This is a genomic window from Saccharopolyspora ipomoeae (assembly GCF_029952525.1).
GTDB classification, from domain to species: domain Bacteria; phylum Actinomycetota; class Actinomycetes; order Mycobacteriales; family Pseudonocardiaceae; genus Saccharopolyspora; species Saccharopolyspora ipomoeae.
Genome location: NZ_JASAOF010000002.1, coordinates 509,905 through 622,533, shown reverse-complemented (window position 1 = coordinate 622,533; position 112,629 = coordinate 509,905). Strand labels below are relative to the sequence as shown.

Annotated in this window: 106 protein-coding genes and 1 pseudogene (2 of these 107 cut by a window edge); 51 read left to right on the top strand and 56 right to left on the bottom strand. The window is 70.0% G+C overall.

Annotated features, from left to right (window positions below; all coding sequences use genetic code 11):
* Positions 1 to 238, bottom strand: the start of a protein-coding gene (locus QFW96_RS06420) for a 3,4-dihydroxy-2-butanone-4-phosphate synthase (RefSeq protein WP_281454599.1). 752 nt of this gene lie to the left of the window's left edge; 238 of the gene's 990 nt are visible here — the first part of the coding sequence; the start codon lies at positions 236 to 238; its stop codon lies beyond the left edge, outside the window.
* Positions 235 to 1,215, bottom strand: a complete 981-nt coding sequence (locus tag QFW96_RS06415; RefSeq protein WP_281454598.1) for a phosphotriesterase family protein — start codon at positions 1,213 to 1,215, stop codon at positions 235 to 237. Before QFW96_RS06415 ends, QFW96_RS06420 begins: the two co-directional genes overlap by 4 nt.
* Positions 1,216 to 1,449: 234 nt before the next feature.
* Between QFW96_RS06415 and QFW96_RS06410 the strand changes: the two genes are divergently transcribed.
* The 9 genes from QFW96_RS06410 (at position 1,450) to QFW96_RS06370 (ending at position 9,538) form a co-directional block, all read left to right on the top strand.
* Positions 1,450 to 2,502: an LLM class flavin-dependent oxidoreductase gene (locus tag QFW96_RS06410; protein WP_281454597.1), complete on the top strand. Its 1,053-nt coding sequence runs from the start codon at positions 1,450 to 1,452 to the stop codon at positions 2,500 to 2,502.
* Positions 2,503 to 2,561: 59 nt separating this feature from the next.
* Positions 2,562 to 3,278 carry a TetR/AcrR family transcriptional regulator gene (locus QFW96_RS06405; RefSeq protein WP_281454596.1) on the top strand — a complete coding sequence of 239 codons (717 nt, stop codon included), beginning with the start codon at positions 2,562 to 2,564 and terminating at the stop codon, positions 3,276 to 3,278.
* A gap of 5 nt (positions 3,279 to 3,283) precedes the next feature.
* Positions 3,284 to 4,516, top strand: a complete 1,233-nt coding sequence (locus tag QFW96_RS06400; protein WP_281454595.1) for an acyl-CoA dehydrogenase family protein — start codon at positions 3,284 to 3,286, stop codon at positions 4,514 to 4,516.
* Between the two features lie 22 nt (positions 4,517 to 4,538).
* Entirely contained in the window at positions 4,539 to 5,489 is a 951-nt protein-coding gene (locus QFW96_RS06395; RefSeq protein ID WP_281454594.1) for a cyclase family protein, read from the top strand.
* Positions 5,490 to 5,520: 31 nt separating this feature from the next.
* Entirely contained in the window at positions 5,521 to 6,042 is a 522-nt protein-coding gene (locus tag QFW96_RS06390) for a flavin reductase family protein (protein ID WP_281454593.1), read from the top strand.
* A 151-nt stretch (positions 6,043 to 6,193) separates the two neighbouring features.
* Complete coding sequence (locus QFW96_RS06385; protein WP_281454592.1) at positions 6,194 to 7,504, top strand: MFS transporter; 1,311 nt, start codon at positions 6,194 to 6,196, stop codon at positions 7,502 to 7,504.
* A complete protein-coding gene (locus QFW96_RS06380; protein ID WP_281454591.1) occupies positions 7,501 to 8,253 on the top strand; it encodes an SDR family NAD(P)-dependent oxidoreductase in 753 nt (250 codons plus the stop codon). The genes QFW96_RS06385 and QFW96_RS06380 overlap by 4 nt, the downstream gene beginning before the upstream one ends.
* Positions 8,250 to 8,993, top strand: coding sequence for an SDR family NAD(P)-dependent oxidoreductase (locus QFW96_RS06375; protein WP_281454590.1), 744 nt, complete (start codon positions 8,250 to 8,252; stop codon positions 8,991 to 8,993). The genes QFW96_RS06380 and QFW96_RS06375 overlap by 4 nt, the downstream gene beginning before the upstream one ends.
* A gap of 23 nt (positions 8,994 to 9,016) precedes the next feature.
* Positions 9,017 to 9,538: a nuclear transport factor 2 family protein gene (locus QFW96_RS06370; RefSeq protein ID WP_281454589.1), complete on the top strand. Its 522-nt coding sequence runs from the start codon at positions 9,017 to 9,019 to the stop codon at positions 9,536 to 9,538.
* Here QFW96_RS06370 and QFW96_RS06365 read toward each other — a convergent pair whose 3' ends face one another.
* Genes QFW96_RS06365 through QFW96_RS06350 form a run of 4 tightly spaced genes read right to left on the bottom strand, consistent with a single transcriptional unit; the run spans position 9,539 to position 14,247 of the window.
* A complete protein-coding gene (locus tag QFW96_RS06365; RefSeq protein ID WP_281454588.1) occupies positions 9,539 to 10,519 on the bottom strand; it encodes a LysR family transcriptional regulator in 981 nt (326 codons plus the stop codon).
* 31 nt (positions 10,520 to 10,550) lie between these two features.
* Entirely contained in the window at positions 10,551 to 11,723 is a 1,173-nt protein-coding gene (locus QFW96_RS06360; RefSeq protein WP_281454587.1) for an acyl-CoA dehydrogenase family protein, read from the bottom strand.
* On the bottom strand, positions 11,723 to 12,925 hold the full coding sequence (locus tag QFW96_RS06355) for a CaiB/BaiF CoA transferase family protein (protein ID WP_281454586.1): 1,203 nt from the start codon (positions 12,923 to 12,925) through the stop codon (positions 11,723 to 11,725). Before QFW96_RS06355 ends, QFW96_RS06360 begins: the two co-directional genes overlap by 1 nt.
* Positions 12,922 to 14,247, bottom strand: a complete 1,326-nt coding sequence (locus QFW96_RS06350; protein WP_281454585.1) for an MFS transporter — start codon at positions 14,245 to 14,247, stop codon at positions 12,922 to 12,924. The genes QFW96_RS06355 and QFW96_RS06350 overlap by 4 nt, the downstream gene beginning before the upstream one ends.
* Positions 14,248 to 14,469: 222 nt before the next feature.
* Here QFW96_RS06350 and QFW96_RS06345 point away from each other — a divergent pair, with 222 nt between their 5' ends.
* The 3 genes from QFW96_RS06345 (at position 14,470) to QFW96_RS06335 (ending at position 15,745) form a co-directional block, all read left to right on the top strand.
* Positions 14,470 to 15,159: an SDR family NAD(P)-dependent oxidoreductase gene (locus tag QFW96_RS06345; protein WP_281454584.1), complete on the top strand. Its 690-nt coding sequence runs from the start codon at positions 14,470 to 14,472 to the stop codon at positions 15,157 to 15,159.
* A 135-nt stretch (positions 15,160 to 15,294) separates the two neighbouring features.
* Positions 15,295 to 15,420, top strand: a complete 126-nt coding sequence (locus QFW96_RS06340) for a hypothetical protein (RefSeq protein WP_281454583.1) — start codon at positions 15,295 to 15,297, stop codon at positions 15,418 to 15,420.
* A gap of 82 nt (positions 15,421 to 15,502) precedes the next feature.
* Positions 15,503 to 15,745, top strand: a complete 243-nt coding sequence (locus QFW96_RS06335; protein ID WP_281454582.1) for a hypothetical protein — start codon at positions 15,503 to 15,505, stop codon at positions 15,743 to 15,745.
* Positions 15,746 to 15,784: 39 nt separating this feature from the next.
* Here QFW96_RS06335 and fdhA read toward each other — a convergent pair whose 3' ends face one another.
* The 8 genes from fdhA to QFW96_RS06295 all read right to left on the bottom strand — a co-directional run bounded on the left by fdhA (position 15,785) and on the right by QFW96_RS06295 (position 24,836).
* Complete coding sequence (fdhA, locus tag QFW96_RS06330) at positions 15,785 to 17,023, bottom strand: formaldehyde dehydrogenase, glutathione-independent (RefSeq protein WP_281454581.1); 1,239 nt, start codon at positions 17,021 to 17,023, stop codon at positions 15,785 to 15,787.
* Between the two features lie 268 nt (positions 17,024 to 17,291).
* Complete coding sequence (locus QFW96_RS06325; RefSeq protein WP_281454580.1) at positions 17,292 to 18,896, bottom strand: succinic semialdehyde dehydrogenase; 1,605 nt, start codon at positions 18,894 to 18,896, stop codon at positions 17,292 to 17,294.
* Positions 18,897 to 19,030: 134 nt separating this feature from the next.
* Entirely contained in the window at positions 19,031 to 19,999 is a 969-nt protein-coding gene (locus QFW96_RS06320; RefSeq protein WP_281454579.1) for an alpha/beta hydrolase, read from the bottom strand.
* Between the two features lie 76 nt (positions 20,000 to 20,075).
* Positions 20,076 to 20,783, bottom strand: coding sequence for a type 1 glutamine amidotransferase domain-containing protein (locus QFW96_RS06315; RefSeq protein WP_281454578.1), 708 nt, complete (start codon positions 20,781 to 20,783; stop codon positions 20,076 to 20,078).
* A 43-nt stretch (positions 20,784 to 20,826) separates the two neighbouring features.
* Complete coding sequence (locus QFW96_RS06310) at positions 20,827 to 21,744, bottom strand: acetoacetate decarboxylase family protein (protein ID WP_281454577.1); 918 nt, start codon at positions 21,742 to 21,744, stop codon at positions 20,827 to 20,829.
* Between the two features lie 377 nt (positions 21,745 to 22,121).
* On the bottom strand, positions 22,122 to 22,721 hold the full coding sequence (locus QFW96_RS06305) for a TetR/AcrR family transcriptional regulator (protein ID WP_281454576.1): 600 nt from the start codon (positions 22,719 to 22,721) through the stop codon (positions 22,122 to 22,124).
* Between the two features lie 76 nt (positions 22,722 to 22,797).
* On the bottom strand, positions 22,798 to 23,757 hold the full coding sequence (locus QFW96_RS06300) for an NAD-dependent epimerase/dehydratase family protein (RefSeq protein ID WP_281454575.1): 960 nt from the start codon (positions 23,755 to 23,757) through the stop codon (positions 22,798 to 22,800).
* Between the two features lie 176 nt (positions 23,758 to 23,933).
* Positions 23,934 to 24,836, bottom strand: a complete 903-nt coding sequence (locus QFW96_RS06295) for a LysR family transcriptional regulator (RefSeq protein WP_281454574.1) — start codon at positions 24,834 to 24,836, stop codon at positions 23,934 to 23,936.
* Positions 24,837 to 24,960: 124 nt separating this feature from the next.
* On the opposite strand from QFW96_RS06295, the gene QFW96_RS06290 reads away from it, so the two are divergent.
* Genes QFW96_RS06290 through QFW96_RS06280 form a run of 3 tightly spaced genes read left to right on the top strand, consistent with a single transcriptional unit; the run spans position 24,961 to position 27,875 of the window.
* Positions 24,961 to 25,794, top strand: a complete 834-nt coding sequence (locus QFW96_RS06290; RefSeq protein ID WP_281454573.1) for a sugar phosphate isomerase/epimerase family protein — start codon at positions 24,961 to 24,963, stop codon at positions 25,792 to 25,794.
* Entirely contained in the window at positions 25,791 to 26,540 is a 750-nt protein-coding gene (locus QFW96_RS06285) for an SDR family NAD(P)-dependent oxidoreductase (RefSeq protein ID WP_281454572.1), read from the top strand. The genes QFW96_RS06290 and QFW96_RS06285 overlap by 4 nt, the downstream gene beginning before the upstream one ends.
* Before the next feature lie 57 nt (positions 26,541 to 26,597).
* Complete coding sequence (locus tag QFW96_RS06280; protein ID WP_281454571.1) at positions 26,598 to 27,875, top strand: MFS transporter; 1,278 nt, start codon at positions 26,598 to 26,600, stop codon at positions 27,873 to 27,875.
* A 131-nt stretch (positions 27,876 to 28,006) separates the two neighbouring features.
* Here the strand turns inward: QFW96_RS06280 and QFW96_RS06275 are convergent, their stop codons facing one another.
* Entirely contained in the window at positions 28,007 to 28,711 is a 705-nt protein-coding gene (locus QFW96_RS06275; protein WP_281454570.1) for a GAF and ANTAR domain-containing protein, read from the bottom strand.
* A 241-nt stretch (positions 28,712 to 28,952) separates the two neighbouring features.
* Here QFW96_RS06275 and QFW96_RS06270 point away from each other — a divergent pair, with 241 nt between their 5' ends.
* Both QFW96_RS06270 and QFW96_RS06265 read left to right on the top strand, forming a co-directional pair.
* On the top strand, positions 28,953 to 29,357 hold the full coding sequence (locus QFW96_RS06270; RefSeq protein WP_281454569.1) for an STAS domain-containing protein: 405 nt from the start codon (positions 28,953 to 28,955) through the stop codon (positions 29,355 to 29,357).
* 103 nt (positions 29,358 to 29,460) lie between these two features.
* Positions 29,461 to 29,868, top strand: coding sequence for a DUF6292 family protein (locus tag QFW96_RS06265; protein ID WP_281454568.1), 408 nt, complete (start codon positions 29,461 to 29,463; stop codon positions 29,866 to 29,868).
* A 59-nt stretch (positions 29,869 to 29,927) separates the two neighbouring features.
* Here the strand turns inward: QFW96_RS06265 and QFW96_RS06260 are convergent, their stop codons facing one another.
* Positions 29,928 to 30,371 (bottom strand): hypothetical protein, encoded by a 444-nt coding sequence (locus tag QFW96_RS06260; protein ID WP_281454567.1) that lies wholly within the window; start codon positions 30,369 to 30,371, stop codon positions 29,928 to 29,930.
* Here QFW96_RS06260 and QFW96_RS30175 point away from each other — a divergent pair.
* The 6 genes and pseudogenes from QFW96_RS30175 to QFW96_RS06235 all read left to right on the top strand — a co-directional run bounded on the left by QFW96_RS30175 (position 30,310) and on the right by QFW96_RS06235 (position 35,666).
* A complete protein-coding gene (locus QFW96_RS30175) occupies positions 30,310 to 30,678 on the top strand; it encodes a DUF397 domain-containing protein (RefSeq protein ID WP_343231357.1) in 369 nt (122 codons plus the stop codon). The genes QFW96_RS06260 and QFW96_RS30175 overlap by 62 nt on opposite strands.
* A 29-nt stretch (positions 30,679 to 30,707) precedes the next feature.
* Positions 30,708 to 31,443, top strand: a pseudogene (locus tag QFW96_RS06255) (creatininase family protein).
* Between the two features lie 160 nt (positions 31,444 to 31,603).
* Entirely contained in the window at positions 31,604 to 31,990 is a 387-nt protein-coding gene (locus QFW96_RS06250; RefSeq protein ID WP_281454566.1) for a DUF397 domain-containing protein, read from the top strand.
* Between the two features lie 118 nt (positions 31,991 to 32,108).
* Positions 32,109 to 32,834 carry a GntR family transcriptional regulator gene (locus QFW96_RS06245; protein ID WP_281454565.1) on the top strand — a complete coding sequence of 242 codons (726 nt, stop codon included), beginning with the start codon at positions 32,109 to 32,111 and terminating at the stop codon, positions 32,832 to 32,834.
* Between the two features lie 100 nt (positions 32,835 to 32,934).
* On the top strand, positions 32,935 to 34,326 hold the full coding sequence (locus QFW96_RS06240; protein WP_281454564.1) for a cation:dicarboxylate symporter family transporter: 1,392 nt from the start codon (positions 32,935 to 32,937) through the stop codon (positions 34,324 to 34,326).
* Positions 34,323 to 35,666, top strand: coding sequence for a class-II fumarase/aspartase family protein (locus tag QFW96_RS06235; RefSeq protein ID WP_281454563.1), 1,344 nt, complete (start codon positions 34,323 to 34,325; stop codon positions 35,664 to 35,666). The genes QFW96_RS06240 and QFW96_RS06235 overlap by 4 nt, the downstream gene beginning before the upstream one ends.
* A gap of 14 nt (positions 35,667 to 35,680) precedes the next feature.
* Here the strand turns inward: QFW96_RS06235 and QFW96_RS06230 are convergent, their stop codons facing one another.
* The 4 genes from QFW96_RS06230 to QFW96_RS06215 form a co-directional block, all read right to left on the bottom strand.
* On the bottom strand, positions 35,681 to 37,387 hold the full coding sequence (locus QFW96_RS06230) for a sulfatase family protein (protein WP_281454562.1): 1,707 nt from the start codon (positions 37,385 to 37,387) through the stop codon (positions 35,681 to 35,683).
* Positions 37,384 to 39,138 (bottom strand): sulfatase, encoded by a 1,755-nt coding sequence (locus QFW96_RS06225; protein WP_281454561.1) that lies wholly within the window; start codon positions 39,136 to 39,138, stop codon positions 37,384 to 37,386. The genes QFW96_RS06230 and QFW96_RS06225 overlap by 4 nt, the downstream gene beginning before the upstream one ends.
* 96 nt (positions 39,139 to 39,234) lie before the next feature.
* The gene (locus tag QFW96_RS06220; protein WP_281454560.1) at positions 39,235 to 40,590 is read right to left on the bottom strand and encodes an MFS transporter; all 1,356 of its coding nucleotides are present in this window, start codon (positions 40,588 to 40,590) and stop codon (positions 39,235 to 39,237) included.
* 102 nt (positions 40,591 to 40,692) lie between these two features.
* Positions 40,693 to 41,283 carry a PadR family transcriptional regulator gene (locus QFW96_RS06215; RefSeq protein WP_281454559.1) on the bottom strand — a complete coding sequence of 197 codons (591 nt, stop codon included), beginning with the start codon at positions 41,281 to 41,283 and terminating at the stop codon, positions 40,693 to 40,695.
* Positions 41,284 to 41,499: 216 nt separating this feature from the next.
* Between QFW96_RS06215 and QFW96_RS06210 the strand changes: the two genes are divergently transcribed.
* Genes QFW96_RS06210 through QFW96_RS06195 form a run of 4 tightly spaced genes read left to right on the top strand, consistent with a single transcriptional unit; the run spans position 41,500 to position 47,941 of the window.
* The gene (locus QFW96_RS06210) at positions 41,500 to 42,915 is read left to right on the top strand and encodes an MFS transporter (protein ID WP_281454558.1); all 1,416 of its coding nucleotides are present in this window, start codon (positions 41,500 to 41,502) and stop codon (positions 42,913 to 42,915) included.
* The gene (locus QFW96_RS06205; protein ID WP_281454557.1) at positions 42,915 to 43,946 is read left to right on the top strand and encodes a LacI family DNA-binding transcriptional regulator; all 1,032 of its coding nucleotides are present in this window, start codon (positions 42,915 to 42,917) and stop codon (positions 43,944 to 43,946) included. The genes QFW96_RS06210 and QFW96_RS06205 overlap by 1 nt, the downstream gene beginning before the upstream one ends.
* 35 nt (positions 43,947 to 43,981) lie before the next feature.
* Positions 43,982 to 45,490: a sulfatase family protein gene (locus QFW96_RS06200; RefSeq protein WP_281454556.1), complete on the top strand. Its 1,509-nt coding sequence runs from the start codon at positions 43,982 to 43,984 to the stop codon at positions 45,488 to 45,490.
* A 27-nt stretch (positions 45,491 to 45,517) separates the two neighbouring features.
* Positions 45,518 to 47,941 carry a beta-glucosidase gene (locus QFW96_RS06195; protein WP_281454555.1) on the top strand — a complete coding sequence of 808 codons (2,424 nt, stop codon included), beginning with the start codon at positions 45,518 to 45,520 and terminating at the stop codon, positions 47,939 to 47,941.
* A 39-nt stretch (positions 47,942 to 47,980) separates the two neighbouring features.
* On the opposite strand, the gene QFW96_RS06190 is transcribed toward QFW96_RS06195, so the two are convergent.
* Positions 47,981 to 48,952 carry a LacI family DNA-binding transcriptional regulator gene (locus QFW96_RS06190; RefSeq protein ID WP_281454554.1) on the bottom strand — a complete coding sequence of 324 codons (972 nt, stop codon included), beginning with the start codon at positions 48,950 to 48,952 and terminating at the stop codon, positions 47,981 to 47,983.
* A gap of 286 nt (positions 48,953 to 49,238) precedes the next feature.
* Here QFW96_RS06190 and QFW96_RS06185 point away from each other — a divergent pair, with 286 nt between their 5' ends.
* From QFW96_RS06185 to manD, 3 genes are all read left to right on the top strand, one after another.
* On the top strand, positions 49,239 to 50,243 hold the full coding sequence (locus QFW96_RS06185) for an L-idonate 5-dehydrogenase (protein WP_281454553.1): 1,005 nt from the start codon (positions 49,239 to 49,241) through the stop codon (positions 50,241 to 50,243).
* A gap of 45 nt (positions 50,244 to 50,288) precedes the next feature.
* Complete coding sequence (locus QFW96_RS06180; protein ID WP_281454552.1) at positions 50,289 to 51,689, top strand: MFS transporter; 1,401 nt, start codon at positions 50,289 to 50,291, stop codon at positions 51,687 to 51,689.
* Between the two features lie 91 nt (positions 51,690 to 51,780).
* Complete coding sequence (gene manD / locus QFW96_RS06175; protein ID WP_281454551.1) at positions 51,781 to 53,025, top strand: D-mannonate dehydratase ManD; 1,245 nt, start codon at positions 51,781 to 51,783, stop codon at positions 53,023 to 53,025.
* Between the two features lie 214 nt (positions 53,026 to 53,239).
* On the opposite strand, the gene QFW96_RS06170 is transcribed toward manD, so the two are convergent.
* On the bottom strand, positions 53,240 to 53,455 hold the full coding sequence (locus tag QFW96_RS06170) for a hypothetical protein (protein WP_281454550.1): 216 nt from the start codon (positions 53,453 to 53,455) through the stop codon (positions 53,240 to 53,242).
* Positions 53,456 to 54,216: 761 nt separating this feature from the next.
* Here QFW96_RS06170 and QFW96_RS06165 point away from each other — a divergent pair.
* From QFW96_RS06165 to QFW96_RS06145, 5 genes are all read left to right on the top strand, one after another.
* Positions 54,217 to 56,034: a RiPP maturation radical SAM C-methyltransferase gene (locus QFW96_RS06165; RefSeq protein WP_281454549.1), complete on the top strand. Its 1,818-nt coding sequence runs from the start codon at positions 54,217 to 54,219 to the stop codon at positions 56,032 to 56,034.
* A gap of 9 nt (positions 56,035 to 56,043) precedes the next feature.
* Positions 56,044 to 56,625, top strand: coding sequence for a DUF5825 family protein (locus QFW96_RS06160; protein WP_281454548.1), 582 nt, complete (start codon positions 56,044 to 56,046; stop codon positions 56,623 to 56,625).
* Between the two features lie 41 nt (positions 56,626 to 56,666).
* Positions 56,667 to 57,887, top strand: coding sequence for an MFS transporter (locus QFW96_RS06155; RefSeq protein WP_281454547.1), 1,221 nt, complete (start codon positions 56,667 to 56,669; stop codon positions 57,885 to 57,887).
* A 168-nt stretch (positions 57,888 to 58,055) separates the two neighbouring features.
* A complete protein-coding gene (locus QFW96_RS06150) occupies positions 58,056 to 60,230 on the top strand; it encodes a HAMP domain-containing protein (protein ID WP_281454546.1) in 2,175 nt (724 codons plus the stop codon).
* A complete protein-coding gene (locus QFW96_RS06145; RefSeq protein WP_281454545.1) occupies positions 60,227 to 61,636 on the top strand; it encodes a mechanosensitive ion channel family protein in 1,410 nt (469 codons plus the stop codon). The genes QFW96_RS06150 and QFW96_RS06145 overlap by 4 nt, the downstream gene beginning before the upstream one ends.
* Positions 61,637 to 61,714: 78 nt before the next feature.
* Here QFW96_RS06145 and QFW96_RS06140 read toward each other — a convergent pair whose 3' ends face one another.
* The 7 genes from QFW96_RS06140 to QFW96_RS06110 form a co-directional block, all read right to left on the bottom strand.
* A complete protein-coding gene (locus QFW96_RS06140) occupies positions 61,715 to 62,632 on the bottom strand; it encodes an esterase/lipase family protein (RefSeq protein ID WP_281454544.1) in 918 nt (305 codons plus the stop codon).
* Positions 62,633 to 62,767: 135 nt separating this feature from the next.
* Positions 62,768 to 63,193 (bottom strand): OsmC family protein, encoded by a 426-nt coding sequence (locus QFW96_RS06135; protein ID WP_281454543.1) that lies wholly within the window; start codon positions 63,191 to 63,193, stop codon positions 62,768 to 62,770.
* A 256-nt stretch (positions 63,194 to 63,449) separates the two neighbouring features.
* Positions 63,450 to 64,685 (bottom strand): sensor domain-containing diguanylate cyclase, encoded by a 1,236-nt coding sequence (locus QFW96_RS06130; RefSeq protein WP_281454542.1) that lies wholly within the window; start codon positions 64,683 to 64,685, stop codon positions 63,450 to 63,452.
* Positions 64,686 to 64,782: 97 nt separating this feature from the next.
* On the bottom strand, positions 64,783 to 65,139 hold the full coding sequence (locus tag QFW96_RS06125) for a hypothetical protein (protein ID WP_281454541.1): 357 nt from the start codon (positions 65,137 to 65,139) through the stop codon (positions 64,783 to 64,785).
* 280 nt (positions 65,140 to 65,419) lie between these two features.
* On the bottom strand, positions 65,420 to 66,757 hold the full coding sequence (locus QFW96_RS06120; RefSeq protein ID WP_281454540.1) for an MFS transporter: 1,338 nt from the start codon (positions 66,755 to 66,757) through the stop codon (positions 65,420 to 65,422).
* 25 nt (positions 66,758 to 66,782) lie between these two features.
* Positions 66,783 to 67,781, bottom strand: a complete 999-nt coding sequence (locus tag QFW96_RS06115; protein WP_281454539.1) for a PDR/VanB family oxidoreductase — start codon at positions 67,779 to 67,781, stop codon at positions 66,783 to 66,785.
* Entirely contained in the window at positions 67,781 to 68,914 is a 1,134-nt protein-coding gene (locus QFW96_RS06110) for an aromatic ring-hydroxylating dioxygenase subunit alpha (protein ID WP_281454538.1), read from the bottom strand. The genes QFW96_RS06115 and QFW96_RS06110 overlap by 1 nt, the downstream gene beginning before the upstream one ends.
* A 111-nt stretch (positions 68,915 to 69,025) precedes the next feature.
* Here QFW96_RS06110 and QFW96_RS06105 point away from each other — a divergent pair, with 111 nt between their 5' ends.
* Positions 69,026 to 69,610 carry a PadR family transcriptional regulator gene (locus tag QFW96_RS06105; protein WP_281454537.1) on the top strand — a complete coding sequence of 195 codons (585 nt, stop codon included), beginning with the start codon at positions 69,026 to 69,028 and terminating at the stop codon, positions 69,608 to 69,610.
* A gap of 47 nt (positions 69,611 to 69,657) precedes the next feature.
* On the opposite strand, the gene QFW96_RS06100 is transcribed toward QFW96_RS06105, so the two are convergent.
* Complete coding sequence (locus tag QFW96_RS06100; RefSeq protein WP_281454536.1) at positions 69,658 to 70,740, bottom strand: tartrate dehydrogenase; 1,083 nt, start codon at positions 70,738 to 70,740, stop codon at positions 69,658 to 69,660.
* Between the two features lie 134 nt (positions 70,741 to 70,874).
* Here QFW96_RS06100 and QFW96_RS06095 point away from each other — a divergent pair, with 134 nt between their 5' ends.
* Entirely contained in the window at positions 70,875 to 71,783 is a 909-nt protein-coding gene (locus QFW96_RS06095; RefSeq protein WP_281454535.1) for a LysR family transcriptional regulator, read from the top strand.
* Here the strand turns inward: QFW96_RS06095 and QFW96_RS06090 are convergent.
* Positions 71,780 to 72,667 carry a LysR family transcriptional regulator gene (locus QFW96_RS06090; RefSeq protein WP_281454534.1) on the bottom strand — a complete coding sequence of 296 codons (888 nt, stop codon included), beginning with the start codon at positions 72,665 to 72,667 and terminating at the stop codon, positions 71,780 to 71,782. The two genes, QFW96_RS06095 and QFW96_RS06090, sit on opposite strands and share 4 nt — an antisense overlap.
* 131 nt (positions 72,668 to 72,798) lie before the next feature.
* Between QFW96_RS06090 and QFW96_RS06085 the strand changes: the two genes are divergently transcribed.
* On the top strand, positions 72,799 to 74,184 hold the full coding sequence (locus tag QFW96_RS06085) for a GntP family permease (protein WP_281454533.1): 1,386 nt from the start codon (positions 72,799 to 72,801) through the stop codon (positions 74,182 to 74,184).
* 61 nt (positions 74,185 to 74,245) lie between these two features.
* Here the strand turns inward: QFW96_RS06085 and QFW96_RS06080 are convergent, their stop codons facing one another.
* Entirely contained in the window at positions 74,246 to 74,890 is a 645-nt protein-coding gene (locus QFW96_RS06080; RefSeq protein ID WP_425524718.1) for an alpha-ketoglutarate-dependent dioxygenase AlkB family protein, read from the bottom strand.
* Positions 74,891 to 74,922: 32 nt separating this feature from the next.
* The gene (locus tag QFW96_RS06075) at positions 74,923 to 75,459 is read right to left on the bottom strand and encodes a manganese efflux pump MntP (RefSeq protein WP_281454532.1); all 537 of its coding nucleotides are present in this window, start codon (positions 75,457 to 75,459) and stop codon (positions 74,923 to 74,925) included.
* Positions 75,460 to 75,860: 401 nt separating this feature from the next.
* Here QFW96_RS06075 and QFW96_RS06070 point away from each other — a divergent pair, with 401 nt between their 5' ends.
* The gene (locus QFW96_RS06070; RefSeq protein WP_281454531.1) at positions 75,861 to 76,214 is read left to right on the top strand and encodes a hypothetical protein; all 354 of its coding nucleotides are present in this window, start codon (positions 75,861 to 75,863) and stop codon (positions 76,212 to 76,214) included.
* Between the two features lie 51 nt (positions 76,215 to 76,265).
* Here QFW96_RS06070 and QFW96_RS06065 read toward each other — a convergent pair whose 3' ends face one another.
* Positions 76,266 to 77,054, bottom strand: a complete 789-nt coding sequence (locus tag QFW96_RS06065; protein WP_281454530.1) for an SAM-dependent methyltransferase — start codon at positions 77,052 to 77,054, stop codon at positions 76,266 to 76,268.
* A 98-nt stretch (positions 77,055 to 77,152) separates the two neighbouring features.
* The gene (locus QFW96_RS06060; protein WP_281454529.1) at positions 77,153 to 77,947 is read right to left on the bottom strand and encodes an IclR family transcriptional regulator; all 795 of its coding nucleotides are present in this window, start codon (positions 77,945 to 77,947) and stop codon (positions 77,153 to 77,155) included.
* 162 nt (positions 77,948 to 78,109) lie between these two features.
* Between QFW96_RS06060 and QFW96_RS06055 the strand changes: the two genes are divergently transcribed.
* Positions 78,110 to 79,285, top strand: coding sequence for a saccharopine dehydrogenase family protein (locus QFW96_RS06055; RefSeq protein WP_281454528.1), 1,176 nt, complete (start codon positions 78,110 to 78,112; stop codon positions 79,283 to 79,285).
* A 136-nt stretch (positions 79,286 to 79,421) separates the two neighbouring features.
* Here QFW96_RS06055 and QFW96_RS06050 read toward each other — a convergent pair whose 3' ends face one another.
* Positions 79,422 to 80,330, bottom strand: a complete 909-nt coding sequence (locus QFW96_RS06050) for a glycoside hydrolase family protein (RefSeq protein ID WP_281454527.1) — start codon at positions 80,328 to 80,330, stop codon at positions 79,422 to 79,424.
* Positions 80,331 to 80,732: 402 nt separating this feature from the next.
* Positions 80,733 to 81,080 (bottom strand): SAM-dependent methyltransferase, encoded by a 348-nt coding sequence (locus tag QFW96_RS06045; RefSeq protein WP_281454526.1) that lies wholly within the window; start codon positions 81,078 to 81,080, stop codon positions 80,733 to 80,735.
* A 91-nt stretch (positions 81,081 to 81,171) separates the two neighbouring features.
* On the opposite strand from QFW96_RS06045, the gene QFW96_RS06040 reads away from it, so the two are divergent.
* Complete coding sequence (locus QFW96_RS06040; RefSeq protein ID WP_281454525.1) at positions 81,172 to 81,840, top strand: DNA alkylation repair protein; 669 nt, start codon at positions 81,172 to 81,174, stop codon at positions 81,838 to 81,840.
* A 142-nt stretch (positions 81,841 to 81,982) separates the two neighbouring features.
* On the opposite strand, the gene QFW96_RS06035 is transcribed toward QFW96_RS06040, so the two are convergent.
* The 3 genes from QFW96_RS06035 to QFW96_RS06025 all read right to left on the bottom strand — a co-directional run bounded on the left by QFW96_RS06035 (position 81,983) and on the right by QFW96_RS06025 (position 84,330).
* Positions 81,983 to 82,780, bottom strand: a complete 798-nt coding sequence (locus QFW96_RS06035; protein ID WP_281454524.1) for an SAM-dependent methyltransferase — start codon at positions 82,778 to 82,780, stop codon at positions 81,983 to 81,985.
* A gap of 72 nt (positions 82,781 to 82,852) precedes the next feature.
* Entirely contained in the window at positions 82,853 to 83,494 is a 642-nt protein-coding gene (locus tag QFW96_RS06030; RefSeq protein ID WP_281454523.1) for a 4'-phosphopantetheinyl transferase family protein, read from the bottom strand.
* Entirely contained in the window at positions 83,494 to 84,330 is an 837-nt protein-coding gene (locus tag QFW96_RS06025; protein WP_281454522.1) for a metallophosphoesterase family protein, read from the bottom strand. The genes QFW96_RS06030 and QFW96_RS06025 overlap by 1 nt, the downstream gene beginning before the upstream one ends.
* A gap of 317 nt (positions 84,331 to 84,647) precedes the next feature.
* On the opposite strand from QFW96_RS06025, the gene QFW96_RS06020 reads away from it, so the two are divergent.
* Both QFW96_RS06020 and QFW96_RS06015 read left to right on the top strand, forming a co-directional pair.
* Entirely contained in the window at positions 84,648 to 85,772 is a 1,125-nt protein-coding gene (locus QFW96_RS06020) for an MFS transporter (protein ID WP_281454521.1), read from the top strand.
* Between the two features lie 134 nt (positions 85,773 to 85,906).
* A complete protein-coding gene (locus QFW96_RS06015; RefSeq protein ID WP_281454520.1) occupies positions 85,907 to 86,695 on the top strand; it encodes an endonuclease I family protein in 789 nt (262 codons plus the stop codon).
* A 219-nt stretch (positions 86,696 to 86,914) separates the two neighbouring features.
* Here QFW96_RS06015 and QFW96_RS06010 read toward each other — a convergent pair whose 3' ends face one another.
* The 5 genes from QFW96_RS06010 to QFW96_RS05990 all read right to left on the bottom strand — a co-directional run bounded on the left by QFW96_RS06010 (position 86,915) and on the right by QFW96_RS05990 (position 91,367).
* On the bottom strand, positions 86,915 to 87,331 hold the full coding sequence (locus QFW96_RS06010) for a nuclear transport factor 2 family protein (protein ID WP_281454519.1): 417 nt from the start codon (positions 87,329 to 87,331) through the stop codon (positions 86,915 to 86,917).
* Positions 87,332 to 87,335: 4 nt separating this feature from the next.
* Complete coding sequence (locus QFW96_RS06005; RefSeq protein WP_281454518.1) at positions 87,336 to 87,872, bottom strand: PadR family transcriptional regulator; 537 nt, start codon at positions 87,870 to 87,872, stop codon at positions 87,336 to 87,338.
* A gap of 32 nt (positions 87,873 to 87,904) precedes the next feature.
* Positions 87,905 to 88,879 (bottom strand): NAD(P)H-dependent flavin oxidoreductase, encoded by a 975-nt coding sequence (locus QFW96_RS06000; protein WP_281454517.1) that lies wholly within the window; start codon positions 88,877 to 88,879, stop codon positions 87,905 to 87,907.
* A gap of 130 nt (positions 88,880 to 89,009) precedes the next feature.
* A complete protein-coding gene (locus QFW96_RS05995; RefSeq protein ID WP_281454516.1) occupies positions 89,010 to 89,786 on the bottom strand; it encodes an SDR family NAD(P)-dependent oxidoreductase in 777 nt (258 codons plus the stop codon).
* Between the two features lie 24 nt (positions 89,787 to 89,810).
* Positions 89,811 to 91,367 (bottom strand): long-chain-fatty-acid--CoA ligase, encoded by a 1,557-nt coding sequence (locus QFW96_RS05990; RefSeq protein ID WP_281454515.1) that lies wholly within the window; start codon positions 91,365 to 91,367, stop codon positions 89,811 to 89,813.
* Positions 91,368 to 91,667: 300 nt separating this feature from the next.
* Here QFW96_RS05990 and QFW96_RS05985 point away from each other — a divergent pair, with 300 nt between their 5' ends.
* Complete coding sequence (locus tag QFW96_RS05985) at positions 91,668 to 92,870, top strand: MFS transporter (protein ID WP_281454514.1); 1,203 nt, start codon at positions 91,668 to 91,670, stop codon at positions 92,868 to 92,870.
* A gap of 131 nt (positions 92,871 to 93,001) precedes the next feature.
* A complete protein-coding gene (locus QFW96_RS05980) occupies positions 93,002 to 93,625 on the top strand; it encodes an HNH endonuclease family protein (protein WP_281454513.1) in 624 nt (207 codons plus the stop codon).
* Between the two features lie 65 nt (positions 93,626 to 93,690).
* Here QFW96_RS05980 and QFW96_RS05975 read toward each other — a convergent pair whose 3' ends face one another.
* Positions 93,691 to 94,671, bottom strand: a complete 981-nt coding sequence (locus tag QFW96_RS05975; RefSeq protein WP_281454512.1) for a TAXI family TRAP transporter solute-binding subunit — start codon at positions 94,669 to 94,671, stop codon at positions 93,691 to 93,693.
* Entirely contained in the window at positions 94,661 to 96,733 is a 2,073-nt protein-coding gene (locus QFW96_RS05970; RefSeq protein WP_281454511.1) for a TRAP transporter permease, read from the bottom strand. The genes QFW96_RS05975 and QFW96_RS05970 overlap by 11 nt, the downstream gene beginning before the upstream one ends.
* A 155-nt stretch (positions 96,734 to 96,888) precedes the next feature.
* On the opposite strand from QFW96_RS05970, the gene QFW96_RS05965 reads away from it, so the two are divergent.
* Positions 96,889 to 97,509 (top strand): L-threonylcarbamoyladenylate synthase, encoded by a 621-nt coding sequence (locus tag QFW96_RS05965; RefSeq protein ID WP_281454510.1) that lies wholly within the window; start codon positions 96,889 to 96,891, stop codon positions 97,507 to 97,509.
* On the opposite strand, the gene QFW96_RS05960 is transcribed toward QFW96_RS05965, so the two are convergent.
* Positions 97,510 to 98,628: an LLM class flavin-dependent oxidoreductase gene (locus QFW96_RS05960; protein WP_281454509.1), complete on the bottom strand. Its 1,119-nt coding sequence runs from the start codon at positions 98,626 to 98,628 to the stop codon at positions 97,510 to 97,512. It lies immediately after the preceding gene.
* 351 nt (positions 98,629 to 98,979) lie between these two features.
* Here QFW96_RS05960 and QFW96_RS05955 point away from each other — a divergent pair, with 351 nt between their 5' ends.
* On the top strand, positions 98,980 to 99,183 hold the full coding sequence (locus QFW96_RS05955; RefSeq protein ID WP_093418446.1) for a cold-shock protein: 204 nt from the start codon (positions 98,980 to 98,982) through the stop codon (positions 99,181 to 99,183).
* A gap of 150 nt (positions 99,184 to 99,333) precedes the next feature.
* On the opposite strand, the gene QFW96_RS05950 is transcribed toward QFW96_RS05955, so the two are convergent.
* Positions 99,334 to 99,888 (bottom strand): heme-binding beta-barrel domain-containing protein, encoded by a 555-nt coding sequence (locus QFW96_RS05950; protein WP_281454508.1) that lies wholly within the window; start codon positions 99,886 to 99,888, stop codon positions 99,334 to 99,336.
* Positions 99,889 to 100,020: 132 nt separating this feature from the next.
* On the opposite strand from QFW96_RS05950, the gene QFW96_RS05945 reads away from it, so the two are divergent.
* From QFW96_RS05945 to QFW96_RS05930, 4 genes are all read left to right on the top strand, one after another.
* A complete protein-coding gene (locus QFW96_RS05945) occupies positions 100,021 to 100,542 on the top strand; it encodes a hypothetical protein (RefSeq protein WP_281454507.1) in 522 nt (173 codons plus the stop codon).
* 443 nt (positions 100,543 to 100,985) lie between these two features.
* Complete coding sequence (locus QFW96_RS05940; protein WP_281248777.1) at positions 100,986 to 101,111, top strand: hypothetical protein; 126 nt, start codon at positions 100,986 to 100,988, stop codon at positions 101,109 to 101,111.
* 159 nt (positions 101,112 to 101,270) lie between these two features.
* On the top strand, positions 101,271 to 104,426 hold the full coding sequence (locus QFW96_RS05935) for an arabinosyltransferase domain-containing protein (RefSeq protein WP_281454506.1): 3,156 nt from the start codon (positions 101,271 to 101,273) through the stop codon (positions 104,424 to 104,426).
* A gap of 202 nt (positions 104,427 to 104,628) precedes the next feature.
* A complete protein-coding gene (locus QFW96_RS05930) occupies positions 104,629 to 105,549 on the top strand; it encodes an AEC family transporter (RefSeq protein ID WP_281454505.1) in 921 nt (306 codons plus the stop codon).
* Positions 105,550 to 105,567: 18 nt separating this feature from the next.
* Here the strand turns inward: QFW96_RS05930 and QFW96_RS05925 are convergent, their stop codons facing one another.
* The 7 genes from QFW96_RS05925 to QFW96_RS05895 all read right to left on the bottom strand — a co-directional run.
* Complete coding sequence (locus tag QFW96_RS05925; RefSeq protein ID WP_281454504.1) at positions 105,568 to 106,569, bottom strand: helix-turn-helix domain-containing protein; 1,002 nt, start codon at positions 106,567 to 106,569, stop codon at positions 105,568 to 105,570.
* Positions 106,570 to 106,606: 37 nt separating this feature from the next.
* Positions 106,607 to 108,511 carry a hypothetical protein gene (locus QFW96_RS05920; protein ID WP_281454503.1) on the bottom strand — a complete coding sequence of 635 codons (1,905 nt, stop codon included), beginning with the start codon at positions 108,509 to 108,511 and terminating at the stop codon, positions 106,607 to 106,609.
* A complete protein-coding gene (locus tag QFW96_RS05915; protein WP_281454502.1) occupies positions 108,508 to 109,065 on the bottom strand; it encodes a hypothetical protein in 558 nt (185 codons plus the stop codon). Before QFW96_RS05915 ends, QFW96_RS05920 begins: the two co-directional genes overlap by 4 nt.
* 12 nt (positions 109,066 to 109,077) lie before the next feature.
* Entirely contained in the window at positions 109,078 to 109,701 is a 624-nt protein-coding gene (locus tag QFW96_RS05910) for a hypothetical protein (protein WP_281454501.1), read from the bottom strand.
* 332 nt (positions 109,702 to 110,033) lie between these two features.
* Positions 110,034 to 111,467: an LCP family protein gene (locus tag QFW96_RS05905; protein WP_281454500.1), complete on the bottom strand. Its 1,434-nt coding sequence runs from the start codon at positions 111,465 to 111,467 to the stop codon at positions 110,034 to 110,036.
* Between the two features lie 257 nt (positions 111,468 to 111,724).
* On the bottom strand, positions 111,725 to 112,291 hold the full coding sequence (locus tag QFW96_RS05900; protein ID WP_281454499.1) for a GNAT family N-acetyltransferase: 567 nt from the start codon (positions 112,289 to 112,291) through the stop codon (positions 111,725 to 111,727).
* 194 nt (positions 112,292 to 112,485) lie between these two features.
* A protein-coding gene (locus QFW96_RS05895; protein ID WP_281454498.1) for a nickel pincer cofactor-dependent isomerase, group 22 crosses the window boundary here: on the bottom strand, positions 112,486 to 112,629 show its final stretch. 1,152 nt of this gene lie beyond the right edge of the window; 144 of the gene's 1,296 nt are visible here — the last part of the coding sequence; its start codon lies off the right edge, out of view; the stop codon is at positions 112,486 to 112,488.

The following is a 112,629-nucleotide window of genomic DNA, read 5'->3' as shown; positions in this document are numbered from 1 at the left end:
GGCCCGAGGTGTGCCGGACCGCGAAGGAGACCGCGGCGGTCGTCGCCAGGCTCGCGGCGAACACCAGCTCACCGCACGGGTGCCGGCCGGTGTCGTCCACCAGCACGACCGGTTCACCCGCGCGCAGGGCGGAAATCGCGTCGTCGACCGCATCGGTCCGATGTGGACCGGATGAGCCCGCGACGTCGTCGGGTCGGGGGTGTTCCGCGGTGGCGACCACTTCGGCGATCCCGCTCATGACGACTCGCCGGGCTGCGCGGAGAAGATCTCCCGCGGGTTGTCCACGAGCATGGTGTCGATGTCGCGCCGGCTCACACCGGCTTCCAGCAGCGCGGGGAGGACGTCGCGGGTGATGTGCGCGAAGTTCCAGCGGGGCAGGTGTTCGGCCCGGTAGTCGTCGGGGAAGTTGTGGCTGTGGCACGACGCGTCGTGCGAGAGCACCAGGCGCGGGGCGTACCCGCGGCGGACGAGTTCGACGACCGTTCGGATGCGCTTGTCGAAGGGCAGGCGGTTGTCCAACCCGAACCGGTCCATGCCCAGGTAGGACCCGTTGTCGAGCAGCCGCTGGAGGTAGTCGAGGTCCTCGGAGTCGCCGCTGTGCCCGATGATCACGTTGCCGAGGTCGACGCCTTCCTCGGCGAAGATCTTCTGCTGCTCCAGACCGCGCTCGGTGGCGACGTCGGTGTGCGTGGAGATCGGCACGCCGGTGCGCAGGTGGGCGCGGGCCACCGAGCGCAGCACCCGCTCGACGTCGGGGGTGACGCCCGGGACGTCGGTCGCGCACTTGAGGATCCCGGCGCGGATGCCGGTTCCGGCGATGCCCTCGCAGATGTCGCGCACGAACATGTCCACCATCGGCTCCTCGCCGCCGATGAGCCGTCCGGGCCCGCGGAGGCGCAGGTAGGTGGGCAGTTCGTTGAAGGTGTAGTAGCCGGTCGCGGCGATGATGGTGACCGGTGAGCGCTCCGCGACGGCGCGCACCCTGCGGATGTCCCTGCCGAGCCCGAGCACGGTGAGGTCGACGATCGTGTCGATGCCGTTGGCCTTGAGCTCGACGAGCTTGGCGACCGCGTCGTCGGTGCGCTCGGCGTCGTCCCAGGTCTCGGGGTAGTTGGCGGCGTACTCGTGGTTGAACACGAACACGTGCTCGTGCATCAGCACGCGGCCGAGCTGGGCGCTGTCGATGTCGCCGGTGATGGTCTGGACCGAAGTCATGGGGTGCGCATCTCCCTCGGAAACAGGGGTGGGGACAAGCGTTTTCGCCTGCGGTGGAAGTGCGGGCGGGGAGTGGAGGTGACTGCGGAAGGCGTCTCTGGCTGTTGACAATGACGCGCGTGTCATGTTTAGTCAAGCCCGTCTTCACCCCGGGTTGAGCAGCGATTTCGCCCGGCGGCGCCGCGGTCGAGGCGGGCTGCCGGACCACCCCGTCATGGGTCTTTGAGGAGAGCAATGAGCAACGTCGCCACCCCGCATTACGGGATCTTCAGCCTCTCGAACGTGCCCCCGTGGAACACCCACAACGAGGTCGTGCACAAGGCGGTCGAGCAGATCAAGCACGCCGACCGCCTCGGCTTCGAGGAAGCCTGGGTGGCCGAGCACAACGGCCGCCGGTACGGGATCGTGGCCTCGGCGCAGATCCTGCTGGCCGCGGCCGCGGCGGCCACCGAGCGGATCCGCCTCGGATCCGGGGTCTCGCGGCTGCCGATGCACCACCCGCTGCGGCTGGCCGAGGACTACGCCTACGTCGACCAGCTCAGCAACGGGCGGTTGAACTTCGGGATCGGAAAGGCCTACGACCGCTTGGAGTTCCAGGCCTACGGGATTCCCGAGGCCGAGCGCGACGCCCGCTACGAAGAGGTCTTCGACATCGTCATGCAGGCCTGGCGCGACGGGAAGGTGAACTACCGGGGCGAGCACTACCAGGTGCCCGCCGAGGGCGAGGTGGTCGACGAGGTCGAGCTCTTCCCCGAGGTGGTCCAGAAGCCGACGCCACCGGTGTTCGTGATGGTCTCCTCCAGCGAGGAGTCGCTGCGGTCGGCGGCCCGGCGGGGCTTCTCGTTCGTCCTCGGTCAACGACCCACTCGCGACGACGTCAAGCACCTGGTCGGCGTGTACCGGGAGGAAGCGCGCGCGGCCGGGCACTCCTTCGACGCGATCGACGAGAACATCGCCCGCGCCTCCCAGCTCAAGGCCGTGCACGTCGCGGAGAGCCGGGAGCAGGCCAAGGAGGAGTACCGCGAGGGCTACATGTGGTACGTCGGGGTCCTGACCAATCGCGCGAAGGTCGGGCTCGGCATCGAGGAGCTCAGCTACGACGAGTACATCGAGCGCAAGACGCTCGTGCTCGGTTCGCCCGACGACGTCGCCGAGGAGCTGGCCTCCTTCCACAGCCACACCGGCCTGGGCGGCTTGGTCGCCTGGTTCGACGCGGGCAGTCAACCGCAGGACCGGGTGTTGCGATCGATGACAATGTTCGCGGAGAAGGTGCGTCCGCAACTGTGAGCGCGGCGGCGAGCTGAGCAGACGCCGGTGCGCCGCACGTCCGAGGAACGGGAGACATGATGGCGAAGGGCAGCTCCGGCGAGGAACAGCGGAAGGGTCCGCCGAAGGTTTCGCAGCAGAGCCCGGAACCGCGCACCGCGCGAGGCCGCCGCACGCGCGACCGACTGCTCGCGGCTGCGCGGGTGGTGTTCGAGACCCGGGGTTTCCTGGACACCCGCGTCGGCGACATCTGCGACGAGGCCGGGCTGGCGCAGGGCACCTTCTACATCTACTTCCAGTCCAAGGAAGACGTCTTCTACAACCTGGTCGACTCGGTCATCGCCGATCGCTATCTCCTGACGGCGGTCCCGGACGACTTCACCGGCACGGTCGCCGACAGGTTCGCCTACACGTTGCGGCAGTACTTCGCCGAGATGGAGCACTCCCGGCGGTTCAGCCGCATCGTCGAGCAGGTCGCCACGTTCGACGAGCACATGCGGGAGAACCGCATGCAGATCCGGCGCGACTTCCGGCGGCGCGTGCAGCACGGCATCGAACGGCTGCAACGGCAAGGTGCGGCAGACCCCGACATCTCCGCCGAGCTCACGGCGGAGGCCGTCGTGTCGATGATCAACAACTTCGCCTACATCAACCTGGTCATCGGTGAGCGAGAAGACCTCGACATCGAAGAAGTGGTTCAGACCCTCACCAACATTTGGGCGCGCGCCTTGGCGCTGGACGTCGAGAAGGCGGAGGCCAACGACCTCAGGGAAGCGCCCCGGAGCAGAAAGACCTGACGCGCATGGAATTCACCGTTCCGGACGAGGCCGCGGCGACGGCCGAGGCGGTGCTCAGCTTCATCGAGCGCCACGTCGAACCGATCGAACGCGAGCACGCCGCGCTGCTCGACGACGAGCGCAAGCGCTACGACGACGACGGACTGCTGGTGCCGGCCGTTCAGGACCTGAAGAAGCAGGTCAGGATGGCCTCGGCAGAGGCCGGTTTCTACACCATGTTCGGCGATGAGGCGCTCGGCGGGGGCGGGCTCGGCGAGATCGCGCTGGTGCACATCCAGGAGGAGCTCAACCGGATCTGCGGGCCCGCCCGACCCCTGATCCACGAGAACGTGATCCCGTCGGTGTTCACCAACGGGCTGAGCCCGATCCTGTGCGAGCTCAAGCCCGACGTGCGGGTGCGGTACCTGGAGGGCATCGCTTCGGGCGAGAAGACGCTGTGCTTCGGGCTCTCCGAACCCGGCGCCGGTTCCGACGTCCAGCGCATCCGCACCCGTGCGGTCCGCGACGGTGACGAGTGGGTCATCAACGGCTCCAAGCAGTGGATCACCAACGCGCCCTACGCGGACTACTGCATCCTGTTCGCCGTCACCGATCCCGAGGCGAACAAGGACCGGCGCGGCGGCATCACCGCGTTCTTCGTCGACACCCGGTCCGAGGGCTTCGAGTGCACCAGCGTCATCCCGATCCTTGGCCACGCCGGATCGCACATCGGGATCGTGACCGTCGAGGACCTGCGGGTTCCCGACGACCACATCATCGGAACGCTGCACAAGGGGCTGGCGCTGGCGCTGCTGGGGATCAGCAAGGGCCGGCTGTCGATGTCGGCGATGTGCGTCGGCCTGGCCCGCTGGGCGCTGGAGATGTCGCTGGACTACGCCCAGCAGCGCGAGACCTTCGACTCCGCCATCGGTGATCACCAGGCGATCCAGATCAAGCTGGCGGAGATGGCGATGGACGTCTACGCCGCCAAATCGGTGGTGGCGCGCACCGCGTGGCTGGTCGAGCAGCGCGAACGGGCCGTCAAGGAGACCTCGATGACCAAGGCCCTGTGCACCGAGATGCTGGGACGGGTCAGCGATTCGGCCATGCAGGTGCACGGCGCGATGGGCCTGACCAACGAGCTGCGGCTGCAGGAGGCGTGGCGGCACGCGCGCACGCTGCGGATCCCCGACGGGACCTCGGAGATCCAGCGCCGCACCATCGCCGGGCGCCTGCTCGCCGGCGACCACGAGCTCTAGTCGCGAACCGGAGAGGTGAGCAGTGGACATCGACGCGACATCGCTGCCCGAGTACGCGGAGCTGCCGCGGCTGGAGGACATCGGCGCGAACTGCTCGTGGGGCGTGTTCGGGCCCGATGACGAGCTCGGCACCCTCAACCTGCTGGACGCCGAAGCAGTGCGCGCCGCCACCGCATCGGTGCGCACCGGCGAACGGATCGGGCTGAGCCTGCCGCTGGACCAACCGGATCCGCCGCTGTTCCGGCGAGAACCGTTCCAGCACACGATCAAGCGGATCGGCAGCATGTGGGACGACCGGCTGGACTCCTTCTTCCCGCAGGGATCGACCCAGTGGGACGGGTTCCGGCACCACCGGGTGCGCGAGCACGGCTTCTACGGCGGAGTCGTGGACGACCCGGCCACCGGGAACCCGCGGCTGAGCATCCACCAATGGGCCCGCGCCGGCATCATCGGGCGCGGAGTCCTGCTCGACGTCGCCGCGCATCTCAGCGGCAGCGGCTACGACCCGCTCGCCGAGCGCAGCATCTCCGCCGACGACCTGCGCGCCGTCGCTCGGGCGCAGGACGTCACGATCCGCCCCGGTGACGTGCTGTGCGTGCGAACCGGTTGGCTGGAGGCGTACCGGGCGCTGGAACCCTCGGCGCGGGAGGAGATCTCGGCCCGCAAGAGCGGATTGGAATCGGCCGGGCTGGGTGCCGACGAGGCGACGGCGGAACTGCTGTGGGACTGGCACATCGCAGCGATCGGCGCGGACAACCCGGCGGTCGAGGTGACGCCCGGTGACCCGGCCGTGGGCAGCCTGCACCGCCGGTTGCTCGGGCTGCTCGGCATCCCGCTCGGGGAGCTGTTCGACTTCGACGAGCTCGCGGTGCGGCTCCGGGACCTCGGCCGCTCCGAGTTCCTGTTCGTGTCGGTGCCCCTGGCGCTGGTCGGCGGGCTGGGCTCACCCGGCAACGCGGTGGCGTTGCTCTGAATTCCTCCGTCATCCCGAAAGGTGGTGAGACATGGAAACGAGCGAAAGGGCGAGGAGCGAATTCCGCGGTCCGATCTCCCCGCAGCGCTTGCGCGAGGTGGTGGGGTCCTTCTGCTCCGGCGTCGTCGTGGTCTCGGCGGTGGGCTCCGACGGGCCGATCGGGCTGACCTGCCAGTCGTTCGCCTCGCTGTCGCTGGAGCCACCGCTGGTGACCTTCGCGGTCGCCCGGACGTCGCGGACCTGGCCGCGGATCCGCGACGTCGGTTCCTTCTGCGTCAACATCCTCGCGGCCGATCAGCGCGAGCTCAGCCAGCAGTTCTCCCGCTCCGGAGCGGACAAGTTCGCCGGGGTGGAGTGGTCGCCGAGCCCGCTGGGCGCACCCGTCCTGGACGGGGTGGTCGCGTGGATCGACTGCGAGCTGCGGCACGAGTACGACGGTGGCGATCACACCATCGTCATCGGCGAGGTGCACGACCTGGCCGGCACCGGCGAGCGCCGTCCGCTGCTGTTCCACCGCGGCGACTACCTGGATATACCGGGCACGACCGCGTGATCTGATCCCTCCGGGAATTCAACGCTCCAATGCCGCACGCGTTGTCGCGCGATTGCGGCACGGGCCGAACGCGGCCGCATTTCGATGCCATTCGCGATCGCCGGAACATCGGCGAATCGAAAACCACTCGCTCTCAACGAAGAGAGACATCATGGCCACATTGCAGTCCAGACGCGCCGCTGCGGCGAGCGTGATCGGAACGACCATCGAGTACTACGACTTCTTCATCTACGCGACCGCCGCGGCGCTGGTGTTCAACAAGGTGTTCTTCCCCGCGCTGCAGGGCTTGGCGGGCACGCTGGTGTCGCTGTCGACCTTCGCGGTCGCCTTCCTCGTCCGCCCCATCGGCGGAGTGGTGATCGGTCACCTCGGCGACAAGATCGGTCGGCGCCCGATGCTCGTGCTGACCCTGACCCTCATGGGCGGCGCGACGCTGCTCATCGGACTCCTGCCGGGCTTCACCACCCTGGGCGTGGCCGCCCCGGTGCTGCTGATCCTGCTGCGGATCGTGCAGGGGTTCGCGATGGGCGGCGAGCTGGGCGGCGCGGTGCTGCTGACGATGGAGCACAGCCGACCTGAGAAGCAGGGCTACTTCGGCAGTTTCGTGCAGATCGGCGGTCCGCTCGGTCTGGTGCTGGCCACCCTGGTCTTCCTGCCGCTCAACGCGTTGCCGCAGGAGGCGTTCTTGAGCTGGGGTTGGCGCGTGCCGTTCTTGCTCAGCGCGATCCTCATCGTGCTGGGTTACGTGCTGCGGCGGACCATCGACGAGAGCCCGACCTTCGAGAAGATCAAGCAGCGCGGCGCCACCGACCGGGCTCCGGCGCTGACGATCCTGCGCACCTACCCGGTGCGGACGTTGCTGGTGGCCGGTACCACGCTCAGCGGCGGCGTGGTGTTCTACCTGATGTCGGTGTTCGGGCTGTCCTACGCCACGACCTCGCTGGGCATCAGCCGCGGCACCATCCTGCTGATCGTCCTGGTGGCGATGATCTTGGACTGCGCGTTCGTGGTCGCCTCCGGCACGCTGTCGGACCGGGTCGGCCGCGGCCGGATGATCCTGGCCGGGGTGTTCGGCAAGGCGATCCTGGCCTTCCCGTGGATCTGGCTGGTCAGCAGCGGGGACGTGTGGCTGATCTTCCTCGGCTACGTGCTGATGTGCATCCCGCACGCCGCGGGCCAAGGCGTGGCCGGGGTGTTCTACGCGGAGGCGTTCCCGGTCAACGTGCGCTACTCGGGCCTGTCGATCGGCTACACCATCGGCATGATCGGCGGCAGCGCGATCGCCCCGATGGTGGCGGCCAGCCTCGTGGCCACGTTCGGCATCAACTCGCTGGGCTGGTACCTGCTGGCGATGAGCCTGATCTCGCTGGTCTCGACGATCGCGGTCATCCGGATCCGCAACAGGGGCGCCGCCGACGACGAGGCGGAGGTCGGCACCGGAGCCGCGGCGGCGGCGTCATGACCGGACCGGCACCGAGGGTCGCGGTCGTCACCGGGGCGGCGTCGGGGATCGGTGCGGCGATCGCCGACCAGCTGCGCCGGGACGGGCTCCACGTCGCCGCCCTCGACCGCGACGAGACCGGACTGGCCGCCGCGCGCGATGACCGGGACCGCCTGGCCGTGCCCTGCGACGTGCGCGAGGACGCGCAGGTCGCAGCGGCCATCGGCGAGGTCGCCGGGTGGCGGTCCCGCATCGACGTCGTGGTCAACGCGGCCGGGGTGCTGGTGCGCGCCGACGCGCGCGACACGACTCCCGAGATCTGGCGGTCGGTGCTCGACATCAACCTCGTCGGCACCTTCCGCGTCGTGCAGGCCGCGATACCGCACCTCACGGCCGGGAACGGGGCCAAGCGCGTGATCAACATCGGTTCCGGCGCCGCCGACCGCGGCTACGCCTACCCGGCCTACACGGCCTCCAAGGGCGGGATCGTCGCGCTGACCCGCCAGCTCGCCGCGGAACTCGCACCGGAAGGGGTGACGGTGAACGCGATCAACCCGGGATTCATCCGCACCGCCATCAACGACGACGCGTGGCGCGACGACGAGGCCAGAGCCCGGTGGGAACGCACCATCCCGCTGGGGCGGACGGGCCGGCCGGAGGAGGTCGCCGCCGTGGCGTCCTTCCTGGCCTCACCCGGGGCCGGCTACGTCACCGGCCAAGCGATCCGCGTCGACGGCGGCAGGTCCGCGATCTCGGGGCGCCCGACATGACCTCGGGCGGCGGTCGCCTCGCCGGGAAGACGTGCGTGGTCACGGGTGCGGCCGGTGGGCTCGGTGCGGAGATCTGCCGAGCCATCTGCCGCGAGGGCGGTGCGGCGATCGGACTGGACCTGGTGCGCCCGCCGGGTTCCGACCTGCTGCAGGTCGACATCCGGGACGAGCGCTCGGTGGCCTCCGCGATGCAGCGCATCGCGGAGGCGCACGGCGGGATCGACGTGCTGGTCAACAACGCCGGCGTCGGCGGACCGCGAAGACCGGCTCACGAGGTCGAGGTGGCGGAGTTCGACGAGCTCTTCGCCGTCAACGTGCGCGGTACGTGGCTGTGCACCAAGCACGTGGTGCCGCGGATGATCGCCGCAGGCGGCGGCAGCATCGTCAACATGTCCTCGATGTACGGGCTGGTCGGCAATGCGATGCTGCCGCTCTACCACGCGACGAAAGGGGCCGTGCGATTGATGACGAAAGCCGACGCGGCCACCTACGCCGAGCACGCGATCCGGGTGAACTCGGTCCACCCCGGCTCGATCGACACGGGCTCGCCCGGCTCGGTGCGCCAGGACGAGTCGCCGACGGCGCGCGAGTACAACGCGCGCACGCTCGCCGCGATACCGCTGGGCGCCCGAGGAGAACCGGCCGACGTCGCCCACGGGGTGCTGTTCCTGGCCTCGGACGAGTCGAAGTACGTCACCGGAGCCGAGCTGGTCATCGACGGCGGCTACACGGCGGTGTGAAGGTCCTGCTGCAAGGAGACGACGTGCCCACTGTTGACGAGCTGCTCGCGCGCGCCGAGATCGGTGATGTCCTCGCGCGCTACGCCCACGCGATCGACCGGGGAGACCGCGAACTCGCCAGAACCTGCTACCACCCCGACGCCACGGACGACCACGGGCGATTCAGCGGAACCGTCGACGAGCTCTTCGAGTTCTTCGAGACCTACGGCGCCACGCTGGAGAGCACGTTCCACTTCATGAGCCCGCCCACCATCGCGCTGGACGGCGAGCGCGCGGAGGTGGAGACCTACTGCCTGTACCGGCGGCAGCCGGTCGAGGGCGGTGCGGTGTTCCAAGGGCTTCGCTACTTCGACATCTTCGAACGACGCGCCGGCCGGTGGCTCATCGCCGAGCGGACCGTGATCCTCGACTGGGAGCACGACGCTCCACCGCTGCCCGCGGCGGCGAGCCCGCCGACGTGGGTGCGGGGAAGCCGCGGCGACACCGACCCGGCCGCGCCCCTGACGAGGTCGCTCGCGGCCTCCCTGCGACGACCTGCCGGGTGATCACGGGCTCATCGGGAGGTGCACGTCGTCGTAGGCGGCGTCGGCCGCGTCGATCAGGCTCGTCCCTCCGGTCCGGGCGTCGGCGATGGCCGCGTACCAGGCGTCGAGGGTGGCCTTGCAGTGCCGGACCAGCTCCCGGGCAGCCGGGCTCAACGCCGCTCGCCGGTGGGTCACGCCGAAGGAAACCGATACCAGCGGCTCGGTTTCGATCACGACGGCACCGAGTCGTCGTGCCTGCACGGCCATCCGCAGCGGCAGGAAGGCGTGCACCCCGCCACCGAGGACGAGGGTCAGCTGCGCGTGGCGGTTGGGCATGCTGGCGAGCAGGCGCGGTTCCACCCCGACGTCGCGCAGGGCCGTGGCCACGCGGTCGTTCTCGCGCTGCGCGAGCGAGCAGATCGTCAGCGGCAGCTCCCGGAGGGCGTCGAGCGGGAGTCGGCCGGTCGACGGTGCCGGTGATCCCGGCGGCATCACCAGCAGCAGCCGCTGCACGCCGAGCTCGACGAATTCGAGGCTCTTGGCGGGCACCGGCCGGGTGGTGAACCCGAGCTCGTAGTGCCCGGCGGTCACCTCGCCGCACAGGTCCCGCACGCCGGCGACCTCCGAGATGTCCAGCCGCACGTCCGGGTACTGGGCCCGGAACGAGGTGATCCAGGAAGCGACCGCGTCGCTGGACATCTCGGGCATCGTGGCGATCGACACCGAACCCGCTTCGAGGTCCCGGGCCGAGCTCAGCGCGTCGCGGGCGGCCACCACGTCGTCGAGGATCGCTCGCGCTTTGGGCACCAGCAGCGTCCCCGCCGGGGTGAGGGCGAGGCTGCGGCGCGCGACGCGCTGGAACAGCTCCACGCCGAGCTCGCGTTCGAGCGCCTGGATCGCCTGGGACAACGCCGGTTGGGAGACGTAGAGGTGCTGGGCGGCGCGGTTGAGCCCCTCGTGCTCGACCACGGCCAGGAAGTACTCGATCTGGCGCAGCTCCATCGTGTCTCCTCCGGTCTCCCGCGGACCAGCACTAACGTACGCGGTAGCTGTCCGGCAGCACTCCTTCCGCCGCGACGGACCTGGTCATCGCGCGGCCGAGGTTGCGCTCGTGGATGGCGGAGGCACCCTCGTAGATCCGCAGGGTGCGGACGTCGCGCCACATCCGGGGCACCGGGTGCGGTCCGACGATGCCCTCCCCGCCCAGCAGCTGCACGCACTGGTCGGCGACCCTGCCGACCATCTCCGAGCAGTACAGCTTCGCAGCCGAAATCCGGTGCCGGGGAACGGTTCCGGCGTCGAAGGAGCGCGCTGCGTCGAGGGCCAGCGCGCGCCCGGCCTCCATCTCCGAGTAGCAGCGGCCCAGCTGGGCCTGCACGACCCCGAGCTCGGCGAGCGGCGCGCCGAACTGGTGCCTGTTCAGGACGTGGCGCGTGGTCTCCTCCAGCATCCGGGTCGCCTGGCCGACGCAGGTGGCCGCCACGTGCAGCCGGGCGTGGTTGATGCCGCGCATCGCGGCGGCGAGCCCGGTGCCCGGCACCCCGCCGAGCAGCCCGTTCTCGGCGACGGGCACCGACTTCAGGTCGATCTCGCCGACGGGCCCTTCGGCGTGGCCGTTCATGAGCTCGGGGACCCGGGTCGACACGCCGGGCGCGGTCCGGTCCACGAGGAAGGCCGACACCTCGGCGTCGTCGGTGCGCGCGAAGACCAGCAGCGTGTCGGCCCAGTGCGCGTTGGTGATGTAGCGCTTGGAACCGTCCAGGACCCACCCGTCACCGGCGCGCTCGGCCGTGGTCCGCACGTTGGTGGCGTCCGAACCGGCCTCCGGCTCGGTCAGCGCGAACGAGGTGACCCGCCGGCCGCTCGCCATCTCCGGCAGCAGCTCGCGGCGTTGCTGCTCGGTGCCGTGGTCGAGGATCGCCTGCGAGCAGAGCCCGATCACGGTCGAGAAGCGCGAGCGGTAGACGCACGAGGCCCTGGTGAACTCCAACGTCAGCAGCACCTGCTGCTCCATGCTCCAGCCGAGACCGCCGTAGGCGGGCGGGATCGAGATGCCGAACAGCCCGAGCTCGGCCATGCGCTGCACGAGCCCGTCCGGGACCTGCCCGGCGGCGACCATCTCGGGTTCGGCCGGGATCAGCTCGTCGTCGGTGAACTGGGCGATCGTGCGCAGGTACGCGTCGAAGTCCGGCGTGCCGCGGGTCATCATGTCTCCATCCCTCGTGGGTGTTGCGGCTCGCCGATGACGCCGTCGTCGGCGAGCCGGTCGATCTCGTCGTCGCCGCGCCCGAGTTCGCGCAGCACGTCGCGGGTGTGCTGGCCCAGCCGGGGCGCGGCCGAGGTCCGGCCGCGCGCCGCCGCGTCGACCCGGAAGGGCGCGGCGGGGGCGTCGATGCCGAGCTCCTCCAGCTCGACGACCAGGCCCGACGCGGAGAGGTCCGGGTCCTTCACCAGCTCGTCGAACGAGCGCACCGAGCCGCACACGATCCCCCGCGAAGCCAGCAGCGCGATGGCCTCGGCGCGGGTGAGGTGGCCGAGGGCGGAGCTCAGGACCTCCTTGAGCTCCGCGCGGTGGGCGACCCTCGATCGGTTGTCCGCGAAGCGCGGGTCGGCGGCGAGTTCGGGCCTGCCGATCGCCGAGCACAGCGCCGCCCACTTGGTTTCGGTGTAGGCCGACACCACGACGGCGCCGTCGACGGTCCGCACGAGGTCCGCGGCGGGTGCGACCGCGGGCTGGCCGTTTCCGGTCCGCCGTGGCGCTTCGCCGGTGAGCCGGTAGTTCGTCCATTGCGCCGCCTGAGCCGCCACCACCGCCTCCATCAGCGACGTCTCGACGAGCGCGCCGTCGCCGGTGCGGCCGCGGCGGACCAGGGCCGCGAGCACCCCGGTGGCGAGGGCGTTGGCGGCGAGCACGTCGGCGATGGTGAAGCCGACGCGCTGCGGTTCTCCGTCGGCGTCGCCGGTGGTGTGCATGACCCCGAACTCGGCCTGCGCGGCGATGTCCAGGCCCGCTCGTCCCGCGGAGGGGCCGCGGGTGCCGAAGCCGGTGACGAACCCGTAGACCAGGTGCGGGTGGCGTGAGCGCGCCTGCTCCGGACCGATGCCGAGGCGATCGGCCGATCCGTGCCGGAAGTTGTGCAGCAGCACGTCCGACTCCGCGCACAGCTCGTCGACGATCTGGAAGCCATCCGGGCGGCGGAGGTCGACCGCGATGCTGCGCTTGCCGCGGTTGTTGGCGTGCAGCATCGCCTCGCCGAACGAACCGACGGAGCGCGCTTGGTCGCCGGTGAGGCTCTCCACCTTGATCACCTCGGCTCCCAGGTCGGCCAGCTGCTGCCCGGCCCCGGGAGCGGCGATGTACTGGCCCAGGTCCACGACCCGGATCCCGGTCAGCGGTAGCTGCGTCACGACGCCCTCCTCATCGCGGTCTCGGCCTCCAGCGCCTGGCGGGCGGCCTCCGGGTTCAGCAGCCGCGCACCGACCGCGGCGCACGCGCAGATGGCGATGCCGACGACGAGGAACCCGTTCGCGTAGCCCGCGGAGGCCGTCGGTCCGGCTTGGACGATGAGCCCCAGCGCGTAGGGGGCGATGATCCCCGCGAGGCTGTAGAAGCCGATCACGCAGCCGAAGAACGCGGCGCGCTGGCGTTGCGGGAGGAAGTCGGACGCGCCCGCGAAGGCGACCGAGAACGCGACGCTGTTGATGGAGAAGGTGCAGATCACCAGCGCCAGCTGGAGCTTCCCCGGACCGACCAGGGTGAACGCGATCATGCTCAGGCCCGCGAAGATGATCAGCGCGCCGCTGAAGTACCCGCGAGCGGCCCGCGAGCTCCAGCCCCGCGCGAGGAGCCGGCCGGAGAGGTAACCGCTGGCGATGAGGACCACGATCGCGGTCGCGTAGGGCAGGGTCACCAGCCACCCCACGGTGGTCGGCGAGTAGCCGAGCCCCTCGCCGAGGAACGCGGGCAGCCAGGCGACCTTCAGCGACGTGATGAGGTAGCCCGCGAACGACATCAGGCTCAGCCCCCAGAAGCTCGGCAGCCGCAGCAACCGCAGGAACGGCACGTCGATGCGGCCGTTGGGGTCGGCTTCCGCATCCTCGGCCGAGGGGCGCTTGCGCAGCGGCTGCCGCTCGACGTAGCAGAGCCAGACGACCAGCCAGACGATGCCGACCGCGATCAGCACGAGGAACGCGGCGTGCCAGGAGTGCGAGACGATCACCCAGGTCAAGGCGGGTGCGGAGATCAGCGGACCGACCGAGGACCCGGCGTTGACGATCGACCCGGCGAAGGCGCGCTTCTCCTTCGGGAACCGGTCGGCGACCACGCTCTGGCACAGCGCGTGCGCAGGGCCTTCGAAGAAGCCCAGCACGATCCGCGACACCAGCAGCACCCCGAACGTGGTCGGCACCGCGAGCGGGAGCATGCTCGCCACCCAGGTGAACATCAGGATCGCCGCCGCCCACTTCGCGGAGATCCAGCGCATGGCTGCCGACAAGCCCACGGCGCCGACCGCGAACAACCAGAAGAACGCGCTGCCGACCAGCCCGAAGTCGGCTGCGCTGAGCCCGAGGTCGTGGCGGATCTGCTGCGACGCCAACCCCACCGCGGCCTTGTCCGCGAAGTTCAGGGTGAAGAAGGCGAAGAGCAGGACGACGACGCCCCAGGCCTTGCGGTCCCGACGGGGCAGGGGTGGTGACACCACCGGTGCCCCGATTTCGGCTGATGCCATGTGAGCCTCCGTCACGGCTGTGGATCTGGTTGACCTGGCGCTGCGCTGGGACAACTCCACCGTTGATCGAGGGCGTCGACAAGGCCGGAATTCGAGTCAGGGTGATAGCCAGAGCCGATAATCCGCGTGACGTGCGTGCCGCGTGAATGCCCGCAGCCCCGCCTCCTGTCGCGCGATCCTCGGTCCGTTCGGACACTGGCCAGGAGACGAGTGGGGGAGCACATGGACTTCGCGAATCGAACCGTGATCGTCACCGGCGGCACCGGGGCGCTCGGCGTCGCCGTCGTGGCCGCGTTGCTCGACGCGGGCGCGCAGTGCCGCGTCCCGTACCTCACCGATGCCGAAGCCGATTCATTTCCGCATCGCGATCGGGTCACCCTCGTTCCCCGATGCGACCTGACCGACGAGTCGGACGTCGATCGCCTCTACGACGGCGTCTCCGACCTGTGGGCATCGATCCATCTCGCGGGCGGGTTCGGCATGGGAGATCTGGCCGACACCGACAAGGGCAGCCTCATGCGCATGCTGAACACGAACCTCGTCAGCTGCTACCTGTGCTGCCGCCGGGCGCTCGCCGCGTTCGGTCCGAGCGGCGGCCGCATCGTCAACGTCGCCGCCCGTGCCGCGCTGGAGCCCCGGCAGGGCGCGGGCACGACGGCGTACACCGTCAGCAAGGCCGGTGTATCGGCTCTCACCCAGGCGCTCGCCGCCGAGGTGGTGCAACAGCACGTCCTGGTCAACGCGGTCGCGCCCGCGATCATCGACACCCCGGCCAACCGGGCGGCCATGCCGCGTGCCGACCACCGGCGCTGGCCGTCTCCAGCGGAGATCGCGGCAACGGTCGGTTTCCTGGCCGCGCCGGACAACGAGGTCACCACCGGAGGGGTGGTGCCCGTCTACGGCCGAGCCTGAGTCTCGCGGTGATCGCCGGGGAAGCGGGACTTTCGGACCTGGTGACCTGCGCGTCCGCTCGGTTCACTTCTGACGGAAGCCCGGTCGGTCCGGCCGGGGTCTCACCGACGACTCGGGGGCAAGGGGGGACGTGGCATGACCACACCGCACCACGGCGCAGGAACCAGGATCACGATCGACGGGACGACGCTGAGCATCGCGCTCGTCATGGCGTTGGTGCTGGCCACGGTCATGCTGTCGCTGTTCGTCGTCGGGGCCTAGCTCACCGCCTCGACGCGGCTGGCCGACTACGCAGGGTTGTTGGTAATTAATCCCCTGTTCGGGGCTGCTGCGGCGGAGGACGTTGGGTGGTGTCAGCTTCGCGCATCGCGCCACCCAGAACGGTCCGATCATGTACCCGTCGCAGATCTCCCAGCAGCCCTCGCACCACCAGGCACCCCACGTGTACCGCAACGCGTGCACCGGTACGTGGATATGCGACGTGGAAGGCACTCGCGCCCGGCCGGGTCCGGACAGCGCCCGGACCGTCTGCCGCAGCCACCTCGAGGCGGTCCTCGTCGCCCTGAGCCTGAGCACCCCGCGCTGAACCGCCTGGTCACGCGACGGGGTCGCGCAGGTGCGTCGATCAGGCCGCGATGGCTCTCTTGTCGGCTAGGTTGTTGTGCGGGTCGAGCACGAACTTCTTGGAGACCCCGCTGTCGAAGTCCTGGTAGCCGCGAGGCGCGTCGTCCAGGCCGATCACCGTGGCGTTGACCGCCTTGGCGATCGTGCACCGCTCCTGCAGGATGGCCTTCATCAGTCCGCGGTGGTACCGCATGACCGGGCACTGCCCGGTGGTGAAGGTGTGCGATTTCGCCCAGCCCAGACCGATCCGGATCGACAGGCTCCCTTCCTGAGCGGCTGCGTCGACCCCGCCGGGATCGCCGGTGACGTAGAGCCCCGGAATGCCGAGCTTCCCGGCCGCCCTGGTGACCTGCATGATCGAGTTGAGCACGGTGGCGGGCTTCTCCTGGCCCGCCTGGTCCCCGTGCCCGCGAGCTTCGAAGCCCACCGCGTCGACGGCGGCGTCGACTTCGGGAACGCCGAGGATCTGCTCGATCTGCTCCCCGAGGGAGGCGTCCTTGGTCAGGTCGACGGTTTCGCAGCCGAAGCTGCGCGCTTGGTCGAGGCGCTGGGCGTTCATGTCGCCCACGATGACCACCGATGCCCCGAGCAGCTGAGCGGAGTGCGCAGCGGCCAGTCCCACCGGTCCCGCGCCGGCGATGTAGACCTGCGAGCCGGTGGTGACGCCCGCCGACACGCAACCGTGGTACCCGGTCGGGAAGATGTCCGAGAGCATCGTCAGGTCCAGGATCTTCTCCATGGCCTGGTCCTTGTCCGGGAACGGCAGCAGGTTCCAGTCGGCGTAGGGGACCATCACGTACTCGGCCTGGCCGCCGACCCAGCCGCCCATGTCGACGTAGCCGTAGGCCGACCCGGGCCGGTCCGGGTTGACGTTGAGGCACACGTCGGTGCGGCCCTCCTTGCAGTTCCGGCACCGGCCGCAGGCGATGTTGAACGGAACCGAGCACAGATCACCCTGCTTGATGAATTCCACATCGCGGCCGACCTCGACGACTTCGCCGGTGATCTCGTGGCCGAGCACCAGTCCCGCCGGAGCGGTCGTGCGGCCGCGCACCATGTGCTGGTCCGAGCCGCAGATGTTGGTGGCGACGCACCGCAGGATGACCCCGTGGTGGCACTGGCGGCCCACGTTCGCCGGGTTGACCCCAGGGCCGTCCTGCAGTTCGAGCTTCGGGTAGTCGATCGTTTGAACTTCGACGCGATGCGGCTCGATGTAGGCAACGGCCTTGTTGCCGGGCATAGACGTCATCTCCTCAGGTTTTCGGCGGTCGCTGAACCTTCTTCAGCACGCAGCCAGGCACGAGCCGGCATCGAAGATCGCAAGGGAACCGCCCGGGTCGGCAGTTGGCGACCAGCCCAGGATTGGACTCGCGACGACACCCCGCAACCGCAGCGGACGGGCAGCGCGAAACCACTTCTGATGACGCTTCAGCGCCGACCCGTCGGCCACGACGTGAGCGGCGTTCCCCACGTGCAGTTCAGCGAGCAGACCCGGGAGAACCGCGGCCCTAGCGGGAGCCGATGCCCTTCAGGAGCTTCAGCGCACTGGTCAGGAGGGTGGACCAGGTCTCGTGCGAGAGGCCGGAGGGCGGGGAGAAGCCCTGGACGCGTTGGTGGGCGATGGTTTGGGCCTCGGTGTACTTGAGGATGCCGTCGATGCCGTGACGACGGCCGAGGCCGGAATCGCCCATGCCGCCCATGGGGGCGTCGATGCTTCCCCACGCGGCGGCGAAGGCGTCGTTGACGTTGACGGTTCCGGCGTGCAGGCGTGCCGCGACCGCGCGTCCTCTGGCGCCGTTGCGGGTCCAGACGCTGGCGTTGAGCCCGTAGGGGGTGGCGTTGGCCTGCGCGACGGCGTCGTCGAGGTCGCGGTAGGGGTAGATCGAGACGACTGGGCCGAAGGTCTCCTGGTGGTGGGCCAGCATGTCGGGGGTGACGCCGGTGAGGATGGTGGGTTCGTAGAACAACGGCCCGAGGTCGGGCCGCGCTCGGCCGCCGGCACGGATGGTGGCGCCCTTGGTTCTGGCGTCTTCGACGTGCGCGGTGACGGTGTCGAGCTGGGAGGGGTTGGTCAGGCATCCCACGTCGATGCTGTAGTCGTAGGCGGCGCCGAGCCGGAGTTTTTCGGTTCGGGCTGCGAACTCGGCGACGAACTCGTCGAAGATCTCCTCGGCGACGTAGATGCGCTCCATCGACACGCAGAGCTGACCGGTCGAGGGGAAGCTGGCGGTGATGGCGCCGTCGGCGGCGCGGTCGATGTCGGCGTCGTCGAGCACGAGCATGGCGTTCTTGCCGCCGAGTTCGAGCGAGGAGCCGATGAGGCGTTCACCGGCGTCGCGGGCGATCTTGCGTCCGCTGGCGGTGGATCCGGTGAACATCACGTAGTCGGCGTCTGCCATGAGCGCATCACCGATGGAGCTGCCGCGCCCGATGGCCATCTGCCAGACGTCGGCGGGCAGTCCGGCCTGGTGCATGAGGTCCAGGGCCCAGAGCGCGGTGAGCGAGGTTTGGGTGTCGGGTTTTTGGACCACGGCGTTTCCGGCCATCAGCGCGGGGATGGCGTCGCCTGCGGCCATGCTCAGGGGGTAGTTCCACGGTGAGATGACGGTGACGACGCCCTTGGGGTGGCGCAGTTCGGTGGTGTGGGTCAGCAGTGGGATGGCGCCGCGGCGGCGCTGGGGCGCCAGGTATCGCTCGGCGCTGCGCGCGTAGTAGCGCGCGGTGATGGCGATGTCGGTGACTTCCAGGAACGCGTCCCGGCGGGTCTTGCCGCTCTCGGCTTGCATGAGGTCCAGGGCCTCGTTATGCCGTTGGAGGACGAGGTCGTGGAAGCGCAGCAGGATCTTCTTGCGCTCGCCGATGGGTGTGGCGGCCCAGGCCGCCTGCGCGCGGCGGGCCCGCGCGAACGCGCGCTCGAGGTCCTCCGGTGTGGAGATCGGGAGGTCGGCGAGCGGGGCACCGGTGTAGGGGGCGCGGGTGGTGACCGTCGGGGCCTCGGCCGGAGCCGCGACCCGGGCGGACAAGCGCTGCAGCACCGCCGGTGTGATCGACGGAGGCAGCGCTCCCGCAGTGGTCGAAGCGGTGGTGGCGGTGCTGGCGGGTACGGGGTTCATGGTCTGGCTCCGTGCGCGAAAGGGGTACCGGGTAGAGGTGTGCTGGAGGTGGGTAAGTGGGCCGATCGGGCACCACGGTGGTTCGGTTCGGCGTGGCCGCTGCGCGCGGCCACGCCGAACCCGTCGGGTCCTCGCTACTGCAGCGCGGTTTTCAGGGCGTCGATGGCGAGGTGGCGGGCGACGTTGGCCGCGCGGGTGTCGCGGAGGCTGTCCAGGAGCAGGAAGTCGTGGACCATCCCGGCGACGCGGACCGAGGTCACGTCGACACCGGCCTCGCGCAGCTTGTTGGCGTACTGCTCGCCTTCGTCGCGCAGCACGTCGGCCTCGTCGGTGATGACGAGGGTGGTGGGCAGGCCCTTGAGCTCGTCCAGGGACGCCTGCAGCGGGGAGGCGTACTTCTCCGCGCGCTGGGCGGGGTCGGTGGTGTACTGGTCCCAGAACCACTTCATGCCGTCGCGGGTGAGGTAGTAGCCCTCGGCGAACTGAACGTAGGACGGCGTGTCGAAGTCGGCGTTGGTCACCGGGTACAGCAGCACCTGGGCCTTGAGGTCGATGCCGCCGCGTTCCTTGTTCATCAGCGCGAACACCGCGGACATGCAGCCGCCGACGGACTCACCGGTGACCGCGACGCGGGAGGTGTCCAGGCCGTGCTCGGCGCCGTGCTGCAGCACCCACCGGCCCACCGCGTAGTTCTGCTCGACCTGGGTCGGGTAACCCTTCTCCGGTGCGCGGTCGTAGACCGGGAAGACGCCCGCGGCGCCGGCGCCGACGGTGAGTTCGCGGAAGAGGCGGTCGTGGGTCTTGTCGTCGCCGAAGACCCACCCGGCGCCGTGGATGTAGAACACCACCGGCAGCGGGCCCGACGCGCCCTCGGGGCGGATGATGCGGGTGGGAACGGTGCCCCATTCCCCGGCGTCGACCTCGACCCAGGTCTCGTCGACCTCCGGGCGCGGCACGCCTTCGCCGCTTTGCAGGTCGAGCAGGATCTGCCGGCCCTGATCCGGGGGCAGCTCGTAGATGCGCGGATGCGGATCGGTCGCCTTGGCCAGCTCCGCGGCTTCCGGTTCGAGGACTGGGGTGATGGGAGGCGGGATTTCAGGCATTGCTCTCTCCAACTCCGTGATGGTGTTCGGTGTCCGACCAGTCAGGTCCTGCGCATGGAGACCTGTTGGTGCCGGGCTACTCCTCTCCTGAGACGTCGGCGATGATGCGGCGTGCGAGTGCGGCTGAGGAGCCGGGGTTCTGCCCGGTGTAGACGTTGCGGTCGACGACGACCTTGGACTTCAGCGGGAGCCCGGCGGTGTAGTGCGCACCGGCCTGCTTGAGGCGGTCTTCGAGCAGCCACTTGGCCTTCCACGCGAAGGGGTTGATCCGCTCTTCGGCGTTGGACAGCCCGGTCATCGCGTAGCCGGCGAACGGCCAGCTGCCATCGGGGTTCTCGGCGGCCAGGGAGGCGGCCGGGGCGTGGCACAGCAGCGCGAGCGGACGACCGGAGTGCAACCGCTTGGTCAGCAGCGCGCCCGAGACCTCGTCGACGGCGAGGTCCTCCATCGGGCCGTGGCCGCCGGAGTAGAACACGACGTCGAAGTCGTCGGGATCCATCTCGGACAGGTCGGCCGGGCTGCGCAGCACCGGAGCGAGCTGGTCGAGTTCGGCGCGCAGCTTCTTCGCCCGGGACGGCAGGACGCCGCCCCTGAATCCGAGGCTGAGTTCGTCGACGACCGGCTGCTTGCCGCCGGGGGTGGCCACGGTGACGTCCCAACCGGCTCGGGTGAACAGCTGGTGCGGCACGACGAACTCCTCCGCCCAGAACCCGGTCGGGTGCTCGGTGCCGTCCTTGAGCGTCCACACGCGGGCGGCCGAGAGAACCTGCAGAACTCCGGTCATCAGTCGACTCCTCAATGACGTTGCGCGGACGTGAGTTTCCGGATCACGCCTTGGTCGGTACCGAGTGCGGAACGGGCATGTGCAGCGCGAGCTGTCCCTCGGTGATCACGTCGAGGCGGATGGTGCGGATCGGCTTGAGCGAGCGCACGTCGTCGGACATGCGTCCCCGGCCGAGCTGCAGGTCGACGTCGCGTGGGAAGGAGGTGCTCCCCGCGGACAGGGCGTTGGTCTGGCTGAACGTGGAGTGCCACGCGCCGTTGATCGAGGTGTACGAGGTCAGGCCGGACACGCGTTCACCGCTGGGATACCGGGTCTGCGACGGGGTGGGTGCGGAGAACGCCACATCGGTCTCGCCTGCGTCGTTGGCCACGCGCGCGGTGGTGCGGCTGCCGTCGATGTCGACGTCGAGTTCGGTGACCCACTTGGGGAAGCCGTAACCGTCGTGGCCGCGGACCTGGGCGATGTCGGTGTTGACCGGCAAGGACAGCACGTAGGAGTCCAGGTGGTCGTTCTTCAAAGCCGCGAGGAGATCCACGAACCCGAGCTTGCCGTGCCGCGCGGGCCGCACGGCGACTCCGACGGCGGCTTCGGTGTAGAAGTCGATGTCGCACACGTCGTAGCGAAAGAAGATCACCGACATCAGCCCGATTCCCGGCGCGACCTCCAGCGGCGCCAGCTCGCGGGGCAGGCGGGAGCGGATCGCGCGGGAGCGAGCGAGCACCGTCAGCCGGGTCGAGGACATGCGGTAGTAGAAGTTCGGCGTGAGCGTCGGGCCGATCGGCGACTCGACCTCGGTCTTGGGCAGGTTCCGGAAGAAGTCCACGCCGCTGACACGCGGATCGCGAGCGACCTCGTCCAGATCGGTGTTCATCCGGTACCGGTCGAACAAGCCGTCCCGGGGAACCTCCACCGTGCGGCCGGCGAGGTCGACCTCGACCGTGGCTTGGTGCGTCGTGGGCATTGGAGCAACTCCCTCATGGGCAATGTTAACGGTGCTCACGCAGATTAGAGGCGAATGTAAGCACTGTCAACACGAGTGTCGCCGCATCTGCTCTCACGTGCAACGCGGCGACATCGAGGTCGATGCAGGAACTGGCGTTCGACGGCTCCGGGGCCGGGTCGCATACGCTGACGGTCACGTTCACGCTCAGCCCTGCGCCACTGAGTCCATTATGGACTTATTGATCCGGCGCTGCTATTCCCGAAGTTCTGATCCGGTCGCCGCGGTGTGGTTAGTCCTCAATGGATCGCTATCCCTGCGCATGCGGGCAAAAGCGCCCGACATCGCCATTTTGACGTTCGGGAGGACGAGGTCGCGGCGGGGGCGTGCCGCTCGGCTCAGCTGCGACGCCGGTTTCCGGGCTCGCCCTGGATCGTGGTGATGGCCAGGAAAGCCGAGCGCACTCGATCGGCGACCGCCTCGGGGGAGTCGGCCGGGAGTTTGCCGTCGAGGTGCAGGAACGCGAGGCCGTGGGCCAGGCTCCACCCGGCGCAGGCCAGCGCGGTGGTGTCCGCCTCGGGTGCGACGTGCGCCAGGGCCTGCCCGAGGAGCTCGTGCAGCGCGTCGGCCGCCTTCACCCGCTCGTCGTCGGAGTCGTCGCAGGGGTTGCCGAACATCAGCCGGAACAGCGCCGGTCGCCGCAGGGCGAAGTCGACGTAGGTGACGCCGAATTCCGCGAGGTCGGCGATCGAGGTGGGCAAGTCGTGGCCGTCGGTCAGATCGTGCTTGAGGTCGCTGAAGCCCTGGACCGCCAAAGCGGCCTCCAAGGCGTCGCGGTCCGGGAAGTGGCGGTAGGGGGCGGTGGGGGAGACGCCGGCGTTGCGGGCGACGGCGCGCAGCGAGAAGGCCTCCCCGTTCTCCAGCATCTGCATCGCCGTGGTCAGCAGGGCCGCGCGCAGGTCTCCGTGGTGGTAGCCGCTCTTCTCGGATGTCGACACCGCTAGTTCACTCCTCAAGCCCGCGTAAGCGCTGTAAACATACCGCACGATCCGGCGGGTCGATGTCAGCCCCTCATCACTGTTGGCGTTGGTCCTGTCCGGCCCGCTCGTCGTGGGTCTCCGCGCGGATGATGCCGAGTCCGGTTCGATACGTGGTCACGTTGAAGTCGGGGAAGGCCGCGTTGAACTTCGAGGAGTCGAAGCGGCTGTCCTGCGCGTAGCGCGGCAGCAGCTCCTTGATCTCCCGAACCTGTTGGGAGAAGAGGCCGGCCGAGCTCAGCACCCACCTGGGAACGACGGTGTACCCGGCGTCGCGGCCGAAGGTCTCGGCCGCCATGGCCACGAACTCCCGGTAGGTCGGCCGGTTGTCGTCGACCGGGAGGTGCCAGGTCTGCCCGTACGCCTTCGGCGCGTTGCCCAGTGCCGCCAACCCCCGGCTCGCATCAGGTGTCCAGATGAGCGTGCGCAGTCGGTCGTCGCGCACCGGCACGCGGGGCTTCCTGCCGTTCTTGATGTTGTCGATGATCAGGGTGTTGGTGAAGCTCTGCGTGCGACCGGGTCCGTAGAACTCCGGGGCACGACCGATGAGCACGTCGATGTCGCCCCGCGCCATCTCGTCGAGCACCATCGAGGCCATCTTCGCGCGGACCTCGCCCTTGCGCCCGACCGGCGCGAAGGGGGTGTCCTCGGTCTGGACGCGGTCGTCCTGCGGGTACATGTAGGTGTTGTCGAAGTACGCGAACTTCGCGCCTGCGGACCGGCTCGCGTCCAGGGCGTTCCGGAGCATCGTGGGGAACTGCGCCTCCCACAGCTCGGTTTTCGGGGGTAGTCCGGCGGTGAAGTAGACGATCTCGCTGCCCGCGACCGCGGCCTTCGTCTGCTCGGCGTCGAGCAGGTCGGCGGCGACCGGGCTGTCCGCGGCGTTGACCGCGCGCGGACGGCGACTCACGAGCCTCAGGTCCGTCGTGTACCGGCGGTTCAGCTCCCGAGCCAACTCGACCGCGATCTGGCCGTTCGCTCCCAGGATGGTCTGCATCGTCCCTCGTCTTCCGAGTGCGCCCGCCGGTCACCGGCGAGGTGGGCAGGGCATCGCCCGACCCACGATGTTTACAGTGATTACATCACGGTAGGCGCGAAAGTAAGCGCTGTCAACATCGGGGTGTTCGGCGGCTCAGCTCATCCGCCCACGGCGCCTCTGCCCCGCCGCGCTGATCACGACGGGGGAGCGGCGTCGAAGTCGGGGCGTGCGGCGGAGGTCTTGATCGCCGCGATGGTGGGCGGGACGACGTCGCGGGCGTCGGTGCGGTGCACCAGCCAGGTGTTCATGGCGAGTTCGAGGTCTTCGATCGGCTTCCACACCCAGCCGTCCAGCTGGGTGCGCGCCGTGTGCGAACCGACCAGGACGGCGTCGACCTCGGCTGCTTCGGCGCAGGCGCGGGCGTGTTCGACGAAGCGCGCGAAGATCCATTCCGGTTCGATCCCGGCGGACCCGGCGGCGGCGAGCACCCCGTCCTGCTGCGTGGGGATCTGATCGCGCGAGTGCACGAGGATCCGCAGCCGACCGAGGTCGGCCAAGCGGTACCGCGGCGCTTCGGCGAGCGGGTGGTCCGGCCGGATGGCTACCCCGAGGGGCTCGCTGGCGATCAGGACCGATCTGGTCTCGGCCGGGGGCAGCTGGTGCACCACGGCCACGTCGAGCCTGCCCTGCGTGAGCAGCCGCAGCTGTTCGGTGCTGCCGGCCTCGACGAACCGCACCGATGCGTTCGGCACCTCGTCCAGCAGCCGGCGGGAGACCTCGACGGTCCACGTCTGCGGTAGTCCCGGCGGCAGGCCGATGTGCACGAGTTCGCGCTGCGGCGATTCCGCGCGCACGACCTCGCCGGTCGAGTCGGCCAGCGCCAGGACCTGCCTGACGTGGGCGACGAACGTCCGGCCGGGGGGAGTCACCGAAGCACCGGTGGAACCGCGGTCGAAGAGCTTGACGCCCAGCTCGGCCTCGATGGCGCGGATCTGCCGGCTCAGCGCGGGCTGTGCGATGTGCAGCGCTTCGGCGGCGCGGCTGAACGACCCGTGGCGGGCCACCGCCAGGACGTAGCGCATGTGACGCAGTTCCACCCCGGGAGTATCGCACCGGCGCCATGCCTTCGAGGCATGGCCGGGGCGTCTCAGCTGGTCTTGGACAGGGGCGGGTGGTGCGGCGTTCACTCTCGGGCATGGTTGACATCGAAGAGAGGCGACCGTGAACCCCATCAGCGCCTGTTCGATCATGTTCTACGACCGGTCCCCGGACGAGGCGATCGCGCTCGCGGTCGAGACGGGGCTGGCCGGCATCGAGTGGCGGGTGTCCGACGAGGGCCCCGGACGCGGAACCGACGTGTTCACCGACAACCGGTGCACCCTCGGTTTCGCCGACGTCGCCGGGGTCGCCGACCGGTGCCGCCGGAACGGCGTGGAGCTCGTGGGACTGGACACCTACGTCGAATGCGGCGATCTGGTCGCGGCTCGGCGGGCGGCGACGGCGGCCGCCGAAGCGGGGGTCCCGTGGTTCCGGTTCCGGGCTCCGTGGCGCGACGGAGCGCCGTGGGGCGAGCACGCGGACCGCGCGCGCCGGTTCGTCGACGAGCTGCAGGAGATCGCCTCCGCGCACGGCGTTCGGGCTCTGCTGGAGCTGCACCAGCGCACGATCTGCCCCAGCGCGTCGCTGACGCAGCGGATCGTGGCCGAGGCAGACCCCGCCCTCGTCGGCGTGATCTACGACGCCGGAAACCTGCTGGTCGAAGGCTACGAGGACCACGGCACCGCCGTGGACCTGCTCGGCGCGCACCTGGCCCACGTGCACGTCAAGAACGCGCGCTGGGTCCCCACCGGGATGGGCGGGCCGTGGGAGCTGCACTGGTCTCCGATGGACGACGGCGTGCTCGACGTCGGTTCCCTCCGGACCGCGCTCCACCGCGGTGGCTACGACGGCTGGTTGTCCCTCGAGGACTTCACGCCCGATCTGGCCCCCGAGGCCGCGCTGGAGGTCGGTCTGCAAGTCCTGCACGCCAACGAGCCCGCGGTGGTGACCTCGTGACCGCCGGCCGGGTCGCCGTCGTCACGGGCGGAGCCGGAGCCCTCGGGGCCGCGATCGGCGAACACCTCACCGGACAGGCCGAAGTGGTGCTGCTCGCGGACCGGGACCTCGACGGCGCCCGCGAGCGCAGCGAGAACCTCAGGGGCGTCGAGGCGTGCTACCTCGACGTCGCCGACGACGAGTCGGTCCAGGCGCTGGTGGAGACGGTGGAACGGCGATTCGGGCGGCTCGACGTGATCGTCAACAACGCCGCCGTCACCGCACCTCGCGGCATGGAGGCTCTCCGCCGCGATGACTGGGAGCGCGTGATGGCCGTGAACGTCTGGGGCCCGACGGCGTTGTGCCGCAAGGCCGTTCCGCTGTGGAGCTCTACGCGCGCGGGCGGGCGGGTCGTGAACATCACCTCCCGGACCTGGTTGTCGGGCGGGCCGATCGCCTACACGAGCTCGAAAGCCGCCGTCGTCGGTCTCACCCGCTCCCTCGCCCTCGAACTGGCGCCGTTCGGTGTCACTGCCAATGCGGTCGCGCCCAGCATGGTGGCCACTCCCTTCACCCGAGGTGATCGCAGCGAGGAGGAGTACGCGGCCTTCGAGGCCAAGCACCTCGCGATGACGCCGATGCGGCGTTTCGCAACGCCTGAGGACATCGCGCACGCCGTCGGCTACCTCGCCTCCGAGGCGGCCGGCTTCGTCACCGGCGAGGTCCTGCACGTCTGCGGCGGGGCCCAACTGGCTCCGGCGCCCTGATCCACCCGATCCCGCGCCACCGGCTGCGGGACGATCGCTCTCAACGAGGAGACGCACATGACCACCGAACTGAGCCCGACCCCGGCCGATGACGTGCCGCGCGCGGTCCCGAAGTGGACGCCGTGGGCGGTCACCGCAGCGGCGGCCGGAGCCCACGTCCTGGTGTTCGTCGACAAAGGACTGCTCGGGATCGTCGCCAAACCGATTCGCGCGGAATTCGGCATGTCGGCGACGACCTACGGGATGATCAGCAGCGCCACGTACCTGCTCACCATGATCAGTTGCCTCGTGATCGGGCTGTCCGGACGACGCATCTCCACCCGCGTCGTCCTGCTCGGCTGCGGGCTCCTGTGCGCGCTCGGGCAGATCCCGGCGGCGCTGGCCGCCGGGGCGATGATGCTGGTGATGAGCCGGATCGTGGTCGGTACGGCCGAGGGGCCTGCGGTGCCGCTGGCCCACAACGCGGCTTACTCGTGGTTCCCCGCCAGCCGGCGCGGCCTGCCGGCCGCCATCATCACCAGTGGAGCGTCCTTCGCGAAGATCGCCCTGCTGCCGGTGATCTCGCTGCTCGTGGTGGCGTTCGGGTGGCGCGTCGGCTTCGTCGCGATCGGTGCCATCGCCGTGGTGTGGACGACGGTGTGGTTCTTCATCGGCCGCCCCGGCCCGCACGCGGGGTCCGACGACGTCGCCGCGAAGGCTTCGGACCGCGGTTGGATGCGCGGCTTGCGGACCCCGACGATGCTGGCCTGCCTGTTCGCCACCTTCGCCCAGGGCGCGCTCGCGGCGGTGGTGTTCACCTGGTTGCCGTCCTACTTCCAGGCCGGGCTCGGCTACTCGGCGACCACCGCCGGGATGCTGTTCGCGCTGCCGAGCGTGGCGGGCGTGGGCGCGTTGGTGCTGATCGGCGGGATCGGCGACCGGCTGATGCGCGGAGGCGCCTCGACCAAGGTCGGCCGTGGTCGGGTCGGCGGCATCTGCCTGCTGCTGTCCGGCCTCGTGCTCGCCGCGATCCCGTTGATCGACGCCCCGGTGGTCGCCGTCGCCGCGGTCGTCCTCGGCTACGGCTTCTCGGTCACGGTCAACACGGTGACGTTCCCCGTCGTGTCCGAGCTGTTCTCCGCATCGCGACGGCCCGGTGCCTTGGCCATGATCACGGCGGCCTCCGCCGCGGCGGGAATCGTGAGCCCGCTGGTCGCCGGGCGGCTGGTCGACACCGCCGCCGCACCCGGCAGCGGCTACACCGCGTCCTTCCTCGTGTTCGGCGGCCTGCTCGCCCTCAGCGGCCTGATCTTCGCTCTGACCGTGGACCCCTCCCGCGACCACTCGCACAGCTGAAAACCCGCGACCCGTCAGGCCTTTCGCGGTGCTGGAGGCACGAAAGCGCCGGAACAGCACCGCGAAGGGCCTCGTGCTCACCGGCGCGCTGTTGTGGCGTGGACGCGGAGTTCGCGGGCCGCAGTTCCGGATCAGTCCTCGGCTCCGGTGACGCCGGAGGTCAGCCAGGTCGCGATGTCGACGAGCTTGAGGTTGGTGTTCTGGGAGCTCTCCACGAGCATGCGGAACGCCTTGTAGTCGTCGATGCCGAAGCGCTCCATGAGGATTCCCTTGGCCTGGCCGATCAGGTCGCGGGTGCTCAGAGCTGTCGTGAGCTGTTCGGAGTTCTGGGCGTGGGCTAGGGCGATGCTCGCGTGCGAGGCGAACAGCTCGCCCAGCAGCACGGCCTCGTCGTCGAACACGCCCGGCCGGCGGGCGTAGAGGTTCAGACTCATGCGCCGCTTGTCCGACCGGGTGTCGAGCCGGTAGCAGAGCGCGGCGGCGACGTTCTCGCGCCGGGCGGCCTCGGCCAGCTTCGGCCACCGGTCGTACTCCTCGCCCAGATCGTGCACGCGGATCGTCCGTCCCGTCGCCAGCGCCAGCGGGCACGGGCCTTCGGCGAGTTCGTGCTGGAGCCGGTCCACGATCTCGGGCAGGGCGCCGGTGGCGACGCGTTCGACGAACTGCTCGCGCCCGAACAGCTCGGCGATGCCGGCGGCCTCGGTGCCGGGGATGGCTTCGACCGCGCCCCGGGCGGTGGACTCCAGCGTCTGGGGGAGGTCGCGGGCCGCACCGAGGCCGCCGACCGCGTCGGCGAGCCATGTCAAGAGGCGTTCGGCCTCGTCCTCGGTCAACATCGCTCACCTCCCGGGTCGCGGAACACCCGAACCTACGCGCGACCTGCACCGCCCGCGAGAGACCGATGTCCTGAGCCGTGCGAAGCTCGCCGTCCTTCCGTAGGCTCGGGTTCATCGTCGGTTGAGCACACAGCCGCCGCGGTTCCGCCCGGACGCCCTGGCCCATGGTCGGCCGGTGCCGGTGGGGCTGCTTCCCTTCTGCAGTTCGCGCGCCTCGTCGCGCGGGGAACAGGCTTGGAGTGTGGTCTTCGTGATGAAAGCCGACCTGACCGATGCGGTTCCGTCCCCTCGTTCGGCGGAGGTGGCGTGCGCGGCGTTGCGGGTGCGGGTCTTCCGCCCCGGCGACGGGGTGGTGGTCGTGCGGGTGTCCGGCGAGCTGGACATGTCCGCCAGCCACTTCCTGACCGAGTTCCTCCGGCAGCGGCTGGTCGGCACCTCCAGGATGGTCGTCCTCGACTTCTCGGAGATCAGCTTCATCAACTCCGAGGGCGTGAGCGCCCTGCTGGAGGCCGAGCGGTTGGCCGAAGCCCGCGACAAGGAGCTGCTGCTGGTCCCGGCGCCCGTCGTCGAACGCGTGCTGACGCTGCTGGGCCTCGCCGGCCGGTTCACCTACGCCGCGGAGCGCGAGCTCACCACGACGGGGTGACGGCGGCGCGGCGACGACGACCGGTGTCGCCTGTTTGACGAGGCGTGCTGGTCGGTAACCGGGGTTTGTGGGTTTTCGACTTCCGGAGAGGGATCCGATGGGCATGAGGACTTCCGCGGTGAGCGGCCTGGTGACCTACGTGCGGGGCGTGACCAGCGGGTTGGAGGAGTTCACCACGGTCGACCTGGAGGTCGAGGAGGCTCCGGCGACCGTGCTGATCCTGCTGGACTCGCGCGTCCCGACGCTGCCGGAGTATCCGCTGCTGCTGACCTGGGACGAGGTGAGCGGCTGGGCGTTGCGGGTCGAGACCGACGGTGAGGGCGGGACGACGCCGGTCTGCTTCCTCGGCGAGGACGTGCTGCCGGAGCCGAGCGCCGTGCAGGAGTTCCTGCGAGCGGCCGTGCGGGGCGAGAGCCCCGGGTCGATCGAGCCCCACGCCTTCCGGTGGCCGAACGCCCAGGACGACCTGGAACGCCGCCTCGAACTCTTCCACGACGCGGAACACCGGTAGTGCAGCTGATCGCGGATGGTTGTGTTGGTCCCTTTCACGCGGGTCCAGGGCGGCGTGCTTCAGTCGCAGTGCGGGCAGGGCTGGTAACCGGGTGGTGGTTGGCCGCGCGCGAGGCAGCCGATGGCTCCGCAGGCGCAGAGGACGGCATCGCGGCCGTCGAACCGTGTCGTCACGGGATTGCGCGCGAGGCGGTGCCGCACGCGTTCGCCGCGGAGGCCGATGGCGTACGGCTCGCCTCCGGCGCTCGCGGGAGGCGCTGGTGGCAGGACTGCGTTCGCCGCGTCGCCGGGGAGCAGATCGGCGGGGAGGGCTACGAGGCACAGTTCGCAGCCCGTTCCGGAGATCTCCGCGACCGGGACGAGAAGCGTTGGGGGAGCGGAGAAGCCGCAGAGCGCGCGACGGCGGTCGCAGGTGTTGTGCTGTCCGGCGGGGAACGCGTGGATGACCTGGCGGGACTGCGCGAAGAGCTCGGGCCGCGGCCGGGCGAGGATGATCGGACTCATAGCCCTCCTCGGCGGGAGCGCCGGTGGACATGGCCTGCCCGCCCGGGTGAGGGGACTACGCGGCACGCATGAAGGAGTAGACGTGAACGCCCGACCTGAGTGGCGGAAGTCGAGTCGCAGCAACCAGGGCGGAAACTGTGTCGAGGTTGCCCTCAACTTGGAAAGTCCCCGTGATCCGGGACTCCAAGCTAGGAGAGGCCTCACCAGTCCTGAAGGTGGAACGCAAGGCATACCGCGCCTTCCTTCGAGCCGTGGGCTCTGGCGAGTTCGGAGGTTGATCGCCTGGTCGGCGTTCGGTGAGGCGTGATGAGATGGCCTTTTGCAGGCATCTCCTCTATGCGTGGGAGTATCCGCGTGGATCTGGTGAGCACCGCTACCGCGGCCGATGAAGCTCGCCGCAACGCACGGGTTGCGGTTCTGCCGGTGGGGAGCTTCGAACAGCACGGACAGCCCCTCCCACTCGTCACCGACACGGTGATCGCGTGCGTGATCGCCGAGCGGATCTCCGCGGCTTACGATCTGTTCCTGCTTCCGCCCATCACGGTCTTCTGCTCCCACGAGCACGAGGGGCTCCCGGGCTTGCCGGGTACGGTCAGCATCAGCGCGACGACGCTGATCAGCATCGTTGGCGACATCCGCGCGTCCCTAGCTCGCTCCGGCGTCACCGGACTCGTCCTGGTCAACGCGCACGGCGGCAACTACGTGCTGTCCAACGTCGTCCAAGAGGCGAACGGGCGGAGCCGCAGCGTCGTGCTGTTCCCAGGGCGAGACGACTGGGCCGTCGCACGCGAGCACGCCGAGGCTGCGACCAAACAGCCATGAGGACATGCACGGCGGCGAGATCGAAACCTCGATCCTCCTGCACGCTCACCCCGAGTTGGTCGGCGAGAGCCACACCGAAGCCGACCATGATGCGAGCAGCAGGCCGCACCTCCTGGTGACCGGCATGCGCGGTTACACCACCAACGGGATCATCGGCCGCCCCTCCGAAGCCACAGCGGCCAAGGGGCGAGCGGTTCTCGACAGCCTGACCACATCCTTCGCCGAACACCTCAGAATCCTTGAAGTGTGATGCCGAGCTCGGCTCGCCAACAGGCCTCGTTCAAGGCAGGACTACTCGGCCGCCGGATTGTCACCAGCCCGTAGGTCAATACCGTCGTCCTCGAACACCACGACCGTGGAACGTACTTCGACAGTTCTAGCCGTCGGGCAGGAACGCATGAGGGGCGACGATGATCAGCAACAACTCGAACAAGGGCCACCACGGGACGCCGGTCGGTGTCTGGTTCAAGAGCTCGCTGAGTCATCCGAACGGCAACGAGTGCGTCGAGGTCTTCTTCGACACCGGCAAGGTCCACGTCCGGGACAGCAAGGACCATGGCGCCGGGCCGTCGATCACGGTGTCAGCCGAGCACTGGCAGCCGTTCCTCGACGAGGTCGTCGGCCGCGCGGCGGCGAACCCCGCGATCCGGATCCACGTCGAGACCACCGGCGCGGCCGCGCTTCACTCCCGCAAGGGTGTCGTCCTGTCGTACACGGCGGGGGAGTGGGCGGCCTTCGTCGACGGTGCCCGCCGCGGCGAGTTCGACCTCCCGAACACGGAAACGCTCGCTGCCTGACTGAAGCCTCCGACAACCTGTTCCCGTCCACGGGATCGGCCTGGTGAGCGCGTGGTGCGCTCCCGCCTGGTGGTTGGGTTCGTGAGACGATGTTGGTGTGGAGGCTCGTGTTGATGAGGTGGGGGCGAGGGAGCCTCGTTACCTGCAGATCGCTCATGACCTGGCGGCGGAGATCGCAGCGCAGCGCTGGGACGTCGGCCAGCGGATGCCTCCGGAGCCCGAGCTGGCGGCAACGTTCCGGGTATCTCGCGAGACGTTGCGCAACGCGTTGCGCGAGTTGGAGACGCAGGGTCTGGTTTCCCGGCGCAAGGGTGACGGTACCCGCGTCGAGCGGCTGACCCCGGTGTCCCGGTTCGACACGTCCCTGGGCAGCATCGACGAATTGGTCCAGTACGGGCGGGACGCGGTGCGCGAGGTGACCGCGTCGGAGGACATCACGATCGGGGCGGAGCTGGCGAAGGTCACCGGATTGCCGTCCGATGTTGTCCGCACCCGCCTGACCACCATCAGGCGCGCGCCGGACGGTTCGACCGTGTCCTGGTCGCAGGTCTACCTCCTGCGCGAGGATGCCGCCGCCATCGCCGACGACCTCGGCAAGAGCACCCGTCTGATCAGCGTGCTGCTCCGGGAACGCACCGGCCGGACGACGCACCGCGTGGTGCAGTGGGTCCGGGCGGTCGCGCTGGCCGCCGAGCCCGCGGAGGCGCTCGGCCTGCCGCCGGGCAGTCCCGCGCTGGAGTTCGTCCGGCACTACTACGACGAGGCCGGCGACCTGTTCGAGACGACGGTCGGGGTGCACCCCGGCGAGACCTTCAGCTACCGGACAACGCTCGTCCGCTCCTGACCTGCGCGGTTTCGGCGCGCTAGCTCCCCCTTGACATCCGTTCGACCTTCAGCCACTTTTGTGTCTAGACATAATGTGTCTAGACACAAAGAGGTGTTCCATGAAATCAGCGGACGAGCTCGTCGCGAGCAGCCGCCCCAAGCGCAGATCGCGCTGGTACGCCGGGATCGGCAACCAGGTCCTGATCTCCATCGTCCTGGGGATCGCGGTCGGAGCGCTGTTCCCCACGTTCTCGGCGCACCTCAAGGTCGTCGGGGACACCTTCCTCGACCTGATCAAGATCGGTGTCGCCCCGCTCGTGTTCCTCACGGTCGTGATGGGCATCGCCGCGGCCGGAGACCTGAAGAAGGCCAGTCGGACCGGTCTGATCGCGCTGATCTACTTCGAGATCGTCTCCACGGTTGCGCTGCTGCTGGGGCTCCTCGCCGGCAACGTATCCGGCGTCGGCATCGGTGCGGGCGCGCTCAACGGGGCGCACGCGGCGAGTGGAGTGCCGAAGCCGGAGGCCGAGGAAGGGGGGTTCCTCGCCACGGTGGTTCCGGACAACTTCGTCGGCGCGTTCAGCTCGGGTCACCTGCTGCAGGTCGTGGTCGTCGCGATCCTGCTGGGAATCGGCGTGCTCACCCTCGCTCCGACGGTGCAGGCCCGGTTCACCGCGGGGCTGGAGACGGCTGCGGAGGGCTTCTTCGCCCTGATCAACGTGATCATGGGGCTGGCTCCCATCGGGACCTTCGGGGCCATCGCCTACTCGGTGAGCACGAACGGGTCGGCGATGTTGTTCGCCCTCGCCGAGCTCGTGGCCCAGTACTGGATCGTGGTGGCTCTGTTCATCGTCGTCGTCCTCGGCGGGATCTGCCTGGCCGCCGGGATCAACGTGTTCCGGCTGCTGCGCGCGGTGCGCACCGAGCTGACGCTCGTGCTGGGCACCGCCTCCTCGGAGGCCGGTCTGCCGGGCCTGCTCAAGAAGCTGCCGCGGATGGGGCTGTCCCGCCAGACCGTCGGTCTGGTGATGCCCACCGGCTACGCGTTCAACCTCGACGGCACCTCGATCTACATGGCGTTGTGCACGCTGTTCCTGGCAAACGCCTACGGCATTCCGATGGGGCTGGAGCAGCAACTCGGCCTGCTGGTCATCATGCTGCTGACCTCCAAGGGCGCGGCGACGGTCTCCGGCGGAACGTTCGTGGTGTTCGCCTCGACGGTCACCGCCACCGGTTACCTCCCGATCGAAGGCGTGGCGATCCTCTTCGGCGTCTACCGGGTGATGTCGATGGCCATCGCCGCCTGCAACACCTTCGGCAACGTCGTGGCCACCGTGGTCATCTCGCGCTGGAACGGTGATCTCGACCGAGCGCGCCTGCGCGAAGTGCTCGCCGATCCCTCGGCCCTCGACGGAGACGACGCCGACGAGCCGGACCGCGCCCCGCATGACGGTGACGCCTCAGCGCCGACCCGCACCGACACCGCCACCACTTCCCGGAGTTCCTCATGAGCAGCACCGTTTTCGACTCCTCCCTCTACCGCGACATGTTCTCCACCGCAGCGATGCGGGAGGTCTTCAGCGACGCCGCGTTCATCGAGCGCATGATCGAGACCGAAGCGGCGCTGGCGCGTGCCGAAGCCAAGGTCGGCGTCGTGCCGCACGAGGCCGCGCAGGTGATCAGCGACTCGGTGAGCGCCGAAGCGCTCGATCACGAGCGGTTGCGGTTGGACACCGAGAACGTCGGCTACCCGGTTTTGCCGTTGGTCACCCAGCTCGCCGAGCAGTGCGGTGACGCGGGCGGATACCTGCACTGGGGCGCCACGACCCAGGACATCATGGACACCGCGACGATGCTGCAGTGCCGGGACGGCCTCGCCCTCGTCACCGATGCCCTCGACGGGGTGCGCGCCGCGTTGCGCCGTCTCGCCGTCGAGCACGCTGACACCGTCACCGCCGGGCGCACCCACCTCCAGCACGCGTTGCCGGTGACGTTCGGTTTCCGCACGGCGGTGTGGGTTTCGGCTCTGGACCGGCACAGCGAACGCCTCGCCCAGGCGCGCGAGCGCGATTTGATGGTTCAATTCGGCGGTGCTGCGGGAACGCTGGCCTCCCTCGGTGACGGGCCCGATGGGCTGGCGGTGCGCGCGGCTCTGGCGACCGAACTCGGCCTCCGCGATCCGGAGATCACCTGGCACGTCGCCCGCGACGGGCTCAACGAGATCGTCGCGCTGCTGGCGGCGATCGGCGGTTCGCTGGGCAAGATCGGCTGGGACGTGATGATGATGTGCTCGTCGGAGTTCGGCGAGCTCGCCGAACCGTTCGTGCCGGGGCGCGGTGCGAGCTCGACCATGCCGCAGAAGCGCAACCCGATCTCCAGCGAACTGATGGTCGCCGCCGCGAAGCTGTTGCGGGACAGGGCGTCGTCGATGCTCGACGCGATGATGCAGGACTTCGAGCGCGCCACCGGCCCGTGGCACCTGGAGTGGGCGACCGTGCCGGAAGCCTTCCAGCTGGTGGCTTCGTCCTTGCACCAGGCCGAGTTCATGCTCAACGGCCTGGAGGTGAACGTCGAACGGATGCGGGCCAACACCACGCTCACCGGAGGTCTCATCGTCGCCGAGGCGGTCATGATGGCGGTGGCTCCAGTGCTCGGCCGCCAGCGCGCGCACGAGGTTGTCTACGACGCGTGCCGCGCGGCCATCGACAGCGGAGCCGATCTCGCCGAGGAGCTGCGCAGGCATCCCGAGATCGTCGAACAGCTCGGAGATTCCAGGATCGACGAGCTGTGCGACCCCGCCAACTACCTCGGCAGCTCCCGTCGCATGACCACTGGAATCCTCAACGCCTGACCCCCGACCGGGCCTCATCGACATCGAGGCGGAGGTCGTTCCGGGTTTGGCCTGGGAGCTGCGGGAGCTTCGACGTCGTCGCTGGGGAGGTGGCCGAGGCGGACTGCGCGGAGCCACGTGCGGCGGTCCTGCGGTGGCGGGTGGGCCGGGGTGAGGAGCCGCCAGTGCCGGCCATCGGCGGGAGGCGCGCCGATGGCCTCGCCCGAGGAGCCCATGTCGGGGAGACCGGGGCCTGCACCGTCCGGCCTGCCCGAGGGCGGGTCGTCGGTCCAGACGACCACCGCGCCCTCGGTGGCGTGCGCGGTGAGCTCGCCGGTCGCGTCTCGTTCGACCACTGGCGGCGGGGTCCGCTGCCAGACGCCACCGGGGCGCCACCTCTCGAGCAGCTCGTCCTCCGGGAGGAATCCGAGGTCGCCGTAGCGGGACTGCCAGTCGTGCAGTGCTTCGCGAAAGCGGCGCAGGGTTTCCGCGGCTCCCGGGGTACCGGCGAGGTTGTGCTCCTCGTGCGGGTCCGCGGTCAGGTCGTAGAGCTCTTCGACGGGCTTGTTCGGGGCGATGAGGCTGCGTTGCAGCGGCGTGAGAGCGGAACGCGGCAGTCCGCGGGCCCGTTGCCCGGCTTCGATCGAACCGATGCGCCGCATCTCGCGCCAGGTCCACAGCTGGTCCGGGTAGTCGCAGTGCTGCATGGGCGAGCGATCGGGGTGGTAGTGGCGGATGTAGCGGTAGCGGCGGTCGCGGACGGAACGCGTCATGTCTTCGAGCTCGCCCATCCGGTCGCGTCCCGCGAAGAGGTAGTCGTTGGTGCTCTCGTCCAGCGCGCCGTCGGCATCGAGGAACGGGACCGCGTGCATGTGCTCCGGCACGTCGAGGGCGCACGCCGCGAGCATGCTCGGTGCGAGGTCCATCAGGTGAACGAGCGCGTCGGTGCTGGTCCCCGGTTCCAGGTGACCGGGCCATCGGATGATCAACGGCTCGTGCAGGCCCGAGTCGTTCGCCCACCGCTTGCCGCGCGGCATGCCGAGACCGTGGTCGCTCCAGAACACCACGATGGTGTTCTCCGCGAGCCCGTCCTCCTCCAGCTGAGCCAGCAGAGTGCCCGCCCAGTGGTCCATCTCGGTGATCAAGTCGTGGTAGCGCGCCCACGCCTTCCGGAAGACCTCGGTGTCCGGGTAGTACGGCGGCAGCGGAGCCTTCGCCGGATCGTGCCGGTCCTCGTCCCGGACGTGCCGGGTCCGTTCGGCGAACGCGTCGTCGTCGAGGTAGATCTGCGATTCGTGGGTGATCAACCCGTGGAACGCGGCGAAGAACGGTGGCTCGGGACTCGGCCGGTCGCGCCAGTGCGCGGTGTCGCTGCAGTCGTCGAAGGCGCTCACCGGGACCGGCACCTGGAAGTCGGTGAACGAGTTGTTGGTGACGTAGTAGCCGGCTTCCCTGAAGTACTCGCTGAACAGCCGCACACCGGGTGGCGGGACCGCCTTGGTCCGCATGTGCATCGTGCCGATCGCGGCGGGGTGGCACCCGGTCATGATCGCGGAGCGCGAGGGCGCGCAGATCGGTGCGGCGGCGAAGGCGTTGTCGAACCGGACCCCCTCGGAAGCGAGCCGGTCGAGATGGGGTGTCACCGCGTATTCCGCGCCCGGGTACGTCCCGGCGTAGGCGCCGATGTGCGGGTTGATGTCGTGCGTGGTGATCCAGAGGACGTTCGGGCGCGCCGCGGTCATCGGTCGGCCCCCACCAGCGCGTCGAGCCGCTGCGCGAACTCCTCGAGGTCGGTGGCCGTGATCATGGCCGCGGCTGCCAGATCGAGCAGCGTGGTGCCCGGCGGGACCGCGATGAGCTCCGTGGTCGTCAACCCGGGAGCGAGCTCCTCGAACACGTGCCGGGTTCCCCCGATCGCGAGGAGTTCGAGAACCGGAACCCGAAGCACCTCGGAGGTTTCCAGGACGCCCAGCCCGGACAGCGGTGCACCGACGGCGGCGGCGCGCTCGGCCTGCGCCGCCACGAGCAGGTGTTGCTCGTCCGGATCGCTGTCGTAGGGCAACCCGAGGCGGTCGAACTGGCTCCGCGGCGCGTGCGAGTCGTGCATCCGCCGGGCGAGGAGCCGCATCATGCGCAGCTCCAGCGCGTCGTCGCGCAGCGGGTGCTCCTGCTCGGGATCCTCGTGCAGGTCGAACAGCAGGGTGCCGTGCTGCCACGGGTTCATCCACGTCGGAGCCGCGGGCATCCGCATGACGCGGACGCCCTTGGTGAAGGGCAGCGGATCGCTCGGCTCCCACTCGGCCAGTTCCGCGACCGAGAACCGCGCCCGCATGTGCGTGGGCATCAGGGTGTGCTCCTCCAGCGGGCGGTTGGACCTGTCGGCAGCGGCGCGCATGTACACGTAGCGCCCGTCGGTGACGTTGACGTGCCCGCCGTGGATCCCGAACAGCGCTGCCTCGTGGCCGGTCTCGGTCGCGAGGTCGCGCCCCTGCATGTCGTCGGTGGGTTCGATCCCGAACCACCGGAGCACCGTCGGGGCGATGTCGATGGTCTGGGCGAGATCGCCGCGGCTCCCGCCGCGGTCTCCGCTGCGCGGGTCCCACAGGAACATCGGCAGGTGGACCAGCTCGTTGAACCAGGGCTGCACCGACTTGGCCCACCACCCGTGCTCGCCCAGCAGGAAACCGTGGTCGGTGTTCACGATCAGCAGGGTGTCGTCCCACAGGTCGTGCTCGTCCATCGCGTCGAGCACGCGTCCGAGGGACCGGTCGCACATCGACACCAGCGCGGCGTACTCGTGCCGGGCGTGGTCGACCTGCTCAGGTGATTCGGTGACCTTGCGGTAGGCGGGCCAGTCGAACTCGGGCCCGTCGTAGGCGTGCGGGTAGCGGTCCTTGTAGTGCTGGTGCGTGAAGAAGGGCTCGTGCGGGTCGAACAGCTCGATCTGCAGCAACCAGTCGTCGGCGGCGGCGTTGGTGTCGATGAACTCGATACCCGCCTCCACCGTGCGGGTTTGGGAGTGCTCCGCCTCGGTGGGCATGTGCATCCGGTTGATCCGGTCCTGCCGCTGAATCCGCGCGACCTGCCCGCCGGTGTCGGAGGGCGTGCCGACGTGTCCCTTCCACGGGTCGCCTTCCTGACCGCGGAAGAACTCCCAGGTGGTGTAGCGCGTGTGGTAGGTGGCCCCGCCGTCCTCCCAGTAGTGGGGGTGGTCCGAGGCCAGGTGGGTGTGGATGCCGGCGTCGCGCAGCATCTGGGGCATCGAGTCGTCGAAGGGCTCCAGCGGCCCCCAGCTGCGGTGCAGGAAGTTGTACCTGCCGGTGTGCAGTTCGCGGCGAGCCGGCATGCACGGCATGGAACCGGCGTAGAAGTTGTCGAACCTCGTGGTGCGCGCGGCGAGCCGGGCGAAGTTCGGGGCGTCCACGAAGGTGTCCGCGTACTGCTCCAGCATGTGCCGGTTGAGGCTGTCGAACATGAGGATGATCGCCTTCATCGCGATGCCCCCTCGACGGCCCGGGCGACTCGGCGGTCGACTGGTGCGATCGCCCGGAGTCGCCCGGGCTCGCGGTGGTGCCGCATCGGTGTGCTCCTAAGTGGTCTGGGTGCGCGCGCCGTCGGCGAGTGCGTTCTGCACCGACCTGCGGTCACGGTCGTAGGGCTTGTAGAGGAGCGTGATGAACGCGGCGTTGACGATCATCACGACGCCGAGCAACCAGAAGAACGTCGCCTTCATGCCGATGGCTTCGGCCAGGAAACCGGCGCCCGCCGAGTAGATCGCCCACGCGATCGCCTGGGCGACCGAGAGCAGCACGACGAACGCGGCGCCGCGCAGTTCGGGAGGGGTCGTCGACATGACGATCGGCCGGTTGATGCCGGGGTTCACACCTTGCAGGAAGCCCAGCGCCGCGTAGATCACCGCGAACACGACTATGTTCCCCCAGTTGACCTGCAGGGCGAGTGCGACGAGCGCGAAGGCCAGTTGTGCGATCTGCAGCAGAAGCACGCGCCCGGACCGGGGGATGCGCCGCGACACGCGGTCGGTGACCTCACCGCCGATCCAGGTGCCGAGGAAGTAGCCGATGCCCATCGGCATGAGCACGAGAGCGGCCACCGCGTTGCCGTAGTGGTGGACGTCGACGAGGAAGACGACGCCGAAGGTGAGGATCAGCAGGTGCGAGGACAGCAGTCGTTGAACGACCATCAGCTGGAACGTGCGGATCCGCATCAGGTCCTTGAGCCGTGCCCAGGTCAGCTTCGACCGGGCGGCCCGCTGCTGCCGGTCCAGCCCGGCCAGCTGCGGTTCGGAAGCGCCGATTCCCGGATCCTTCAAGAGGGCCAGCGTCAGGACGCCGACGACGATGTTGAGCGCGCCGGACGCGAAGAACCCGTAGCGCCAGCCATCTTCGAACAGCGAGAGCATGCCGATCAGCGGACCCATGACCACGTTGGACAGCTGCAGTGCTCCGTAGAGGTAGCCCGTGGCCCGCCCGCGGGTCGTGTCGTCGAAGAGGTCTCCGAGGAGGTCGTTGACGATCGGCTGCGCCCCCTGGAAACCAGCGGCGGCGACGGCGTAGAGGACGAGCAGCTGCGTGAAGTTCTGCGAGAAACCGGCGGCGATGCTCCAGGTCCCCCACAGGCCGCTGCAGATCACCAGGACGATCTTGCGGTTGTACCGGCGCGCCAACCACATCCACAGCGGGCTGGTCACCATGCCGATCAACTGCCCGACGGCGATGAGCACGCCGAGCGCGGAGGTCGGGATGGCCAGAGCGCTGCGCAGCACGGGGAAGAGCGTGGTGACGAGCTTGCTCTCGTCGTTGTCCACCACCATCGTGCCGGTCAGCAGCGCGAGACCGCGCCAGCGGTGCCGAACCGGTGGGGTGGACGCCGTCTCGGGTCTGTCGGGCGGGCGGGTGTCCTCGGTGGGGGTTTCCGGCTGGGGCATCGTTGCCTCCTGGGCCACTCAGTGGATTCGGATGTATCAGCTCGCGGATCGTCGAGTGCGGACGTGCTCAGAGTTGGGATGACGTCGGGGGATGCGACGCGTTCAGCGTTGGCGGCCCTGCGGGTGCCGAGCGGTCTCCTCGGATTCCAGCTCGGCGAGGACGTGTTCCAGCCAGTCGATCCAGTGGTCCATGGCCGCCGAGCCGTGGTCGTGGGCGAGGTCGCCCAACCGCTGGGCGAGGTCGGTGTCCACGCCGTCGATCGGCTGCAGCGGTCCGACGGACCGGTCCCGGTCGCGGTACAGCGAGACCTCCGCCTTGCGGGTCTCGAGTTCGGTGCGCACCAGGCGGAGCAACGCGGAGCGGTCGAGCGGGCCCCCGTAGCGGAACCGCACGAGGAACTCCGAATCGGTGAACTTGCTCGGTGGCACGTAAGGACTGGCCACCCACTCGCGCAGCACCTGCTCGCCGGCCTCGGTGAGCCGGTAGATCTTCGAGTCGGGACGTCCGTCGTTGGCCTGCACCTCGTAGCAGACCCAGCCGGAATCGACCATGCGCGACAGCAGCCGGTAGATCTGGCTCAAGTGGACCTTGGAGCGGATGAACCGCCCCTCCCGCTCCAGGTGCTTGCCCAGGTCGTAGCCGCTGAACGGCCGCCACGACAGCAGGCCCAGGATCACGTGCTCGAACTTCATGCCACCCTCGCAGCCCCGTTATGTGCGGACTCACATATGTGCAAAGTGTTATAGGTTGGGGGCGTTGGGCTGTCAACCTGCTGCGCCTGGAGTCGCGGGCGGTCACCACGTGAGCTCGGAGCGTGAGATCCCGGGGATCAAACGATTGAGCTTTGAGCTCAAACGTTTGAGTACCTACCTTCAGCAGGAGCTGACTCAATGGAGAGGGCTCCGCAGATGACCAATGTGCACGCCGCGCAGCAGCGCCGGGCGCTGCGCGCCTTCGGGTGGCGCGACCGCGTCGGCTACCTGTTCGGCGACCTCGGCAACGACTTCACCTTCATCTTCGCCTCGGCGTACCTGACCGTGTACTACACCAACGTCGCCGGTCTGAACCCCGCGCACGTGGGGACGGTGTTCCTCATCGCCCGGCTGATCGACGCGTTCACCGACGTCGGCTGGGGCCGGTTCCTCGACCGGCACGCGCCGTCGCGCGGCGGTCGCTTCCGGCCGTGGATCGCGCGGATGGCGATCCCCGTGGCGGTGGCGAGCACCTTCATGTACGCGCCGTTCATCGCCGACTGGGACTACCCGGTCAAGCTCGGCTACGCTGCGGTGACCTACCTGGTGTGGGGCTCGATCTTCTACACCACCACCAACATCTCCTACGGGTCGATGGTCTCGGTCATCAGCGACGACCCGAAGCACCGCTCGTCGCTGTCGGTGTTCCGCGGGCTCGGCGCCAACAGCGCCGGGCTGATCGTGTCCCTGGTGCCACCGCTGCTGATCTACGGGATGGTCGACGGCCGGTCGCAGGTCGTCCCGATGCGGTTCTTCGCCACGGCGCTGGTGTTCTCGGCCTGCGCGGCGCTGTTCTACTTCCTGTGCCACGCCGGGGTGCGCGAACGCGTCGAGGCCCCCGAACCCGCCGAGCGGCGGGGATTCGGCCGCCTGCTGCGCGTGCTGGCCGGGAGCCGGCCGCTGATCGTGGTGATCGCCTCGAACATCGTGATCATGCTGGGCAGCCTGTTCCTGTCGACGATGGCCGCCTACCTGTGGCTCTACCACTTCAACAACGGTGCGATGTCCGGTCCCTCGCAGCTGGCGACCTACGTGCCCGGGCTCCTGCTCGCACCGGTCGCGGCGCGCATCGCCTCCCGGTTCGGCAAGAAGGAGGTGCTCATCGCCGCGCTGTTCGGAGCGGCGGCGGTCTACCTCCTGCTGTTCGCGCTGCGGATCACCGACCCGTGGGTGTTCGTCGCGCTGAACCTGCTCGCGGGCTTCGGCGTCGGGTTCTACAACCTGCTGGTGTGGGCCGTGATCGCCGACGTCATCGACGCCGAGGAGGTGCGCAGCGGGGAGCGCGACGACGGCACGATCTACTCGATCAACACCTGGGCCCGCAAGGTCGGGCAGGCCGTCTCCGGCGGTGTCGGCGGGTTCGCCCTGGCCTTCGTCGGGTTCCAGAGCGGAAAGCCGGTGCAGAGCGACGCCACCGTCGACGGGATCTACGCGCTGGCCACGCTGGTGCCCGGATGCCTGTTCGCCGTCGCCGCCTGCGTGCTGCTGCTGTTCCCGCTCAACCGGGCGCGGGTGATCGCCCAGGTCGCCGAGCTGGAGAATCGGCACGCCCAGCGGACCGGGGAGGCCTGATGCGGCCGACGCTCAAGGACGTCGCCGAGCGCGCGGGCGTGTCGGTCTCGACGGTGTCCTACGTGCTCAACGACTCGTCGAAGGTGGTGCTGTCGGCCGAGACCCGGGCGCGCGTGCGGCGCATCGCCAAGGATCTCGGCTACATCCCCAACAGCGTCGCCCGCTCGCTGCGCTCCCGCTCCAGCCGCATCGTCGGGATGCTGGTGACCAAGCCACTCACCAACCCCCGGTTCGCGGCGATCGTGCAGGGCGCGAGCGTGGCGCTGGCCGAGGAGCGGATGCACCTGACGATCCTGTCCGACCCCTCCGGCGGGGCCTACCTGGAGGACTACCGCAGCGGGAGGCTCGACGGGATCGTGTTCGTCGGGCACGACGACGAGTCGGTGCCCGAGGCATTCAGGCAGGCCGCGCGGGAGGGGCTGCCGTTCGTCGCGCTCGACTGCGGAGCGCCCGACGCGGCCGGAACCCCTTACTCGACGGTGGATTTCGACTACTCCGCGGGCGCGCGGCAGATGATCGAGCACGTCGCCGAGCGCGGGTTCCGCGTCGTGCTGCACGTCCACCCCGAGGTGCCCTCGCGCGCCAACCGGCAGCGCGAGCAGGCGCTGCTGCGCGCGCTCGCCGACCACCCGTCGCTGTCGCTGCGGGTCGTCTCGACCGGCCTGACCGGTGAGCGGCTCCGCGAGTTCGAGAGGTCCCGGGCGCACGTCGACGACTACGCCCGCGAGGTCGCGGAGCGGGTCGGCGCCGCGATCGGCTCCGAGGACGAGGACCCGGGCTCGGTGGCCGTGGTGTGCTCGTGGGGTGCGGACGTGGAGGCCGTGATGTCCACCGAGCGGGTGCGCGAGAACCGCATCTTCGTGGGCGCGCTGGCCGGGGGGACACCGTCGCCCCGCATCTGGCCCGGCCTCGCCTACTCGCGCCTGCCGCTGGAGCGGGCCGGCGCGGAGAGCGCGCGGTTGCTCATGCAGGAGATCCGCGAAGGCGCCCACGAGCACCTGGTCCTGCAGCCCGAACTGGACGCCCCCTGATGGCGGGGACGTTCGACCGCAGAGAGAAGGAATCGGTGACACGCACCAACATCGTCTTCATCATGTCCGACGACCACGCGGCGCACGCGATCTCGGCCTACGGCAGTCGCGTCAACACCACCCCGAACCTGGACCGGCTCGCCGACGAGGGCGTGCGGATGGACGCGACGTACTGCACGAACGCGATCTGCAGCCCGTCGCGCGCGACGATCCTCACCGGGACCTACAGCCACATCAACGGCGTCTCGTCGATCTGGACCGAGATGGACTACCGGGTGCCGACGTTCGTCGAGGCGATGCGGGACAGCGGTTTCTCCACCGCGCTGTTCGGCAAGTGGCACCTCGGCGAGCACGGGCGGTCGCTGCCGCGCGGGTTCGACGACTGGAAGATCTTCCCCGGGCAGGGCGACTACGTCGACCCGGAGATGATCGACGCGCGCGGTTCGTCGACGGTGCCGGGGTACGCCACCGACATCGTCACCGACCAGGCGATCGACTGGCTCGACAACCGCGACCAGGACAAGCCGTTCTGCCTGATGGTGCACCACAAGGCACCGCACCGGCCGTGGGTCCCGGACGACAAGCACCGGCACCTCTACGCCGACGGCGACATCCCGGAACCGGAGACGTTCTTCGACGACCACGCCACCCGCAGCAAGGCGGTGCGCGGGGTGCACATGACCATCGCCGACGACCTCGGTGCCGACGACCTCAAGTCCGACGTGCCCGAGCACCTGCGCGGGCCGGAGAACCGCGAGGCGCGGATGCGCTGGAAGTACCAGCTCTACATGCGCGACTACCTGCAGTGCATCCAGTCCATCGACGACAACGTCGGCCGCCTGCTCGACCACCTCGACGAACTCGGGTTGTCCGAGAACACCCTCGTCGTCTACACCTCCGACCAGGGCTTCTTCCTGGGCGACCACGGCTGGTTCGACAAGCGGTTGATGTTCGACCAGTCGCTGCAGATGCCGATGCTGATCCGCTGGCCCGCGCAGATCGCGCCCGGCAGCCGCTGCGAGGAGATCATCACCAACGCCGACTTCGCCCCGACGTTCCTGGACGCATGCGGACTCGACGCCGCCGAGGTGCTGCCGGACGCGCAGGGCCGCAGCTTCCTGCCGCTGCTGCGCGGTGAGCAGGTCGCGGACTGGCCGGACGCCGTCTACTACCGGTACTGGGAGCACGACGACCCGATCCACAACGCGCCCGCCCACTACGGCATCCGCACCGCCGACCACAAGCTGATCCACTACTACGGGGCGGGGCTCGGCGTCCCCGGAGCCTCGGAGCGGATCTTCGAACCGGAGTGGGAGCTCTACGACCTGCGCGCCGACCCGGCCGAGCTCACCAACCTCGCCGACGACCCGGCCCACGCCGAGATCCGCCGCGAGCTGGAGGCGAAGCTGGCCGGGTACCAGCAGCACTACGCCGACGAGCCCTACACCGGGCCGGGCACGCCGCAGCCGCAGTGGGGACCCCACGACGCCGACATGCTCGACAGGGTCGAGAAGTACGTCGCCGAAATCCGCGCGACGAGCTGACGTTCGAACAGAGGGAGAGAGCAACGCATGACTGCCATCGACGACCACCTCGACGACCTCGTCGGCCAGCTCGGGCTGGAGGACAAGGTCCGGTTGCTGACGGGCCGGGACTTCTGGACGACGTGGCCGATCGAGGAGATCGGGTTGCGGCGGATGGTGGTCTCGGACGGTCCGAGCGGGGTGCGCGGTGAGGTGTGGGACGAGCGCTCGCCGTCGCTGAACCTGCCGTCGGCCAGCTCCTTGTCGTCGTCCTGGGACACCGGCATCGCCGCCCGCTACGGCGCGGTGGCCGCGGTGGAGGCCCGTCGCAAGGGGGTGGACGTGGTGCTGGGGCCGACGATCAACCTGCACCGGTCCCCGCTGGGCGGCAGGCACTTCGAGGCTTTCAGCGAGGATCCGCTGCTGACCGCGCACCTGGCGGCGGCCTACGTGCGGGGCGTGCAGGACAACGGCGTGGGGGCCACGCCGAAGCACTACGTGGCCAACGACTTCGAGACCGACCGGTTCACCGTCGACGTGCGGGTGAGCGACCGCGCGTTGCGGGAGGTCTACCTGCGGGCGTTCGAGGACGCGGTGGTGCGGGAGCGGGCGTGGTTGGTGATGAGCGCCTACAACTCCATCAACGGCGCCACGGCGACCGAGAACGAGCTGCTGGAGACCCCGCTCAACAGCGAGTGGGGTTTCGACGGCGTGGTGATCAGCGACTGGACGGCCGTGCGCAGCGTGGGGAGTGCGAAGCACTCCCAAGACCTGGTGATGCCCGGCCCGGACGGGCCGTGGGGTGCGGCGCTGGTCGAGGCGGTGCGCAGCGGTGCCGTCGACGAGGCCGCCGTCGACCGCAAGGTGCGCCGCCTGCTGCGCCTGGCCGCCCGCGTCGGAGCGCTGGAGGGGTTCGAGCCCGCCGAGCCCGAACACCGGGAGGACGGCGTCGCTTTCGCCCGCGAGGCCGCCGTCGAGGGGTCGGTCCTGCTTGCCAACGACGGGCTCCTGCCGCTGGCGGACCCGGCTCGCATCGCGGTGATCGGCCACAACGCGCTGCACGCGCGCACCCAGGGCGGCGGCAGCGCCACCGTGCTGCCGGAGCGCATCGTGTCGCCGCTGGAGGGCGTTCGGGCGGCGTTCCCCGACGCGGAGGTGTCGTACTCGCTGGGCGCGATCGTGCAGGAGGGGCTGGCCGAGCTCGACCGCGACGCGATGCGCAACCCCGTCACCGGCGAGCCCGGGGCGCGGGTCGAGATGCTCGACGCCGACGGCGCGGTGCTGTTCACCGAGGACCGGCTGGCCAGCGGACTGGTCTACTTCGGCGGCGATGCGCCCATCGGCGAGATGACGACGCTGGTGTTCGAAACCTACTACACGCCGGGCGAATCCGGTGCGCAGCGCCTCGGGTGCGCCTCGGTCGGCACCGGCCGGGTGCTCGTCGACGGGGAGCTGCTGGTCGAGCGCACCACCGAAGCCGTCGGCGCGGACCTGGGTGCGGCGTTCCTGTCGCCGCCTGCGATGTCGGTCCCGGTGGAGTTCGAGGCCGGGCGCACCGCGCGGCTGCGGGTGGAGTTCCGCCCGCAGCGGATGGACGGCGGCCTGAGCAGCGCCTTCAGCATCACCATCGGAACCGAGCCCGCCGAGGCCGACGCCGACGCGCTCATCGCCGAGGCGGCCCGCGCGGCCGCAGAGGCGGAGGTCGCGGTGGTCGTGGTGGGCACGAACTCCCGCGTGGAGTCCGAGGGCTACGACCGCGCCGACCTGAACCTGCCGGGACGCCAGGACGACCTGGTGCGGGCGGTGCTGGCGGCCAACCCGCGCACGGTCGTGCTGGTCAACTCGGGTTCCCCGGTGCTGCTGCCGTGGCGGGAGCAGGCCGCGGCGATCGTGGTCAACTACTTCGCCGGTCAGGAGTACGGCCGCGCGGTCGGGGATCTGCTCACCGGCGCCCGCGAGCCCGGCGGCAGGCTGCCCACGACGTGGCCGGCAGCGATCGACGACGTCCCGGTGCTCGACGTGACCCCGGTGGACGGGGCGCTGTCCTACGACGAGGACATCCACATCGGCTACCGCGCCTGGCTGCGCGCCGGGACCGCCCCGGCCTACCCGTTCGGCCACGGACTCGGCTACACCACCTGGACCCTCTCCGGCATCACGGCGACCGAGTTCACCGACGGCGTCGCCACCGTCACCGCGTCGGTGCGCAACACCGGTGACCGCGCGGGCAAGCACGTCGTGCAGGTCTACGCCTCGCGCCCCGATTCCGCCGTCGACCGGCCCGTGCGCTGGCTCGTCGGCTTCACCACCGTCCGAGCGGAACCGGGTGAGACCGCGGACGTGCGCATCCCGGTGCGCGCCCGCGACCTCGCCCACTGGAACGACGGCTGGCACCACGAGCCGGGCGAGTACGCCCTGCACGTCGGCTCGAACGCCCTCACCACCGCCGAGACCACGTCCGTGCGGCTCTGAGGCGGGTGCGGGGCGGCCGCAACGGGCGGCCGTCCCGCACTACTCGAGGCTCCGGCCGGGCATCCCGGTGGAGTCCCGGGCGATGAGCTGGGAGGTCATGCGGACGTCGTCGTGGCGCGGTGGGCCGTCGATCTGGTTGAGCAGGAGGTCCACGGCGAGGGTGCCGCCTTCGGTGATGCCGATGTGGACCGACGTGAGGCCCGGGTCGGAGACGGCGGCGACGTCGAGGTCGTCGATGCCGATGATGCTGAGGTCCGCGGGGCAGCGGCGGCCGAGCTTGCGGGCGCCCGCGCGGATTCCGAGCGCCACCAGGTCGTTGTAGGCGACGACGGCGGTGGCGCCGCTGGCCACGACCGACGCCGCGGCGGCCAGGCCGCCCGCCACCGAGGCCGACTGGTGGCAGACGACGGTGAGCCGAAGTCCTTGTGCGGAGCAGTGTTCCGAGAGGGCGTCGTGCCGGTTGCGGTCGGCCCACGAGTTCTCCGGGCCGGGCACGTAGACGACGTGCTCGTGGCCGAGCGCGCGCAGGTGCTCCGCGGCTTGGCGGAGGCCGTCGTCGGCGGTGATGAGCACGCTCGGCGCCTCGGCGGTCGTCCCGTTGATGGTCACCACGGGTTTCTTCGCCGCGACCTCGTCGAGCAGCTCGACGGGGGAGCGGGGCGAGCAGACGATGATGCCGTCGGCGGAGTTGGTGAAGCGGTCGAGGGCCTCGCGCTCGCGGTCGGCGTCCTCGTTGGTGTTGGTGACCACCAGCTGGTGCCTGCCGTGCCACGCCTGGTCGTGGATCGACCGCAGCAGCGAGGCGAACACCGCGTTGGCCATGTCGGGCAGGACCACGCCGAGCGTGCGGGTGGCCGGGAATGCCGGGGTCTCGTAGCCCAGCTCCGCCGCTGCGGCCTGCACGCGCTGCAGCGTGCCCGGTGCCAGCCGGTCCGGCTCCTTGAACGCCCGCGACGCCGTGGCCAGCGAGACCTTCGCGCGGGCGGCGACGTCGGTGAGGGTGGCGGGCACGAGCGCTCCTTCATCACGACGGCGGCGGGCGGAACCATTGTGCAAGAACGGCGCGGGCGATCCGATCACCGCAGCGCTGCTGGACTCGGCGCGGTCCTGCTGACCTGCTCGATCCGGTCCCGGTGGAACCGGAGGAGCGGTCTGCGACCAGTGTGAAATAGTTGTGCAAGATTTGGCAAACATCTTGCCGCGGCTTCGCCGCCTCGCTTAGCCTCATCGCCAACATCACTGGGGATGCGCCCACCCCGGTCGCCGTCGCCCGATACTCGCCAGGAGCTGATCACCGATGAAAGCCCTGTTCATCCACGGTGCCGAGGACATGCGCCTCGACGAGGTCGCCGTGCCGGAACCCGGCGAGGGCGAGGTGCTGCTGCGGGTCCGCTACGTGGGCATCTGCGGCTCCGACCTGCACTACTACTTCCACGGCAAGAACGGGGAGAACCTCGTGCGCGAGCCCTTCGCCCCGGGGCACGAGTTCTCCGCGACCGTCGAGCACGACCCGAGCGGGGAATGGGCCCAGGGCACGCCGGTGACCGCGCACCCCGCGCGCTTCGGCACCCCGGTCGACGGGATCGAGGACAAACCGCACCTGTGGCCCGGCGGCGACTACCTGGGCAGCGCGGCCGACTTCCCGCACCGCCAGGGCGCGGCGGCCGACTACGTCGTGGTCGAGGAGCACATGCTGCGCCGCCTGCCCGACGGGCTCTCGCTGCGGGACGCCGCGCTGGCCGAGCCCCTCGGCGTCGCGCTGCACGCGCTGACCGTCGCCGGTGACGAGCTGGGCTCCAGCGCCCTGGTCCTCGGCGCCGGGCCCATCGGCCTGCTGGTGATCGCGGCGCTGCGCGCCCGGGGCGTCGAGCACGTCGCGGTCGGCGACACCCAGGAATCGGCGCTGGCCCGGGCCCGCGCGCTCGGCGCGAACGAGACGTTCCTCGTCGGCACCGACGAGGTCCCGGCCACCGCCTACCCGGTGGTGTTCGAGTGCTCGGCGGCGCCCCCGTCGCTGAGCCAGGCGGTCGTCTCGGCCAGTCGCGCCGGAGTGGTCGTGCAGGTCGGCATGCTCGCCGACGCCGCGATCGGCGTGAACCTCGCGCCGCTGGTGTCGAAGGAGGTGCAGCTGCGCGGCACCTTCCGCTTCTCCACCGAGATCGACGAGGCCGTCGAGATGCTCGCCGCCCACCCCTCCATCGCCGGAGTCGTGACCCACGTGCTGCCCGCGAGCGACGCGGTCGCCGCGTTCACCACCGCCAAGGACTCCGCCGCCTCCGGCAAGGTCCTGATCGAGTTCTGACCCCTCCTGCGCTAGACGGCTCCACCCACTGCTGAAGGAACAACGATGTCCACTTCACCCCAGAGCCCGGAGAACTCCGGAGCGAAAACCATGCCCGCCCAACGCAAGACGAGCGATCTCGTGCGCGCGGCGATGTCGGGATGGTTGGGCACCGCGCTCGAGTTCATGGACTTCCAGCTGTACTCGCTGGCGGCCGGGCTGGTGTTCAGCCAGCTGTTCTTCGTCGGCGAGAGCCCCGCGCTGGCGGTCGTCTCGGCGATGGCCACCTACGCGGTCGGCTACCTGGCCCGGCCGGTCGGCGCCTGGTACTTCGGCCGACTCGGCGACCGCGTGGGCCGCACCAAGGTCCTGTTCATCACGATCGCCCTGATGGGCGGCGCGACGACGCTCATCGGCGCGCTGCCCACGGCGCACACGATCGGCATCCTCGCCCCGATCCTGCTCGCGCTGCTGCGCCTGGTGCAGGGCTTCGGCGCCGGTGCGGAGATCTCCGGTGCGGGCGTGATGCTCGCCGAGTACGCGCCGTCCGGCCGTCGCGGCATCATCGCCTCCCTCGTCGCCCTGGGCACCAACTGCGGCACGCTCGGCGCCTCGGCGATCTGGGGCGTTCTCGTCGCGGTGCTCTCCGAGGAGCAGCTGCTCGCGTGGGGCTGGCGCATCCCGTTCCTGGGCAGCGCGGTGATCCTGCTGTTCGCGGTGTGGGTCCGGTTCCGGCTCAAGGAGAGCCCGGTGTTCGAGGAGAGCGCCCACGTCACCGACGGCGTGGCGCTCACGACCGCCGAGATCCGGGAGAAGGCCGAGCAGGAGAACGACGAGCGGATGCTCGAAGCGCTGGAGCAGAACAAGTGGCGGGCCATGATCCCGGCGTTCCTGCTGCGCTTCGGGCAGGCGGGCAACTCCGGCCTGCTGCAGACCTACATGGTCTCGTTCATCACCGTCACGCTGGCCATGTCGGCCTCGGTCGGGACGAGCGTCGTGATCGTGTCCTCGCTGGTCGCGTTCCTGACCGTGCCGCTCGTCGGGGCGCTCGGCGACAAGTTCGGCCGCCGCCGCATGTACCAGGTCATGAGCATCATCTCGCTGGTGCTCATCGTGCCGACCGTGATGGCGATCGCCGGCGCGCAGGTGCCGCAGCTGTTCCTCGGCTACATCGTCATGCACAACGTGTCGGTGATGGCCCTGGCCTCGCTGGAGAACCTGACGCTGCCGGAGATCTTCGGCTCCCGGCACCGCTACGCCGCCACCGGCGTCATCCGCGAGATCGCCGCGATGGTGGCCACCGGCATCGGCCCGGTCGTCGTGGCCGCCTGGGTCGCCGCCGCGAGCGGTTCGTGGGTCCCGATCGCGATCATGCTCGCGGCGTTCACGATCTGCCCGCTCATCGGCACCTTCCTGATGCCCGAGGTCGCCGGCCGCGACCTCAAGGACCCGCGCAACGCGGTCTGACCGCCCGGCGGCGCCCCGACCACCAGGGGCGCCGCCGGGATTCCACCACCCACGCCGCGCCAACGCGGCCCGAGAACGGAAAGCCCGCACCGTGAGCATCTCCACCGCCGACGTCATCGTCACCAGCCCCGGACGCAACTTCGTCACCCTCAAGCTCGTCACCTCCGACGGCGTCGTCGGCTGGGGAGACGCCACGCTCAACGGGCGCGAGCTCGCCGCCGCGGCCTACCTCCGCGACCACGTCGCCAGCACCTTGATCGGCCGGGACGAGGACCGCATCGAGGACACCTGGCAGTACCTGTACCGGGGCGCCTACTGGCGTCGCGGTCCGGTGACGATGGCCGCGATCGCCGCGGTCGACATGGCGCTGTGGGACATCAAGGCCAAGAAGCTGGGCGTGCCGGTCTACCAGCTGCTCGGCGGCGCGAGCCGCGACAAGCTCCGCGTCTACGCCCACGCCTCCGGCAACGACTACGCGGCCCTGGCGCAGGCGATCCGCGGCTACGTCGACGAGGGCTACACCGCGGTCCGCATCCAGACCGGCGTGCCCGGACTCGACTCCGTCTACGGCGTCTCGGCGACGGCGAAGCCGGGGGAGAAGTACGACTACGAGCCCGCGCACCGCGCGGCCGACGGCAGCGCCGCCACCCGCCCCGACGAGGAGGAGTGGGACACCCCGGCCTACCTCCGCCACGTCCCGTCGATCTTCGAGAAGGTGCGCGAGGAGTTCGGCCCGGAGCTGCGCCTGCTGCACGACGGGCACCACCGGATGTCGCCGATCGAAGCCGCCCGGCTGGCGAAATCCCTGGAACCGTACGACCTGCTGTGGCTGGAGGACGCGACCCCGGGCGAGGACCAGGAAGCGTTCCGGCTGATCCGCCAGCACAGCACCACACCGCTGGCCACCGGCGAGGTCTTCAACTCCGTCCACGACTACCAGGCGTTGATCACCGAGCGCCTGATCGACTACGTCCGCTCGGCGCCGACGCACACCGGCGGCATCACCGGGATGAAGAAGCTCCTGGACTTCGCCGGCATCTACGGCATCCGCTCCGGCCTGCACGGCCCCACCGACGTCTCCCCGATCGGCATGGCCGCGGCACTGCACCTGGACCTGGCGATCCACAACTTCGGCATCCAGGAGTACATGCCCCACAGCGACCTCACCCTGGAGACCTTCCGCACCTCCTACACCTTCGACCGGGGCTTCCTCCACCCCGGAGACACCCCGGGCCTCGGAGTCGAACTCGACGAAACCCTCGCCGCCCAACACCCCTACACAGCCGCCTACCTCCCCGTGAACCGCCTCCTCGACGGAACCGTGCACGACTGGTGAGCCCCCGCGGAGGCGACGGTTCTTCCTCGAACCACCCATGATCAAAGCCCGTTTCGTCCGGTTAATTCGGGGAGATGCGGTCCCCTGCTGGCTCCTGCCGGTTGGTGACCGCCGTACTCCTTCGAATCGGCCACCCGTCGGAGTCGACCGCAATGATCGGGTTGAGGTCGTTGCCGAGGTTTTCGAGGAAGGTTAGGGGCCTCGGCGGACACCACTAGGTGCTACCGCTCGTTTCGGATCCCACGATCACCACCGGTCGGGGGAAGCCGTCGGCCGCGGTGGTGAGCACCTCGGCGAGTTCCAGCGACGAGGAGCCGTCCTCGACCCGCGGCGCGGCGAGCACCTGAACCAGGTTGGCATCGGTGGCCAGTCGGCGGGCGAATCGGGTGCAGGTGGCACGGGATTCGCCGCGACCGGGCGCCACGATCATCGCGCCTTAAGCGTGCACGTCCTCGGGTGCGTGAAAGTCGTCGGGAGACCATGCTTCAGGCCCTTCCGGTGCCGCGGGTCAGACGTCGATGAGGTCGCGCAGCGCGTCGGATTCGTACTCGGTGCGGAAGAGACCTAAGTCTCGAAGCAGCGGGACCACGGCGTCGACGGATCAGTTCAAGGCGAGGTTGATGCCTTCGAAGGACCCAGCGCGGGAGCACCGCTCGATCGCGTTCGGCCACCGCTGCGCGACCGGTCGTCCACCCGCGTCGAGCTGGCGTAGCGGTACCGCGTCCTCACGCCGCCAGCTGCCCTGATCGAGGGCGATTAACGCATCGACCGGCGTGCTCCTTCTGCGTGATCTACTCGAATTTCGGCGACGTTGCGCTTCCTTCTTTGGTAATAACGAACCTAATTTTGGTAAATAGGTGAAAATTGAGAGGCGTCGTGTTGCGCAAGGCTGTCATTTTGGGGTTTGGAAGCGGCCCATTGGTTGGTAGCGTCGCGAACCGCACAACTCGTGCCGCTCTCAGGTCCGATTCCTGGCCGCAGGTCCAACGATTCCTGCGGTCCAAGATCGAAGTATGTAGGAGGTGAGCGCATGAAGAAGAAGACGGTGCACAACTCGCCGCACGCGATCGGCGGCGGCACCACCGGCGTGCGGATCTCGAAGTAACGGACAGGTGGAGCGGCCCTGGGGACGCACGCATCGCCGCCGCTCCACCCCCGTTTCGTCGTCGATCGTGTCGGAGGTGGGATCGAGTGGACGTGACGTTGGTCAACATGCCGTGGGCGTCGGTTTCCTACCCGTCGCTGGCGTGCGGCATCCTCAAAGCAGCCGTAGAGCGCGGTGGGGTGCACCGGGTCACTGTTGTGGATGCCAACCTGGACTTCTTCGATTGGATGTACCGTGAAGTCGGCACCGGGTTGCGTGAATACGACTTCTTCAGCCTGGACAGCTATTTTCAAGGGATCGGCGACTGGGTCTTCACCTCGGCTCTCTACGGCGACCGATATTGGCGTGTCGACGAGTTCTGCGCGGCGCACAGCGGTGATGTCGACGAGGAAACACTCCGGCTGTGCGTGCGTCTGCACGAGCTGATCCCGGACTGGGTTTCGATGTATGCCAGGAGTCTCACGGAGTGCTGCGGCGCCGTTGTGGGGTTCACCACGACGTTCCAGCAAAATGCGGCGTCGCTGGCGTTGGCTCGTGAACTGAAGAGGATCAACCCTGGAATGACGACAGTGCTGGGGGGAGCGAACTGCGAAGGGACGCAGGGTTCGGCGTGGCATCGGAATTTTGAGTTCGTCGACTACGTGGTTCGTGGCGAAGGTGAAGCCGCGTTCCCCGCTCTCCTCGACAGCCTCGCATCGGGTGAGAGTCCGCGTGGAATTCCGGGACTGTGCTGGCGCGACAAGTCCGAGATCGGTGCGAACTCCCCGAGCGCCGCTCCGCTGCCGCCGGAAGACATCGTTTCGCCGGAGTTTGAAGATTACTTCGAGAGACATGCTTCCTCGGCCGCGGCAACCGAGGTAGAACCCAAATTGGTCGTTGAAGGAGCCCGCGGCTGTTGGTGGGGCGAAAAGCACCACTGCAAGTTCTGCGGCCTCAACGGCTCCTTCATGGAGTTCCGCAGCAAGAGTCCGCAGCGGTTCCGCGACGAGTTGCTCGGGCTCGCCGCTCAGCACCAGGTGCTCGATATCTATCTTGTGGACAACATTCTCGACATGGCCTATTTCAACACGGTCTTGCCTTACCTCGAGGAAAGCGGATTTGACCTGCGGATCCAATGTGAGGTCAAGTCGAACCTTCGAATCGACCAGATGCGTCGGCTCGTGAACGCAGGTATCGTCCAGGTCCAACCGGGGATCGAGAACCTCAGCAGCCGTGTCCTCAGGCTCATGGACAAGGGCGTGAGTGGGTGTCAGAACGTGCGTTTTCTCCGGGATGCGAGTTCGCTGGGGATCACTGTCATGTGGAACTACCTCTACGGATTTCCGGATGAGTCCGACGAGGACTACCTCGCGGTGATCGACCAGATGCCCAGCTTGCATCACCTTCCGCCGATGGACGGGGCCGACCGGATTGCTCTGGAGCGCTTCAGCCCGTACTTCGACCGTCCTGACCTCGGCTTTGACAAGCGCAACCCCGATCCCCAATACGCACGCAACTACGCCCTACCACCCGAAGAATTGGCTGAAATCGCGTACCTGTTCGCCAGCGCACCCGCAGGGATAGGGGCCGACGTCGAAAGGTGCTTGCTGGGGGCCGTGCGTGCGTGGCGGCATGATCATGCGGTGAGCGAATTGGAGTGGGTGCGGATGGAAGCCGAGATTCTGATCTTGGACGACCGCCCGCCCTTCGGCCAGCGCGAACATGTGATTGCCGGAAGCGACGTGGTCCTGTTCGAGATGCTCGACCGTCCTAGGTCGTTGTCCACACTGCACGCCGAGTTCGGAACGGGCATTGAGGACGTACTCCTGCGTTGGCAGGCTGCGGGGCTGTTATTCGCTGAGGACGGACACTACGTGCACGTCGTCCCCGAAGCCAACAATCAGCGGCAGTTGAGGATCGGGTGACCGCGGCTGATGATCAAAGGCTACCTGCACCATCGGGGTCGTCCTGGCGTTGAACCTGTGTTGATTCAGCCGATTTCGGCTGCGGCGCCCGAGCAAGCACGATCATTGGTCACCAGGGGCATCCGGCGGGTAGTGGTCGCGGAGCCGGTCTGGCTGGCCGACGACACGGCGCGTCACACCCTTGATCTGCTTCGGGAACTGGCGGCTTGGGCGGTACGGGTCGAGTGGACGGTCGTCGAGGTCCCACCGGGGTGGAGGTCGTTCGCGCACCTCCCCCCACCGACGGGGACGAGCGCGGAGGTCGAGGAATGGGGCCGCACGTTCCACCCGGGCAAATGCGTCCTCCGGCAGGGACCTGGGTTCGTTCAGATACGTGATCGGCGATCCGGCGTGCTCGACTGCTACACCATTGACGAGCCCTACTTGCGAGAAGTCGTGCACAAGCTCGCCAGTGGAGTGGATCCGGATGAGTGCGACCCGGCTGCGGTCGCGCTTCTCGTTGAGAACGGCCTGTTGGTGGAGACCGGACGCCTCACGTGGTGGGCACCGGCGCGGCTGCGACGCTGGCCGGTACCGGCGATGGCCGTGTGATCGCGGTGGACTTCGGTGAGCCGTGTGGGAGGTCGGCCGGCATGGGGGCTTCGGTGGTGGGCGTTCGGAGCCGCGACTTCCGGCGATTGCTCGCGTCGTGGGGTGCGGCGTCGGTCGGCGACGGGGTGCTCACGGCGGCGTTGCCGTTGTTCAGCGCGGTGACCACGCGTGATCCGCTGTCGGTGTCGATCGTGGCGGTCGCCTCGGTGTTGCCCTGGCTGCTCGTGGCCCTGCCCGCCGGGGCTCTGGTCGATCGATGGTCGCCGCGGACGGCGTTCATCGTCAGCCTCGTGATCCGCGGTGGGCTGACGGTGTCGCTGAGCGCGCTGATCGCGGCGGGAAGTCCCGACGTCACAGCCTTGGCGGTGTGCGCGTTCCTGCTCAGCAGTGCCGAGACGTTCGCGGACTCGGCCGGTCAGACCCTGCTGGTGACGCTGGCCGGTCCGTCCGAACTGGAGCGTGCCAACGGGCGGGTGGTCAGCACCGAGACGGTCGGAGTGGAGATCGCGGGCCCGCTCGTGGCCGCCGGGCTCTTCGCGTGGAGACCGGAATTGTGCTTCCTGGCAGTGGGAATGGCGTTCATCATCGCCGGCGCGCTGGCGGCCACGGTCACCGTGAGTGCCGAGCGCCCGGTGAGCAGCAACATCACGGCGTTGCGCACCGAGGTCCTCGAAGGGGTCCGGTTCCTGGTGCGGCAGCCGACGTTGCGCGCGGTGGTGGGCGTTGTCGGACTGACCGCGTTCGTGACCAGCGGGGTCAACGCCGTGGCGTTCCTCCACGCGATCGAGTCGCTGCGGCTTCCGGAGGCATCGGTCGCCACCCTGCTCGTGTGCACCGCGGTCGGTGCCCTCGTCGCGGCGCCACTGGCCACCCGGGCGGCGCTGCGCTGGGGCGGCGGACCGGTGATGGTCGGTGCTCTGCTCATCCTGGCGGCGGGCATCGCCGTGCTGGGTACCGGAGGTTCCCCTTGGGTGGCCTGGCCGGCCTACCTGGTGATGGGTCTGGGTGCCGGGGCGTGGAACGTGTTGTCGTCCGCCAACCGTCAACGGCTGACGCCGCGTCCGCTGATGGGACGGGTGACCAGCGCACACCGGGTGCTGGCGTGGGGATTGATGCCCCTCGGCGCGGCACTCGCGGGCCCGGCGGCCGAGGCCACGTCGCTGCGCGCGGTCATCATCGGTGCCGCCGTCCTCGTCGGGGCGATCGCGGTGCTCGCAGCCCCACGACTGCTCGGACTGGGGCGAGTGGAAGACCAGGCATGAACCCGGGCGTGCCTTGAGGGGGAAGGCCCGGATTCGGTTGGAATTCCTGCGGTGGGGCGAATTCGGACCCGGTCGGGCGAAACCCGAATTGCTGTTCTTGAAGATCGATCCTAGCGTGGCGATTCCGTGGCAGCGGACGGCTGCGTTGATCGAACAGCAGGAGATGGTGTGGATCTGGGGCCCGACTCGTCCGCTGACAAGCCCGGCGCGAACAATTCCGATTCGCCGAAGTTGCGGAAGTCCTGGGTGTGGGGACGGCTGACGATTCAATCGCGGCTCCTCGTCATGCTGCTGTCGGCCAGCATCATCGCGGTGCTCGTCGCGGGCCTCGTCGGCTACGAGTCCGGCAGCAACGCGCTCAGCAAGGAGGCCTACGACCACATCATCACCGCGCGCGACGCCCGCGCGCGGCAAGCCGAGGCCCTCTTCGGCGACGTGCGCGAATCGCTCGCGGCCACCAGCGTCGCCGAGAGCACCCGGTCCGCGATGAGCGAGTTCGGCGCCGCGTTCGGCCAACTCGCCGACGCGCCCGTATCGCCTGCGGACCGCCAGAAGATCGAGCAGTACTACCGGCAGGACTTCGTCCCCCGCGTGCACGCCACCTCCGGCACCAACGTGACCGCCGAGAACCTCCTGCCGCGCTCGAACCAGCAGATCTACCTCCAGGCGCACTACCTCTCCACCGGCGACCAGGACGAGGCGCGGCAGCCCGCGATCACCGACGCGGGCGACGGCAGCGCGTGGTCGGCGGCGCACCGCCGGTACGGCGAGTACTTCCGGGCGCTGCAGCGCGAGCGCGGCTACGAGGACGTGATGCTGGTCGATCCGGGCGGCAACGTCGTCTACAGCGCCGACGGCGGAATCCAACTGGGCGCCAACCTGTTCGGCGACGCGTTCAACAAGACCGAGCTGTCCGAGGGCGTGCGCGACGTCTTCCGCTCGAACGCCGTCAACGAGGTGAAGCTGACCGACTTCGAGCAGTACATGCCGAAGATGGATCGCCCGGCCGCCTTCGGCATCACGCCCATCGGCGTCGGCGGGAAGCTGGTCGGCGCGATGGTCATCCAGCTCTCGGTGGAGCGGATCAACGAGGCGATGACGGCCGACGAGAACTGGGAGGGAACCGGGCTCGGTGAGACCGGGGAGGTCTACCTCGTCGGCGATGACGAACGCCTCCGCTCCACCTCCCGGCTTCTGGTCCAGGACCCGGAGGCCTACCGCACCGCCGCCAACAACCACGGCATGCCGCCCGGGATCGTCGACGAGATCGTCGCGCAGCGGGACCCCATCCTGGCCCAGGAGGTCGACTCGGACTCCATCCGGGACGGCCTCAACGGCGGCACCGGTATCGCGGAGGAGGACAACTACCTCGGTGACACGGTGCTGACCAACTACGCGCCGCTCGCCGACCCCGACCTGAACTGGGCCGTCGTCGGCCAGATGCACAAGTCCGAGGCGCTCGCGCCGGTCCGGTCGTTCACCCGCAACATCGGCCTGGTCGCCCTGCTGCTCGTGGTGCTGGTGACCGTGGCGTCGATGATGATCGCCCGCGCGTTCACCCGACCCATCACGAGACTGCTCGCCGGGGCGGAACGGCTCAGCAGCGGCGACCTCGACACGCGAATACCGGTGCGCAGCCGGGACGAGTTCGGTGATCTCACGGTCGCGTTCAACACGATGGGTGATCGGCTCCGGGCCAAGCAGGACCAGCTCGACGAGATCAACGAGGAGAACGACCGGTTGCTGACGAACGTGATGCCGGAACCGGTGGCCGAGCGCTACCGCGCGGGCGAGGACGACATCACGACGGAGAGCGACGACGCGTGCGTCATCGTGGCCGCGTTCACCGGACCCGACGAAGCCGACTGGCCGGGTGAGGCCGCCGAGCGGCGAGAGCGGTTGAACGAGCTGGTGCGCAGCGTCGAGGACGCGGCCGAGACGGCGGGCGTGGAACTCGTGCACGTCTCGCAGCTCAGGTTCATCGCGAGCTGCGGCCTCGTGGTCCCGCGCGTCGACACCGCGCAGCGCACCCTCGACTTCGCGACCGAACTCCTCCGCATCATCGCGGGATTCCACGCGCGGTACGCCCAGCGGCTCGTCGTCGAGGCAGGCATCGACACCGGCTCGCTCGCCGGCGGCCTGGTCGGCCGCCGCACCGGCTACGACGTGTGGGGTGAGGCGCTGGACTCCGCTCGGCGCGTGGCCCGGGCGTCGGGGGAACCGGGGATCTACGTCAGCAGCGCGGTCCGCGCCCGCGTGCGGGACAGCTTCGACTTCGCGGAGGTCGTCGCGGACGTCGACGGGCAGCCCGTGTGGCGTCTGGACGAAGGGCCTCGCCGATGACCGGGCAGCCGTGGTTCGGGTGGTACATCGTCGTGATCATCGCGCTGCCGGTGGTGACCGTGGCGCTGACCGAGCTGCACGGAGTGCTGGTGCGGCGCGGCAACCCGCTGGCGAAACCGCTGCAGCTGCTGCGCACCTACATCGTGCCGGGCGTCGCGATCCTGATCCTGCTCGGCCTCGCGTCCGGGCGGGTCAGCGTCACGGAGGGCTCGAACTGGGTGCGCATCGTCGCCACCGCGCTCGGGGTCCTCATCCTGCAGTTCGTGCTCTCGGCGCTGAACGCGATGTTGTTCGTCAACGCCACGCAGGGCTCGTGGCGACGGCGCTTGCCGACCATCTTCATCGAGCTCGGTCGGGTGCTGCTCGTCGCCATCGGGGTGGCCGTGCTGCTGGCGTGGATCTGGGGCGCCGACATCGGGGGCCTGTTCGCGGCGCTCGGCGTCACCTCGATCGTGCTCGGCCTGGCGTTGCAGGACGCGGTCGGCGGCGTCATCTCGGGTCTGCTGCTGCTGTTCGAGCAACCGTTCGCGATCGGCGACTGGCTCGAGGTCGACGGTGAGGTCGGACAGGTCGTCCAGGTGAACTGGCGGGCGGTGCACCTGCAGACGTTCACCGGGACCCGGATCATCCCGAACTCCTCGCTGTCGAAGGCCTCCTTCGCCAACCACAGCCAGCCACCGGGCTCGTTCTACCTGATGGTCACCCTGGCGTTCAGCGAGAGCGACCCGCCGCAGAAGGTGATCCGGACCCTCACCGAGACGGCCGCGGACATCAGCCCCGAGCTGCACGCCGGAGCGCCGAAGACCATTCCGCTGTCCCCGCCGACGTCCTTCTCGCACACGCCGCTGATGAACTACTGCGTCATGGTCCCGATGAAGGACTTCGCCGACCACTGGGGCGTGCGCACCGAGCTGCGCACTCGGGCCTGGTACGCGGCTCGCCGCGCGGGCCTGGCCTTCAACGGGGTCCGCGCGCAGCTCGCCGACGACGTGGACGAAGCGGCGGCCGCGCTGCGCCGGTTCGCGCCCCGGCTGCACATCGAGCCGGAGCAGGCGCCCGAGCTCGCGAGCAGGATGCGCGTCGAGCGCTACGCGGCCGGCGAGATCGTCCTCCGCGCCGGCCGCGTCCCGTCGGTGCTGTCGCTCGTGGTCGAGGGAGAAGCCTCGGCGACGATCGCTTCGGGCGCGGAGTCGATGCGGACGCTGCGCGAAGGCGACTACCTCGGGCACGGCGCGGTCACCCGCACCGCCGCGGTCGTCACGATCACCGCGACGACCGAGCTGACGCTGCTGGCCATCCCGTGCGACATGCTCGACGAACTGGTCCGCGACAAACCGACGGTCACCCGCGAGATCGGCCAGCAGATCGAGCAGTGGAACCGCGAAGCCGCCAACCAGCTCGCGTGATCATCCACCTCGACGGCAGGCGGTGAAGTCCTCCTGGCCCCGCCGTCCCACCGATCAGTGGGACGGCGGGCCGGGCCGTCACCGGTCCTTGTCGGTGATGGCTCGCCAGGCGAGGGCTACCGGGGAGCGGCCTTCCGTCGTGTCGGTGGGGTTCCCGCCGTTGTGGACGTGGCGGAGGTTGAAGTGGTGGTCGCCGCCGGTCTCGGTGCGGATCGTGCCGTGGGTGACCTTGAGCTGGTTGCCGCCGAGGTAGAGGTACTTGTGGTTGGCGCGGTAGTCGATGTCGATGGCGGATTCGCCCTTGACGGTCTCGTCCTCGTTGGAACCGGCGAAGCTCCAGTCGACGCTCTGGGCCCACGGTTCGCTGAGCCGGTTCTCCGGCAGGTGCAGCACGCGCATGAATTCCGAGTCCGGGAGCATGGACTTCCATTGCGTGTCGTCGGGACCTGAGTGGCTCACGCCCTGGTGCGGGGTTCCGAGGGTGACCACGTCGTCGACGTTGAGGTCCGCCGGGCTGCCGTCGGCGTCCTTCGGGAAGCCGTCCCAGCCCTGCGCGGTGCCCAGCAGCGCGACCCGGGTGACGAGACCGCCCATCGAGTGCGCGACGATGTCGATCTTCTCGCCGTCGTGGCTCGCTAGCTGGTGGGCGAACGCTGCGGCGACGTGCTTGATGCGGGTGTCGCGGGTGCCGTCGTTGTTGCCGTCGTTGCTGATGTCGGGGTAGTTGACGCCGTCGCGGCAGTTCTTCGACTCGTAGTCGCCGTCGTAGTAGCGCAGCAGGTACAGCTTGCTCGGCTGCATGCCCTGCTCGTCGGCGAAGTAGTCGACGGCGTTGCCCCAGGTCTCGTCGCAGTCCTTCGGACCGCCCCAGCCGTGCACGAAGTAGACCGGATTCTGGTCCGCGGCAGCGGGTTGCGCGGCGGAGGTGCCGGTCAGCGTCGCGCCGATGATCCCGGCGACGACGGTGATGATGGCCGAACGCGTCGTGCGTTTCATGATCCCCAGTCCTTCTCTCATCGGCGACGAATCACGTCGAGGAATTGATCGGGATGCTAGGGCACATCTCCGCCGGCCGCGTGCGCTTCGCGCAGATTCCCGGCCCACCCGTGCACGGTGCTCAGCGCCGGGGCGTCAGGTGAGCGAGGCGGTGAGGGAGATCGTGGTACCGGTGAGCGCCTGGCTGACCGGGCAGTTGGCCTTGGCGTCCTCGGCCGCGGCGCGGAAGGCGTCCTCGTCGATCCCCGGGATCTGGGCCTCGACGGTGAGGTGGATGCCGGTGATGCCCGCACCCGGCTTGAAGGTCACCTCGGCCTTCGTGTTGAGCTCGGTAGGCGGCGTGCCCGCCTGGGTGAGGCCGTTCGACAACGCCATCGAGTAGCAGCTGGAGTGGGCCGCGGCGATGAGCTCCTCGGGGCTGGTCTTGCCGTTCGGGTCCTCCGCGCGCGACGGCCAGGACACCGCGTACTGGCCGACCTGCGAGGAGTCCAGGGACACCGTCCCGGAACCCTCCATGAGCGTGCCCTTCCAAACGGTGTGTGCGCTGCGCGTGGTGCTCATTCATGTCCTCCCTGGTGGAATTGGTGCGGTCGGGCCTGCTGGGGCGCGGGACCGTCCCCCAGCATCCGCTCAAGCCCACCGTTCCGCACGCCGTCTCCCGGTGCCGGGGTTGGTGGTGCTGTGGGGCTCGTGCGTGGGCTGGGGACAGTTTCTCCCAGAATCATCCGAGTGATCCACAGCGAATCGCGGGCGATTCCGGGAAGAACCGTCCCCTGGTGCTCCGAGCGCTCCACCTGAACCAGGTCGCGGAGGGTCGTCAGCGGGTGGCGGTCTTGCGGGCGTACATGTCGACGTCGGCGTCGTGGAGGAGATCGGCGGCCGGAGTCGTGGTGTCGGCCGTGCTGGCGAGGCCGACGCTGGCGCTGAGCTCGACCACCTCACCGGAGATGACGACGTCGGTGCGCAGCTGCTCGGAGAGGTCGTCGCGGAACGTCCTGGCCGTGGCGAGGTCCGGGGCGCGGGAGACCACCACGAACTCGTCGCCGCCGAGGCGGGCCACGGTGTCCCCGGGCTGGACGGCGCGCAGGAGGCGGTCGGCCGTGGTGACGATCAACTGGTCGCCCGAGGCGTGGCCGAATCGGTCGTTGACGGGCTTGAGCCGGTCGAGGTCGGCGACGAGCACCATCACGATGCCGCCGTGCAAGGGGAGCGCGGCGAGCTCGTGGTTGATCCGGTCCATCAGCAGCGCCCGGTTGGCGAGGCCGGTCAGCGGGTCGTGCAGCGCCATGTGCGCGATGTGGCTGTCGCGGAGCTGCTCGTCGCCGATCGTCTCGTACTGGGCGACGACGTAGGCGGGCTGGTCGTCGGCGCCGCGGACGACGTTGAACCGGATGAGGATCCAGATCGGGTAGCCGCCCTTGTGGCGGTAGCGCTTCTCCACGCTGACGGCGTCGCCGCTGCTTTCCGCCAGCTGCGCGATGACGTCGATCTCGGAGGTGTCGTTCGGGTAGGTGAGGTCCGAGGCGTGCATGGACCGCATCTCCTCGGCGGTGTAGCCGAGCATGTCGCACAGCGCCGCGTTGACCTCGATCCAGTGCCCGGAGAGGTCGAGCGTGGCCATGCCGATCGGGGCGTTGTTGAAGGTGCCGCGCCAGCGCCGCTCGGCCGTGCGGCGCTCGGTGATGTCGTGGTACTGGGCGAAGACGAAGCTCGGCTTGCCGTCCTCGTCGCGGATGAGCGCGTAGCTGATCAGGACCCAGATGACGGCGCCGTCGGCCCGGATGCCGCGCCGCTCCTCGTTCCGCGTGTCCGTCCCGGAGGCGATCATCCCGGCGAAGAGCTCGTGGTCCAGCGGCGGGTCGTCGGGGTGGGTGAAGTCGTGCGAGGGGCGTCCGATCACCTCCTGCAGCTCGTAGCCGAGGAGGCGGCAGGCCACCGGGTTGGCGTAGATGATGCGGGCGTGCAGGTCGAGCGCCACGACCGGTGCGGCGGCCTGGTGCAAGATCATCTGCCACGTCACGCCGAAGGGCATGGCGGAGTCCGGCGATGCCACCGAACAACGATAACCGCGACATGGTTGAACCCGCAGCGAACCTCGCGGTCGAGTGAGGCCCGGTCGAGCGTCGTCGTGACGCTCCGTGGAAGTGGGGTCAGGACGGCGCGCTGGTGAGGTTCAGCGCGACCCAGCCCGCGCAGATGATGAGGGCGATGAGGGACAGGGCGATCCCGACCTTCGCCGTCGTGAGGTTGGAGGCCTTGCCCACGTGCGCCCTCCGGACGCCGATCACGCCCAGCACGACGCCGATGATCCCGCCGAAGAACATCGTGGGCCAGGTGACCGGACCGTTGAGGGGAAGGACGTTGATCGCGTCGAAGAAGGCGGTCATCGGGAAGAGCGCCGCGACGCAGGCCGCGATCCCCACGACGAGCGCGGCGACCCCGATGCAGTTCCCGGACTTCCGGCCGGTCGGCACATCGTGCGCGGTGGACGACAACGCTTCACTCATGCCCGCGAGGCTAGAACCTCCTCCCGCAGGCCACCCCCGATTCGCCGAATCCAGCCCGAAACGTCTTCCTCGTGTCGAAAACCCCCGTTTTCACGCGACGAAAACCGCGGTTTTTGACGAGTGAAAACCGGGGTTTTCGACACGGGAATGTGGCCTCTAGGGATGTAATGGGTTCAGGGGCGAATGAAATTGATGGGGGAAGTGCTGGTTGCGGGATGTGGGAAGCGCCCGTTGACCTGCGCTGGGAGGCGGGGCAGCGGGCGCTTCGCCGTGTCGGTTGTCAGTGGGGTTGCGTTGCCGTGGTCGCGGTCGCCGGGGTGGATTCCGGGTCGTGCTTGCGGAGGGCCACCAGGGCGATGGCGCCGAGGGCGACGACGACCGCGGCGCCGGTGTAGAGCTGGGTGGCGGAGGCGCCGGCGTCCTTGAGGAGACCAGCGATCGTCGGGGAGAGGATGGCGCCGATGCGGCCCGTGCCCAGGGCCCAGCCCATGCCGACGCTGCGGACGTGCGAGGGGTACAGCGGCGGCCCGACGGTGTAGGCGCCGGCGATGCAGCCGTTGATCAGCGCGCCGACCAGGACGCCGATGCCGAACCCTAGCCACAGGATGGAGGTGCTCAGGATGAACACGACCATCATCGCCGCCGACAGCAGCGAGAACCCGATCAGCACCACGCGCGGTGGCCGGAACCGGGCGAACAGCCCGTAGAGCACCGACCCGACGGTGCCGCCGATCGAGATCGCCATCCCGGCGGTGACGGCGGCGCTCTTGGACAGTCCCTCCTCGCTGAGCAGGGTCGGCGTCCAGCTGTTGACGAAGTAGAAGCCGAACATGATGGTGATGAACACGATCCACAGCAGGACCGTGGGCGCGAGCAGCTGCTTCAGCCAGCCCGAACCGGACTTCTCCGCGTCGGAACGGCCGGAGCCCTGACCGAGTTCGCCCTCCTCGACCGAATCCAGCCCCATGCGGCCCAGAATCCGGTTGATGCGCTCCAGAGCCCCCTTCGGGCGGCGTTGTTCGAGGAACGCGACCGACTCGGGCAGCAGCACGGCGATGACGATCAGCGCGAGCAGCGTCCCGACACCACCGGCGTAGAACACGGTCCGCCAGTCGCCGCCGACCGCGCTCTTGGCGACCAGGCTCGCGAGGGTCGCGCCGATGCCGTACCCGGCGGTGTAGATGCCGATGGCCAGGCCGCGGTTGCGGGTGTTGGAGAACTCGCTGGCGATCACGTTGGTGCTGGCCAGGATTCCGCCGACGCCGATGCCGGTGATGAGCCGGAAGGCGCCCATCACGAGCACCGAGGGCGCCATCGCGGCGCCGAACATGCCGACCGTGCCCAGCAGGAGGCTGATCAGGATCAGCGGGCGGCGTCCGATGAGGTCGGCGAAGGGCGCCAGCAGCATCGACCCCACGGCCATGCCGATGAGACCGACCGAGACCAGGAGTCCGAACTCGGAGCCGCTGAGGCCGAACTCCTCGGTGACCGAGGGGCCGGTGAAGGCGACCGCCATGACGTCGAAACCGTCGAGGCAGTTCATGAAGGTGCACAGCGCGACGATCAGCCACTGGTAGGCGGACATGGGCGCCGCGCCGATGCGGGCCGTGAGGTTCATGGGGACATCCAGGGGGTGAGGGGGATCAGGTGAGGTGGAGGGTGAGGGACGCGCGGTCGCCGCCGTCGGCCACCGCGCGCGAGACGCACAGGCACAGGGAGTTCGAGCGCTGCTTCTGCGCTTCGCTGAGGAACACGTCGCGGTGGTCGACGGTGCCGTCGACGTCGACGATCTTGGCCAGGCACAGCCCGCACTCGCCCTTGCGGCAGTCCGAGAGCGTCTCGACCCCGGCGGCGGTGAGGGCTTCGAGGATGGAGGCGTCGCGCGGGACGGTGACCTCGCGGTCGTGCTGGGGGAGCCGGACCACGAAGTCCTCGGCGTCGAAACGTCCGCTGGAGCCGAAGGTTTCGAACCGCAGGCTGGTCGGCGGCAGCGCGTGCTCGGTCCAGCTGGAGCGGATCGCGTCCATCAGCCCGATGGGTCCGCACATGTAGAGCTCGGTGGTGTCGGCGTTCGGCGCCGAGGCGATCTCGCCGACCAGGTCCGGTACCGACAGCGGAGTTCCCTCGTCGTCGACGTGCACCCGGACCCGCTCGCCGTGCTCGGCGCGCAGCTCGTCGACGTAGGCCATGACCCGGCGGCTGCGCCCGACGAGCACCAGCTCGTAGTCGGCGCCGCGGCGGCGCAGGGCCGAGGCCATCGCGACCAGCGCGGTGACGCCGATGCCGCCGGCGACCAGGACGTAGCGCCCGGCGCCGACCGATAGCGGGAAGCTCTGCACCGGGCCGGTCACGGTGAGCTCCTCGCCGACGGCCAGCGCGTGCATGGCCTCCGAGCCGCCGCGCGAGGCGGGGGAGAGCTGCACGCTCAGCGTCAGCCGGCGGCCCCCGTCCTCGGAGCGGACCACCGAGTAGGAGCGGACCTGCCTGCCGCCGCGGATCGGCAGCTCGACGTCGACGTGCGTGCCGGGGGAGGCGGGCTCGGGGTGGTCGACCTCCAGCACGATCCGGCGGACGCCGTCGGCCACGTGCTCGGCCTCGACGACCCGTCCGCGCTGCCGGTGGGACCGGGTGAGGGCCGCCATCAGACACCTCGCGCGGGGGACGGGGCCGCTGCGGGGCGTCCTTCGGCGGCGAGCATGCGCTCCAGGATCTGGCGGACCCACATTCCTCCGGCGTCGATGTTGAGGCTGTAGAACTCGTGGTCCGGGTTGGCGTCGATGGCGCGCTGCTGCGCGCGCAGCATGTCCTCGTCCTCGCCGAACACCCCGTGCACGCCCTGCCGGAGCTGGGTGGTGATGGTCTGGCTGTCCAGGCGGTAGTTGCGCATGAACGCCCAGAAGTAGTGGCAGGTGCGGTGGGTCTCGGGCGTGATCGTGTTCATGACGAAGCCGTTGACGCCGTGGCTGCGGTCGCCCTCGGGCGCGCCGGTGCCCGCTTTGGCGACGCCGACGTCGATGCAGATCGTGCCGGGTGCCTGGAAGGTGATGGTCTGCCAGCGGTCGACCTTGCCCTCGAAACCGGGGAACTTGTCGCGCATGTTCTTGAGCCAGAACGGCGGCGCGTCGATGTCGCGCATCCAGCGGGTGACGGTGACGGTGTCGCCGTCGTGGCTCACGTCGAACTCGGACTCGGAGAGCTCCTCCTGGCCGATGCTGGAGGAGTGCACGAACTCCTCGTGGGTGAGGTCCATGAGGTTGTCGAGCACCAGCTGGTAGTTGCAGTCGGCGTGGATGGTCTCGCCGTCGCCCGCCCAGTCCGGGTCGTCCATCTGGTGCATGTCGGGCACGGTCGCCGGGTCGGCGAGGTCGGGGTCGCCGACCCACACCCAGACGTAGCGGTAGCGCTCGACGACGGGGTAGGACGGCACGGCCGCGCTCGGGTTGATCGTCTCCTGCGCGGGCATGGCGGTGCAGCGGCCGGTCGAGTTGTAGCGCAGGCCGTGGTACGGGCACTGCAGCTCGTTGCCGAGGACCTTGCCCTGCGACAGCGGTGCGAGCCGGTGCCAGCAGGCGTCGGCGAGCGCGACGGCCCGGCCTTCGGCGTTGCGCCACAGCGCGAGCGGCACCCCGGCGACGGTGCGCGCCAGCGGCTGCTTGCCGGTGACCTCGTGGTCCCAGGCCGCCACGTACCAGGCGTTGCGGGGGTGGTTGAAGATCTTGGCCGCGGCGGTGGTCGGAGCGGAGACGTCCACCCGCGGCGTTGCGGTGAGGCTCATGGCCCAACTCCCTATGAAGAGAGGTATCTGTAGCGTGGGCCACAAGGTAACTATGGATATAGTGAGTTGGCAAGGGTGAGATAGCGTGACCGATCAAGGAGGGAGGTCGTCTTGTCGCTGCGCTACGCGCTGATCGCGCTGCTCACCGGTCGCCCGATGACCGGCTACGACATCTCGAAGAGCTTCAGCCGCTCGGTCGCCCACGTCTGGCACGCCCCGGACTCGCAGATCTACCCGGCGCTGAACCGGATGGAGCGCGACGGGCTGCTCACCTCGGTCGAGGTCCCCTGGGGCAAGAAGGGGACGAAGAAGGAGTACCACGTCACCGACGCGGGCCTGAAGGAGTTCCGGGAGTGGATGGAGTCGCCGCTGGTCCCGCAGTGGCAGCGCGACCCCGCCTACCTCAAGGCCGCCTACTTCGACTTCGCCGACCCCGACGCGGTCCGCGAGCAGCTGAACCAGCAGAAGGCCTACTGGGAAGAGCACCTGGCGATGCTGGAGGACACCCGCGCGACCCTGGTCGACCGCACCCACCCCACCCTGGCGGCCCGGCTGGCGAAGCTCGACGAGCGCGCCGCGGAACTCACCGTCCGCTACAAGGTCTACGCCTACGACGGCCTCATCGCCCACGCCCGCACCGAACTCGCCTGGATCGAGGACGGTTTCACCCTCCTCGACGAGCTGCACGACGCGTGAGCGGGCGTTGAGCCCGAATCGGCTTCGGGCTCAACGCTCCTCGAGGGTCAGGCGCGGGAGGTGCGGATCGACTCGGCGATGGCCGCGCCGACGCCGGCGGTGTCACCGGTGCCGCCCATGTCCGGGGTCAGGGCCGCGGCGCCCCGTCCGACGACGTCCTCGATCGCGGTCATCACGACCGCCGCGGCGTCGTGCTCGCCGAGGTGGTCGAGCATCATCGAGGCGCACCAGATCTGGCCGATCGGGTTGGCGACGCCCTTGCCCGCGATGTCGGGTGCCGAGCCGTGGACCGGCTCGAACAGGCTCGGGAAGTTCTTCTCCGGGTTGATGTTCGCGCTGGGTGCGATCCCGATCGTGCCGGTGCAGGCCGGACCGAGGTCGGAGAGGATGTCGCCGAAGAGGTTGGAGGCGACCACGACGTCGAACCAGTCGGGGTGCATCACGAAGTTCGCGGCGAGGATGTCGATGTGGAACTTGTCGACCTCGACCTGCGGGTGGTCGGCGGCCATGTTCTGGACGCGTTCGTCCCAGTAGGGCATCGAGATCGAGATGCCGTTGCTCTTGGTGGCCGAGGTGAGCTTCCGGCGCGGGCGGTTCTGGGCGAGTTCGAAGGCGTACTTGAGGATCCGGTCGACACCGATGCGCGTCATCATCGTTTCCTGCACGACGGTTTCGCGGTCGGTGCCTTCGAAGATCTTGCCGCCGATGCTGGAGTACTCGCCTTCGGTGTTCTCCCGCACGACCAGGAAGTCGACCTCGCCCGGTTCTCGCCCGGCCAGCGGGCTGGACACGCCCTTGAGCAGCTTGACCGGCCGCAGCGAGACGTACTGGTCGAAGCGGCGGCGGAACTGCAGCAGGCTCTCCCACAGCGAGATGTGGTCGGGCACCACCTCGGGCCAGCCGACGGCGCCGAAGAACAGGGCGTCGAAACCGCTGAGCTGCTCGAACCAGTCCTCGGGCATCATCCGGCCGTGGGCGAGGTAGTGGTCGACGCTGGCGAAGTCGAACTCGACCAGCTCGAAGCGCGTTCCGAAGACCTCCGAGACCGCGTTGAGCACGCGAACCCCTTCCGGCACCACTTCCTTGCCGATGCCGTCGCCGGGAATCACCGCAATCCGATGCGTGGCCATGACCGTCCTTCGAGTCGGGGTTGCCGGGGAGGCGAGCCACGGGCTTCGCCGCCGGCGATTAGCGTAGGAAGCAGGAAAGGCGCGGTGAAGGCGCCGACGGGCACGACATCGTTTCCTCAGGCGCAAGGAGTGGCATGGAGCTCCCGGAACTCGACGACCTGCAGTTCTTCGACGGGATCGCCCGGGCCACGACCCTGACCGGATCGGCGCGCCAGTGGGGCGTGAACGTCTCCACGGTCAGCAAGCGGCTCGCCCGCCTGGAACGGCGGCTGGGGGTGCAGCTGGTCAACCGCAGCACGCGCCGCTTGAGCCTCACCGCCGAGGGCCGGCGCTACGCCGAGGGTGCCGGTCGGCTGCTCGGCCAGATCGCCGACCTGGAGGACGACATCGGGGAGCAGCGCGCGGGACTGCGCGGCAGGATCTCGGTGCACTCGTCGATCGGTCTGGGGCGCGCGCACATCGCACCGCTGCTGGGGGAGTTGGCCGCGGCGCACTCCGATCTCGAGGTGGACCTGGAGCTGTCGCACCTCCCGGTGCACGTCGCCGGGACCCCGTACGACTTCGCCGTGCGCGTCGGCCGGTTGCCCGACTCCCGGCTGCACGCTCGGTTGCTGCACGCCAACCGGCGCGTGGTGTGCGCGGCACCGGGATACCTGGAGCGCCGCGGTGAGCCGCGCACCCTCCCGGATCTCGCCGAGCACGACTGCATCGTGATCCGGGAGAACGACACCGACTTCATGAACTGGCGTTTCGGCGAGGAAGGTGATCAGGCGGTGCGCGTGGCGGGGGCGATGGTTAGCAACGACGGCGACGTCGCCACGGAGTGGTGCCTGGCCGGGCGCGGCATGGTGATGCGCTCGCTCTGGCAGGTGGCGCCGTTGCTGCGGGACGGGCGCCTGGTGCAGGTGCTGCCCGAGATCCCGTCGCCCCGCGCCGACATCTACGCGTTGAGCCGACCCGTCCAGGCGCTTCCCCGCCGTGCGAGGGAAGCGATCGAGCACCTGCGCCGGGGGCTCGCGACCCGGCTCCCTGAGATCGACTAGGAGCGCGCCCACTCCCGGCCGACGTCGAGCAGGGCCGCTGTGGCGGGGCCGGGCCTGGAGTCGGTGGTCAGCAACCCGACGTGCAGCGATTCGTCGGTGTCGAGGGAGCGCACGGTCAGCCCGGCGGAGTGGGCGAGCGGGCGCCACGAGTCGGCCACGACCGCGATGCCCACCCCGGCCAGGACCAGCGGCAGCAGTGCTTCGCGGTGTTCGATCTCCACGGCGATCCGGCATCGGGTCTGGGACAGGATCGCGTCGGCGACGCGGCGCATCCCGGTGCCCGGTTGCCCGATCACCAGCGGGAGCTCGCCGAGATCGGAGGGCCGCACCGGGTCGTCGCCGGGCGGCAGCTCGGTGGGGTCGCGAGCCACCAGCAGGTAGGACTGCACTTCCAGCAGTTCGAATCGGAAGCCGCTGTCCCGCAACGGTTCGTTGGGCACCGCCACCACCCCGACCTCGGCGTGACCGCGCCGCACGGCATCGGCGACGTCGCCCGCCTTGGCCGCGGTGGACACCCCGATCTCCACCTCGGGGTAGCGGTCGCGGAACCGGCGGATCAGCGAGGCGAGCGGGCTCACCGCCTGCGACGGCATCGACGAGACCAGGAGCCTCCCACCGCGAAGTCCGTCGACCGCCTCGACCGTCTCCCGGGCCACGTGGAGCGATCGCACGAGATCTCGCGCGGGCCCGATCAGCGCGCGGCCCGCGGCCGTGAGCACGAGGCGCCTGCCGGTGCGGTGGAACAGTTCCGCGGACAGTTCCCGTTCCAGGCCGCGCAGCGCCTGCGACACGGAGGGTTGTGCGACGAAGAGCTGCTCGGCCGCGCGGTGCACGCTGCCGGTGTCGACCACGGCCAGGAAGTAGCGCATCTGCCGGACGTCCAACGCGCACCTCCACCAGCTCGGATAAGCGCAACCTATCAGCAGGTCAGGAAACCGGTCTTGGACGTCGAGCAGGCGGCGTGGGTGGACTGAGCGGAATCGGCCTGGTCCTCGACCGTTGAACGGAGACAGCGTTGTCCCACGATTTCCTGTTGTTGGTGACCACGGCGGTGGCGATCGTCGGCATCGTCCTGCTCATCACCTGGGCCAAGATCCCGCCCGTCTTCGCCCTGCTGCTGGGCACGCTGTTCCTCGGTGTCACGACCGATGTCGGGTTCGCCGGTACTCCGGAGGCCGTCACGAGCGGGTTCGCCGACGTGCTGGGAGACATCGGTGTGCTGATCACCTTCGGGGTCATCACCGGTGCGCTGCTGACGGTCACCGACACCATGCAACGGCTGGTCGAGGCGATGCTGCGGATCTTCGGCGAGCGGAGCCTGCCCTACATCATCGCCGTCGCGCTGAGCTCGCTGTTCACGTCGATCTACTCGGACGTGCTCCTGGTGCTGTCGGCTCCGCTGGCGCGCAGGCTCGGCTCCGGGCTCGGGCCGCGTGGCATCGCCCTGATGGGCGGTGCGCTCACGGCGGGGATCGAGGTGGGTCTGGTCTTCGTGGCACCTGGCGTAGCGGCCGTGGCGGTCGCCGGGGTGCTCGGCGTCCCGCTCGGGCAGATGTTCCTCTGCGGACTGCTCGTCGGCGTGCCCACCGCCGTGCTGACCACCTTGGTCTTCCGCCTCGCTCTGCCCCGGCTGATCCGGTGGGACCCCGCGCAGGACGAAGTCGAAACAGCCGCCGCTGCGGATTCCGGGGACCGGAGCGAGACCGGATCGGGACAGCCGGTCGCCGCGGCGGTCGCCTCGCCCGCGGTGACCAAGCAGCTCCCGCTGACGCTGGCGATCTCGCCGGTGCTGCTCTCGCTGGTCCTGATCGCCGGGGGAGCGCTGGCCTCGGGCCTGGGCGTGGACCACGACGTCATCGGGTTCGTCACCGACCCCGTGGTGGCGATCTCCTTCGGTGCCTTCCTCGCGTTCGTGCTGGCCGGTCGGGTGCGCAGCCGGCAGGAGATCGGTGCAGCCGTGGGCGGGGCGCTGACGAGCTGCGGCCCGATCCTCATCCTCAGCGGGATCAGCGGTTCGCTCGGCGCGGTGATCGAGAAGTCCGGGCTCGCGGACGTGTTGGGTTCGGCCTTCTCCTCCGGATTCCTCCCACCGCTGCTGCTGGTGTGGCTCGTCGCCGCGGTGCTGCACATCGCGCTGGGGTCGATCTCGGTCTCGGCGATCACCGCCGCCGGAATCCTCGCCCCGATCGCCGGAAGCCTCGGCGTCCCGGTGGTGCTCGTCGCACTGGCCGCCGGTTCGGGCGCGCTGTTCCTGCCGCACGTCAGCAGCAACTTCTTCTGGATGTTCCAGTCGCTGCTCGGTCTCAGCACCCGAGGCACCTTCAAGACCCACACGGTCGCCATGTCCCTGGCCTCGCTCATCTCGCTCCCCATCGTCCTCGTCCTCGGAGTCGTGGCGTGAGGCTCGATCCCGGAGGCGGCGCTCGGCCGGGAAGACATGCGACGCGCTCGGTCCCCCGGCGTCAGGACATGCCGGATTCGCGCAGGGTGATGTTGAGCCGGCCGCCGCTCATGCCCAGATCCGGATCGGCGCTGCCGGGAAGGGTTCTCGGCACGCCGTGGTAGGCCATCCGCGACGGGCCGCCGAAGACGAACAGATCGCCCGAGCGCAGGGCGACGTCGGTGTAGGGCTGCTTGCGGTTCTCGGTGTTGCCGAAGCGGAACACGCACTCGTCACCCAGGCTCAGCGACACCACCGGGCCGCGGCTGAGCTCGTCGCGGTCCTGGTGCATGCCCATGCGCGCGTCGGCGTCGTAGAAGTTCACCAGCGCGATGTCCGGGTCGTAGGGCCGGGCCTCGGGCAGCGTCTCGGCGACGGCCCGCCTGCCCAGGTCCGCCAGCCAGTCCGGCAGCGGCTTGACCGGCGAACCGTCACCGTCGTCGACCGTCCGGGAGTAGCGGTACGGGTACCAGTGCCAGCCCAGGCACACCGTGCGCACCGACATCCGCCCACCGCTGGGCAACCGCGCCGAGCGCAGCCCCGCAGGCGGCCGGGCCCACTCCCGGCACGCCTGCACCAGGCGCCGCTGCCACTCCGGCGACAGCCACCCGGGGACGTGCACCGCCCCCGGGGCGATCTCGGCGCGCGGACGCGGGAACAGCTCCATCAGCGGTGATGGTACCGCCGCGCCTGACCGGGTCAGGACGTCACGAAGGGCAGCACGATCGCGGCGGTGACGAGCGAGATGCCGCTGAGCAGGTCGGCCCGGACGGGGATCAGGCGCGCCGCGTAGCGCCCGATGCACATCCCCGCCAGCGACATGACCGCGGTGATGGCACCGAAGGTGACCGCCGACATCACCGGGGAGAAGCCGAGGATCCCCAGCCCGGTGCCCGCGAGCAGGTTGTCCACGCTCAACGTCAGCGGCATCCCGAACAGCGTCACCCACGGCTGGTCGATCTCCTCCGGCTCGGGATTGCGGATCGCCCCGATCAGCAGGTAGAGGCCGTAGGCGCCCAGCAGCACCGGCCCCAGGTAGTCGGCGACCTCGCCCGTCGACTCCCCGACGAAGTGCCCGACGAACCCGCCGATCAGCGGAGCCACGGTGTCCCAGATGCCGAACACGACGGCGATCTGCACCGCGCGCCGGAACTTGAACGGAATAGTTCCGATCGCGATGGACGAGCGGAAGTTGTCCAGGCTGAGGAAGAAACCGAGGGCGATGATCTCGAACATGCGGGCACCATTCAGGAGGAGGATTCGGGCCATCGAGCTGCTCGCGGTCCCGGGGGATTCGTCGATGAAGCGGGTGGATGACCCGTTTGGAATTCCTGCGGTGGCAGACGAGTCTAAGCACCGGAAACCCTTCTCCGGAAGGATCTTCCGCTGAGCCGGTCATGCGCACCGCTCCCGCGCGGAAAGCTACCGCTCAGGCCGGATCCCTACCGGTGGGCATTTCCCGAGGGCGTTCTCCGCCGATCCGAACCGCAATTCGAGAAGGGGGAAGTGCCGTTCGTCCGCACCGCGATACCGCTCGTGCCGGACGGGCGATCCGTCGGTTCCCGGAGTCTTGAACGCCGCGCCGGGGACCGACATTCTGTGCGACCGCAGTCCGACGACGGAAGGAGGCAGAACCCATGCGGGAGGAAACGAGGACCCGCAGCGCCAAGGACGCGGTCACGTTCCGCAACACGCCCGCCGGTCTCCGCTACACCGCGCTGGAATCGGTGCAGCGCGGGATGATCTGCTATCACAACGGTCTCTACGACCGGCCGGTCGGCTACGACTGGGCGGCGGGCGCGGCCAACCCGATGACCGCTGCCCTGGGCGCGGCGCTGCACGACCTGTGGGTCGCCGACCTGATCGACATCGACACCCGCAGCAACCTGTTCGCCCCGCGCGGCCACCGCGTGGTGCTCACCGCGAAGGGACGCCAGGCGTTGAGCTGGTGGCCGTTCCCCGAACCCGCCAAGCAGGCGGCGCGCAGGTGAGCCCGGTCCGACCGCGACGCGTCCGCAGCGGAACGCCCGAGGGGGACCTGGTCAGGACTTGATCCCGACCGCCGCCCAGATCTTGGAGCGCTCGGGTTCGGCGAGCCTCTCGTGCGGCTCCGCCCGCCACTCCGAGCAGTACACGGCGCCCGGTTCGACGATGTCGAAGCCGGTGAACAGCTCAGCGGCCCGGGAGCGCGGCCGGTAGGTGACCGGGGCGCTGGTCTCGTCGAAGATCGCCTCGACCCGGCGCATCTGCTCCGGCAGGTCCTCGTCGGTGAGGTGGCTGATCACCAGCGCGCTGCCGGGCACGAGCACTCGCCGGTACCGGTCGAGCAGGTCCGCGACGTCGTCGCCGACCCAGTGCAGCACCGAGGCCATGACGAGCGCGACGGGTTCCGAGAAGTCCAGCAGCTCCGCCGTCGCCGGAGCGGTGAGCACGGCATCGGGGTCGCGCAGGTCCGCCTCGATGATCGCGGTGTTCGGCTGGTCCTGCAGCAGCCGGCGGGTCTGCGCGGCCGCGACCGGCTCGTTGTCCACGTAGACCACGCGAGCCCGCGGGTTCATCTCGTGCGCGGCCTCGTGCACGTTGCCCACGGTCGGCACCCCCGACCCGAGGTCGAGGAACCGGGTGATGCCCCGGTCCAGGCAGAACCGCACCGCACGACGCAGGAAAGCCCGGTTGGAGCGCACCACGGTCCGGGAGTCGGGGTCGACCTCCAGCAGCTGGTGGAAGGCTTCCCGGTCGGCGGCGAAGTTGTGGTGCCCGCCCAGGCCGTAGTCGTAGATCCGCGCCGGGTTCGGCAACGAGACGTCCACCTCGTGCGACGACGACCCCAAGACCTTCTCCCTCCGAGAGCACCGGTGCGGGCGACGATGCTACGCAAGGGACGACTCGGCGCGGTGTGCTCCGACGGGGTGAAAGTGCGGGTCGCCCGCTACTCGTCCTCGCCCTGGTCGAGGACCCGGCGGCCGAGGCCCGGGGCGACCCGGCGGGCGGTGTTGCGGATCTGCTCGGCGATGGCGTCGAGGCGATCCTCGGTGAGGCGGATCGTGGGCCCCTGGACGGCGATGGCGGCCACGGCCGTGCCGTCGCGCAGCACCGGGACGGCGATCGCGCGGACGCCGGGATTGCGCTCCTCGTCGTTGAGGGCCCAGCCGCGTTCGCGCACGAGCTCCAGCTCGTCCTTGAGCTTGGTGCGCTGGGTGATCGTGCGTTCGGTGACGCGGGTGAGGTCGCCGAGGCTGTCGACCTGCTCCTCGATCTCGCCGACGAAGGCCAGCAGGCACTTGCCCATCGCCGACACGTGCAGCGGCACCGTCGTCCCGGAGGGCTGGTCGAAGCGCAGCGGTTGCGGCGAGGGCACGTGCAGCGCGACGTGGACGTCGTTGCCGGTCCGGATGCCCAGGTTGATCGACTCGCCGGTGGCCGCGGACAGCTCGCGCAGCATCGGCAGCGCCTGGTCGTAGCCCAGTCGCGCCGCTGCCTTCTCGCCGAGGGCGACCAGCGTCGGCCCGAGCTGGTAGCGCTCGGTGATCGGGTCCTGGGCGAGCAGGCCGCTGTAGGTGAGGGTCCGGGCCAGGCGGTGGGCCGTGCTGAGGGTGAGCCCGGTCTGGCGGGCCAGCTCGGTGACGCCGAGAGGGTCTTCGCTGTCCTCGATGGCGCGCAGCACGGTCAGTGCCCGTTCGACGGCCTGCGCTCCGGTCCTGCTCGGATTCGACGACTCACTCACGCCGGGAATCCTCGCACACGCGCCCGAGCAGGGCGCCGCCACGCTGGTCGCCGGGGGTGTCAGCGCAAGATCGTCCGAGGTGGCCTCGGGGGAGCGAGGAGCGGGGATCATCCGGCAGGATCAGGCGGTGCAGTCTGATCGTCGCTCGACCCGGAGGAGCCCATGACCGAGCGCGCCTACGACATCGTCCTGTTCGGTGCCACCGGATTCACCGGTGGTCTGACCGCGGAGTACCTGGTGCGGAACCTGCCGGCGGGGGCGAGGTGGGCGCTGGTCGGGCGCAGCGAAGGCAAGCTGCGGGCCGTGCGCGACCGGCTCACCGGGGCCCACCCGGACGCCGTCGAGCCCGGACTGCTGGTGGCCGACGCGTCCGATGCGGACTCGTTGCGCGAGGTCGCCGAGTCGGCGCGGGTCGTGATCACGACCGTCGGGCCGTACCTGGAGCACGGTGAACCGCTGGTCGCCGCCTGCGCCTCCGCCGGCACCGACTACGTCGACCTCACCGGGGAACCCGAGTTCGTCGACCGGATGTACCTGGCCCACCACGCCACGGCCGAGAAGACCGGGGCGCGGCTCGTGCACGCCTGCGGGTTCGACTCCATCCCGCACGACCTGGGCGCGCTGTTCACCGTCGGGCAGCTGCCCGACGACGTGCCGGTGACCGTGCGCGGGGTGGTGCGCAGCAACGCGACGCTGTCCGGTGGCACCTTCCACTCCGCGCTCGGGCAGTTCGCGCGGGCCAAGCAGATGCGCCAGGCCATGATCGAGCGCAAGCGCGTCGAGCCGCGACCGGAGGGACGCCGCGCGCGGGCCCGGTCGGACAAGCCGCGACGCGACGCCGACCTGGGGTTCTGGCTGGTCCCGCTGCCCACGATCGACCCGTTCGTCGTGCAGCGCTCCGCGGCCGCGCGCGCCGACTACGGCCCGAAGTTCACCTACTCGCACTTCGCGGGCGTGAAGAACCCGGCCACGATCGCCGTCGCGGGTCTCGGGCTCGGAGCCCTGTTCGGCGCGGCGCAGATCGCGCCGCTGCGACGCCTGATCGCCTCGCGCCTCCCGCAGGGCGAAGGTCCTTCGCCGCAGCGCCGCGCCCGCTCCTGGTTCACCGTGGACTTCATCGGCGAGGCCGGCGGCCGCACCGTGCACACCCGCGTCAGCGGCGGCGACCCCGGCTACGGCGAGACCTCCAAGATGCTCGCCGAATCGGCCCTGTGCCTCGCCTTCGACGACAACCCGACCACCGCGGGTCAGGTCACCACCGCCACGGCGATGGGCGACAACCTCATCCCGCGCCTGGTCAACGCGGGCCTCTCCTTCGACGTCATCAGCTCGAAGTGACCCCCGACCAGGGGTGACCCGATTTCAATGGAAGTCGGGTCCCCGATTTCCATTGAAATCGGCGACGTGGTGGGGGGTGGGGGAAGTTTTCATGAAAACTTCCCCCACCCCCCAAAAAAGGCCACGGGACGGTTCGTCACCAGTGCAGCGGTGCCAGGTGCAGTCCGCCCTGGCCCCAGCCCGCGCTGGTGATGGCGGTGGTGCCGTCGGGTTCGGTGATGACCTCGGCGGCGTGGGCGTCGATCCGCCCGACCTGGGAGTCGGGTGAGAAGTGGAAGGGGTTGGCGCTGCGGTACACGCGGGTGTCCCGGTAGCCGGAGTCGCAGCAGACGAACAGGTACCAGCCGTCGGAACGCCGCACCACGAACGGGGATTCGGTGGGCCCGCCGACATCACCCGTGCGCGGGTGCTCGAAGGCGACGTGCTTGCCGCTCCAGTTCCGCAGGTCCGTGCTGACCCGGTAGGCGACCTCGTGGTTGCCGCCCTCGGGCGTGCTGGTGGCCGTGTAGTACAGGACCCACAGCGGCCCGACCCGGGTGACCATCGGGTCCCGGGCGTCGAATCCGTCGGTGAACAGCGGGTTCGCGTCGCTGCGCGTCCAGTGCCACAGGTCCGTGGAGGTCGCCAGGTGCATGCGGTAAGCCGCGTGGTCCGGGGTGCCCGCCGCGTAGAACAGGTGGTAGACGCCGTCGACGAGCACCACGTGGGGCGCCCAGATGTGACTCTCGCCGGCTTCCGGGTCTGCGGTGAGCGCGAAGGGCTGCTTCGTCCACGGGCCGCGCGGTGAGGGGGCGGTGGCGTGCCCGAAGTGCTTCTCGTCCAACGGGTTCGCCGGTTCGGCGTGGGTGATGGCGAAGACGTGCCACACACCGGTGCTCTCGTCGCGGATCAGCGTGTGGTCGTTGTAGTACCACTGCTCGTCCTCGCCGACCGACGGGTCGTAGACGTGGACGAACTCCCCGGCCGACACCGACTCCTCGCCGGAGGCCGTGCCGGGTGCGGCGAGCTGGAGCACGACGAGCAGCGCCATCACCGAGCGGATCATCGCCGACCCCCACCTCGCCGAAACCGGAACCTCCTCCCGGTATACGCCGGTGATCACCCGGGCCAACAGCGGTGGAACGGGTGAAACCGGTCAGACCCGGCGGTATTCCACGTCGGTGACGTGGGCAGGGCGGCCGCGTTGCCGGACGCGATCAACACCACGACGACCTCTCCTCGTGTCGAAACCCCCGGTTTTCACGCGACGAAAACCGCGGTTTTCGACACGACGTTCGTTGCGGGTTTTGACAGTGCGCGGGTTGTCGGGTCAGAGCTCGGGCTGGGTGTGATGCATCAGGGGATGCGGGCGACGGCGCCGTAGCCGAGGGGAGCGGCGACGTCGGAGGCCTCCGAGGGGTCGTCGCTGCGCCACTCGGGTAGGTGACCAGGCCGGGTTCGACGAGCGTCAGGCCCTCGAACCAGGGCAGGATCTCGGCGTGATCGCGCGGGTAGACCGGCTCGCCGGCGTCGGCGTAGGCCGCGCGCGCGTCGGCGCCCTCGGCGATCTGGTGCGTGTGTTGCCGGCGGTGGGGATGCCCGATCCCAGGTCGAGGAACTGCCGGACGCCCTGGTCGAGGCAGTGCTGCACGACGCGGCGCAGGAAGTTGCGGTTCAGCCTGGTCATGTTCGGCACGCTCGGAGCGATGGCCTTGACCTGCTCGGCGAACTCCCGGTCGGCGGCGAAGTTGCTGTGCCCGCCCGGGAAGTAGTCGTAGGCGCGGGCGGCACTCGGCTGAGTCGTGTCCAGAGACATCCCGGGACGCTCCCACGAGGACGGGCCAGCAGGCCAGCCCACGAATCGCCACTAGGGTGAGGAACGGACGGCATCGGAGGTGGAGGCGCGCATGGCCGGGACGACGCTCGACGAGCTGATGGCGGAGCTGGCGGGGCTCGACGACCCGAAGCGGCGCGAGGTCAACGCCCGGCACGGGGACGACCACGGCGTGAACCTCTCCGAGCTGCGCGCGATCGCCAAGCGCCTCAAGACCCAGCACGACCTGGCCCTCCGGTTGTGGGCCACCGGCGACACCGCGGCCAAGCTCCTGGCCCTGCTGATCTGCCGTCCGAAGTCCTTCGAGCGCGACGAGCTGGACGCGATGCTGCGCCAGGCCGGCAGCGTCAAGGCGCAGGATTGGCTCATCAGCTACGCGGTGAAGAAGAACCCGCACGTCGAGGACCTGCGCTTGACCTGGCTCGACGACCCCGATCCGGTGGTCGCCGCCGCGGGTTGGGCGCTCACCGCCGAGCGAGTGGTGAAGAGGCCCGACGGCCTGGACCTGTCCGGTCTGCTCGACACGATCGAAGCCGAGATGAAGGACGCCCCGGAACGCCTCCAGTGGCAGATGAACACCTGCCTCGCCCAGATCGGCATCGCTCACCCCGACCACCGCGCCCGCGCCCTCGACATCGGCGAACGCCTCCGAGTCCTGGAGGACTACCCGACGTCGAAGGGCTGCACCTCCCCGTACGCGCCGACCTGGATCACCGAGATCGTCCGCCGCGACGAACCATAACTGTCGAGTGTTGACAACCGCTTGGCCCCCGATCACCACCGGCTCTGATCTTGACCTCCAGCGCGCTGGAGGTTCGACACTCGACGAGCCCGGCGTCGTCCGGCCGTCCCGCTCCGACCGGTCGACGGCGCCGGGCGACCCCTCAGCGGCACCTCCCCACCGCGGCGTAGCAGGCGGACCGCTCCGGGTGCTCGCCCGGCGGAACCTCGGGCCGCCACTCCACGGTGAACACCACCCCCGGCTCGACCAGGTCGAAGTCGCCCAGCAGCGCCTCGACCTCGCTTCGGCCGCGCAGCGTCATGGGGTTGCGGCTGTCGTCGAAGAACGGGGCCGCAGCGCGCATCTCGGGCAGATCGCTGGTCAGGTGCGAGGCGATGAAGTACGAACCCGGCGCCATGCGGGCCCGGTAGTCGCGCAGCAGGTGCTGCGGGTCCGACGCGTCGTTGACGTAGTGGAGCATGCCGACCATCAGCACCGCGATGGGCTGGTCGAAGTCGAGCAGCCGCAAGGCATCCGGGTGTTCCAGGATCCGGTGCGGCGCCCGGATGTCCTCGTGCAGGAACGCGGTGTTCGGATCGTCGGCGAGCATGCTGCGCGCGTGGGTGACGGCGACCGGGTCGTGGTCGACGTAGACGACGCGGGATTCGGGAGCGATGTCCTGGGCGACCTCGTGCACGTTGCCGACGGTGGGGATGCCCGAGCCGAGGTCCAGGAACTGCCGCACCCCTCGGTCCAGGCAGAACCGCAGCGCCCGGTGCAGGAACGCGCGGTTGGCCCGCGCGGCGTCGTTGAGGTGCGGGAACACCTCCAGCGCGGCGTCCTGCGCCCGCCGGTCGGTTTCGAAGTTGTGCGCGCCGCCGAGGGCGTAGTCGTAGATCCGCGCCACGCTCGGCTGGTTCCAGTCGATCTGCGAAGGAACCCAGTCCGGAACTCCCGCCACCGCTTCTCTCCTCGCCACGACTGCCGTTCGAGCAGCGGAGTATGGCACGCCGGCTGGTGCCGGGACCACGGTTCAGCGGTCGACGATCGCGGTGACGATCAGCCCGTCCTCGGCCAGCCAGCGGCCGTCGAACGAGGCCAGCGGCCTGCCCCGGGCGTCGTGGCCCTGCTTGAGGAGGCGGGCGTGGAAGGTGCCGTCCGGGGAGAGGGTGAGCTCGGCTTCCTCGAAGTCGAGCCACTCGCGGGTCAGCGGGAACCACGACTTGTAGACGGATTCCTTGGCGCTGAACAGGATCCGATCCCAGTGCGTCCCGCCCGGCAGACCCGAGAGCATGGTTCGCTCGGCCGGCAGCGACACCGCGTCGAGGACTCCGTCCGGCAGCGGCTCGTGCGGTTCGGCGTCGATGCCGATCGTGCGCACGTCCTTGTCCCAGGCGACCACGGCGGCCCGGTAGCCCGCGCAGTGCGTCATGCTGCCCACCACCCCCGGCGGCCAGCCCGGAGCACCGCGCTCACCCGGCAGGAGCGGGCCGACGGGTGCGCCGATCTCGGCCAGGGCGGTGCGGGCGCAGTGGCGGACCGTGGTGAACTCGCGACGCCGCTTGTCGACCGCGCGGGCGACCACCGCGGTCTCCTCGGCGAACAGCCGCGCCTCCGGCGGGTCGGCGAACAGCTCGTGCCGCGCGAGGTCGTCGGGCAGGACGTGTTCGAGCATCACGACTCCTCCGGGAACACGCGGCGCAAGAGTTCGTCGGGCAGGCCCCGCCGCTTCCACTCGCGCGGGTAGCCGATCGAGACCTCCTGGAAGCGGACGCCGTCGTGGAAGGTCGTGCGCGGGATGTGCAGGTGGCCGTAGATGACGGCGGCGGCGCGGTGGCGCAGGTGCCAGTCGGCGGTCCCGGTGGTGCCGCACCACTGCGCGAACTGCGGGTACCACAGCACGTCGGTGGGCCGGCGGACCAGCGGGTAGTGGTTGACCAGCACCGTCGGCAGGTCCGGGTCGCAGTCGGCGAGCCGCTTCTCGCTGTGGTCCAGGCGCGCCCGGCACCACGCGTCCCGGCTGGGGTAGGGGTCCGGGTGCAGCAGGAACTCGTCGGTGCACACCACCCCGGAGTCGTGCGCCACCGCCAGGGCCTCCTCCTTGGTGGAGGTGCCCGCGGGGCGGAAGGTGTAGTCGTAGCCCACGAACAGCGGCGCGATCGTGACCGGCCCGCCCCGGCCGGTCCACACCGGGAAGTCGTCCTCGGGCGTGACGACGCCGAGCTCGCGGCAGCGCCGCACCAGTTCGAGGTAGCGCGCCTCGCCGCGCAGCTGCAGCGGATCCTGCTTCGGCGTCCACAGCTCGTGGTTGCCGGGAACCCACACGACCTTCTCGAAGCGCCCGGCCAGCATCTCCAGGGTCCGGGTGATGTCGTCGGACATCTCCCCGACGTCCCCGGCGACCAGCAACCAGTCGTGATCCGAACCGGGCCGGAGCTCGCGCGCAATGTCCTTGTTCTCGCCCGCAGCGACGTGCAGATCGCTGACGGCCAGCAGTTCACCAGAACCCATGATCTCCCAACCCTACCCACCCAGAACCAGCACACCACCAGCGTTGATGTGCTACGGGTGCCCCGGCTCCGGTGTTGTGGGCCGTTGCCAGCGGACAGTTTTTCCTCGAATCACCCATGATCAATGTCCGTTATGCCCGGTCAATTCGAGGAAAAACCGTCCCCTGGTGCGGAGCGCTCGGCTGCGGCCGGTGGTGCGGTGGTGATCGACGCCCCACTGTGGACCGCGGGGCGGGGTTGCGGTGATAACGTTCGCGCGGCTAACGAGTGGTCCGTCGGGGCGGGTGCGGAGGTTCGGACGGGAGTGGAGGTGAGGTGGTGAGTTCTCGGGTCGCGCTGTACGTCGGGGGGCTTCTGGGTCCCTTCGGGGGCGGGATCGTGGCCGCGATGCTGCCCGAGCTCGGGGCCGACTACGACGTCTCACCGGGCCTCGCCGCGAGCACGACCACCACCTACCTGCTGCCGTTCGCGCTGGTCATGCTCGTCTCCGGCAGCCTCGGCGAGCGGTGGGGCAGCAGCCGCACGATCCGGGCCGCCTACATCGGCTACGCCGTGGTGGCGGTGCTGGGAGCCGTGGCGCCCTGGTTCTGGCTGTTCCAGCTCACCCGCGTGCTGCAGGGCGTGGCCAACGCCTTCACCACGCCGCTGCTGCTGGCCAAGATCGCCGCGGGCACGCCGCAGCACCGGCTGGGCCGGGCGATGGGTGCCTACGGGGCGATGCAGGCCATCGGCCAGACCACCGCGCCGCTGATCGGCGGCCTCGCGGCCGAGAGCTCCTGGCAGCTCTCCTTCGTCGGCGTCGCGGTCGTCGCGGCGCTGCTGGCGGTCAGCCCGCTGCCGCCCGATTCCGGGCCCGCGGGTGAGCGCGAGCCGGGATTGCTGCGCGATGCCTGGACGCCGATCGTGCTGCTCAGCGGTGGGGTCGCGGGCGTCGCCTGGATGGCCTCGGCGGGCCTGCCGTTCCTGGTGTCCTTCCGCCTCGACGACGCCTTCGCGCTCAGCCCCGGCGCCCGGGGGCTCGCGCTGACCGCCTACGGCATCGCCGGGGTGCTCGCCGCCCGGCTCACCGGCGGCGCCGTCGACCGCTTCGGCGTGCGGGCCACGCTGATCACCGGCGTGCTCAGCGCCGCGATCGCCGTGACCGCCATCGGACTGGTCGAGTGGCTGCCGGTGGTCGTGCTCGCCTGGGCGCTGGCGGGGGTGTGCGGCCAGCTGATCCTGGTGGCCGTGAACGCCACCGTGCTCGGCGGTGTCGGAGGTGGTGGGGCGATCTCGGTGGTCACCGCGTGGCGGTTCCTCGGGATGTCGGCCTCGCCGGCGGTGTTCACCGCGCTCTACCGGCAGGACGCGGGGCTGGGGTTCGGCCTGGCGGGCCTGCTGCTGGCACTTTTGATTCCCGTTGTTTCCATTTGGTGGCCCCGGACCCGACGATCCGCGAGCTGAATCGTCGCAGCTCGTCGTGGATTTCCGACGTCGAGACGATCATTTCCCGCCATCTCTTCACCAGATTTGCGTCACCCAATGGTGATCCCTTCTGTGGCACGCTTCCCCCGTCTCGACCACGGGGAGAGGGAGCCATGAAGATCACCCGCTGGAAACCCGTCACGCTGTTATGCGGCGCGGTCCTGGTGGCCGCGCCGACCGCCGCCGTCGCGGTCGCCTCGCCGGCGCAGCCCAGTGCCGAGGACTACTACCAGGACGCGATCGGCAAGACCGGCCCCGAGCTGGAGGCCGCGCTGCACGGCATCATCAGCAACGGCGTCACCACGCTCGACTACGACGGCGTCTGGGACGCCCTCAAGGTCACCGACCAGGACCCGGCCAACCCGGCCAACGTCATCCTGCTCTACACCGGCCGCTCGCAGGCCGCGGACACCAACGGCGGCGACGCCGACCAGTGGAACCGCGAGCACGTCTGGGCCAAGTCCCACGGCGACTTCGACACCGTTCCCGGCCCGGGCACCGACGTGCACCACCTGCGCCCCACCGACGTGTCGGTCAACGCCGACCGCGGCAACAAGGACTTCGACATGGGCGGCACCGAGTCCGAGGAGGCGCCGGGCAACTTCACCGACGACGACTCGTGGGAGCCCCGCGACGCCGTCAAGGGCGACGTCGCCCGCATGATCTTCTACATGTCGGTGCGCTACGAGGGCACCGACGGGTTCGCCGACCTGGAGGTCAACGACCAGGTCGGCAACGGCAGCAACCCCAACATCGGCAAGCTCTCGGTCCTCAAGCAGTGGAACGAGCAGGACCCGCCGGACGACTTCGAGAAGCACCGCAACGAGGTCATCTTCACCGACATCCAGCACAACCGGAACCCGTTCGTCGACCACCCGGAGTGGGTCGAGGAGATCTGGTGAGGTTTTCGGACTCCGCTGGCTGGTTTGCTTAGCGGTGCAGGTAGGGGAACCTCAGACGTCCTCTGGCTCCGGGATCCGAGACTGATGTATGCCAATACACGGCGTGTCGGCTGTCCTCACCAGAGAACGTCTGAGAACCCCCGGCGGTGCCGGTTGCTCAGGTGGTGCAAGGAGAAAGCGACTCCGTCGCTTGGCTGCGCTGCTCGGGCCGGTTGACGTTCAGCCCGGGACGACGCCGTCTGCGACGAGTCCCGCGTAGATCGCTTCGCTGACGACCTGCAGCGAGGACATGGGCCGGATCATCACCGTGAAGGTGCTGATCCGGTCTTCTGCGTCGAGGTGGACGAGGTCGATGCCCTCGACCTGCTTTCCGTTGACCACCGTGCGGAAGTGCAGCACGTGCGCCTCGGTCTCGTCCCCGGCGGGTGTCCGGCCGCGACCGGGGAACTCGCCGACGTAGCGGAAGTCCTCGAAAGTCCGCTGCAGCACCCGGAACAGCGCGCGCACGGTGTCGATGCCCTCGAACGGCGTGAACTTCACCGGGCTGAAGAACCGGATGTCGTCGGTGAACTCGTTCACGGCGGCGTCGAAGTCGCCCGCCTCGATGGCGGCGCGGAAGCGGTCTGCGGCGTTCATGTCCTCATCCCCGTTGGTCGTCGTCGAGCGCTCGGATCGCGTCCTCGCACCACTCCAGCAAGGCCTGCTCGGTGCGGATCCCACCGCGCAGCACCAGGTGCTGGTGCAGCGCCTGCCCGGTGAGCTTCGCGGGATCGCCGAAGTCGCGGCGCTCGATCTCGCGGTACAGCGACAGCCGCTGGACGTGCAGGTCGCGCTGCCGGGCGAACTCGTCGCGCACCTTGGCGACGTCGCCGAACGACGCACCGCGCAGCTTGACCGTCAGGTCGTTGCGGGTGGCGGCCGGTTCGGCGATCCAGCGCCGCAGCTCCTCGGCCCCGGCGTCGCTGACCCGGTAGACCTTCTTGTCCGGCCGCTTGAGCTGGGCGACCTGGTCGCAGTCGACCCAGCCGAGCTCGACCATGCGCTTGAGGCTGCGGTAGATCTGCTGGTGGCTGGCCGCCCAGAAGTACCCGATCGACTTGTCGAACCGGCGCGCGAGCTCGTAGCCCGAACCCGCGCGTTCCCGCAGCGACACCAGGATCGCGTACTCCAGAGACACCGGCGGTCTTCCTCCCAGTAGGGGGCGTCCTCTCAGCCCGCGATGAGCTTCCCGAGCCGGTTCCGGACGAGTTCGCCGGATTCGGCGACGATCCGGTCGACCAGCTCGGCCACGGTCGGCACGTCGTTGATCAACCCCTGGACCATACCGACGCTCCACACGCCCAGCTCGGTGTCGCCTTGCTCGTAGACCTGACGACCGCGCGCCCCGGCCACCAGCTCGCGGATGTCCTCGAACTGCGCGCCGTCGTCGAGCTTGGCGACGACCTCGCGGCTCACGGAGTTGCTGGCCACCCGCGCGGTGTTGCGCAGCGGCCGGAAGATCAGCTCGGTGTCGCGCTCACCGGCCTCGGTGATGCGCTTCTTGACCTCGTCGTGGATCGGGGACTCCTGGGTGCACATGAACCGGGTGCCCATGTTCACGCCGTCCGCGCCGAGGCTCAGCGCGGCGACCAGGCCGCGCGCGTCGGCGAAACCGCCGGAGGCGATGATCGGGATGTCGAGCTCGTCGGCGGCCCGGGGGATGAGCACCAGGCCCGGGATGTCGTCCTCGCCGGGGTGCCCGGCGCACTCGAAGCCGTCGATGCTGACCCCGTCCACGCCGAGCTGCTGGGCCTTGAGCGCGTGCCGGACGCTGGTGCACTTGTGCAGGACCTTGATCCCGGCGGGCTTGAACGCGGCGACCTGATCGGCGGGGTTGGACCCGGCGGTCTCCACGACGGTGATGCCGGACTCGATGATCGCCTGCCGGTACTCGGCGTAGGGCGGGGGAGTGATCGAGGGCAGGATCGTCAGGTTCACGCCGAAGGGCTTGTCGGTGAGCTCGCGGCAGCGCGCGATCTCCTCGACCAGGTCCTCGGGCGTGGGCTGGGTCAGGGCGGTGATCATGCCCAGCGCGCCGGCGTTGGCCACCGCGGCCACCAGCTCGGCGCGGCCGACCCACTGCATGCCGCCTTGCACGATGGGGTGCTCGACGCCGAACTCCTCGGTGAACCTGGTTCGCAGCACGCTGCTCACTGCCCTTCTCAACTCGAACCGCTCCAACCGGACCGGACGCTACTATGCACCGAGTTGCAATGCAACGAGTTGCATAGGGTGCGACGAGAACGCCCCCGGCCGCGAGACCGGGGGCGCGGGATCAGAAGTTCACGTAACCGCCGTCGACGGTCAGCGCGTCCGCCGTGTGGAACGCGCTCGCCGGGCTGGCCAGGTAGACCGCCAGCGCGCCGAAATCGTCCGGCCTGCCCCACCGGCCGACCGGCATCCGCGGCAGCACCTTGCGCTGGAACCCCTCCGACTCCAGCATCGGATCCGCCAGCGGGGTGCTCACCCAGCCCGGCAGGACCGCGTTGGCGCGGATCCCGTGCCGGGCGAGCTCGATCGCGATCGACTTGATCATCGACACCAGCGCGCCCTTGCTCGCCGCGTAGGCCTGCCCGCGCGGCTGGCCCTGCCGGGCCGCCAGGCTGGAGGTGCCCACCAGGCTGCCGCCCTCGCCCTGGGCCACCATCTGCTTCGCCGCCGCCCGCAGCGTCAGGAACGCCCCGTCCAGGTCCACCCGCGTGACCCGGCGGAACTCGCTCAGATCGGTCTCCAGGAAACGACTCCCGCCCCCGCCGATCCCGGCGTTGGCGAAGCAGGAGTCCAGCCGCCCGAACTCCTCGACCGTGCGGGCCATCGCGGCCTCGACCTGCTCCTCGTCGCCGACGTCGCAGCGCACGGCGAGCACCTTCCCGCCGTGCTTGTCCAGCTCGCGCGCCGCCTTCTCGTTGCGCTCGGCGTTGGTGCCCCACACGCACACCCCGGCACCGGCCGCCGCCATCGCGTCGGCCATCGCCAGACCGATGCCCGAGTTGCCGCCGGTGACCAGGGCGACGTGCCCGGTCAGGTCGAAAGGATTGGCCTCGTTGCTCACGTGAGTGCTGCCTCCCGGTCGTGACTACTTGCGGTACTCGGCGCGCAGGGTCGTCTTGAGGACCTTGCCGCTGGGGTTGCGGGGGAGCTGCTCGACCAGCCGCACCTGCCGGGGCCGCTTGTAGCCGGCCAGCCGCGCGCGGCACCAGGTCTCGATGTCGTCCTCGGTCGGCGGATCGGCCGGGTCGCGCGGGGCGATCACCGCCAGCGGCGTCTCGCCCCAGCGCTGGTCCGGCACCCCGATCAGCGCCACCTCGCCGACCTTCGGGTGCCCCGACAGGGCTTCCTCGACCTCGGCGCAGTAGATGTTCTCGCCGCCGGAGATGATCATGTCCTTCTTGCGGTCGACCACGTAGATGTAGCCGTCGTCGTCCTGGCGCACCAGGTCACCGGAGTGGAACCAGCCGCCGCGGAAGGCCTCCGCGGTCTCCTCCGGCTTGTTCCAGTACTCCCGCATCACCGTCGGCCCCCGGTAGACGATCTCGCCCACCTCGCCGCGCGGCACGTCGTTCATCTCGTCGTCGACGATGCGCACCTCGACGTTGATCATCGGTGTGCCCACCGAACCGATCTTGCGCAGCGCGTCCTCGGCCCGCAGCGCCGTGGTCACCGGCGAGCACTCGGTCTGGCCGAACACCGTGCTCAGCTCCGCCTGCGGGAACGTCTCCATGATCTGGCGCAGCAGCGTCGTCGACGCCGGCGCCGCGCCCCAGCTAATCCGCCGCAGCGCCGAGAGGTCGCGCTCGCCGATGTCCGGCAGCGAGCAGATCGCCTGCCACTGAGCCGGGACGAAGAAGCAGCCCGAGATCCGCTCCCGCTCCAGCATCTCGACCGTCTCGCGCGGGTCGAACCGGCCCGACGACGACAGCACGATCCGCCCGCCGCGCAGCAGCGGCCCCAACATGCCCGACACCCCGGCGATGTGGAACAGCGGCACGCCCACCAGGTACACGCGGTCGTCCTCCGAGACCCCGTTGTGCACCAGCAGGCTGAAGGTGTGCATCAGCAGGTTGTGGTGCGTCAGCACCGCGCCCTTGGGGCGGCCGGTCGTGCCCGAGGTGTACATGATGAACGCGGGCGACTCCTGGTCCACGTCCAGCTCGTCGTGCTCGGCCGAGGCCGTCGCCAGCGCCTCCTCGAACTCCACCGACCCCGGACCCGCGTCGCCACCGCCGATGACCAGCGCGGACTTCGCGTCCGGGGCCTGCTCGCGGGCCTTGGCCACGGTGTCGGCCAGCGCCGTGTCGGTGATCACCGCGGCCGCCCCGCTGTCGTTGAGGTGGTAGGCGATCTCGTCGGCGACCAGCCGGAAGTTGATCGGCACGCAGATCGCGCCGATCCGCGAACCGGCCACGTAGGACTCGATGGTCTCCAGGTGGTTGAGCGTGGCCACCGCGTAGCGGTCGCCCGGGCGCACGCCCCGGTCGCGCAGGGCGTTGGCCAGGCGAGTCACGCGCTCGTCGAACTCGGCGTAGCTGCGGGAGACCTCGCCGTGCCGCAGCGCGATCTCGTCGGGAATCTTGCGGGCATGGCGCGCGATCTGATCGCTGATCGTCATGCCCTTGCCGGGCAGTGCGGACATCGTCACCTCGCCGTTGAGGGTGGATGGGCCGGTGAGGGGGTTGGGCCGATGAGCGTTGATGGGCCGTGGTCGGGCTCACTCATCCTGCGGTCCGGGACGGGGGCGGTCAAGGCGAAGTTTGTTCGGTTCGTCGTCGGCGAGGTAACCAACTTCACCTCGTGCGCAGGGGTTTCGGCGCTCCCGCCGGTTCCGGGCCCGATCTCCGCCGTGCGAGGCTGATCGGCGGAAGTGGTCCGAGCCAATGCCGCGCCGAGCCGAGGTCGCGGCGGGCCGAGGTCGCGCCGGGGGAGTCAGCGGAGAGTGACCGTCACCGACAAGCCGTTCGAGCTGAAAACCGTTGCCCTGGCCGCTTTCGGGCCCACCCTGCTGTTCGCCACCGGCGAGGGCGCGATCCTGCCGATGATCCCGCTGATCGCCGCCGACCAGGGCGCCGGGCTCGGCGCGCTCGGGCTCATCGCCGCCATGATCATGGTGGGCGAGCTCGTCGGCGACCTGCCGAGCGGAGCGCTGGTGCAGCGGCTCGGCGAGCGCACCGCGATGATCGTCGCCTCGCTGGTGTCGGTCGCGGGACTGCTCGGCTGCTACCTCTCCACCAACCCCTGGGTGCTGGGCGCCTGCGTGTTCGTCGTCGGCCTGTCCACCGCCGTGTTCGCGCTGGCCCGGCACGCGTTCATCACCACCAGCGTGCCGCTGCGCTACCGCGCCCGGGCGCTGAGCGTGCTCGGCGGGCTCTTCCGCGCCGGCTACTTCATCGGCCCGTTCGTCAGCTCGCTGGTGCTGGTGCTCAGCCCCGAGAAGCGCTCGGTGTTCCTGGTGCACGTCGGCTTCGCGCTGGCCGCGCTCGTGCTGCTGCTGTGCACCGGCGACCTCGGAGGCGCCGACGAGGGCGAGCGGCGCGAGAGCCGCGACGGACTGCTGCCCACCATGAGCCGCCATCGCGGCGTGCTGCTGCGGATGGGTTCCTGCGCCGCGCTGCTCGGCGGCCTGCGCGCCTCGCGCAACGTCGTGCTCCCGCTGGTCGCGGTCGCCGCAGGGCTCCCGGCCTCGACCACGGCGCTGATCATCGGCATCGCCGGGGGCATCGACTTCGCGCTGTCCTACACCTCCGGGCAGATCATGGACCGCTGGGGACGGCTGTGGGCGGCGGTGCCGTCGATGACCGGGCTGGCCATCGGCCACGCGCTGCTGTTCGCCGTCACCGACGTGCCCACCTTCGCCGCCGTCGCGATCCTGCTCGGGCTGGCCAACGGCACCAGCAGCGGCATCCTGATGACCCTCGGCGCCGACCTCGCCCCGCAGTCCGGGCCCGCGCCGTTCCTCGGCGCCTGGCGCTTCACCGGCGACTTCGGCCAGGCCGCCGGACCGCTGATCATCTCCGGGCTCACCGCCCTGGCCGGGGTCGGACTCGCCGGGGCCGGGATGGGCGTCCTCGGCCTCCTCGGCGCCGGTCTGCTGCTGCGGTACACGCCGCGCTACGTGCCGCGCCGACCCGCGATGCGCTGAACGGGTGATCGTTAGCTGGGACACATGGCCCGCGTGGTGGAGTGATCGCTGGGCACACCGGATGATCGAATTGGTCGAACACCTCGCCGAGAAGGGGGAGTCGGGTGTCGGCTAAGAAGAAGCCCGTGTGGATGACGGTCGTCGCTGCGATCGCGCTGGGAGCGATGTGGCTGGTCTTCGAATCGGGACTGCTCGATTCGAAGGTCAGCGCGTCCTCCGGCCCGGCCGGTGACCAGCTCGCGCAGCTGAAGGTCGCCCCGGCGGGCTCGATGACCGGGTACTCGCGGGAGAAGTTCAAGCACTGGATCCCGCAGCCGGACGCCGGGAAGAACTGCAACACGCGCGAGGCCGTGCTGGCCCGCGACGGGCAGGGCGTCAAGTCCAACAACGCCTGCGAGGTCACCTCCGGCTCGTGGACCAGCCTCTACACCGGGGAGAAGGTCAGCGACGCCAAGGGCGTCGACATCGACCACATGGTTCCGCTGGCCAACGCCTGGCGCAGCGGCGCGAACAAGTGGGACGACGCCAAGCGCCAGCAGTTCGCCAACGACATGAGCCTGCCGCAGCTGGTCGCCGTGGACTCCAGCTCCAACCGCAGCAAGGGCGACCAGGACCCGTCGACCTGGAAGCCCACCGCGCAGGGACAGTGGTGCGTCTACGCCACCGACTGGATCGAGGTCAAGAACAGCTACGCCCTCACCGTCACCGACGCGGAGAAGAAGGCCCTCGCCGAGATGCTCGCCACCTGCAAGTGACCGGTGGGGGTCACGCGAGGTGGTGGGGTGGGGAAGTTTTCATGAAAACTTCCCCACCCACATGATCACCCGCCCAGGGCCTGCTTCGCGCCCGGGTGCATGGGCACCGGGTCGGTCTTGGTCGCGTCGTCCCGGTTGATGAGCTTCGCCGAGGGGTGGACGGCCTCCAGGTCGGCCTTCTTGTCGAACACCAGCCTGGTCACCGCGCAGGCGTTGTTGGCCGGGAAGTCGTCCCGCACCACCAGCAGGTTCGGCACCTGCACCGTCGGGACGTCGGCGGCCTGGCCGTAGGTCGCCGCCGGGATCGTGCCCTGCTCGTAGACGTCGCTGATCTTGTTCAGCTCCGGCAGCTGCGGGGTGACGTCGACGAACTTCACCGCCCCGCCCAGCGTCGTGGTCAGATCCGTGATCTCCGGGGTCGGGAGCCCGCCGGACCAGAACAGCCCGTCGAGGGTGCCCGACTTCATCCCGTCCACCGACTTGCTCAGCGACAGCCGCTGCGCCTGCACGTCGGCCGCCGGATCCAGGCCCGCCGTCTGCAGCAGCCGGTTCGCGATGACCTCGGTGCCCGACTTCGGCGAGCCCGTCGAGATCCGCTTGCCGCGCATGTCCGCCACGCTGTTGATCCCGGAATCGGCCTTGACCACCACGTGCGTGGAGTTCGGGTAGATCCGGCTCAACGCCTGGATCGACTGCGGCTTGCCGTCGAAGGCGTCCTTGCCCGCGACCGCGTCGGCCGCGGTGTCGGCCAGCGTGAACGCGATGTCGTAGTCGCCGGCCACCAGCTGCTGGATGTTCTGCACCGACGCACCCGTCTCGGCCGCCGTCGCCCGCAGCTTGCTGTTCTGGCTGATCACCTGCGCCAGACCGCCGCCCAGCACGTAGTAGACCCCGCCGGTGTTGCCGGTGGCGATCGTCAGCCGCCCGTCACCGGCCTCGCACGACGTCGCCTGCCCGGCGGCGGGTTCCTGCACCTGCTTGCCGCCGCAGCCGGTGAGCACCAGCGTCGCGGCGGCCGCGGTCGCCAGCAGTGTCCTAATCCGCATCGAGTTCCTCCTTGAACTGCGACTCCGTGAACCGGGCCTTGCGCCGGAACGCCAGCTGAGCCACCAAGCCCAGCGCGCAGAAACCGAGACCCACCGCCACCACCGGGGGTTCGAGGTAGAGCAGGCACAGAGCGCCCGGTGCGAACAGCAGCCGCACCGGGACCGGCACCGGGCCGAACAGCCAGCCGCCGGTGACCACGCTCAGCGCGCCCACCGCCACGACCGAGGCCGCCAGCACCCACAGCACCGTCACGGCGTCGGTCTGCAGCAGCAGCGCCGCGCCGTTGTCGGTGAGCACGAACGCGATCGGCACCAGGAACGCGGGCAGCGTGTACTTCCAGGCCTGCATCATCGTGGGGATCACCCGGCCGCCGGTGATCGCCGCGGCGGCCACCGCCGCCAGCGCCGTCGGCGGCGTCACCTCGGACAGGACCGCGTAGTAGAAGATGAACATCGCCCGCTCGGCGTCGGCCACGCCGAGCTCGCCCAGCGCCGGGCCGATCACCACCCAGGCGATGATGAACGAGGCCGTCACCGGCACCGCCAGGCCCAGCACGCCCACGGCCAGAGCCGAGAACACCACCGTGAGCACCAGGATCACCGTCGGGTTCTGCGAGATCGCGTTGGCCGCCTGCACCAGCGCGTCGGCCAGCTCCTGACCGAGGCCCGTCTTGGTGATCGTCGAGGTGATGATGCCCGCGGCCGCGCACACCGCCACCACCGGCAGCGCCCCGCGCACCCCGATCGACAGCGCGTCGACCATTCCGCGCGCCCAGTCCAGCACCGCCCGCCCGGGGCCGTCGGTGGCCCGCACCAGGTTCGACACCAGCGCGAACAGCGCCGCCACCCCGGTGGCGTAGACGACCGCGGCGAACGGCGGGATGTTCAGCGCCAGGAACACCACGATGATCGCCAGCGACAGGAAGTGATAACCCCCGCGCAGCAGCAGCTTCCACGCGCTGCCGCGCTCGATGTCGACGGCCTCGGCGCCGAAGCGCCGCGCGTCGGCCTCCACCGAGAACACGATGCCCAGGTAGTACAGCAGCGTCGGCACGCACGCCCAGATCAGCACCGTCAGGTACGAGGTCTGCAGGTACTCGGCGATGATGAACGCCGCCGCGCCCAGCGTCGGCGGCGACAGGATCGCCCCGATGCCCGAGGCCGCCAGCAGACCGCCGGCGTTCTCCTGCGGGTAGCCCGCGCGGCGCAGGATCGGCCAGGTGATCGAGCCCAGGCTCACCGCCGTCGCCGTCCCCGACCCGGACACGGTGCCCAGCAGGAAGCCCGACAGCACCGCGGTGCGGCCGGGAGCGGTGCGGGAGCGCTTGAACGCGGCGAAGGAGAAGTCCACGAAGAACTGCCCGGCGCCCGAAGCCGACAGCACCGCGCCGTAGAGCGTGAACAGCACGATGTAGCTCGCCGCGACGTCCAGGGGAGTGCCGTAGAAACCGCTGGCGTCGTTGTACAGCGCGTTGATGATCTGGCCGAAGTCCACCCCGGCGTGCGCGATTCCCCAGTTCTGTGGCAGGAAACCGCCGTAGTAGGCGAAGGCCACGAACGCCGCGCAGATCACCGGCAGGATCCAGCCCGTGGTGCGCCGCGTCGCCTCCAGCACCAGCAGCAACAGCAGCGAGCCCGCCACCACGTCCAAGGTGGACAGGCCGCCCTGCCGGTCGAGGAACGCGTCGAAACCGCCGGAGAGCGGCAGCACCGGGTAGAACCCCACCAGCAGCGTCAGCGCCGACAGCACCCAGTCGTACCAGGCGGGATCGTCGCGCTCACCGGCTCCGCGCCTGCCACCGGGCCGGTAGGACAGGAACACCAGCGGCAGCGTGCATCCCAGGAAGATGACCAGGTAGAACTGGTTGCCCTTGGTCAGCGGGAAGAACACCTGCCGCAGCACCAGCAGCGCCACCGCCAGGGCCACCAGGTACACCAGCAGCTCCGGCCTCCGGGAGAGCCGCCGCGCCGGTTTCTCCTCGTCGTGGGTCGCGGCGATCTCGCCGGCGTCGTCGGTCTCGTCGGGAAGTCGTTCGTGCTCAGGCCGCGTCGCCCGGCTCATCCTTCGCCCTTTCGGCCCGTGGTTCCGAGGCGGGTTGCGACCGAGGTCACCTCCCGGAGGGCACAGGATGCTCGGGCGAACGGGGGAAGTCCAGAGCCCGACTCGCCCGGTTTCACGCGCTACGAAGACGTGACAGGACTTCTATGCTGGGCCGCATGGCGAAGTACTTCGACGTGCATCCGGACAACCCGCAGCCGCGCTCGATCGGGCAGGTGGTGGACATCCTCCGGGAGGACGGACTGATCGCCTACCCCACGGACTCCTGCTTCGCGCTGGGCGCTCAGCTGGGCAACAAGGACGGCATGGACCGGATCCGCGCGATCCGGCACCTCGACGACCGGCACCACTTCACGCTGGTGTGCCAGAACTTCGCGCAGCTCGGCCAGTTCGTCATCATCAACAACGCCGTGTTCCGCGCGATCAAGGCCTCCACGCCGGGCAGCTACACCTTCATCCTGCCCGCCACCAAGGAGGTTCCACGTCGGCTGCTGCACCCCAAGAAGAAGACGGTCGGCGTCCGCATCCCCGACCACGTGGCCGCGCAGGCGCTGCTGGCGGAGCTGGGGGAGCCGATGCTGTCGAGCACCCTGCTGCTGCCCGGCGAGGAGGAGCCGATGACGCAGGGCTGGCAGATCAAGGACGAATTGGACCACCAGCTCGACGCGGTCATCGACTCCGGCGACTGCGGCGTCGAACCCACCACGGTCATCGACTTCTCCACCGACGAGCCGGAGATCGTGCGCGTCGGCGCCGGCGACCCGTCCCGCTTCGAGTGATCAGGCGCTGAAGCGCTCGGCCGCCGGGAGCCGGATTCCCCTGGCCTCCAGGCGCGGCAGCACCTCGGCGACGAAGTCCTCCAGTTCGCCGAGGTAGTCCAGGAACGCCAGCGACATCCCCGACAGGCCCGCCTTCGCGTAGCGCTCGATCTCGTCGGCCACCTCCTGCGGGGTGCCGATGAGCGGGCAGGTCCCGTGCCCCGCGGCGAAGCGGGTGCGCAGGGTGTCCATGATGTCGTTGGCGAAGGACCGGGCGTACATGCCCTGCAACCGCATCAGCTCGTCGACGGCCTCCCGGTCGGCGTTCTCCTCGGCGTAGTGCCGCAGGAACTCCTCGGCCTCGGCCCGCGTCCGGCGGCACACCACGAACGCGGGTGCCATCACCCCGACGTCGCGGCCGCAGCGGGTGCGGGCGTCGGCGCGCAGCTCGGCGACGACCTGGGCGCCGTGGTCCGGGTCGCTCAGCGCGGTGAACACGAAGTCGGCGTTGCGCGCGGCGAACGCGCGGCCCTGCGGGCTGGACCCGGCGTTGAGCAGCGGCAGCGCCCCGTTGATCGGCTTGGGGGCGGCCTCGACGCCCCTGAGGTCGAAGAACCGGCCGGGCAGGTCGAACCGCCCCTCGCGGGTCCACAGCGCGTGCACGTGGTCCCACCACTCCTGGGCCAGCGCGTACCGGTCGTCGTGGGACTCGGGCAGCTCCAGGCCCATCGCCCGGTACTCGGGCTCGTTCCAGCCCGCGACGACGTTGAGCCCGGCCCTGCCCTGCCCGACGTGGTCCAGGGTGGCCAGCTGCTTGGCGCTGACGACCGGGTGGTTGAAGGCGGTGTGGACGGTGGCGAACACGGTGATCCGGCGGGTCGCGGCGAGCAGCCCGGCGGCCCAGGGGACCGGTTCGAGGACGCTCTCGTGGAACCCGGAGGTGCCGGGGTAGCCGATGAAGCGGGCGATGGGCAGCAGGAAGTCGAGCCCGGCCTCGTCGGCCAGCCGCGCGAGCGCGAGGTTGTCGGCCCAGCTCGCGCCCCACCGGTCGGCGACGGTGGTGATCGCGAGTCCGCCGGAGCAGTTGGGTGAGAACAGGCCGAGCTTGAAGTCCGGACTGGTGAGCAGCGTGCTGGACATCCGTCCCTCCTCATTCGGTTGTGAATCGATTTCATCTTGAAGCGGAGGGCGGAGACAAGATCGGGTTCATCACGGAACGAGGTCGGATCGGACGAACGGGAACGGCGGAAAAATGTGACGCCGGTCACGGCACGCTCGGGTGATAGTGGCAGACGTGTCCACGAGGGACCGTGTAGTGTTCGTGGCGGTCGTATTTTTCTGGGGTCGTGTTCGCGCACACTCGCAGGATGGTGATGCGGGCGTGCTGCTTTCTGGTTGTAGCTGGACAAGTCGCCGTTCGTTCAGCGGCCCAGGTCGTCACGCAGTGTGACGGTCTGATGTAGTACCGGCTCCCAGAAGGAGAGAGCAAGCATGGCACAGGGAACCGTGAAGTGGTTCAACTCGGAAAAGGGCTTCGGCTTCATCGCCCCGGACGACGGTGGCCCGGACGTGTTCGTCCACTACTCGGCCATTGACGCCCGCGGCTTCCGCAGCCTCGACGAGGACCAGAAGGTGACCTACGAGGTCAGCCAGGGCCCGAAGGGCCCGCAGGCGGCCGACGTCCGCGTCATCTGAGCACGGCGTCTCGCGTAATACCGGGACGGGCTTCCGCTTGAGGTAGGCCGTCCACTTCACAGAGCCGGTCACACGGCCCGCAGACAAGAGACCCCGCATTCATCACGAATGCGGGGTCTCTTGCGGTTCACCCGGCCCGATGCGGCGGGGCTAGTCGGTGATCGGGACGCGGCGCAGCCGCGCGGCCACGTGCGGGGTCATCGGCTCGCCCACCATCGCCCGGCTCTCGGCGCAGTCCAGGACGTCGCCGTCGAGGGAGTAGCGGCGCTGCGCGGCCCGGACCTGCTTGGCCGTGGCGGTGCCCAGCACCGTCTCGGTCTCCAGCCGCCAGGTGCCGGCCTCGGCCGAGCCGTAGAACACCTCCAGCAGGCCGGTGGCATGGGTGAGCAGCAGTTCGAGGCGCCCCTCGGCGCCGGGTCGCCAGAATCCCGTCTCCCAGGCCGCCGGGCGCAGCACCCGGCCCTCGCCGTCGAGCAGCCACGCCCGCGCCTGGTGGCGCAGGAACGGGCGGCCGTCGTGGGAGATCGTCAGCTGCTGCCCGAAGCGGAACGGGCCGTCGATGGTGGGGTAGTCGACCTCGCCCTCGCCGTGCCAGACGCCGACCAGCTCGCGCAGGGGCGCGCAGGCCTCGTGCAGCGGCGGTCCGTCGGTCAGGTCGGTGGTGTCGGCCGGGATGGGCTGGCGGAACTGCTCGGGAAGGTTCACCGGGCCGAGCCTAGGAGCGAGCGCGCGAGGCGGGGTCGGCGGCACGCGGGCGTACCGGCATCTGAGAAATCCACAGTGGACTCGAAGGGCGCGTCCTTGTCGCGGGCGGCACGGCTGTGCTTGTGTGCTGGTGTGTACCGGATCTACTGCTTCCAGAGGCTCGCCGTGACCGTCGAGGGCGTCGACTTCCTCGACCCCGCCCAGTCGGCGGAGGCGGACGTGCGCGAACGCGGAGTGCGCCTGGAGCTGCGCAGGCTGACCGAATCGGCCGAGGCCGGTTCCGTCTACGCCTCCCGGGCGGCCTGGCTCAGCCGCGGCGTCTGCCGCTTCGACCTGCTGGAATCGCGCCCGCACGCGGCCGACCGGATGCACTGGCACCCGGAGATGTCCGATGGTGAACCCGGCGACCGCGTCTTCGACCCCGACCTCTCGGCCGATCCGATCGGCTGGCTGGCCCGCGTCCTGGGCGATGTGACCCCGCTGCTGCGCCGAGCCGGTCTCGACCCCGACGAGCACGCGGCCGACGTCGCGGCGATCGCCGACTGCGCCGGGGAGATCACCGAGGCCGCGGGCAGGCTGCTCGCCGAAGCGCGCAAGCCGTGGCCCGAGGTCGACCGCGACCACCGCGGCCTCGCCGAGGTCAACCTCAGGTGACCGCTCCGCGGTCGCTTTGAACGCGCCTCCGCCGCGTTCATCGTCAACCCTCGGAAACCCGGCGGAACCGGCACGAATCGCGAGCGCGTTTCGCGATGCTGGCCCGAGCGGGTGACATCACCGAAGCGGTGGGACGAGGTCCGCATCGGGACGCGAACTTCGGGTGGGTGGCGGTCTGACCGCAACCCCGGATCTCGCGCGCGCGGCGGGCTCACGTGAACCCGCGCGCCCGTTCCCCAACGGGCTCCGGCTACTCCGTTCGCGGGTCCGCGAAATGACGCACCGTGACCGCGGACCTGCGAGGGGTGGCGTGGTCGGCCGATTTACGCCCGGTTATCGTTTGTGCAACGACGCTGCCACCCGGCGGGCTCACCATTTTTCCCATCGAGCAGTCATGAGCCGGGTCCAGAGGATCTGCGTCGCCGAGAAAGAGGAAACCTCCCATGGTGCGTGCTGTCGGAACGTTGGCCGTTGTCGGTGCCGGAGTCGTCGGTTTCTGGGTCGGGTATCTGTTCGACGCCCGTCGCAACCCGATGGCCGCGGACCTCGAACCCGCCCTCGCCGCCTGATCGTCCGCGCGAAACCCCTGCGCAGCCGCGCGAACGGCACCCCACCCGGCATCCCCGGCGGTGCCCGTTCGCGGCTTCTGCCGCTGCCAGCCGTCGCCGTCGCGTCACCACCGTTTAAGCTCTGCGAGGAGCAGACCTGCGAGGTGAGGTGGCGAGCGCGTGAGTCAGCGTTCGACGTGGTTCACGCGTCGTGACCCGGCGCGCGGACGTGCGCGCGTGGTGGCCGCGGTGCTCGGCCTCCTGTCGGCCGTGCTCGCGGTCCTGGTGCCGATGCTGCCGGTCGACCACGAGATCACCACGCTGAAGTGGCCGACGGCCGAAGGCACCCGCTCGGTGTCCGCTCCGCTGCTCAGCCACGAACCCCTCTGGCTCAACGCGACCGTTCCCTGCGCCTCGGCCCGCAGCCTCGACGACCGCGTCAACGGCGCCGCCTCGCTGCTGGCCACCAACGCGCCCTCGGGCAGCTACGGCGGCCTGACCGGGATGAACCTGCAGGTCGACAACGGTCAGGTGAGCCTGTTCTCGCGCGGCCACCAGCTCGGCGCCGCCCCGCTGCCCGTCGGCGACTGCGCCATCACGATCAGCTCCGACGCGGGCCAGACCCGCGCCGACGTCGCCGGGATCCCGCTGGGGTCGGTCGGCGGCGACCAGCGACCGCAGCTCACCGGCATCTACTCGCAGCTCGACGACCACCGCGACGACGTGCGCGGTCTGGACTTCCAGGCCGGCGTCGACACCCGGTTCGACACCACGCGCACCCCGCTGAAGACCGCGGCGATGGTCGTCGCCGTGCTGAGCTTCCTCGGTGCGCTGCTCGCGCTGCGCAAGCTGGAGCTTCGCGCGCCCGTGCGATGGCTCCCGGTGGGCTGGTTGCGGCTGAGCGCGCGCGACGTCGTGGTGTTCGGCGCGCTGGGCGTGTGGTGGCTGATCGGCGCGATGACCGCCGACGACGGCTACATCCTCACGATGCTGCGCGCCGCCCCCGACGCCGGCTACGTCACCAACTACTTCCGCTGGTTCGGCAACCCCGAATCGCCCTTCGGCTGGTTCTACGAGATCTACGCGCTGTGGGTGCAGATCTCGGCTGCGACCCCGTGGGTCCGGCTGCCCGCGCTGTTCCTCGGCGTCGTGAGCTGGCTGCTGCTGAGCAGGGGAGTGCTGCCGCGGCTCGGCCAGCAGGTCCGGCGCAGCGAATCGGCGGGCTGGGCCGCAGCCGCCGTGTTCCTGGCGTTCTGGCTGCCCTACAACAACGGTCTGCGGCCGGAACCGGTCGTCGTGGTGTTCTTCCTGCTGTCGCTATGCGCGGTGGAGCGGGCGGTGGCCACCGAGCGGCTGACCCCGGCGGCCCTGGGCCTGGTCGCCGCGGCCCTCGGCCTGGGCGCCAACCCGCACGGCATGGTGGCTGCGCTGCCGTTCCTGGTGGCCGCCAAGCCGCTGCTGCGGATGCTGTGGCGGCGGATGCGCGAGATCGGCCCGCTGCCGGTTCTGGCGCCGATCGCGGCGGCCGGTCTGGTGATCCTCGTCGGGGTCTTCTTCGACCAGACCCTGCAGTCGGTGCTCGACTCGGTCGACCTCAAGACCGAGTTCGGCCCCAACGACGCCTGGTACGAGGAGCTCGGCCGCTACGAGAAGCTCTTCGACAAGTGGCCCGACGGGTCGCTGACCAGGCGCTTCCCGGTGCTGCTGCTGGTGCTGTGCATCGCCGCCAGCGGAGTGGTGTTCCTGCGGCGCGGCAAGATCCGCGGCGCCGCGCTGGGCCCCAGCCGCCGGATGCTGGGCATCGCGGTGCTGTGCTTCGTCGTGCTGGCCGCCACCCCGACCAAGCACACCCACCACTTCGGCGTGTTCGCCGCGATCGGAGCCGTGCTGGCCGCGCTCACCGCCCTGGCCACCAGCGCCGCCGTGCTGCGCTCGCGCCGCAACCGCGCCGGGTTCTTCGCCGGGCTGATGGTGGTGTGCGCGCTGTCGGTGACCGGCACCAACTCGTGGTGGTACGTCTCGGGCTGGGGCGTGCCGTGGTTCGACAAGGCCCCGAGCCTCGACGGGCGCCACGCCAGCACCGCGTTCCTGGCGCTGGGCTTCCTCGCGCTGGTCGTGGGCTTCATCGAGCACGTGCGCCACGACGAACCACCCGTGATCACCCCGACGGCGCGCAAGCGGGTGCTGAGCCTGGGCGCGGCGCCGCTGACCATCACCTGCGCGCTGTGCCTGATCGTCGAGATCGGGCTGTTCGCCGTGGGCATGGACAAGCAGCGGGACAGCTACAGCCTGGGCCTGGACAACGCCAAGCAGATCGCCGGGCGCAGCTGCGGGCTGTCGGACTACATCAACGTCGAGGCCGATCCCCGCCGCGGCGTGCTCGCGCCCTCGGCGGAGCAGCCGCGCGTGCCCAGCGACACCGCGCAGCCGGCGGACTACCTGCGCGCCGAGCAGCAGGGCTTCCACCGCTTCGGCTATCCCGGCAGCACCCAGTACACCCCGCCGTGGGGCTACGGCGGTGACGACGCCTCGATCTGGGGAACCTTCGACACCGACGCCACCGGCACCGGCGAGATCCGCACCGCCTGGTTCGACGTGCCGCCGCAGGCCGCGGCCGGAACCTCGCCTGTCGTGCTGCAGTTCGCGGGCTCGTCGACCGGGACGAACGCGCTGCGCGTGGAGTGGGGTCGCGACGTTCCCGGCGGTTTCGAGATCACCGGGCACCGCGACCTGGGGCTCGACCACGGCGGGTGGCAGGACGTCCGGTTCGACGTGCCCGGCGCGAGCAAGGTGCGGGTCGTGGCCGCCGACCGCCGCGCGGACGCCACCGGGTGGCTGGCCTTCAGCGCTCCCCGGGTTCCCGAGATGACGTCGATGACGAAGCTGATCGGCGACCAGCCGACGTTCGTCGAGTGGCCCGCCGCGCTGGTGCACCCGTGCCTGCAGCCGGCCAAGATCCACGACGGGGTCTTCGAGATGCCCCGGTTCCGGGTCGCGGGCGGTGGCATCATGCGCGACATGGGCCAGAGCTGGTCGGCACCGGCCGGCGGGGGACCGTTCGGCTGGCTCAACGTCGGCGCCAGCGTCCGGCGGCTGCCCGCCTACCTGCAGGGAGCGCCGAACCGGGACTGGGGCGCGATCTACGTGATCGACCCCTACAACCCCGACACCGCCGGAGCCGAGGCCGCGCTGCAGGTGCGGCACGAGACCCACTGGGGCGACTGGAGCCCTGGGCCGCTGACCGAGGCCGTGACGCTGCCCGGCGGGGTGCCGACCTCCGACGGGCGCACCGACCTGCGGCCGGTGGAACCGGCCATCACCGGCGACGAGAGCTGACCTCCCGGAACGCGGGAAGCGGGCGTCGCGGTGTGAGAGTCGCCATTCGGACACCCCGGGTCCGCGTGTGATCGATTAGGGTGGCTAACGGGTGGGGCGCCCGGGCGATGCGGCCGCGATGTGCGCCGAAAACCGCGTTGAGAGAACCGCAACGGCTCGCGCGCGTTTCCACAGTGGACAGCGCGCCGGGGGTGGAGGCGTCGTGTCGGGTGTGATCCAGGGCTTCGGCGTCATCGGCGCCATCGTTCTGGTCGGGTACGTGCTGGGCCGCAGCGAGGTCCTGGGGGACAGCGGACGCGACGTCCTGGCGAAGATCTCCTTCTACGTCGGCACCCCCGCGCTGCTGCTGACGATGCTGGCCGACTCCGACGTCCGCGTGCTGTTCTCGGCTCCGCTGCTGGTCACCGCGCTGAGCACGTTCGCGGCGGCGGCGCTGTTCGTGCTGATCGCGCTGTGGCGGCGGTGGAACATCCGGCGCACCACCATCGGCGCGCTGTGCTCCAGCTACGTCAACGCCGGCAACCTGGGCATCCCGGTCGCGGTCTACGTGCTCGGCGACGCGAGCCTGGTCGCGCCGGTGATGCTGTTCCAGCTGCTGGTGATGACGCCGATCGGGCTCACCGTGATCGACTTCGCGCAGTCCGGCGAGAAGGACTCGACGTGGACGCGGCTGCTGGCGCCGTTCAAGAACCCCATCGTGATCTGCTCGCTGCTCGGCGTCGGCCTGTCCCTGCTGGGCTGGCGCATTCCGGGGCCGGTCGCCGAACCGCTGACGCTGCTCGGGCACCTGTCGGTGCCGACGGTGCTGCTGGCCTTCGGCATCTCGCTGCGCGGGTCGCAGCTGCCCGCCGGGGGAGCGGAGCGATGGCCGGTGCTGGTGTCGGTCGGGCTGAAGTCCTTCGCGCACCCGGTCATCGCCTGGGCGATCGGGGCGGGCCTGTTCGGCATGAGCGGTGCCGCGCTGTTCGCCGTGGTGGTGATCTCGGCGCTGCCCGCGGCGCAGAACCTGTTCGTCTACGCCTCGCGGTACAACGTCGGCGTCCGCCTCGCCCGCGAGTCGATCCTGCTCTCGACGATCCTGTCGGTCCCCGTCCTCGTCACCGTCACCGCGCTGCTCGGCTGAGGGCGGTTTATCCCCGAATCACCCGTGATCAATGTCTGAAATGTCCGGGTAATTCGAGGAAAAACCGTCCTCTGGTGACGCAGAGCGCCGCCGGAGCTGCGACGCGGTGCGGAGCTGGGCCGGGGTGGTGTCGTAGCGGCGTTTGAACGTGCGGGTGAAGTGGGACGGGGAGACGAAGCCGCAGTCCCGGGCGATCTCGGCGATCGAGCAGCGGGCGGTGCGGGACGACTCCAGGAGCTCGCGGGCGAGTTCGAGGCGCCGGTCGAGGATGTGCCGGGCGACGCTGAGCCCCGCGCGGTTGAACACCCGGCAGAGCTGGCGTTCGCTGATGCCGATGCGGTCGGCGACGCGGGCCGCCGAGAGGTTCGGGTCGCGCAGGTGCAGCTCGATGACCGCCTTCGCGGTGTCGAGATGAGTGCTCGCGCCGCCGGTGAGCAGAGCGGCGAGCAGGCCGAGGGCTTGCTGCTCGGTGCGGCTGCCGTCGGTCGGCTCGTCGATGGCCGCGCGCATCAACCGGGTCAGCGCGCGCACCGTGTCGGCGGCGGCGCCGTCGGCGAGGTCGAAGAACTCCGGCTGCGCGAGCGTCGATCCGGTGAGCTCCTGCAGCGCGCCGTGCGGGATCTTGAGCACGAACTCCTTCAACCCGTGCGAGAACCCGCGCGCGAACGGCCGGTCCGCGTCGCACAGAACCGCCTGGCCCGGGCGCAGGACGCGGGTGCCGCCGGTGCTGTAGAAGAACGCCTCCCCGGCCGTGGCGATGTAGAGCACCGCCGAACCGGTGGGCCGGTCGCTGATCTCGCGCGCGCCGCGCTCGACGAGGTGCGGGCTTCCGCTGACGTGCGCGACGTGCAGTCGCGGCAGCGGCAGGTTGCGCTCGGTCGCCGACAGCGGCGCGTCGTCGATGGTCTTGCACGACAAGCCCACCAGCGCGCGAGCGTTGTGCCGCTCCCACAGCGCCACCCGCTGCTCGGCGGGCAGGCCGGCGGTGGAGAACACGCGCGCGGCAGTGACCCGAGCCATAATCCCGGCACTCTAGCAGGGGGTGACGACCCGAAGATCACAACCGGTGGGGCGCGGGCCGGTTGCCGGTGACCACGCCGACCACCACGCACCGCCCGCCGTGCCGGGCCAGCCACACCCGCTCGTCGACGCGCGGCGACCCGCGCGGATGCGGAGTCAGGTCCAGCACCAGCAGCTGCCCGAACGCGGCGTTGGCCCCGGCGTACTCGGCGGCCTGCGGAAGGTGCGCGGCTTCGAGGTGCTCCCGTGAGGCGTCCCGGAGCTCCCGCTTGACCTCGGTGACGTAGCGCAGCGCGCCGAACGAGACCGCCACGTCCGCGCGACCGCGCGCCACGTCGCCCGATTCGACCGCCACCAGACCGCCGAGCTGCCCGGTCGCGAGCCACTGGTGGTAGTCGCGCTGCAGCGCCGACTCGCGAGGACGCCGCTCGCCGTCGCGCAGCGCTCGCCGGTAGTCCTCGCCGCGGCCCCACGCGGCGGTGGTGAGATCGGCGCGGCTGAGCAGGAACCGCAGCGTCTGCTCCAGCAGCAGGCCGAACGTCGCCCGCACCCGCCCGGTGAACCCCGGGGATTCCGCGAGACCCGCGAGGAGCCGCTCCAGCAGCGGGTCCAGCACCGGGTGCGCGGTGCGGGACCGCGCGACCTCGCCGCTGTGCACCACCCCGTCGAGCAGCCGCAGGTCGTCGTCGCTGAGCGCCCCGGTGAGCCCGGCCGCGTCCCGCTCGCCGAGCACCCGCACCAGCGCGGGCGCCATCCGGTGCGCCCGAGACGCCGCCAGCTCGTCCACCTCGTGCCCCGCTGGCGACTGGTCGGGACGCCGGTCGGCGCCCGCCGACTCGATGCGGTCCAGCAGCAGTCGCGCGGTGCGCGGCGGGAGCGGCGGGTTCTCGGCCGTCGAAGTCTCCACGACGGTGCGCCGCAACGCCGCCAACCGGCTCCGCCCGCGCACGATCGCGTTCTCGATCGTCGGCTCCACGACCGCCGCCAGACCCGGCGCCGCCTGCGCGCCCGGGAGCGGCTGCAGAGTCCGCACCTGCGCGTAGGCCTCCAGCACCGCGCCGAGCGCCTCCCAGACGTCCATCCAGATCGTCTCGGCCAACCGCTCCGACGCCGTGCGCAGCAGCAGGACCAGGCGCAGCCACGCCGGTTCCGCCGCCTGCCGGGGGCGCAACCAGGGCGGCTGGTGGGTGCCGCGCAACCAGGCCGAACGCTGATCCACCGCCGCCGTGAGCCGATCCGCCGCACCCGCCAGCCGGCCCCGGTCCTGGGCCGCGAAGGCCAGCACCGCGTCGCAGGCGGCTCCGTGCGCGCGGGCGTCGTGGCGCGCCTGCTCGGCGGCGTCGACGGTGGCGAACCGGGACCGCGCCTCGCTCAACGCCTCCAGCACCGCGGGCATCTCCGTCGCGGTCAGCGCGACGCGCAGCTCGTCGCAGGCCAGCTCGAACGCCGCGTCGACCGAGGCCGCCTCCTCGTGCCGCAGCCGGTCCAGAGCCGCGCGCAGCGGCGCGGTGATCGCGGGCTCGCCCGCCCACCGGTCCATCGCCGCGCCCACCAGCCGCGGCAGCGCCTCGGTGAACTCCTCCGGAGCGCCCGGCGGCAGGTCCGCGAGCCTGCCCAGCACCGCGAACGGCGCGACGGCGTCGGCGATGGCCAACCGCACCGCGCCCGCCAACCGGCTCGCCGCGATCAGCGGATGCCGCTGCACCACCGGCCCGAGGTCGCGCAGCAGCGCGTCGTGCAACCGCGCGCCGTGCACCTGCAGCACCGTCGGCGCGGCGAGCAGCTCGTCGACGCTCGCCGCCAGCGCCAGGAGGCTGCGCTGGTCCGGCAGTCCCTCGATGAACTCCGCGACCTCCTCCCGGCCGACGGCGTCCTGACGGGCGGCCAGCGCCGCCGCCAGGACCGGGGCCTGCGGCCCGGCCGCCACCTCCCGCGCGGTCACGGCGGGCCGAGCGGGGACCCGGTCGGGTTGTCGCCGTTGCGCGGCCGGGGCGGCTCGGCGAGCTCGGCGACGAGTTCGGCCACCGCGACCTCCGCGCGGCGCAGGCCCGCCAGCGCAGCGGCCTCGGCCGCTTCGCTGGCTGCCAGCCGCAACCGCGCGGCGATCTCCGGCTCGTCGGACTCCCGCGCGGCCGCCGACACATCGCTGGTGCACACCGCGCACCGGTGCTGCTCGCGCTCCGCCCGCCGCCGCTGCTCGGAGATCGGCGCGTCGCAGCGCGGGCAGGAATGCGGCTCCAGACCGTGGAACAGCACCCGCGCCACCCCGTTCTCCCGGGTGTCGTTGAGCGCCCGCTCGTCGGCCTGGCGTCGCTGCCGGGCCGCGCGGTGGGCCTGCTCCGAGCGCTCCCAGTCGCGCTCGGCGTCGTCGATCCGCCGCCGCAGCGGCGCCGACGGCGAGTTACCGCCCGAGACCAGCAGGTGGGCGACGGTCTCGGCGGCCATGCCGGTGATCGCCGAGATCCTGTCGTGCAGCAGCGATGTTCCCGCGCTCATCTTCGACACCCCCTACGCCGCGCGCAGTTCCGCGCGCAGCCGGGCGAGCCGCTCGCGGACCCGCTCGGCGATCGTGCCGATCGGGCTTCCCCGCCGCGTGCCCGCGTACTCGGCCTGCAGGTACTGGCGGTCCCGCAGCTCGTTGCCGCCGCGCCCGTCGGCCAGCTCCAGCACCAGTCGGACCCGGTCGACGTAGTAGCGGAAAGCCGGTGCCCGGGCGATGATCGTGCGCGCGACCCGCCTGCCCCGCCCCAGCAGGTAGTAGTCGTGCCGCCGGGTGTGGCCCACCCGGCCCCGGCGCCTGCGCACGATCAGGCCCGCGCTGCGCAGCACCGCCAGCGCGTCGTCGAGCGGTTCGTAGGCGCCGAAGTGGTGGCGCAGCATCGGGTAGCGGCGGACCTCGGGTTCTTCGGAATCGAGGATGCTCCCCGCCAGGTCCAGGAGTCGTCCCTCCGCGGTCCGCTCGTACTCGTTGAGCAGTTCGTCGGCGAGGAAATCGGGGCTGCGAAGCCAGAAGTCCAGCTTCTGCAGGCGGGTCTGCCCGGTCACCACGCCGACCGCGTCGGCCAGCTCCGGGTCCGGGATGGGGAAGGGCAGGGGTTCGGCGGCTCCGTCGATCAGCAGCAGCAATCGCACCGCGTCCTGCTCCCGGCTCGTCGCGGGTGAGTCGGACCGTTCGTCCGGCTGGGTACTGAGAACGTTGCGCACGTTCAACGAGCGTGCGGTCCGGTGGGGTGGTGCAGCTGTACTGCGAGCCACGAGGAGGTGTCGATCGCGGAACCAGTCGGTGCCGCGGCTCCGCGACGTGCGAGAACGCCACCTGTTCGGCGCAATCCCCAGCGGTCCGGCATCCGATCGGCGCAACGCCAACGGGATTCGGCCGCGACCCGTGCGTGCACGTTATCGGCGGCCGATGACCGGCGCAAGCGGTTCCCGGCGAGCCGAACTCGGCGGGATGGCCGGGTTCCTCAGTTCACGCAGGGGATCCCCGCCGCGCTGATCGGCGCCTGCTCGGGCGTGTCCGAGCTCTGCTGCCGCGCCGTGCCGTCCAGGGCCAGCGCGCCGCCGGGGGAGAAGCGCGGTCCCGACGGGCCGTCGTAGTCCGAGCCGACGAGCACCTGCACCCGTCCCGACGACAGCGACGAGTCGGACTCGGTCGGCATGCCGCCCAGCAGCGAGGCGACCTCCTGCGCGGCCGACTCGCCGCCCGGGCCGTAGCGCACCACCGACGAGTTGCGCTTGCTGGTGTTGCCGACGGTGCCGACCTTGACGCCCTGACCGGAGAGCCGGTCCTGCACCTTGGAGGCCAGCCCGGAGGTGCGGGTGCCGTTGAGCACGTCGACCCGGGTGGAGGCCCCCTCCTCCGACGGCGAGGCCGAGGTGCTGTGCGGCTGCGGAGCCGGCGAACCGGGTGCGCCCGGCGGTAGCGTCGCCGCGCGCACCGCGGCCTTGACGGCGCGCGGGTCGACCTTGAGGGCCTCGCCGTCGGGCGTGTCGTAGGCGGCGTCCTCGATCGGAATCGTGTCGAACTTGATCGCCCCGCCGGCCAGGCCGCGCAGCCGCTCGGCGAACGACAGGACGTCGGTGTCCTCGCCGAGGTCGAGAACCACCGAGTCCTGCACCGAGCTGATCAGCTCGCGCAGCTTGTTCGGGTTGGCCAGCACCCCGCCGGACAGGGCGGTGCTCGCCAGCCCGGCCAGGAACGCCTGCTGCCGCACGACGCGATCGAGGTCGCCGCGCGGCAGGCCGTGGCGCTGCCGCACGAACGCCAGCGCGTCGGGTCCCTTGATGGTCTGCTGGCCCGCCTTGAAGTCCGCGCCCGAGTAGCTGTCGCTGGTCGCGGAGTTCAGGCACACCGGCACGCCGCCGACGGCCTCGGTGATCTGGGCGAAGCCGAGCAGGTTGACCTCGGCGTAGTGGTCGATGGAGGAGCCGGTGAGGTTCTCCACGGTGCGCAGCAGCAGCTTGCGGCCCGCGTCGTTGCCCGCCCGGTCCAGCGCGGCCGGGTCGTTGACGCCGCGCTTCTGCTGGGAGGCGATCTCGGCCTCCTTGCCGCGACCGTAAGCGGAGTTGATCTTGTGCTGGCCCTGACCCGGGATCGACACGTAGGAGTCGCGGGGGAAGGAGAAGCCGACCGCGCTCGACCCGTCGTTGGGGATGTGCAGCATGATGATCGTGTCGGTCAGCGACGCGTCGTTGGACCCGGCGTGCAGTTCCCGCAGCACGTTCTCCGGCAGCGGGTTCCCGTGCGCGTCGGTGCGGCTGTCCATGCCGACCAGCAGGATGTCGACCGCGCCGTCGGCGCCGCCGCCCTCGGCGACGTCGCTGGTGGCCAGACCATTGAGCAGGTGCCGGTAGTTGCTCCAGCCGTAGCCGGTGACCAGCAGGATCACCAGCGACATGACGGTGGCGAGCACCTTCGGCCCGATCGGCTTGCGCTGCCGGCGCTGCGGAACCGGTCGGGCCGGCGGCCGCCCCCTCGGGCGCCGAGGTGGGACCGGATTCCTGTCGCGTGGCGTTGGCAAGGTTCCTCCGTCGGGTGCGCCCCGTGATCGGCGCTCGGACGACGCTTCCAGGATTACATCCTGAAACCGCTACTCGGGCCTGTTCTGATCACTCTTTGGCGGGGGATTTGACCACGGACGGTGATCTTCGCCGGTCAGTCCTCGGGTGTTCCGAGGCCCGGCGCGTCCGGCAGGTCGCCCTGCCGGACGCGGTAGACCTGCAACGTCATGTCGTAGTACTTGGCGGTCTCACCGACCCACTCCATGCCGATGCGCTGCGCGGTGGCGATCGCGCGGGTGTTGTCCGGCCTGGCCAGGGCGAAGATCTCGTCGATGTCGAAGGTGAACGCCCAGTGCAGCAGGGCGATCGCGGCCTCGGTGGCGTAGCCGTGACCCCACTCGGCCGGTCGCAGCTGCCAGGTCAGCTCCAGGTCGTGGTCGTGCGGCGGGAGCGTCCGCAGCACCAGGCCGCCCACGACCTGCGCGTCCTCCCGCCGCTGCATCGCGAAGCGGCCGGTCGGCGGCACGAGGTTGGGCTGCGACTCGGTCCAGGAGTGCACCACGGCGCGCATCGCGGCCAGGTCGGCGACGCTGGAGATCACCGGCGTCAGCCACTCGGTGACCTCGGGGCGGCCGTAGAGGTCCAGAGCCGCCTGCACGTCGGCGTCCTCGGTGGTCCAGTCGCGGACCACGAGCCGGTCGGTGGAGATGGGGAGTTGCATCGCCTGCCCTCGCCTTCCGCGAACCAGCCGGATCGGGTGCTGTAGGGGGAGAAGCTTCGACGGAATTCTATCCGCCCAGGCCACGCGGCTAACACTAGTCAAAAGTACCTATTGCTTCAGTGCAGATCGAAATCAATGCCCCTGAAACGCAGGAGAACCCGGCCAGGACGTGCGAGGTCCTGGCCGGGTCGGGTTCAGTGGACGGGCGGCAGCTTCGGCAGGCGGCCGGTGTCGTCGAACTCCCACGGGCGGGCCTCGCCGAGGGCCGTCATGTCCGGGTGCTCGGCGACCTCCTGGGCGTAGGCCTCGGAGACCTCCACGCGCGGCATCGACAAGGT

Coding starts and splice junctions, on each gene's coding strand:
- QFW96_RS06025 (WP_281454522.1), bottom strand. CDS start 84,330: ATGGGTTCTGGTGAACTGCTGGCCGTCAGCGATCTGCACGTCGCTGCG.
- QFW96_RS06160 (WP_281454548.1), top strand. CDS start 56,044: ATGATCAAAGGCTACCTGCACCATCGGGGTCGTCCTGGCGTTGAACCT.
- QFW96_RS06400 (WP_281454595.1), top strand. CDS start 3,284: ATGGAATTCACCGTTCCGGACGAGGCCGCGGCGACGGCCGAGGCGGTG.
- QFW96_RS06010 (WP_281454519.1), bottom strand. CDS start 87,331: ATGAACGCCGCAGACCGCTTCCGCGCCGCCATCGAGGCGGGCGACTTC.
- QFW96_RS05925 (WP_281454504.1), bottom strand. CDS start 106,569: ATGGCTCGGGTCACTGCCGCGCGCGTGTTCTCCACCGCCGGCCTGCCC.
- QFW96_RS05900 (WP_281454499.1), bottom strand. CDS start 112,291: ATGCAACTCCCCATCTCCACCGACCGGCTCGTGGTCCGCGACTGGACC.
- QFW96_RS06180 (WP_281454552.1), top strand. CDS start 50,289: ATGTCCACTTCACCCCAGAGCCCGGAGAACTCCGGAGCGAAAACCATG.
- QFW96_RS06405 (WP_281454596.1), top strand. CDS start 2,562: ATGGCGAAGGGCAGCTCCGGCGAGGAACAGCGGAAGGGTCCGCCGAAG.
- QFW96_RS06350 (WP_281454585.1), bottom strand. CDS start 14,247: ATGGCATCAGCCGAAATCGGGGCACCGGTGGTGTCACCACCCCTGCCC.
- QFW96_RS06415 (WP_281454598.1), bottom strand. CDS start 1,215: ATGACTTCGGTCCAGACCATCACCGGCGACATCGACAGCGCCCAGCTC.
- QFW96_RS06345 (WP_281454584.1), top strand. CDS start 14,470: ATGGACTTCGCGAATCGAACCGTGATCGTCACCGGCGGCACCGGGGCG.
- QFW96_RS06390 (WP_281454593.1), top strand. CDS start 5,521: ATGGAAACGAGCGAAAGGGCGAGGAGCGAATTCCGCGGTCCGATCTCC.
- QFW96_RS06170 (WP_281454550.1), bottom strand. CDS start 53,455: ATGATCGTGGCGCCCGGTCGCGGCGAATCCCGTGCCACCTGCACCCGA.
- QFW96_RS06055 (WP_281454528.1), top strand. CDS start 78,110: ATGACCGAGCGCGCCTACGACATCGTCCTGTTCGGTGCCACCGGATTC.
- QFW96_RS06215 (WP_281454559.1), bottom strand. CDS start 41,283: ATGAAGTTCGAGCACGTGATCCTGGGCCTGCTGTCGTGGCGGCCGTTC.
- QFW96_RS05915 (WP_281454502.1), bottom strand. CDS start 109,065: ATGAGCGCGGGAACATCGCTGCTGCACGACAGGATCTCGGCGATCACC.
- QFW96_RS05965 (WP_281454510.1), top strand. CDS start 96,889: ATGGCGAAGTACTTCGACGTGCATCCGGACAACCCGCAGCCGCGCTCG.
- QFW96_RS05955 (WP_093418446.1), top strand. CDS start 98,980: ATGGCACAGGGAACCGTGAAGTGGTTCAACTCGGAAAAGGGCTTCGGC.
- QFW96_RS06080 (WP_425524718.1), bottom strand. CDS start 74,890: ATGGAGCTGTTCCCGCGTCCGCGCGCCGAGATCGCCCCGGGGGCGGTG.
- QFW96_RS06120 (WP_281454540.1), bottom strand. CDS start 66,757: ATGAACCTCACGGCCCGCATCGGCGCGGCGCCCATGTCCGCCTACCAG.
- QFW96_RS06260 (WP_281454567.1), bottom strand. CDS start 30,371: ATGAGTCCGATCATCCTCGCCCGGCCGCGGCCCGAGCTCTTCGCGCAG.
- QFW96_RS30175 (WP_343231357.1), top strand. CDS start 30,310: ATGACCTGGCGGGACTGCGCGAAGAGCTCGGGCCGCGGCCGGGCGAGG.
- QFW96_RS06265 (WP_281454568.1), top strand. CDS start 29,461: ATGAGGACTTCCGCGGTGAGCGGCCTGGTGACCTACGTGCGGGGCGTG.
- QFW96_RS06320 (WP_281454579.1), bottom strand. CDS start 19,999: ATGCCTGAAATCCCGCCTCCCATCACCCCAGTCCTCGAACCGGAAGCC.
- QFW96_RS06140 (WP_281454544.1), bottom strand. CDS start 62,632: ATGAAACGCACGACGCGTTCGGCCATCATCACCGTCGTCGCCGGGATC.
- QFW96_RS06380 (WP_281454591.1), top strand. CDS start 7,501: ATGACCGGACCGGCACCGAGGGTCGCGGTCGTCACCGGGGCGGCGTCG.
- QFW96_RS06155 (WP_281454547.1), top strand. CDS start 56,667: ATGGGGGCTTCGGTGGTGGGCGTTCGGAGCCGCGACTTCCGGCGATTG.
- QFW96_RS06240 (WP_281454564.1), top strand. CDS start 32,935: ATGAAATCAGCGGACGAGCTCGTCGCGAGCAGCCGCCCCAAGCGCAGA.
- QFW96_RS06385 (WP_281454592.1), top strand. CDS start 6,194: ATGGCCACATTGCAGTCCAGACGCGCCGCTGCGGCGAGCGTGATCGGA.
- QFW96_RS06220 (WP_281454560.1), bottom strand. CDS start 40,590: ATGCCCCAGCCGGAAACCCCCACCGAGGACACCCGCCCGCCCGACAGA.
- QFW96_RS06280 (WP_281454571.1), top strand. CDS start 26,598: ATGACCACCGAACTGAGCCCGACCCCGGCCGATGACGTGCCGCGCGCG.
- QFW96_RS06110 (WP_281454538.1), bottom strand. CDS start 68,914: ATGAGCCTCACCGCAACGCCGCGGGTGGACGTCTCCGCTCCGACCACC.
- QFW96_RS06115 (WP_281454539.1), bottom strand. CDS start 67,781: ATGGCGGCCCTCACCCGGTCCCACCGGCAGCGCGGACGGGTCGTCGAG.
- QFW96_RS06315 (WP_281454578.1), bottom strand. CDS start 20,783: ATGACCGGAGTTCTGCAGGTTCTCTCGGCCGCCCGCGTGTGGACGCTC.
- QFW96_RS06375 (WP_281454590.1), top strand. CDS start 8,250: ATGACCTCGGGCGGCGGTCGCCTCGCCGGGAAGACGTGCGTGGTCACG.
- QFW96_RS06095 (WP_281454535.1), top strand. CDS start 70,875: ATGGAGCTCCCGGAACTCGACGACCTGCAGTTCTTCGACGGGATCGCC.
- QFW96_RS06365 (WP_281454588.1), bottom strand. CDS start 10,519: ATGGAGCTGCGCCAGATCGAGTACTTCCTGGCCGTGGTCGAGCACGAG.
- QFW96_RS06125 (WP_281454541.1), bottom strand. CDS start 65,139: ATGAGTGAAGCGTTGTCGTCCACCGCGCACGATGTGCCGACCGGCCGG.
- QFW96_RS06040 (WP_281454525.1), top strand. CDS start 81,172: ATGGCCGGGACGACGCTCGACGAGCTGATGGCGGAGCTGGCGGGGCTC.
- QFW96_RS06145 (WP_281454545.1), top strand. CDS start 60,227: ATGACCGGGCAGCCGTGGTTCGGGTGGTACATCGTCGTGATCATCGCG.
- QFW96_RS05940 (WP_281248777.1), top strand. CDS start 100,986: ATGGTGCGTGCTGTCGGAACGTTGGCCGTTGTCGGTGCCGGAGTCGTC.
- QFW96_RS06210 (WP_281454558.1), top strand. CDS start 41,500: ATGACCAATGTGCACGCCGCGCAGCAGCGCCGGGCGCTGCGCGCCTTC.
- QFW96_RS06070 (WP_281454531.1), top strand. CDS start 75,861: ATGCGGGAGGAAACGAGGACCCGCAGCGCCAAGGACGCGGTCACGTTC.
- QFW96_RS05975 (WP_281454512.1), bottom strand. CDS start 94,671: ATGCGGATTAGGACACTGCTGGCGACCGCGGCCGCCGCGACGCTGGTG.
- QFW96_RS06205 (WP_281454557.1), top strand. CDS start 42,915: ATGCGGCCGACGCTCAAGGACGTCGCCGAGCGCGCGGGCGTGTCGGTC.
- QFW96_RS05970 (WP_281454511.1), bottom strand. CDS start 96,733: ATGAGCCGGGCGACGCGGCCTGAGCACGAACGACTTCCCGACGAGACC.
- QFW96_RS06045 (WP_281454526.1), bottom strand. CDS start 81,080: ATGTCTCTGGACACGACTCAGCCGAGTGCCGCCCGCGCCTACGACTAC.
- QFW96_RS06360 (WP_281454587.1), bottom strand. CDS start 11,723: ATGACCCGCGGCACGCCGGACTTCGACGCGTACCTGCGCACGATCGCC.
- QFW96_RS06300 (WP_281454575.1), bottom strand. CDS start 23,757: ATGCAGACCATCCTGGGAGCGAACGGCCAGATCGCGGTCGAGTTGGCT.
- QFW96_RS06195 (WP_281454555.1), top strand. CDS start 45,518: ATGACTGCCATCGACGACCACCTCGACGACCTCGTCGGCCAGCTCGGG.
- QFW96_RS05980 (WP_281454513.1), top strand. CDS start 93,002: ATGACGGTCGTCGCTGCGATCGCGCTGGGAGCGATGTGGCTGGTCTTC.
- QFW96_RS06015 (WP_281454520.1), top strand. CDS start 85,907: ATGAAGATCACCCGCTGGAAACCCGTCACGCTGTTATGCGGCGCGGTC.
- QFW96_RS06250 (WP_281454566.1), top strand. CDS start 31,604: ATGATCAGCAACAACTCGAACAAGGGCCACCACGGGACGCCGGTCGGT.
- QFW96_RS05990 (WP_281454515.1), bottom strand. CDS start 91,367: ATGTCCGCACTGCCCGGCAAGGGCATGACGATCAGCGATCAGATCGCG.
- QFW96_RS06185 (WP_281454553.1), top strand. CDS start 49,239: ATGAAAGCCCTGTTCATCCACGGTGCCGAGGACATGCGCCTCGACGAG.
- QFW96_RS06275 (WP_281454570.1), bottom strand. CDS start 28,711: ATGTTGACCGAGGACGAGGCCGAACGCCTCTTGACATGGCTCGCCGAC.
- QFW96_RS06050 (WP_281454527.1), bottom strand. CDS start 80,330: ATGATCCGCTCGGTGATGGCGCTGCTCGTCGTGCTCCAGCTCGCCGCA.
- QFW96_RS05905 (WP_281454500.1), bottom strand. CDS start 111,467: ATGTCGCTGGTGATCCTGCTGGTCACCGGCTACGGCTGGAGCAACTAC.
- QFW96_RS06310 (WP_281454577.1), bottom strand. CDS start 21,744: ATGCCCACGACGCACCAAGCCACGGTCGAGGTCGACCTCGCCGGCCGC.
- QFW96_RS06030 (WP_281454523.1), bottom strand. CDS start 83,494: ATGCTCGAACACGTCCTGCCCGACGACCTCGCGCGGCACGAGCTGTTC.
- QFW96_RS06225 (WP_281454561.1), bottom strand. CDS start 39,138: ATGAAGGCGATCATCCTCATGTTCGACAGCCTCAACCGGCACATGCTG.
- QFW96_RS06100 (WP_281454536.1), bottom strand. CDS start 70,740: ATGGCCACGCATCGGATTGCGGTGATTCCCGGCGACGGCATCGGCAAG.
- QFW96_RS06325 (WP_281454580.1), bottom strand. CDS start 18,896: ATGAACCCCGTACCCGCCAGCACCGCCACCACCGCTTCGACCACTGCG.
- QFW96_RS06135 (WP_281454543.1), bottom strand. CDS start 63,193: ATGAGCACCACGCGCAGCGCACACACCGTTTGGAAGGGCACGCTCATG.
- fdhA (WP_281454581.1), bottom strand. CDS start 17,023: ATGCCCGGCAACAAGGCCGTTGCCTACATCGAGCCGCATCGCGTCGAA.
- QFW96_RS06230 (WP_281454562.1), bottom strand. CDS start 37,387: ATGACCGCGGCGCGCCCGAACGTCCTCTGGATCACCACGCACGACATC.
- QFW96_RS06410 (WP_281454597.1), top strand. CDS start 1,450: ATGAGCAACGTCGCCACCCCGCATTACGGGATCTTCAGCCTCTCGAAC.
- QFW96_RS06340 (WP_281454583.1), top strand. CDS start 15,295: ATGACCACACCGCACCACGGCGCAGGAACCAGGATCACGATCGACGGG.
- QFW96_RS06075 (WP_281454532.1), bottom strand. CDS start 75,459: ATGTTCGAGATCATCGCCCTCGGTTTCTTCCTCAGCCTGGACAACTTC.
- QFW96_RS05960 (WP_281454509.1), bottom strand. CDS start 98,628: ATGTCCAGCACGCTGCTCACCAGTCCGGACTTCAAGCTCGGCCTGTTC.
- QFW96_RS06235 (WP_281454563.1), top strand. CDS start 34,323: ATGAGCAGCACCGTTTTCGACTCCTCCCTCTACCGCGACATGTTCTCC.